Annotated in this window: 59 protein-coding genes; 30 read left to right on the plus strand and 29 right to left on the minus strand. The window is 63.5% G+C overall.

The window, feature by feature from the left end; genetic code table 11:
* Positions 1 to 195 precede the first annotated feature (195 nt).
* Complete coding sequence (locus GE027_RS11480) at positions 196 to 747, minus strand: PSP1 C-terminal domain-containing protein (protein ID WP_162006691.1); 552 nt, start codon at positions 745 to 747, stop codon at positions 196 to 198.
* 277 nt (positions 748 to 1,024) lie between these two features.
* On the opposite strand from GE027_RS11480, the gene GE027_RS11485 reads away from it, so the two are divergent.
* A complete protein-coding gene (locus GE027_RS11485; RefSeq protein ID WP_153557341.1) occupies positions 1,025 to 1,540 on the plus strand; it encodes a hypothetical protein in 516 nt (171 codons plus the stop codon).
* The gene (locus GE027_RS11490) at positions 1,537 to 1,752 is read left to right on the plus strand and encodes a hypothetical protein (RefSeq protein ID WP_153557342.1); all 216 of its coding nucleotides are present in this window, start codon (positions 1,537 to 1,539) and stop codon (positions 1,750 to 1,752) included. Before GE027_RS11485 ends, GE027_RS11490 begins: the two co-directional genes overlap by 4 nt.
* Before the next feature lie 190 nt (positions 1,753 to 1,942).
* Here the strand turns inward: GE027_RS11490 and GE027_RS11495 are convergent, their stop codons facing one another.
* The 5 genes from GE027_RS11495 to GE027_RS11515 form a co-directional block, all read right to left on the minus strand.
* Positions 1,943 to 2,536 (minus strand): peroxiredoxin, encoded by a 594-nt coding sequence (locus GE027_RS11495; protein WP_153557343.1) that lies wholly within the window; start codon positions 2,534 to 2,536, stop codon positions 1,943 to 1,945.
* Between the two features lie 150 nt (positions 2,537 to 2,686).
* Positions 2,687 to 3,022 (minus strand): hypothetical protein, encoded by a 336-nt coding sequence (locus GE027_RS11500; RefSeq protein ID WP_153557344.1) that lies wholly within the window; start codon positions 3,020 to 3,022, stop codon positions 2,687 to 2,689.
* Positions 3,023 to 3,068: 46 nt separating this feature from the next.
* Positions 3,069 to 3,515, minus strand: coding sequence for a hypothetical protein (locus GE027_RS11505; protein WP_153557345.1), 447 nt, complete (start codon positions 3,513 to 3,515; stop codon positions 3,069 to 3,071).
* A 127-nt stretch (positions 3,516 to 3,642) separates the two neighbouring features.
* Positions 3,643 to 4,791 (minus strand): DUF1570 domain-containing protein, encoded by a 1,149-nt coding sequence (locus GE027_RS11510; protein WP_153557346.1) that lies wholly within the window; start codon positions 4,789 to 4,791, stop codon positions 3,643 to 3,645.
* 27 nt (positions 4,792 to 4,818) lie between these two features.
* Positions 4,819 to 6,408 carry an ABC transporter permease subunit gene (locus tag GE027_RS11515; protein WP_162006692.1) on the minus strand — a complete coding sequence of 530 codons (1,590 nt, stop codon included), beginning with the start codon at positions 6,406 to 6,408 and terminating at the stop codon, positions 4,819 to 4,821.
* Positions 6,409 to 6,583: 175 nt separating this feature from the next.
* On the opposite strand from GE027_RS11515, the gene GE027_RS11520 reads away from it, so the two are divergent.
* The 3 genes from GE027_RS11520 (at position 6,584) to GE027_RS11530 (ending at position 9,624) form a co-directional block, all read left to right on the plus strand.
* On the plus strand, positions 6,584 to 8,272 hold the full coding sequence (locus GE027_RS11520) for an ABC1 kinase family protein (RefSeq protein WP_153557348.1): 1,689 nt from the start codon (positions 6,584 to 6,586) through the stop codon (positions 8,270 to 8,272).
* A gap of 168 nt (positions 8,273 to 8,440) precedes the next feature.
* Positions 8,441 to 8,926 (plus strand): transcription elongation factor GreA, encoded by a 486-nt coding sequence (greA, locus tag GE027_RS11525; RefSeq protein ID WP_153557349.1) that lies wholly within the window; start codon positions 8,441 to 8,443, stop codon positions 8,924 to 8,926.
* A complete protein-coding gene (locus GE027_RS11530) occupies positions 8,923 to 9,624 on the plus strand; it encodes a hypothetical protein (protein WP_153557350.1) in 702 nt (233 codons plus the stop codon). Before greA ends, GE027_RS11530 begins: the two co-directional genes overlap by 4 nt.
* Positions 9,625 to 9,631: 7 nt before the next feature.
* Here the strand turns inward: GE027_RS11530 and GE027_RS11535 are convergent, their stop codons facing one another.
* Positions 9,632 to 11,167, minus strand: a complete 1,536-nt coding sequence (locus GE027_RS11535; protein ID WP_153557351.1) for a DUF1501 domain-containing protein — start codon at positions 11,165 to 11,167, stop codon at positions 9,632 to 9,634.
* Positions 11,168 to 11,239: 72 nt separating this feature from the next.
* Entirely contained in the window at positions 11,240 to 15,004 is a 3,765-nt protein-coding gene (locus tag GE027_RS11540) for a DUF1553 domain-containing protein (protein ID WP_153557352.1), read from the minus strand.
* Positions 15,005 to 16,268: 1,264 nt separating this feature from the next.
* Here GE027_RS11540 and GE027_RS11545 point away from each other — a divergent pair.
* From GE027_RS11545 to GE027_RS11555, 3 genes are read left to right on the plus strand one after another with little or no spacing between them, the layout of a single operon-like run.
* Entirely contained in the window at positions 16,269 to 17,987 is a 1,719-nt protein-coding gene (locus tag GE027_RS11545) for a TolC family protein (protein WP_202617394.1), read from the plus strand.
* The gene (locus GE027_RS11550; protein WP_153557353.1) at positions 17,959 to 19,341 is read left to right on the plus strand and encodes an efflux RND transporter periplasmic adaptor subunit; all 1,383 of its coding nucleotides are present in this window, start codon (positions 17,959 to 17,961) and stop codon (positions 19,339 to 19,341) included. Before GE027_RS11545 ends, GE027_RS11550 begins: the two co-directional genes overlap by 29 nt.
* The gene (locus GE027_RS11555) at positions 19,338 to 22,481 is read left to right on the plus strand and encodes an efflux RND transporter permease subunit (RefSeq protein WP_153557354.1); all 3,144 of its coding nucleotides are present in this window, start codon (positions 19,338 to 19,340) and stop codon (positions 22,479 to 22,481) included. Before GE027_RS11550 ends, GE027_RS11555 begins: the two co-directional genes overlap by 4 nt.
* Before the next feature lie 137 nt (positions 22,482 to 22,618).
* Here the strand turns inward: GE027_RS11555 and GE027_RS11560 are convergent, their stop codons facing one another.
* Positions 22,619 to 23,005, minus strand: a complete 387-nt coding sequence (locus GE027_RS11560; RefSeq protein WP_153557355.1) for a hypothetical protein — start codon at positions 23,003 to 23,005, stop codon at positions 22,619 to 22,621.
* 495 nt (positions 23,006 to 23,500) lie between these two features.
* On the opposite strand from GE027_RS11560, the gene GE027_RS11565 reads away from it, so the two are divergent.
* The gene (locus GE027_RS11565; RefSeq protein WP_162006693.1) at positions 23,501 to 25,435 is read left to right on the plus strand and encodes a CHASE4 domain-containing protein; all 1,935 of its coding nucleotides are present in this window, start codon (positions 23,501 to 23,503) and stop codon (positions 25,433 to 25,435) included.
* The gene (locus tag GE027_RS11570; protein ID WP_153557357.1) at positions 25,432 to 27,420 is read left to right on the plus strand and encodes a GGDEF/EAL domain-containing response regulator; all 1,989 of its coding nucleotides are present in this window, start codon (positions 25,432 to 25,434) and stop codon (positions 27,418 to 27,420) included. The genes GE027_RS11565 and GE027_RS11570 overlap by 4 nt, the downstream gene beginning before the upstream one ends.
* Positions 27,421 to 27,425: 5 nt before the next feature.
* Here the strand turns inward: GE027_RS11570 and GE027_RS11575 are convergent, their stop codons facing one another.
* Both GE027_RS11575 and GE027_RS11580 read right to left on the minus strand, forming a co-directional pair.
* Entirely contained in the window at positions 27,426 to 27,848 is a 423-nt protein-coding gene (locus GE027_RS11575) for a hypothetical protein (RefSeq protein WP_153557358.1), read from the minus strand.
* Between the two features lie 225 nt (positions 27,849 to 28,073).
* On the minus strand, positions 28,074 to 28,913 hold the full coding sequence (locus GE027_RS11580) for an endonuclease/exonuclease/phosphatase family protein (protein ID WP_237607469.1): 840 nt from the start codon (positions 28,911 to 28,913) through the stop codon (positions 28,074 to 28,076).
* Positions 28,914 to 29,139: 226 nt separating this feature from the next.
* Here GE027_RS11580 and GE027_RS11585 point away from each other — a divergent pair, with 226 nt between their 5' ends.
* Both GE027_RS11585 and GE027_RS11590 read left to right on the plus strand, forming a co-directional pair.
* Positions 29,140 to 31,215 carry a cytochrome c3 family protein gene (locus GE027_RS11585; RefSeq protein WP_153557359.1) on the plus strand — a complete coding sequence of 692 codons (2,076 nt, stop codon included), beginning with the start codon at positions 29,140 to 29,142 and terminating at the stop codon, positions 31,213 to 31,215.
* Positions 31,216 to 31,227: 12 nt separating this feature from the next.
* Complete coding sequence (locus GE027_RS11590; RefSeq protein WP_153557360.1) at positions 31,228 to 31,644, plus strand: hypothetical protein; 417 nt, start codon at positions 31,228 to 31,230, stop codon at positions 31,642 to 31,644.
* 9 nt (positions 31,645 to 31,653) lie between these two features.
* On the opposite strand, the gene GE027_RS11595 is transcribed toward GE027_RS11590, so the two are convergent.
* From GE027_RS11595 to GE027_RS11610, 4 genes are all read right to left on the minus strand, one after another.
* Positions 31,654 to 31,872 carry a hypothetical protein gene (locus tag GE027_RS11595; protein WP_068131568.1) on the minus strand — a complete coding sequence of 73 codons (219 nt, stop codon included), beginning with the start codon at positions 31,870 to 31,872 and terminating at the stop codon, positions 31,654 to 31,656.
* A 34-nt stretch (positions 31,873 to 31,906) separates the two neighbouring features.
* A complete protein-coding gene (locus tag GE027_RS11600; protein ID WP_153557361.1) occupies positions 31,907 to 32,293 on the minus strand; it encodes an HU family DNA-binding protein in 387 nt (128 codons plus the stop codon).
* Between the two features lie 498 nt (positions 32,294 to 32,791).
* Positions 32,792 to 33,301: a CinA family protein gene (locus GE027_RS11605; protein WP_162006694.1), complete on the minus strand. Its 510-nt coding sequence runs from the start codon at positions 33,299 to 33,301 to the stop codon at positions 32,792 to 32,794.
* Positions 33,298 to 34,209 (minus strand): hypothetical protein, encoded by a 912-nt coding sequence (locus GE027_RS11610; protein ID WP_153557363.1) that lies wholly within the window; start codon positions 34,207 to 34,209, stop codon positions 33,298 to 33,300. Before GE027_RS11610 ends, GE027_RS11605 begins: the two co-directional genes overlap by 4 nt.
* 245 nt (positions 34,210 to 34,454) lie before the next feature.
* On the opposite strand from GE027_RS11610, the gene rph reads away from it, so the two are divergent.
* Positions 34,455 to 35,162 (plus strand): ribonuclease PH, encoded by a 708-nt coding sequence (gene rph, locus GE027_RS11615; RefSeq protein WP_153557364.1) that lies wholly within the window; start codon positions 34,455 to 34,457, stop codon positions 35,160 to 35,162.
* 95 nt (positions 35,163 to 35,257) lie between these two features.
* Here rph and GE027_RS11620 read toward each other — a convergent pair whose 3' ends face one another.
* On the minus strand, positions 35,258 to 38,248 hold the full coding sequence (locus GE027_RS11620) for a dockerin type I domain-containing protein (RefSeq protein ID WP_153557365.1): 2,991 nt from the start codon (positions 38,246 to 38,248) through the stop codon (positions 35,258 to 35,260).
* Positions 38,249 to 38,520: 272 nt separating this feature from the next.
* Here GE027_RS11620 and GE027_RS23645 point away from each other — a divergent pair, with 272 nt between their 5' ends.
* Positions 38,521 to 40,671: a hypothetical protein gene (locus GE027_RS23645; protein ID WP_153557366.1), complete on the plus strand. Its 2,151-nt coding sequence runs from the start codon at positions 38,521 to 38,523 to the stop codon at positions 40,669 to 40,671.
* A gap of 93 nt (positions 40,672 to 40,764) precedes the next feature.
* Here GE027_RS23645 and GE027_RS11630 read toward each other — a convergent pair whose 3' ends face one another.
* Both GE027_RS11630 and GE027_RS23380 read right to left on the minus strand, forming a co-directional pair.
* Positions 40,765 to 41,169 (minus strand): hypothetical protein, encoded by a 405-nt coding sequence (locus GE027_RS11630; RefSeq protein ID WP_153557367.1) that lies wholly within the window; start codon positions 41,167 to 41,169, stop codon positions 40,765 to 40,767.
* 130 nt (positions 41,170 to 41,299) lie between these two features.
* Positions 41,300 to 41,878: a hypothetical protein gene (locus GE027_RS23380; protein WP_237607470.1), complete on the minus strand. Its 579-nt coding sequence runs from the start codon at positions 41,876 to 41,878 to the stop codon at positions 41,300 to 41,302.
* A 196-nt stretch (positions 41,879 to 42,074) separates the two neighbouring features.
* On the opposite strand from GE027_RS23380, the gene uvrA (GE027_RS11640) reads away from it, so the two are divergent.
* Positions 42,075 to 48,578: an excinuclease ABC subunit UvrA gene (gene uvrA, locus GE027_RS11640; RefSeq protein ID WP_153557368.1), complete on the plus strand. Its 6,504-nt coding sequence runs from the start codon at positions 42,075 to 42,077 to the stop codon at positions 48,576 to 48,578.
* A gap of 201 nt (positions 48,579 to 48,779) precedes the next feature.
* Positions 48,780 to 49,367, plus strand: coding sequence for a hypothetical protein (locus GE027_RS11645; RefSeq protein WP_153557369.1), 588 nt, complete (start codon positions 48,780 to 48,782; stop codon positions 49,365 to 49,367).
* Positions 49,368 to 50,670: 1,303 nt separating this feature from the next.
* On the opposite strand, the gene GE027_RS11650 is transcribed toward GE027_RS11645, so the two are convergent.
* From GE027_RS11650 to flgK, 6 genes are all read right to left on the minus strand, one after another.
* Complete coding sequence (locus tag GE027_RS11650) at positions 50,671 to 51,018, minus strand: histidine kinase (RefSeq protein WP_153557370.1); 348 nt, start codon at positions 51,016 to 51,018, stop codon at positions 50,671 to 50,673.
* Positions 51,015 to 51,389 carry a P-II family nitrogen regulator gene (locus GE027_RS11655; RefSeq protein ID WP_153557371.1) on the minus strand — a complete coding sequence of 125 codons (375 nt, stop codon included), beginning with the start codon at positions 51,387 to 51,389 and terminating at the stop codon, positions 51,015 to 51,017. The genes GE027_RS11650 and GE027_RS11655 overlap by 4 nt, the downstream gene beginning before the upstream one ends.
* The gene (locus GE027_RS11660; protein WP_153557372.1) at positions 51,380 to 52,372 is read right to left on the minus strand and encodes a Gfo/Idh/MocA family protein; all 993 of its coding nucleotides are present in this window, start codon (positions 52,370 to 52,372) and stop codon (positions 51,380 to 51,382) included. The genes GE027_RS11655 and GE027_RS11660 overlap by 10 nt, the downstream gene beginning before the upstream one ends.
* A gap of 6 nt (positions 52,373 to 52,378) precedes the next feature.
* On the minus strand, positions 52,379 to 53,959 hold the full coding sequence (locus GE027_RS11665) for an Nramp family divalent metal transporter (protein ID WP_153557373.1): 1,581 nt from the start codon (positions 53,957 to 53,959) through the stop codon (positions 52,379 to 52,381).
* A gap of 9 nt (positions 53,960 to 53,968) precedes the next feature.
* Complete coding sequence (locus GE027_RS11670) at positions 53,969 to 57,967, minus strand: DUF6797 domain-containing protein (RefSeq protein WP_162006695.1); 3,999 nt, start codon at positions 57,965 to 57,967, stop codon at positions 53,969 to 53,971.
* Between the two features lie 61 nt (positions 57,968 to 58,028).
* The gene (gene flgK, locus GE027_RS11675) at positions 58,029 to 59,717 is read right to left on the minus strand and encodes a flagellar hook-associated protein FlgK (RefSeq protein ID WP_153557375.1); all 1,689 of its coding nucleotides are present in this window, start codon (positions 59,715 to 59,717) and stop codon (positions 58,029 to 58,031) included.
* Positions 59,718 to 59,935: 218 nt separating this feature from the next.
* Between flgK and GE027_RS11680 the strand changes: the two genes are divergently transcribed.
* Complete coding sequence (locus tag GE027_RS11680; protein WP_153557376.1) at positions 59,936 to 61,099, plus strand: Lnb N-terminal periplasmic domain-containing protein; 1,164 nt, start codon at positions 59,936 to 59,938, stop codon at positions 61,097 to 61,099.
* Between the two features lie 317 nt (positions 61,100 to 61,416).
* Here the strand turns inward: GE027_RS11680 and GE027_RS11685 are convergent, their stop codons facing one another.
* Together GE027_RS11685 and GE027_RS11690 are read right to left on the minus strand one after the other, a co-directional pair.
* Entirely contained in the window at positions 61,417 to 65,331 is a 3,915-nt protein-coding gene (locus tag GE027_RS11685) for a PAS domain-containing protein (protein WP_153557377.1), read from the minus strand.
* A 271-nt stretch (positions 65,332 to 65,602) separates the two neighbouring features.
* On the minus strand, positions 65,603 to 66,886 hold the full coding sequence (locus GE027_RS11690; RefSeq protein ID WP_153557378.1) for a hypothetical protein: 1,284 nt from the start codon (positions 66,884 to 66,886) through the stop codon (positions 65,603 to 65,605).
* A 166-nt stretch (positions 66,887 to 67,052) separates the two neighbouring features.
* Here GE027_RS11690 and GE027_RS11695 point away from each other — a divergent pair, with 166 nt between their 5' ends.
* Positions 67,053 to 67,244 (plus strand): hypothetical protein, encoded by a 192-nt coding sequence (locus GE027_RS11695; protein WP_153557379.1) that lies wholly within the window; start codon positions 67,053 to 67,055, stop codon positions 67,242 to 67,244.
* Positions 67,245 to 67,338: 94 nt separating this feature from the next.
* On the opposite strand, the gene fusA is transcribed toward GE027_RS11695, so the two are convergent.
* Positions 67,339 to 69,432, minus strand: a complete 2,094-nt coding sequence (fusA, locus tag GE027_RS11700; protein WP_153557380.1) for an elongation factor G — start codon at positions 69,430 to 69,432, stop codon at positions 67,339 to 67,341.
* Between the two features lie 268 nt (positions 69,433 to 69,700).
* Here fusA and GE027_RS11705 point away from each other — a divergent pair, with 268 nt between their 5' ends.
* On the plus strand, positions 69,701 to 70,012 hold the full coding sequence (locus tag GE027_RS11705) for a Dabb family protein (protein ID WP_153557381.1): 312 nt from the start codon (positions 69,701 to 69,703) through the stop codon (positions 70,010 to 70,012).
* Positions 70,013 to 70,109: 97 nt separating this feature from the next.
* Here GE027_RS11705 and uvrA (GE027_RS11710) read toward each other — a convergent pair whose 3' ends face one another.
* Positions 70,110 to 73,001 (minus strand): excinuclease ABC subunit UvrA, encoded by a 2,892-nt coding sequence (gene uvrA / locus GE027_RS11710; protein ID WP_153557382.1) that lies wholly within the window; start codon positions 72,999 to 73,001, stop codon positions 70,110 to 70,112.
* Positions 73,002 to 73,062: 61 nt separating this feature from the next.
* Here uvrA (GE027_RS11710) and GE027_RS11715 point away from each other — a divergent pair, with 61 nt between their 5' ends.
* Positions 73,063 to 73,671, plus strand: coding sequence for a hypothetical protein (locus GE027_RS11715; protein ID WP_153557383.1), 609 nt, complete (start codon positions 73,063 to 73,065; stop codon positions 73,669 to 73,671).
* A gap of 106 nt (positions 73,672 to 73,777) precedes the next feature.
* On the opposite strand, the gene GE027_RS11720 is transcribed toward GE027_RS11715, so the two are convergent.
* The gene (locus tag GE027_RS11720) at positions 73,778 to 75,352 is read right to left on the minus strand and encodes a DUF6666 family protein (RefSeq protein ID WP_153557384.1); all 1,575 of its coding nucleotides are present in this window, start codon (positions 75,350 to 75,352) and stop codon (positions 73,778 to 73,780) included.
* A gap of 286 nt (positions 75,353 to 75,638) precedes the next feature.
* On the opposite strand from GE027_RS11720, the gene GE027_RS11725 reads away from it, so the two are divergent.
* The 10 genes from GE027_RS11725 (at position 75,639) to GE027_RS11770 (ending at position 91,273) form a co-directional block, all read left to right on the plus strand.
* Positions 75,639 to 76,499 carry a Vgb family protein gene (locus GE027_RS11725; protein ID WP_153557385.1) on the plus strand — a complete coding sequence of 287 codons (861 nt, stop codon included), beginning with the start codon at positions 75,639 to 75,641 and terminating at the stop codon, positions 76,497 to 76,499.
* Positions 76,500 to 76,616: 117 nt separating this feature from the next.
* On the plus strand, positions 76,617 to 77,669 hold the full coding sequence (locus tag GE027_RS11730) for an AAA family ATPase (protein ID WP_153557386.1): 1,053 nt from the start codon (positions 76,617 to 76,619) through the stop codon (positions 77,667 to 77,669).
* A complete protein-coding gene (locus GE027_RS11735) occupies positions 77,659 to 78,540 on the plus strand; it encodes a DUF58 domain-containing protein (RefSeq protein WP_153557395.1) in 882 nt (293 codons plus the stop codon). The genes GE027_RS11730 and GE027_RS11735 overlap by 11 nt, the downstream gene beginning before the upstream one ends.
* An 11-nt stretch (positions 78,541 to 78,551) precedes the next feature.
* A complete protein-coding gene (locus tag GE027_RS11740; RefSeq protein ID WP_153557387.1) occupies positions 78,552 to 80,870 on the plus strand; it encodes a BatA domain-containing protein in 2,319 nt (772 codons plus the stop codon).
* On the plus strand, positions 80,867 to 83,692 hold the full coding sequence (locus GE027_RS11745) for a vWA domain-containing protein (protein ID WP_153557388.1): 2,826 nt from the start codon (positions 80,867 to 80,869) through the stop codon (positions 83,690 to 83,692). The genes GE027_RS11740 and GE027_RS11745 overlap by 4 nt, the downstream gene beginning before the upstream one ends.
* Before the next feature lie 31 nt (positions 83,693 to 83,723).
* Positions 83,724 to 86,129 carry a polyketide synthase gene (locus GE027_RS11750; RefSeq protein ID WP_153557389.1) on the plus strand — a complete coding sequence of 802 codons (2,406 nt, stop codon included), beginning with the start codon at positions 83,724 to 83,726 and terminating at the stop codon, positions 86,127 to 86,129.
* 285 nt (positions 86,130 to 86,414) lie between these two features.
* Positions 86,415 to 88,346 carry a coiled-coil domain-containing protein gene (locus GE027_RS11755; protein ID WP_237607472.1) on the plus strand — a complete coding sequence of 644 codons (1,932 nt, stop codon included), beginning with the start codon at positions 86,415 to 86,417 and terminating at the stop codon, positions 88,344 to 88,346.
* A gap of 27 nt (positions 88,347 to 88,373) precedes the next feature.
* Positions 88,374 to 89,423 (plus strand): hypothetical protein, encoded by a 1,050-nt coding sequence (locus GE027_RS11760; RefSeq protein WP_153557390.1) that lies wholly within the window; start codon positions 88,374 to 88,376, stop codon positions 89,421 to 89,423.
* 65 nt (positions 89,424 to 89,488) lie between these two features.
* Entirely contained in the window at positions 89,489 to 89,923 is a 435-nt protein-coding gene (gene sufU, locus GE027_RS11765; RefSeq protein ID WP_153557391.1) for a Fe-S cluster assembly sulfur transfer protein SufU, read from the plus strand.
* 48 nt (positions 89,924 to 89,971) lie between these two features.
* Positions 89,972 to 91,273, plus strand: a complete 1,302-nt coding sequence (locus tag GE027_RS11770) for an aminotransferase class V-fold PLP-dependent enzyme (RefSeq protein WP_153557392.1) — start codon at positions 89,972 to 89,974, stop codon at positions 91,271 to 91,273.
* Positions 91,274 to 91,348: the final 75 nt, after the last annotated feature.

Below are 91,348 nucleotides of genomic sequence, written 5' to 3' on the forward strand. Positions count from 1 at the left end.
TGCATTCCCCCTCACCCCCAACCCTTCTCCCCCGAAGCCTGACTCGCTTAGGCTCGCCAGGCTTCGGGGGAGAGGGGAGAAAGCGATTCTTCGCAACCATAGATCTCGCCGGAGTCAGGAAATCTGAAATCTCCAATCTCCAATCTCCCATCCCAAATCTCTGTCGGGGAACGGCAGGAAGCCTGGCGGCTTCGGCTATGGCGAGGACGCCGGCTTGCAGGCGGCGGCGACCACGCACACCGCACAGCCTCCGCTGCAGCCACCGCCCGCTTTCGCGTCGGTGCCGCAGCCGGGACCGCAGCCCTGGTTCAGTAATTTGGCAAAATGCCGGCTGCGGACGTTGCGTTCGTACTCCGCGACCAATTCGTCGGTCATCCGCTGGACCCGCTCGTCCACTTCGCCCAAGAAGAAGAAGATCAGGGTTCGGCCATCGAACAACGGGTCCACCTCCAACAGCGTTGCCGGCGTATCGCTTTCCGCCAAAAATTGCTGGCACCGGTGGACGGCTCGGGCCCGGTGTTTCTCCAGCCGGTCGACCAACAATTCGTCTTCGGTCGTCGTGCGCCGCATGACCTGGCCCTCGGCCTGATCGGTGGCCGGAACCACCGACCGCACCGAGCCGATCTCGGTGCCACGCGGCGTGCGGCAGACGACCCGCTGGCCGCGAGCGTACACGGTGGCATCTTGGGACTGACAGCGGAACAGCGTTCCAAAGGACCCCACGCGGATCAGATAATGTTCGCTCAAAACGGTTCGATCGCAAAAGAAAACAGAGGGGGCGCGTCCGGAGGACGCTTCGGGAAGCTCCCGAACCAATCGGTCGGGCTGGGAAATAATCTTGCGGTCAGGGCGTGCGTTGGCAACCCAGTGTCGCTCGTCCTGGCCAGCATCTATCAGCATAGCCTCCGGTGGGTTGCCACGGCCAACGCTTTGTCGCGTTACCGGCTTTCGGCTTTCAGCCACCGCGGGAAAACTGGTATTCTGGCAGACGCCTGACCCACTTCTTCAACCCCTGCGGCGTATCGTGAGCGACAATCCCTTCTCCGAACCGCTGGGCACGGGGCTTCCCGAAGGCATCGTCCAGGTTCCCACTCCGTTGGCTGTGCCGCGGCGGCTCGCGGTTGCCGGTCGCGCCGTCGGCCCGATCGCTCGGCTGTTGCTGTGGATTTATCTGACCTGGGGCGTGTTTCTGTTGTTCCTGGCCGGCGTCACGTTTTTCGAAACGCTGACCGGCGAATCGGTCAGTTTGGTGGGCGAGGCGGTGTACCAAATCGTCGCCTGGTCGGATGTGCTGTGGCCGTACAACTATCCGCTGGCCTTCTTGAGTTTTCTGTTGGCCGCCAGCGGATTGGCCGGAGCGGTGCACGGCCTGCGGCTGCAGAACCGCGGGCTGGCCAGGTGGGCGGGGCATCTGGCCTATTGGCCGCTGTTGGGACCCTGGCTGGGCATCTTTGCCGTGGTCGGATGGCTTTACCTCAGACGTCTCTCGCGACCCGGCGTGGCCGGTATGTTCGATGGACCGGGACAAGTGAAACGATGAGCAGTAGCCCCCGCGAGGCCGCCCCCTGTGACGCCGTTGTCCGGCGAGCGGCCGACCAAGTGCACGACGAAACCGACGCTCCGTTTCGCTTGCCAGAGGATGACCAAGCGGAATTCGTGCGGCAGTTCAACGAGACCTATCGGTCGCTGGGGCTGTATCTGATTCCCAGAGCCCGCGAGGCACAGCGGCCGCCGGACGGAACCGCGAGCTAAAGGAGCATCAGCCGCTGGCGCGCTAGCGTACGGTTCCGTTGCCCGCCGGTTCACCGTGAAGGGTTGCGTCCAGGAACCGTGGGCTAGCGCCCTGCGGCTGATGGAACCGTGGGCTAGCGCCCCGCGGCTGATGGAACCGTGGGCTAGCGCCCCGCGGCTGATCGGGGATACGGCATTCGCCGCAGGTCAATTACTTGGCGTATTCGGCGCCAAAGAATTCCTTGCTGTCGGCCACATCGGGTTTGATGGTCCGCGAGCCTTCCTGCCAGTTTGCCGGGCAGACTTCGCCGTTCTTCTCGAAGTACTGCAGGGCCTGGACCATTCGCAGGGCCTCGTCGACGCTGCGGCCCAGGGGCAGATCGTTGACCACCTGGTGGCGGATCACGCCGTCCTTGTCGATCAGGAACAGTCCCCGCAGGGCGACGCCATCGTCCAACAACACGTTGTAATCGCGGGCGATCTGTTTGTTGATGTCGGCGACCAACGGGTAAGCGATCTCCCCGATACCGCCTTGGTCGCGGGGCAGGTTTCGCCAAGCAAAGTGGCTGAAGTGGCTGTCGACCGACACGCCCAGAATCTGCACGTCCAGGTCCTGGAAGTCGGCAATCCGGTCGCTGAAGGCGATGATTTCCGTCGGGCAAACGAACGTGAAATCCAGCGGATAAAAGAACAACAGGACGTACTTGCCACGATAGTCGCTCAGAGAGACCTCCTTGAACGCTCCGTCTGGCATGACTGCCTGGGCTTTGAAATCAGGAGCTTCCTGGGTGACCAAATTTGCCATGGTTGAAACTCGTTCGGGGTGAGAGAGATAGATCGGGAAAGGGCTTCGAAAATCCTTTCTTACTATCTCCGGCAAGGCCCAGATCGGCAACCGGGGAGATCTCCGGACGGACCCCCTGCCGCAGCCGAACGTGCCCCTCCAGCCCCCCTCTTAAGCAGCCGCCCGTTTGTCGAACTGTTCCAAATACAGCCGCAGCAGCCGCCGCAACACGTATTCGCCGCGGTCGGCGCTGTGACGGATGATCCGCAGCAGGTGATCCTCGAACTCTTCCTGGGTGTGCGGATTGGCCAAGGCCGCCGCCTTGCTCAGCAGCGGCGACCCCGGGCTCGGCAGCGTCATCTGCACCATTTCGCGAATCGGTTTGAAGACCTCATACCAGATGGCCAGTTTTTCGTCGGTGTAGTCGTCGATGTCTCCCTGATGCAAACGTTCGACAAGTCGAGTGATCCCGTTTCGCAAGCCCGCGGCTTGATCATAAGACAGCATAGACAAGGTTCCACTATCGGCCGGCAAGATCCCTCTTGCGGCCACGCTAATAAGGCAATGGTTGGCGAAGAAAATCATTGATGGTTTCGATCTTTTGTGGTTCTTCGTTCGCGGCGAACCAACCGCTCCAGAAACGTTCCTCCTGTGGTTCGGCCTTGCGACGACGAGCCGTTCGTGTCGGTTCGTCCTTGGGCATCAGATTCTTGGGGTTCAGCGTCTGTTTGGTCTTTTCCCAGCCGCGTCCCAGTTGCCGAGACATACTGGTAAACAGGCCCGGTTCGGAGCTCGTCCTCGCCGCCGGCTTCTTCTCGCTCGAGCTCCAGGGCAGAGCGGGCAGCTTCCAGGTCGTGGGACTCAGCGGAGTCATCCAGGTCGAGGAACCGGATTCTTCGGCGACCAGCGGCGGGCCGGCCTCGAGCGGCGCAGCGGCCGTGGCCATCCACAGCATGGCGATGCCCAGCAATCCGATTCTTCGCAAGCTCTGTTGACGCACCGGTTCCCTCCGTTGATCTCGTCAGTGGACAGACTCGTTAGAACCGTCTTGTCGCCAAAAATCGCCCGCCCCGTCAACGCCGTTTATCGCCGGCGGCAGGTTCCCGCCTGAGCCGTCTCGGGGCCGATCAGCGGAGGCGAGTGATGAAGGGCAGGAATTCCTTTTCCAAGCTGGCCAGGTCCGTGCCCATCGCGGCTTCGAACATTTGGAGCCGTTCCCGCGGACCGCACTGCTCAAGCGGTTCGCCGCGGCTCAACTGCTGCAGGTACTCGACGTACTCTTTGCGCCGCGTTTTCAGCAGAAAGTAGTTCAGCGCCCAGGCTTCGCTGTAAGCCGCCGTGGCGGTGTCGGCGCTGCGAAAGCGGGCGTCGTCGCGGATCAGGGTCGTCAGGGAATCGGCGGGGCGACTGGGCAGAAACTTCTGAAAACGGCGCAGGTTCACGGTGTTGACGCGGCCGATCGTCCGCCAGCCCCGCGGCGTGGAAAAATCCGGAGCCTCGAAGAAGACGGCCAGCCCCTCGCTGACCCACAACGGGTTGTCGGCAAAACGCCGCTGCAAGCCGCTGTTGTAGGCCAATTGATGCATCGCTTCGTGGATGATCGTGGCCACGTTGCGCTCGGCATTGGGCATGTTGAACGTCGTGATTCGGTTGGTTTCCAGGTTGTAGTAACCGATGATGCCGTTGACCGCGTCGCCCAGTTCCGGCCGCGCGTACTGGACGAAACTCTCGCGGTCGGCAAACACCAACCCCACCAGCGGAAAGCGAGCCGGTTGCAGTTGCCAGCCCTGGTTCTTCCAGTACGTATAAAAACCCCGGTGCAACCTTTCAAACAAAGACCCCACCCAGGCCACGTACCGCTCGTTGGTATTGTGGCCGATCACGTAATGGTTGGTGCGATAGATTTCGAATCCGCTGGGCATCTCCGCCAGTAACCGCCGCGCGGCTTCGGCTTCGTCCACGGCGACCAGGGGGCGGTCGTCGCTTTGGCGATCGCGAATCTGTTCGGGCTGGATGGTCCACATCCGGCCGTCTTCGCCCAGCAGCAACAGGCCTCCGTCGCGGGCTTCGACCATGATCTCGCCCTGGACGTCCTGGGGGCGATCGCGACGGTCGACAAACTCCACGCGTTCCACACCCCTGGCCGGTGTGCCCGCCCAGGCCGTCAGGCAGATGGCGGCAAAAGCAAACCGCACCGCGGCCAGCGGCGAAGCATTCCCGTCTGCGATGCGCGAGAGCCGTCGTAAGATCCAGAAGAGCGTGTATCGAAGAGCCATGGGTTCCCTTTTGCAGTCCCGTTATCGCTATCCTACACCACGCCGCGGCAAACGGGTGCCCAATCGCCATGTCAACAGCGAAGTCGCGGCGACCAGCACGCAGAAGCAGAGGGTTAATCCGGCCGCTTGGTAGCGGACGCCGCTGTGCAGCAGTTCGAACAGACGGGTTCCTACCGTACTGATCCCGGGCGGCAACACAACCAGTGTCGGGGGCACGTCGGCCGCCGCCACCATGCCGGCCACCAAACCGGCCACCAGCATCGCGGGGCGCAGCCTGGGGGCTTCGATCCACCGCCAACGCTGCCAGCGCGACGCGCCGTCGATGCGGGCCGCTTCGTGCACGCTGTGGCCCAGCAACCGGTAACCGGCTCGCATCACCAGGTAAGCAGCCGGTGCGGCTCGCGGCAGCAGGGCGACCACCGTCGGCAGCAGACTCCGCTGGTACAGTTCGTCCCACACACCGCCGCGGTTGTGAAACAGGTGGACCACCGCCATGCCGACGATGGGGCCGGGAATCAGCACCAGCAGTACGGCTGCTACCGCTCCCCAGCTCGCTCGCCTTGGCGAGCCTTCGGCCCAGGCTGCCGCGGCCGCGCCTAGGGCCAGAGCGACCACGGCCACACCACCGGCCAGCGCCACCGACCAACCGAACTCCGGACCGAAGGTTCGCAGCGAATCGTTCAGGGTCTGACCGAACTGCGACCAGGACCAGTGGTAACGCGGTCCGGCGTGCTCCGCGCCGGCGGCTTCGACCACCAATCCGGCTTTCATGATCAGACTGACCAGCGGCACGCAGACCAACAACACCAGGAGGCCGGCGGCCAGCACACAGGCCGCCGTGGCCCAGAGCGCAGGTCGTTCGGTTCCGCCGGCCCCGTCCCAGGTGTGGCCTTCGTTCCAGAAGGCGGTTTGGCGTTCCAGGCCGCCCCGGCGTCCCCCCGCACCCGACATCCCCGCACCCGGCATTCCCGCCGCCGACATCCGCCGCATCAGTCGCCCGAGGGACCAGAGAAAGACCCCCGCGATGGCCCAGGGCGTCGCGTAGGCCAGCGCGATGGGCAGCGGTTCGGGTTCGTAGGCGTACTTCAGATAGACCTCGTCGGCCAGCGTGCGGACGCCGTACAGGTCGGCCACCGTCATCTCGGTCGCGGCCAGCAAGGCGACCCACAGTCCCGCCGCGGCGATCGCCGGGCGTGCGTAGGGCAACGCGACGTGCCACAGCCGGCCGGCGGCCGAGGCGTCCAGCGACGCCTGTTGAAGCAGCGACACCGGGGTGCGGCTCACGGCCCAGGACGTGATCAGGGCGATCCAGGCCGCACCGCTGATCCCGTGCACCCAGCCGGCCGCCACCAAGCCGCGAAACCAGAAACGATTCGCACCACTTTGCATCAGCGGTATCCAGCCGTATTTTCCGGCGGCCGCCTCCCACGCCGAAGCCTGCAGGTACAGTGGCAAACACACCAGCACGAACAGCATTGCCCAGGCGGATCGCCGAACCGCGCGGGCCAGCCGATGCGAACCCGCCAGACACAGCAGCGCCGCCAGGGCCACGCCCACCGGCAGGGCCACCGACACGGCCAACGTCATCAGGGCGAGCGTCAATAACAAAGAGGCCATAACCAAGGGGCCATGTCCCCATGGCCAAAGCGTGCATAATTGAGGAGTGAATGTAACCGTTTTATCGATCTTAACGCGGGCCGCGACCGGCAACAGCTCGACGCGCCGCTTTCCCAGCCGATTCGGCCGCGCTGGCTGCTCAGACTGAGCCATATTCAAGCTGGGCCGAGAATCTATGAAAATCACCGCCATCCCGCAGCTGTACCGCAACCTGAAACGCTGGAGACAGATCCTTCAGGTGCTGCGCCGCTATGGATTGGCGGACTGGTTGAGCCATTTCCCCAGTTTGCCCTTTCGCGATTTCTTGAAAGATCGCCAGGGCGTGCCGCTGACCCAGCACTCGCGAGAAAAACGCGTGCGGCTGGCCCTGACCGAACTGGGCCCGACGTTCATCAAACTGGGGCAACTGCTGGCCGCTCGCCCCGACCTAGTCGGAGCGAGCATGGCCGACGAATTAAAACTCCTCCGCGCCAACGTCGCGCCGGATCCGCCCGAAGTCGTGCGGCGCACGCTGCACGAAGAACTGGGCGAGCGTTTTGAGCACGAAATCGCGGTGCTGGAAGACCAGCCGCTGGCGACCGCTTCGATCGGACAGGTCCACGCGGCCACCCTGGCCGATGGCCGCCAGGTGGTCATCAAAGTCCAACGCGACGGCGTCGAACACACGATCCTGCAGGACCTGGACGTGCTGGCGGGATTGGCCCAGTTGGCCGAACACGTCGAGGCCTTCGCGCCCTGGGGACCGGCCGAAATGGCGCGACAGATGATGCCCATGCTTCGCCACGAACTGGACTTCGAACGCGAACAGCAAAACATGCAGGTGTTCGACCAGTTCTTCGCCGACGATCCCGACGTCGTGCTGCCCGAACCGGTCGCCGAACTGTGCACCGCCCGGGTGCTGGTGATGACGCGTCTGGACGGTCCCAACGTGGCCAAGTGGGAAGAAGCGGACCCGGAAAAGCGAAACCAAATGGCCCAAAACATCACTCGCTGTTACATGCGAATGCTGTTTGACCACGGCACCTTTCACGCCGATCCGCATCCGGGCAACCTGCTGGCTCTGGCCGATGGCAAGCTGGGGATCCTGGATTTCGGTATGGTGGGCCGCGTCGATGATCGCCTGCGAGAGACGATCGAGGAGATGCTGTTTGCGATCGCCGCCGGGGACGAAGCGATGGTGTTGCGCTTGGTCAAACGCGTGGGCAACCCGCCGCCGTGTTTGGACGACGCGGCGCTGTCGGTCGATATCGGCGATTACCTGGCCACCTACGGCCGGCAGGGACTGGGCAAGTTCAATCTGACCGCCGCCCTGAACGATTTGACCGACATCCTGCATCGCCACAACATCAAACTACCCAGCCAGTCCGCTCTGCTGCTGAAGATGTTGGTCTCGCTCGAAGGCACGCTCAGTACACTGAACGCCCAGTTCGACTCGTTGAGTATCATCCGCGGCTTCGTGCGTCAGGCGATGCTCCGGCGGCTGAGTCCGAAACGCCGCTTTCGGCAAGCCCGCCGGATTTATCTGGAAGCCGAGAACTTTCTGGAGTTCGCCCCCGACCAAGTGCTCTCCCTGCTCGAACAGGCTCGCCGCGGCAACGTCAGTCTGAACCTGGAACACCGCCGTTTGAGCCCTTCGGTCAACCGCCTGGTCCTGGGGATGTTGGCCAGTTCGCTGTTTCTGGGCTCGTCGCTGATGCTGGCGATGAAAGTGCCGCCCCTGCTGTTTCCCAGTCAGTCGTTCTTGGGAATCCACCAGTTGAGCGTGCTGGGGACGGCCGGTGCGGGCTTCAGCCTGATGGTCATGATGCGGCTGGCCCTGGCCATCGGCCACAGCGGCCATCTGACGCGCGACAATGACGACTGAACGCCACCGCAAGCTCCGCTTTACAGAGCGACCTCGAGAGGCGAAGATTTAGGGTCATCGATCCAATCAACCACTGACGACGACCCGCCGCGGACCTTTGCGCGGTAGGTCGTTGTTTTGTTTTGCGCCAGCGGAACGATACTTTTAACTTTCAGTCAAGGATTATCCATGCACGATTCGGTCCCCATGACCCGCGAGGGGTACAACAAGATCAAGGCGGAGATGGAGCGTTTGGATTCGGTCGAGATGCCGAAGATCACCGAGAAGATCGCCGAGGCACGTGCAGAAGGCGATTTGAAGGAAAACGCCGAGTACCATGCCCAGCGTGAAAACCAAGGCATGCTGCAGCGCAAAATCGACGAGCTGAAGTTGAAGCTGGCGCGGGCCACGATCATCGATCCCTCCACCTTGCCCAAGGATGAGGTCGTCTTCGGGTGCACCGTCACGGTCGAGGACTTGGCCTATAGCGACGAAGAACAGTTCACGCTGGTCGGCGCCGGTGAAGAGGACTACGACGCGGGCAAAATCCTCGTGACCAGTCCCCTGGGACAAGGCTTGGTCGGCAAGAAGGTTGGCGAGACGGCCGAAATCGATGCCCCGGCCGGCAAAATGCGCTTCAAGATCCTGAAAATCGAATTCCTGGACGCCGAATGAGCCAGACCGAGCCCGGCGGCCCAGCGGGCCCCGACGAAGATGCCGACGAGGGCGTGGGCTGGATGCCGGCGGTCCTGGCTTCGTGCCTGCTGCTGACGATCGCCATGTTCGTCTGCTGCGGCGTGTCGACCTACTTCCTGTTTCAACAGCGCGTCGAACTGGCGTCGCGGACGCTGCGCGGCCATACGATTCCGACCGTCGCCCAAAGCCAGCTCGACCCCGAAGAGAAACAGGCCGTCACGCGTCTGCTCGAACAGGTCGCCGACGACGCCGAGAGCGGACGGCTGGAAAACTGGCAGGCCAGTGGCGTGATGAACCGGCTGACTCGCATCCCGCTGCTCCAGTGGGGCGATCTGGAAGCGATCGAAACCCACCTCGAAGCCGATCCGGAACTGGACGAGGCGGCCCGCGCCGGCGCGCTGAAGGATCTCTCGCGGCTGCGCCACGCCATCCTCCAAGGCACGGTAACCAGTTTCGACGTCAACGAAGTGTTGGCCCCGGTCCTGGTCGACGATGACTCGCTGCGCGGCCAACGGCTGATCACCGCCCCCGACACCGAAACGCTTCACGAAGTGGTCGTCCGCGCCCGACTGCTCGCCGATCGCGAGCAGGTGGCCGATCGGCAGATGCCCGCCGAATCGATCGTGCCGCTATTAGAGGCGGAGATCGAAGCCGGAAAAAGCGAAGGCGTGCGCTAGGGACGTCTCACAGCAGAGCCCGCACGACGTGGGCTTGTTCCACGCCGGTCAGCTTTTGATCGAGTCCTTGGATGTTGAACGTCAAGCGTTGGTGGTCGATCCCCAAGCAGTGCAGGATGGTGGCATTCAGGTCGCGGATATGCACCGGATCTTCGGTGATCGAGAAGGAAAAATCATCGGTGGCGCCGTGGGCAACGCCGCCCCGGATCCCGCCGCCGGCCAGCCACAGGCTGAAGCATTTGGCGTGGTGGTCGCGTCCGTAATTCTTCCGCGACAGCCCGCCTTGGGAATACACCGTACGACCGAATTCGCCGGCCCAGACCACCAGGGTGTCTTCCAACAAACCTCGCTGTTTGAGGTCCTCCAGCAGGCCGTGCATCGCGGCGTCGGTTTCCGCACACAGCTTGGGTAGGTCGCCGACCACGTTGCCGTGCACGTCCCAACCCCGCTTGTAAACCTGCGTAAACGGCACGCCGCGTTCGGCCAGCCGCCGAGCCATCAAACAGTTGTAGGCAAAGCTGCCCGGTTGTTTGGCTTGTTCGCCGTACAGTTTCCAAGTGTGCTCCGGTTCGTCGGAAAAGTCCGTCAGTTCCGGAACACTGGTTTGCATCCGGGCCGCCATCTCGTACTGGCTGATCCGCGACTGCGTTTCCGGGTCGCCAAATTCTTCAAAGGTGCGTTGATTCAACTGGGCAACCGCATCCAGCATGGTGCGGCGGACGCGGCGATCCATGCCCCGGGGATCCTGCAAGTACAGCACCGGATCCTTGGCCGAACGCAACAGCACGCCGGCGTGCCGCGAGGACAGAAAGCCGCTGCCCCACAACCGCGAGTTGATCGGTTGCGGGTTGCCGACCGTGAACTTTGAATTCAGCACCACAAAAGCGGGAAGGTTGTCGTTGGGGCTGCCCAGCCCGTAAGACATCCAGGCTCCCAGCGAGGGTTTGCCCGGGACCATGTTGCCGGTGTTCATCAACAAAATGGCCGGTTCGTGGTTGATCGCATCGGTGTGCATCGAGTGGATTACGGCGATGTCGTCGACACTCTTGGCCATCGCCGGTTGCAACTCGCTGACCCAGCGGCCGCACTGGCCGTACCGCTTAAACGCCCACTGAGACGGCGCCACGGGAAACCGGGTTTGACCCGCCGTCATGCCGGTGGGCATGGCGGTGCCGCGGACCGATTCCGGCAAGTCTTTGTCATACCACCGGGCTAGGTCCGGTTTGTAATCCCACATGTCCATTTGCGGCGGACCGCCGGACATGAACAAGTAAATCACGCGTTTGGCGGTGGGTGGAAAGTGCGGGCCGTCCAGAATGCCACCCCGCCGCTCGGCCGTCGCCGCTTGCCCGGTTGCACTTCCCAGCGTCCCGCCGCCCAACAGGGAAGCCAATGCCGCCCAGCCCAGGGCGGTGCCGCCGCGACCCAGGAAGTGCCGCCGCGTTGCCAACGTTTTCCATCGCTGTTTCAGTTCGGCGGGGATCGGCAGGTCACAGGGCGTCGGACCGCAGCCGAAATGGTCGGAGCATGGGGAGGGTTTCATCGCGACGTATTACTTTGGAGGGTTAGCGGGAAGCAACCAGGCAGAGCCTAACGAAAGACCAGGGACGATTCACTATTTGTTGAGGGCCGCATCGCTGTTCATCACCGTGGAGGCCATCATCATCCAGACGGCCAGTTCGGTGGCGTCGATCCCGTTCGACTTGGCCGCTGACTCGGCTTTGCCAAACGCCAGCACCTCCACCAGGTGCCGCCCCACGTTGGCCGAGTTATGAGTTTGGTTGACGCGGATGAAACGCACCTGCCGCGGTTCGAATTCGCAGCGGATCCCTGCGGCGGTAGACGGTCGCTGGTTGTCGCGGTGGTCGGCCACCAGATCCCACTGTCGGCCGTCGAGCGAGGTTTCGACGGTGAAGCCATAGTGTCGCGAGTCGCCGAAGTAACCGACCACGACCACGCTGGCGACCTCGGTGGGCTGCTCCAGATCGACCTCCCACCAAGCCGGCTTGCCGCCGCTGGAATCCAGCGACCAGAAGCGGTTGGTGTCGCTGCGGAGGCCGTCGTTGGCCAGCGACGGCGGGTGTCCCCTCTGGTGCTCGGGACTTCGCGACGGTTTTCCGGTGGTCAAACTGGGCTGGTCGGCCATGGAAGGTTTCGCGGATTCACCGATCGAAATCAGGGCTTCGGCATCGCCGGGACGCTCGGCAAAACTGGTGGTCAAACGCTCGAAGGCGGCCTGCAGGATTTTTTGGTCGGCGTCGGAAAAGGGCCGCGACAACAGGACGCGGCCGAGGAAGTCGATGCGTTCTGTTGTGCTCGCCCCGCCCTCTCGGATCGCGCGTTCGCCCAGATGACGGGCGGCTTCCAGGTACTGCGGATCGTTCATCAGCACCAGGGCGGCCAGCGGGGTGTTGGTGCGTTGGCGGCGCACACAGGTGGCCGAGCGGTCGGTGGCATCGAAGACTTCCAGGTTGGGCATCGGCGCCATGCGTTTGACAAACGTGTAGAGGCTGCGGCGATACAGCTTGTCGCCGTGATCCTGTTGATAGATCCGCGTGTTGCTGCCGCCATAGCTGCCGGTTTCCCAGACGCCGGGCGGTTGATAGGGTTTGACGCTTTTTCCGCCCAGCTTTTCCACCAACAGCCCACTGGCCTGCAGGGCACTGTCGCGGAGCATTTCGCCGTCCATGCGGAATCGCGGTCCGCGGCCCAGCAGACGGTTGTCCGCATCGCTGGCGGCCATATCGGCGGTGGCCACGGCCGACTGTTGGTAGGTGGCCGACATCACGATGGTTTTATAAAGCCGTTTGACCTGCCAGCCGCTGTCGACGAATTCCACCGCCAGCCAGTCCAGCAGTTCGCGGTGCGAGGGAGGTTCGCCGACGGTGCCGAAATCATCGCTGGTCGATACCAACCCCGTGCCAAACAATTCCTGCCAAACGCGATTGACGGTGACGCGAGCGGTCAGCGGGTTATCGGGCGCGACGACCCACTCGGCCAGTCCCAGACGGTTGTGCGGGGCGTCCGGCGGCAGCGGCGGCAGGAACTGTGGCACGTCGGCCAGCACCCGTTCGGCGCGGGCGTTAAACACGCCGCGGCTGAGCACGTCGGCGTAGGCCAGCCCGGTTTTCTCGCGGCAGACCAGCGAAACCGCACCGCCGGCCGACAAACGTACGAGCTCGGCATCCAAGCCGGGCAACTTTTGTTTCAAAGCGATGGATTCCGCGTCCACGCTGTCAAAGAAATAGTCCTCCACGACCTTGCGCTCGTCCAGCGTCCAGGCGCCGGGTTGTTTGGCGGCGATGATCTCCGCGGCGTAGTCTTCACGCGGCAGCCGAGCGACTTCTTCGGCCGACAGTTCGCGGTCATAGATCCGCATGTCCTGGTAGGCGGTGGCCTGCATCGGATCGCCGTCGTGTCGCCGACCCAGCCACATCGGCGCCGCCGTGCGGATCGAACCGGTCAAGGCGTCGCGGACGACTTTGGTTTTTTGCAGCAGACCATTGACGTAGATTTTGACTCCCGATGCTTTACCGGATCCATCGTAGGTGAAACACACATGAGACCAGCTGCCACGGGGCAGCGTAACGTCGGGGTCGGTGCCCTCGTACGATCCTTCGGGCAGTCGGAAGGGGCTGCGGTATTCGGTCGTACCGACGGTCTCCAACGCGATCGCGTCGTGGGGCCATTGATGGACCAGTTGAACGTGCAGGGGACCGCCGGAGTAATACAGGTTCCAGCCTCGATGGTCGTCGGCGAGATCCATTTTGGCGATCAACGCCCCGGCTTTGGTGTTCCACGCTTTGCCGCCCGGTACGTTGCGCGGTTTGATCCAACCGCCGCAGGAAAACGCCTGGTCTTTTTCAAAGTCGCCGGTTTGGCCCAGATTGACGCGGGTGTTGGTGTCCAGCCGAAAGCTGGGCCACAAACAGGTGTCTTCGCCCCACAGTGGGTCGGGGCCGGTGGCGGTGAACGGGGGCGAATCGGTGGCCGCTGCCGAGTTATGCAACAGCGTCTTTGGCCGCTGCCAACTCTGGTAGTTTTCATCCAGTCGCAGACGCAGCTGCAGGCCTTTCTCGTCGACGGCCGCCGGGCGGTTGCCCGCTTGCAACCAGGTGTCGATCAACCGATCGGCGTTTTGCCGCCGCTGTTGCAGCCCACGCAGCACGTCGGCTTTTTGCGCCAACACTTTGTCGTACGCCGCGGCGTTGTCAGGTTGGGGGACGGTGACGTTGGGCGGCCAGTCGGCGCGGTCGTCGCAGGAAGCTTTTTCGGTCAGGTTGTTAAAGAACGCCGTCAGGGCGTAGAAGTCGCGTTGGCTGAGCGGATCGTACTTGTGATCGTGGCAAGCCGCACAGCCGGTGGTCAGGCCTAGGTATACGGCTCCGAACATCTCGGTGCGTTCGCGAGCCAGGTTGACTTTCAATTCTTCGATGATCGTGCCGCCTTCGCCGGTGGCGATGCCACAACGAACCAGCCCGGTGGCCACGATTTGATCGAGCCGTTCAGGAGGCAACAGATCGCCGGCCAATTGTTCCCGCGTGAATTGATCGTAGGGCATGTCGTCGTTGAACGCGCGGATCACATAGTCGCGATACGGCCAGCGGCTCTGGTAGTTGTCGACATGCAAGCCCTGGGTGTCACCGTAGCGAGCGTAATCCATCCAGTATCGGGCCCGGTGTTCACCGTAACGGGGCGAAGCCAACAGACGGTCGACGGCATTTTCATAGGCCGCGGGCGAAGGGTCCGAAACGAACGCGTCGACTTCCGCTGGCGTGGGCAACAAGCCGGTCAGGTCCAGGGTGACGCGTCGCAGCAGATCGGCGGGGCGAGCCGGCGGGTTGGGCGCCTCGTGCCGCGCTTCCAATGCGGCGAGCACCAACCGGTCGATGGGGTTTCGGCCCCAATCCGACTCGGACACTTCGGGCAGGGGCGGTCGCCGGGCAGGCACAAACGCCCAGTGTTCTCCCCACGCTGCCCCTTCGGCGATCCAACGACGCAGCAATTCGATCTGTTCGGCCGGCAGTCGCTCGCCATTCTCACTGGGCGGCATCACTTCGCCGGGATCATGAGCACGGACGCGAGAGAGCAACAGGCTTTCCTCTGGTTTGCCCGCGACGATGACCGGGGCGTCATCACGATCGACGAATACTCCGTCGTAGGTGTCCAGCCGCAGATCGGCTTCGCGATGCGCTTCGTCGGGGCCGTGACAGGCGAAGCAATTGGCCGACAGGATCGGCCGAATGTCGCGGTTGAAATCCACGGTGCGCGGATCGGAACCATCGGCGGTGGCGGACAGGCTGCACAGCGTCAGGCCCAGAGCAGCCAGGAAGCGACAAACGCGGAGGCCCGGGGGGCCAACGGAAGCAGGGTGGGACATGCGCAGTGCGGCGAACGGGAAGCGAGTGAAGGCGAGTGGTCTATCTTAACCGATCTGGCGACTCGCCTCAGTCCCGTCAGCCGCCTGCCAGCGCATGAATTGCCCTTGTGGCTGACATCTCTTCCTGCCCGGCGAAGCCTTTTCCGACGATCAGCCCCGCCCTGCGGGCTGGCGAGTCCTTGCGCTCAGCACCCGGGGACTCACCGGCCTGTCGATTTAATGAGCCGTTTAGGCGATAGCCTCGGTTTTGTCACCGCAGAACCGGGGCTATCGCCCACACGGCTCACATCAGCAATGCGTTTTCAAATAAATCGACAGGCCGTCACGTCCCCGGCAGGGGCTGTGCCGCCCTTCGGGCTGAGAGCCCGTGTGCGGGTTGTCCGCTCGGACACCAAGAGTTGGCTCGGCAGCGGCCTCCAAGCAATCCATGCCGCAATAATTCCGCCCGACCGCCGGACCAGCCCGCAGGGCGACACAGCCCCTGCCGGCGGGGTGACCCGCCGGTTCGCAGCTCTCCAAGCAAGCAAAAGCCCCGGAGGGGCGACAGAGGTGCGCGCAAGCTGGATCGCCCTGCGGGTTAGCAAGTCCTTACGCTCAGCAACCGAAAAAACGCTTTCGCGCTCGACTAGCAGCGGGAGCCGTATAAGGTAGTCCTTCGCATACGGATCTGTGCCGCAGTCGTCCCTACCGGCCTGACCCCGGCGCAGCCTTCCCCCCACTCGCTGACGCTCGCGGCGCCGCGGGGGAGAGGGGTTGGGGGTGAGGGGGACCAGCAGAGCAGCACCACCTCCGACTTTCGCTGTGATGGGGGAATCGGAAAGGCGTACGCAAACGGTCATTCCGTTGCACCTGAGCCCCCTCACCCCCGGCCCCTCTCCCACCACTGCTTCACTCGCTGACGCTCGCGGCGCCGCGGGGGAGAGGGGAGAAAATGTTGCATTCTACCGCTCCGAGCTCTACATGAATTCCGCCGGAGTCAGCGGCCAAGCGAGTCGTTTCGCGAGGGTCAGGCCTTATGTTCGGTATTCGATAATGTACGTCTGCTTGGCCACTGTTGTGAACACCGAACACAAGGCCTGACCCCGGCGCAGCCTTCCACAAGGCCTGACCCCGGCGCAGCCTTCCACCAAACAAACGCTCCGCCAATCCGAGGACCTCCGCTTCCATGAAGTTTGATTGTCGAGGTTGTGGTCAAGTCCGCCCCTACCAACGCACGAATTGCCCTTGTCGCGGACTCCCCCGCTAGGGTAATTCGATCCGAGATATGACGGACTACTGTTGCAATCGAAGGGGCACGGTCCCGCTGCGTCTATTGGCCTTGGTGCTAGCTGTTTGCGCCTGCGCGGTGCTGTGCAGCTGCGCAAAACGCGAGCCGATCGGTAAATTTACCCACCAACCGCTGCCGGAGTTTTCCGAGAGCGGACTGGTCCGCGCGGCCGATCACTGGTGGATCGCGTTCGGGGACCCGGAGCTGAACACCCGCGTCCAGCAAGCGTTTGACAATAATTACGACCTGGCCAGCGCCCTGCAGCGCGTCGTCGCCTCCCGAGCGGTCGCTCGGCGGCAGGCTTCGGATTTCTTCGCCGACGTCAACGGCGTGGTGACACACCAAAGCATCTTCGGGCCCGAAGAGGACCGTTATCCCACCGTTATCGGGCTCGACGCCGCCTATCAGGTCGACCTCTGGGGTCGGATCGAATCGCAGGTGGCCGCCGAACGGTTTCGCGCCGCAGCCACGTACGCTGATTATCAAGCCGTCGCGCTCACGCTGTCGGCCGAGGTCGCCCGGACGTGGTTTGCCCTGATCGAAGCCCGCGCCCAACTAGAGCTGCTGGACGCTCAGATCGAGACCAACCGCACAGGCGTCGAGTCGCAGGAGGACCGTTTTGGGCTGGGGCTGGTCGGCAGTGCGGACGTGCTGCGGCAACGTCAATTGCTGCAGGCCACGCTGGAACAGTACACCGTGGTGCAGTCGCAGGTGGAAACGCTCGAGCATCAGATGAGCGTGTTATTGGGCGAGCTGCCGCAGACGGCCAGCTACGATCCCGGTACCGATCTGCCGGCGATGCCTCCCCTGCCCGCCGCGGGCGTGCCCGCGGAACTGCTCCAGCGGCGGCCGGATGTGCGGCGTGACTATCTGGCTTTCGTGGCCGCCAACCACGATCTGGCGGCTGCGGTCAGCGACCAATTCCCACGCCTGAACCTGACCGGATCGGTCGAGAATCTTTCGGATAGCCCGGAAACGTTGTTTCGCGACTGGTTTGTCTCGATCGGCGGCCAGCTGATCGCCCCGCTGTTGGACGGCGGGCAGAGACGGGCCGAGGTGGATCGGTCCGCCGCGGTCGCTCGACAGTTGTTCAATCAGTACGGCCAGACGATGCTGGTCGCATTTCAGGAAGTCGAAGACGCGCTCGCCCAGGAACGGTATCAGCGGGAGCGGCTGGAGTATCTGGAAAAACAGGTCGAGCTGGCCTATCAGTCGACCTTGCAGCTCCGCGAGCAGTACCTGATCGGCGACGAAGATTATCTGGCCGTGTTGACCGCGATCACCGGCTGGCAGCGTCTGCAGCGAGAAACTTTATCGGCGCAATTGGATCTGCGGCTGATCCGGATTTCGTTATACTTAGCCCTAGCCGGGGGAATCGATCCGCGGGCGACAGTCATCACGACGGTCGACACGGGCCCCGGCGACGCCCGCGCCGATCATCCCGCCGCCGACAACGACCCCGCCGACTCCGACCCCGCCGACAACGACCCCGCCGACAACGACCCCGCCAACAACGACCCCCAGCAACCCTTCACGGCGCCGCCCTCGCGTATTCCGGTGCCCGAGGAGCTGCCGCTGGGGCCGGCGCGTCCGGATGCGGTGGACGCCACCGGCGCGATGTCGCCGCCGGCCGTTCGGTTGATTCCGGACGATCCTACCTTCATGCAAGCCATTCCGTTGCCCGACTATGCCTCGATCGTCTCCGACCCTGACTGACGCCCAGCCTTCGTCACGCAAAGGTTTTTGGCTGCGCGTGGTGGTTTCGGTCTTGGCGTGCGGAAGCCTCCTGGCCGCCTCGGCTTATGCCGTCGTCGTGATCCAACGCACCGAGCCGGTCGCGGAAACGGAAACCGCCAAGCGCAAGTCCGCGGCGTTGGTCGAAACGGTAATCGTGCGCCGCGGCACCTATCGGCCCAGCATTGAAGTGCTGGGCACGGTCCAAGCGGCTCGCGAAGTGGATCTGGCGCCGCGCGTCAGCGGCCAAGTGGTAGCGGTATCGGATTCGCTGGTTCCCGGCGGGATGGTGCGCGCCGGCGAAGAGCTGCTGAGGATTGATCCGGCCGATTTCGAAAACGCTCTGCGGATCCGGCAGAGCGAACTGGAGCAGGCCGAGGCCTCACTGCGAATCGAAAGCGGCCGGCAGAGCTTGGCGCAGAAGGAGCTGAAGCTATTGGAAGGCACGATCAACTCGACCAACCGAGCTCTGGTGCTCCGCGAACCCCAGATCGCTTCGATTCGCGCCGAGGTCAACGCCGCCTTGGCAGCGATTGAGCGTGCCCAATTGGACCTCCAGCGGACCAAGGTGCTCGCACCGTTCGATGCCCAGGTGCTCAGCCGCGACGTGAACGTCGGCTCGCAGGTCAGCCCCGGCGATTCGCTGGCCCGCCTGGTCGGTGTCGAGGAATACTGGGTTTCGGCGGCCGTGCCGGTGCGGAGTCTGCGCTGGATCCAGTTCGCCGACACTGCCCGTGCCACATCCGGGTCTACCGACCCTGCGACGATGACCGCACGCCTGACCCTCGACGGTTCCGCACTGCGTCGAACGGCTCGAGAGGCCAGCGGCACCAATGTCGAAGGCGAGAACGCCGAAGTGCGGAGCGATAACGCGACCGGCGGCGCCACGGTTAAACTCCGCGATCCCGACGCCTGGGGGCCAGACGTCGTCCGCCGCGGCACGGTGTCGCGGATGATCGGGGCTTTGGATAATCAAACTCGCTTGGCTCGCGTCTTGGTTACCATCTCGGATCCCCTGGCCCTCCACGACGACCTGCCGCCCCTGATCCTGGGGTCGTTGATCGATGTCGAGATCCAAGGTCGGCCCGTCGATGCGGTGGTTCGACTGGATCGCCAGTACCTTCGCGACGGCGATACGGTGTGGGTGAACAAAGACGACAAGCTGGAGATCCGAGCCGTCGAGGTGCTGTATCGCGATGCCCGCTACGCGTACATCCAAAGCGGACTGGAGGACGGCGAGGAAGTCGTGATCACAACCCTGGCCACGGTTGCCGACGGCGTGGGGCTGCGGCGCGTCGAGCCCGCCGCTGAGCCCGCCGCTGAGGACGGGCCATGAGTAACACGCCGACCGTATTGGCTCAGCGCAACGAGGGCGCTATCGCTTGGATGGCGCGCAATCCGATCGCCGCCAATTTGCTGATGTGTTTGTTGCTGGGCGGCGGCATCTGGTCGGCGTTCGCGATCCAGAAAGAGGTCTTTCCACAGTTCCAGTTGGACATCGTCGAGGTCTACGTCGGCTATCCCGGAGCTTCGCCCGAGGAGGTCGAGCAGGGCATCCTGCGGCCCATCGAAAGCGCGGTTCGCGGGATCGATGGCATTCGCGAGGTGCTCAGCCAAGCTCGCGAAGGTCGCGGCGAGGTGACGATCGAATTGGTTTCCGGTGAGCAGCGGATCAAAACATTTCAGGAGATCGAGCAAGCGATCAATCGCATTCGCACGTTCCCCGAACAGATCGAACAGCCGGAGGTGCGTCTGCAGTCGCGCCAGCAGCGGGTCATCCAGGTGGCGCTGTACGGTTCGGTCGATGTGTGGGCGCTGCGCAAACTGGCCGAACAGCTGCGCGACCACTTGCAGGCGGACGAGCAGATCACGCAGGTCGAACTGCGACGGGTTCCCAATTACGTGACGCACGTCGAAATTCCCCGTCAACGCTTGCGCGAGTACGGGCTGACCCTGTCCGACGTCGCTGGCAGTATTCGCCAGTCCAGTCGCGACGTCGCGGCCGGTTCGGTGCAGACGACCGCCGGAGAGATCTTGCTGCGGGTCAAAGCGCGCAAGCAGTGGGCGGACGAATTCGCCGCGATTGAAATCGTCAGCGGCCGCCGTGGCCAACGCGTCACCCTGGGCGACATCGCGGAGATCCGCGACGGATTCGAAGACGTCGGATTCCATTCCCAGTTCAGTCAAACGCCTTCGGTCGAACTGGATATCCTCCGCGTCGGATCGCAGTCGCCGATCGACATCGCCGACGCCGTCCAGCGGAAGATGAGCGAGTTCGAAGCGGTGCTGCCACCGGGCGTCGCTTGGCGAATTGACAGCAACAACGCCGAGGAATTTCGTCGCCGGCTGGGCCTGGTCCTCAAGAACGCCGTCCTGGCCGTCATCATCGTGCTGTGCATCCTGGCTCTGTTTCTGGAGCTGCGGTTGGCCTTTTGGGTGATGATGGGAATGACCGTGTCCTTTGTGGGCGGGTTGTTGTTTCTGCCGCTGGTGGACGTCAGCGTGAACATGATTTCGTTGTTCGGCTTTCTGGTCGTGCTGGGCATCGTCGTCGACGACGCGGTCGTGGTCGGGGAAAACGTTTATGAGAAGCGGCAGGGCGAGAGCGACAACGAAGTCGCCGCCATCGAAGGGACTCGCCAGGTTGCCAGCCCGGTGACGTTCAGCATCCTGACCAACATCGTGGCCTTCGTGCCGCTGATCTTTATCCCCGGCGAGACCGGGAAATTCTGGCAGCCGCTGCCGATCGTCGTGATCGTCGTGCTGACGCTGTCCCTGGTCGAGAGCCTGTTCATCCTGCCCGCACACCTGGCGCACGCCCGCAAAGCCGAGCGGCCGGGCCGCCGCACTGGCCTGCGCCGCGTCGGTGGCTGGTTTCACCACGGCCAACAAGCTTTTAGCGGTGCGTTCAATCGGGCGGTGCAGCGATTCTACGGACCCGTCCTTCGCGCCTGCCTCCGCTACCGCTATGTGACCACCTGTGCGGCCCTAGGATTGTTTGTCGTGGTGACCGGTTATGCCAATAGCGCCCACATGGGCATGGTCCTGATGCCCGAAGTGTCGGCCGATGAAATCGAAGCCGGCGTGCGGATGCCGGTGGGAACCACCCAGGATCAAGCCGCCGAGATCGCCGATGCGGTCACCACGGCCAGTTTGCGAATGTTCGACGAACACAATCTGTACGAAGTCGCCGAAGGCATCAAAACCAACGTCCGCGGGCAGAGCTTTATCGATGTGGAAATCGTGATGAAGCCGCCGGACGAGCGCGACATGACGGCCAAGCAAGTGATCGAGCTGTGGCGCGATTCGATCGGCGACTTGCCCGGCGTCGACCAGGTGACGTTCGAAGCCGAACGCGGGCCGGGCGGTTATCGACGGGACATCCGAATCGACCTGAGCCACAGCGACATCGACGTGTTGGAGAAAGCGGCCAAAGCGTTCGTCGCACGAGCCGAACAATACGCTAACGTCCAAGATGTGAACGACAATTTTAATCGCGGCAAGAACCAGTACGATTTTCGCCTGCGTCCCGAAGGCCGGGCGCTGGGGCTGACCGACGAAGGGCTGGGCGAGCAACTGCGCGGTGCCTTCTTCGGTTCGTTGGCCCTGCGGATGCTACGCGGTACCAACGAGATCGAGGTCCGCGTCAAACTGCCGGAGAATCAACGCGAAGACATTCATCATCTGGAAGACCTGGTGGTGCGGACGCCCGACGGCGCCGAGGTGCCGCTGTTGGACGTAGCGGGTCTGGAAAAGAGCACGGCCTTTGCTTCGATCAATCGTCGCGATGGCCGCCGCGTGGTCAGCGTGGGGATGACCGTGGAACCCAAACGGGCAATCAACACGGTGTTGACGGCGCTGCGCGACGAGGAACTGCCGCGGCTGCGCAGCGACTACCCCGGCATCTCCTGGACGTTCGAGGGCAGCGATGCGGAAATGCGTCGGGCCACGGCGTCCTTGTGGGGATCGTTCGGACTGGCCCTGGCGGTGATTTATTCCCTCTTGGCGATCGCCTTCCGCGGGTACGTCCAACCGTTGATCGTTCTGGTCGCCATTCCCTTTGGCATCGTGGGCGCGATCTTTGGACACATGTTGCTAGGGTACGACCTGTCGCTGGTCAGTTTGATGGGTGTGATCGCGCTGTCGGGAGTGGTGATCAACGACTCGTTGATCATGATCGACTACGCCAACGGCCAACGCGACTCCCAGACGCCGTTTGCTGCCATCCTCAGCGCGGGCCTGCGCCGTTTTCGGCCGATCATGCTGACCACGGTTACGACGTTCGGGGGCCTGATGCCGCTGATCTTCGAAGATTCGCTGCAGGCCCAGTACATCATTCCGATGGCCATTTCGCTGGGCTTTGGAATCCTCTTCGCCACCTCGATCATTCTGGTGCTGGTCCCCTGCTTGTACCTGATCCTGGAAGACCTACGAAAGCTGCTCACCCCACGTCCCCTGCCCGACCAACCCAGTTGATCGATCCCCGTAGCTACGGGGAATTGGTTACGAAAAAAGCCATGGTTGGGCAAACCATGGCTTCTTTGCTGAAAAAGGGGGGCGATCCCGCGGCGAAGGGGCTCTCCGCCGGGTTCGCCCGACTGGCTACAGCCAGCTTATTCGACTTCGACTTCTTCCAGAGCGTCTTCGGCTTCGTCACCCTGCTCTTCGATATTGTCGGCGCGTTCTTCGCCACGATCTTCGATGGCGTCGGCGCGTTCTTCGCCGGCTTCTTCGATCGCGTCGGCGCGATCTTCCGCAGCGTCACTTTCGGCGGTTCCCAGGATGGTCCGGCCCGATTCGTCACGGATTTCTTCCGCTTGCTGCTGGGCGTTTTCGCGGACCTGTTCGGCGGTCTGCTGGGCGTTTTCTTCCAGCTGATCAGCTCGCATCTCGGCGTTTTCTTCGACGCGATCGGCTTCGGTGTCAAAGGCGCTGTCTTCACAGCCCACAGAAACCATGGCCACCAAACCGGCGAACAACAAACTATACAGACTCTTCATTGGTTTTCCTCTTGCATTCAAACAGTGTTTCTCGGTGAATCACCGGCAACATGCCGGCTCGAACACGAGCGAGAAAAGATGCAAACTCTGTGCCAGTTTCGCGTCGCCGGTGGCTGCTGAGTTTTTTTCCGTAGAAGACGCCAGCGCGGCCGCCGCCGGGCGGCTGCGCAGCCACCGCCGCATGACGCGCCAGTGCGCGGTTGACCGATTTTCGACCAAGGCTGGCCCGCGACCGGTTCGCCACCGAGTTCCCCGGCTGGTTCGGTTGAACAGAATCGTACCGATACTAGGGATTGGGCGATCCGTCGCGGTTCTTCGGACTGCCCGTCAAAGCAAACCGCGAGAATCCAGCGGAACTGCGGGTTTGTCCAGCAGGGAAATCCTAGGTTTATGGGGTAAGTACTGATGGGCGGCTTCGCGGGGCACGTGGGCGGTGTCGCGTGTGTTCCTTCCAGCCTGCTACTGAACGGTGCCGCAACCGGATCGGCGTCCCCCATGAACCTGCGTCTCAAAATCCTGCTCAGTCTGATCGGCGTCATGTGCCTGTACGTGGTCAGCGATGCAGCGATCCAGCACTGGGTGGTCTTTCCTCGTTTTCTGGAACTGGAACAGCAGGAAGCGGCTCGCAACCTACAGCGCTGCCATCAAGCCATCGAGCGGGACCTCGAGCACTTGGAGTATTTCGTGCACGACTGGGCGGTTCGCGACGACCTGCACGCCTTTGTGCACGTTCGAAACCGGTCGTTTCTTGCCGAGCACTTCAAAGATTCCACCTACATCGATGCCAAACTGAATCTGGTGGCCGTATTGGATCCGGATGACAACGTCGTTCACCAGGGGATTCGCGCCTCGGGATTCACCGCACCGATTCATCTGCCCCGCTTTCCCGAGGATCGCTGGCCGGCGACACATCCGCTGCTACAGCACGACAGGTCTTCCAAACCGCTGGCCGAACGGTCGTTGGCGGGTTTGATGATGACCGAACGCGGGCCGATGGCCGTGGTTTCTCGGCCGATCGTGCAGGACGGTCCGCGGCCGGTTGCCAACGGCACTCTGGTGATGGGACGCTTTCTGGACGAGCAAGCGATCCGAGCGGTTTCGGAGCAGACGGCGGCTCGTTTTACCGTGACTCCGCTCGCGGACATCGACCCGTCGCAGTGGCAGGCGATGCCCGCGGCGTTGCGGGAGTTTCTTCGCCAGGGCGGCTCGCGCCACCCGCTGGCTTTCCGGGCTCTGGACCGGAGCCAACTGATCGCCCTGTCCGGGTTGTTGGACATCGATGGCAACCCCATTGTGCTGACCTCCGCGGCGATCGACCGCAATGTCACCAAGCACGGGCGCGCGGCCATGCGTTTCGCCCTCGGTTCGCTGCTGCTCAGTTCGTTCGTCGTGCTGACGATTCTGCTGCTGTTGCTGCAGCGGATCGTGATCACACCGCTGATCCAGTTGTCCGAACACGCCGGAGCGATCGGTCAGACCGGCGACTTGAGTGTGCGGGCCAATATGCAACGGAAAGACGAATTTGGCGACTTGGCGCGGCACTTCGATGCCATGGTGGTCAACCTGGCCGATTCGCAAAACCGGCTGATCGAGTTGTCTCGCAAGGCCGGGATGAGCGATATGGCGGCCGGCGTGCTGCACAACGTCGGCAACGTGATCACCAACGTCAACGTCCTCTCCTCGGCCATGTCCACCCAGTTGGGTGAATCCAAGCTGGCGGGGATGAAGAAATCCGCCGAGATGCTTCGCCAGCACGCCAGCGAACTGGACCGCTTTCTGAGCTCCGATCCGCGCGGCCGGCAGTTGCCGCGGTACATCTGTCAGGTCACCGACCACCTCCAGCACGAACAGGACGAGATGCGGAACCATCTAGCGGCGCTGGACAAAAACCTCCAGCACGTCAGCGAGATCCTCGAAGCCCAGCAGAAACTGGCCACCGGCACGGTGGTGCTGCAGTCGGTGGCCGTGGACGACCTGCTGGACGAGGCAATCGCCATCCTCGAGGCTTCGCTGCAGCGTTGCCGCGTTCGCATTCTAAAGGACTACCACGCGGCGCCGCCGCTGCGAATCGATCGCGGCAAAATCATCCAGGTGATGGTCAACCTGTTGGCCAATGCCCGGGACGCCGTCAGCGATTTGCCCGAACCGCGGCGCGAAATCCGGATCACGGTGTCGCTGTCCGGCGAAGACCACGTGGCGATCGCCTTTGCCGATTCCGGTTGTGGGATCGACAACGAACATTTTGAAAAAATCTTTGCCGGCGGCTTTACGACGAAGTCCAGCGGCCACGGCCAAGGGCTGCACTACTGTGCCCTCGCCGTAACCGAATTGAAAGGGACGCTGAGTGTGCACAGCGATGGCCCCGATTGCGGTGCGACGTTCAGCCTCGTCCTGCCCTTTAACCATATCCCGGAGCTCGTCTCGCAATGAGTGTATTGAGTGTTGAAAACCCAGGGCGATTGCTGTTGGTGGACGATCAGGAATCGATCCACGACGCCTATCGCACGGTGTTCTCCAAAGCCGAGCGGAATCTGGATCTGGAGGCATTGGAGTCCAGCCTGTTCGGCAATGACGTCTCCGCCGCCGCCGCTCACTCCCACCAGATTGATTTCCAGCTGCACTTCGCCAACCAGGGGCTGCAGGCGGTCGAGATGGCCGCTGCCGCCAAGGCCGAGGGCCAGCCCTTCGAAGTCGCCTTTGTGGACATGCGGATGCCGCCCGGGATCGATGGCCTGGAAACGATGCAGCGGTTGTGGCAGGTAGACCCCTGGTTGCAGATCGTGATCTGCACGGCGTTCTCCGATTACGCCTGGTCCGAGGTCATCCAACGCGTCGGCCAGCGCGACAACCTGTTGCTGCTGAAGAAACCCTTCGCCAATGAGGAAGCCCAGCAGTTGGCGATGGCGATGACCAAGAAACGCCGTTCGCTGCTGGACAACTGTGTGCAGGTGGAAAAGCTCCGCGAGACGAACCAGCGTCTGCAGGTCGAGATCGGCATTCGAAAATCCGCCGAAGATCGGCTCCAGCACGCCGCCACACACGACAATCTGACCGGTTTGCCCAATCGTCACTACCTGAAGAACGTGCTCGCCGGCCGGTTCGAACGCCAGGACGCCGCGGCCACCGGCGATGACGCCCTGCTGTTTTTGGACGTCGATAATTTTAAATTGATCAACGACAGTTTGGGCCATGCGGTTGGCGATGAACTGCTGAGCGAGATCGCTCGCCGTTTGCAGCGGGCTTTGGCCGCCTACTGCCGCAGCGTCGGCGGTCGTCCCGCCGCGGTGGGCGCGGATCAACCGCACGATTTGGTGGCGCGTCTGGGCGGTGATGAATTCGTGGCGTTCCTGGTCGATATCGACAGCCAGGACGTGGCCCGGCGGTTCGCCGAACGGATCCGCGACGAATTGTGCGAGCCCTACCATCTGAGCGCGCACGAGTTGAACATCGGCTGCAGCTTGGGGATCGCCTACACCGGTCCCGGCGTTCGGGCCGCCGACGACCTGATGCGCAACGCCGACCTGGCGATGTACCGCGCCAAGTTCACCGGCAAACGGCGACTGGCCGTGTTCGACGACGCCATGCACGCGGCCGTGCTGAAGCGGTTGGAGCTGGAGGCCGCGCTGCGAAACGCCGTCAACAACAACGAACTACGGATGGAATTCCAACCGATCTTCGAAGTCCCCTCGCAGCGGATCGTGGGGCTGGAATCGCTGGTCCGCTGGCAACAGCCCGACTGCCATCTGACTCAGCCGGCCGATTTTATTCCGATCGCCGAGGAGACCGGGTTGATCGTCCCGATCGGGCGCTGGGTTTTGGAAGAAGCCTGCCGGGCGGTTCGCCAGCTGAACGCCAAGCACACCGGCAGTACGCCGATCAGTATCAGTGTGAATGTTTCCAAACGACAGATCACCGAACCCGACTTCGTCGACCAACTGCAGGACGTCCTCAAGCAATTCGATGTGGACGGGCGACAATTAAATCTGGAGATCACCGAGTCGCTGATCATGGACAGTCCCGAAGGGATCGTCGATCGGCTGCATCAAATTCGCAATCTCGGCGTGCGGCTGTACATGGATGACTTCGGCACCGGGCACTCCTCGCTCAGCTGCCTGCATCGCTTTCCCATCGACGTCCTCAAGATCGACCGCTCGTTCGTCTCCACGCTGGAAACCAACGACGACTACGAATCGATCATTCACGCCATCATTACGCTGGCTCACAATCTCGATACCACGGTGATCGCCGAAGGGATCGAGACCGAACAACAACTCACCCGGCTGCGAGACCTGGACTGCGATTTCGGGCAGGGATATTTATTCTCCCAGCCCAAACCGCTGGAGGAGATCGTGGAGATCGTCAACCAACAGGAACGGTATCACCAGTGCGCCCTGCCGAACCCCCGCGCCCTCTAGATCGTTCAGCCCACGTTCCACATTTCCTGGAACCATTTGACGCGCGCCGCTCGGGTCGCGTTGTGATTGACGCTGGGGTCGAAGTTCTCGTTGCGAAGAAACGACAATAACGCATTGCCGGGCACCTCGGCGTGCTGGGCCACGACGTCGACGAACTCGCTGTCCGGCTTCCAGTTGTACAACAGGTTCTTGTCACGCTCGAACCAGTTGTCCAGGTACTCGGCATTGGCCGTGCTGGTGACCACGAAGTCACACTGTTTCTTGCACAGGAACAACAGCAGTTTCGAAGCGAGTTCGCGGACGGCCGGCGTGTCGCCGTCGCGAGATGCCGAAGCTACGTTCCACAGGCTGACAAAGCCGTCAGCATCAAGCTCGTCGGCGGGAATGGTTATCGGTTGGGGGGCTTGATCCGATGGAACGGTCGACATTGATGATCCTTGTATCGAGAACGCGCTGGCGTGGAATCGAATCGATTCGACTTCCACGTATCTGGCAAAGATGAGCCGGGCAATTATTTAACCCGGCTTCGCGCGTTTCGGCTAGCCCGTCTCCGGCCGAGTCGGTCTGAGCGTCGCTTTTGGCTTCCGCAGACGCCTCTCTCGGCTGGGGACAGCCGAGCTACTTTGCGGCTTTTTCGGCTGGGGACAGCCGAGCTACTTTGCGGGCAGCAGTTCCAGGACGGCCAGGATGGGCCGGTGATCCGACGCGACGGCTTCGTCCAGGACGCGGACCTCGACGACTTTCCAGCGGTCCGCCGGATGGTACAGCACAAAGTCGATCTGCCGCTGGGGCTGGGCGACCGGAATCGTCGGCAACGGCTGGTCGTTGCTGCGCGTCCAGACCGCAGCCAAGCGATCGAGCGTCGGACTGCCGATGACATCGTTCAGGTCGCCGGCCAACAAGGCCGGAGCGTCGCCGGAGTGTCCTAGATGACGGTTGATGGCCTGCACCGAAGCCAATCTTCCGGTGTCGTCGCGGCGATGATCGAAGTGCGTGGCGAACAAGGTGATGGTCGGCCCCCCTTCGCGAGCCTTCAAACGGGCCACCAGGACGCCTCGTTGTTCACCCCGATTGTGATTGGGCAACAGGTGGTTGTCGGCACGCTCGATGGGCAGACGGCTGAGAATGGCGTTGCCGTAGTGGCCGCCCTGTAGCGGAATGTTGGCCCCAAACGCCACGTGCATCTCGGTTTGCCGAGCCAGTTCGGCCGGTTGGTCGACGCTTTCGCTGCGCTGCACATTCTGATCCACCTCCTGCAGCGCCACGATGTCGGGCTCCACCGATCGGATCACGGCGGCAATCCGCTGGAGGTCCAGTTTGCCGTCGACCCCTTCGCCGTGATGAATGTTGTAGCTGAGCACGCGCAGGCGTATCGGCTCTTCGCTCTGGCCGGGCCCGGCAAAGCACAGCAGGCCGAGCATCGCGAGGGCCACGGGACGGGCCAAGCGGGCCACGGGACGGAGGAAACGGTTTTCGGAGAAAGACAACTGCATTTCAGGATGACTTTGCGAAGAGGTAGGGGAGGGACAGCGTTTGTTTTCGACCGGGATCTATTCTACTTCTACGTCGAAACGCGTTCTACGTCGAAGCATGGCTGCTGTGACCTCTGCCACTTACTGATCCCAGCAGATTACGTTAAAACGAAAGCAACATTTTCTCATCATCGGGCGTGCTGGCGTCGCCTCTTTTCGTCCGGGTCCTGCAACGAATTCAACGATCATGATTACGACGGCAAGGGGACTGCTGAGTTTGCCGCTGGCTCTGTTGGCCGGCTTGTCCACCGCTGCGGATGTGTCGCGTCACTACAGCCACAGCGACGCCCGCTACGTGCACCACATCGATCTGTACGACATCGACAATCGCAAGATCACCGCGGAGTCGACGCGTCCGTATTCGCCGCTGAACACCTGCGGTCGCTGTCACGACTACGAAACCATCGCCCACGGGTGGCACTTCAATGCCTTCCTGCCCGAGTCGGAGGCCGGTCGCCGTGGCGAGCCGTGGATCTGGACCGATCCCCGCACCGCCACCCAGCTGCCGCTCTCCTACCGGCCCTGGGACCACACCTACGACCCCCAGCAAGTCGGGCTGTCCCGCTGGCAGATGGCCCATCACTTCGGCGGCCGCGTGCCGGGCATCACCCTGCCCGCTGCCGAACAGGCCGAGGCCGAGGACGAACAGGCCGAGGACGGGCAGCAGGCCGAGCAGGAGGATTCCGCCGGCGACGCCGAAACCGAACCGCCGGTCGATCGCTGGAAGTTCAGCGGCGATTTGCAGGTCGACTGCATGATCTGCCATGCCGTCTCGGGCGCCTACGACTTTAACCAGCGGCGCGAGCAGATCGAGGACGAGAATTTTGCGTGGGCGCCGACCGCGGGGCTGCGACTAGGCAGCATCGATGGTTCGGTTTCGCGGATCAAGGACGACGCGGATCCGGAAGACGAGAGCGTGCAGGAGAAGATGCCGACCGTCCAGTACGATGCTCGGCGTTTTGGTCCCGATGGGACCGTGTTCATGGACCTGGTCCGCAAACCCTCCAACAACGCTTGCTACCAGTGTCACAGCACGCGGACGGTGGGCGATGATGGCATCGAACAGCGTTGGATTCACGACCAGGACGTGCACCTGCGGGCCGGGATGCAGTGTGTCGATTGCCATCGCAACGGCATCGATCACCACATCGTTCGCGGCTTCGAGGGAGAGGAGAACCCCAGCGGTCAAGCCGTCTCGACGCTGTCCTGTCAGGGCTGTCACCTGGGCGACGAGCCGGCCGATGCCGATGAACTGGTGGCCTTCGACGTCCGTGCCGGACGCATGGGCGCTCCGCTGCCCCTGCATCGCGGCTTGCCCCCGATTCACTTCGAGAAACTCTCCTGCACCGCGTGCCACGGCGGCCCCGCCCCCCGCGGCGAAGCGCTCCGCGTGATGACGTCCTTGGCCCACGGCCTGGGGGCGGCCGAACATCGCAGCGGCAAGGAACTGCCCGCGATCCTGGCGCCGATCTACACCAAACTGGACGACGGCAAAATCCATCCGCACAAGGGCATGTGGCCGGCCTTCTGGGGACACGTCCAGGATGGCCGCGTCCAGCCGCTGAACCCCGAAACCGTCCATTCCTTGACGCGCCGCTCGCTGCGGGTTCGCAAAGATTTTGTTCAGGAAATCCTCCAGCCCAAACCCAAAAGCAGCAAGCTGAAGGAGTTGCTGGGCGAAGAACGTGCCAAGCTGGACGAGCAGGAGTGGACCGAGGAGGAAGCCGCCAAGGTTGCCGCCCACGTCGAAACCGAAGGCCTGGCGGAGTTCGAAGAGAAGGTCGCCGGCGCCCTGGAAACGCTGGAAGAGGAACTCGATCTCGAGCAAGCGGTGTACGTCGCGTCGGGGATCATCTATGCCCGCAGCGAGGACGAGGAGGACGCGCTGCAGCAATTATCGCTGGAGGATCCTCAGGCGACCGAAGTGGCGACCTGGCCGATGGCCCACAATGTCCGGCCAGCGGGCTGGTCGCTCGGGGCCAAAGGGTGCGTCGAATGCCATCGCGACGATGGCCTGGTGTTCGCTTCGACCATCACCGCCGACGGACCGCTGCGGGGCGACGACCAACCGATCGCGATGGCGGATCTGCAGGGGATCGACGCCGATCAACGGCTGGCCTGGAATCAATTGTTCGGCGGTCGCAGCTCGTTTAAATACGTCGTCGGCGGGTCGTTGGGGATCCTGCTGGCAATCCTCTTGATCGGACTCGGGGCCCTGGCCGCCGGCCGTTCGTCTCATCCCTCGACCAGCCAGACCGCCTAGGAGTCGTCATTCATGTTTCGCATCCTGAACGCCCTGCTCTTGATCGCTCTGGTTTTGATCGTCGCGGTGTTGGCCATCACGGCCGTGCCGGCGCTGGGAGATGGCCATCTGGGAGGCCAGATGTTGATGGCGCACATGGCCGTCAGCGGTGCTCTGGTGCTGCTGCTGCCGGTGTTCGCCGTGTGGTCGCTGGTCCGATATCTGGATCCGGGTCGCAGCACCCGGCTGGCACGCTGGGGATTCTGGACCGTGGTGCTGACCGGCGTCGCAACGATCGGCACCGTCTTTGTGTGCATGTTGCCGGTGCTGGGTACCGATGCGATGCACGCCATGATCCACTGGCACGGTTTAGCCGGCTGGACGATGCTGCCCGCCACCGCCCTGCTGGTGCTGGGCAGTTTCAAAAAACGCGGTGCGGCCCGCTCCTAGTGCCGCCGGTTACATCGTGCCGCCGTGGGTGCGGATCGGCGACATGTGGCTGGGTTGATCCAGATGCCAGATGCGTTCCCATTCTTCGACCAACATCCGCATGTCTTCCGAGGTGTACAGCAACTGCTGGACGCGGCGTTCGGGGCGAGCGGAATAGATAGGCAAAAAGCATCCGGTGGTCGACGTTAGGCAGACGGCCAGCAAGCAGATGTTTAACAATCGACGCATCGGTGTTCCTCCGTGAACGGTCAACGGTCTACGGCTATTTCTGTTCGGGGGGATCAGGGTCACGGCGGCCGGCGGCCGGCGCACCCGAAGGATTGGACGGATTCATGGCGGGCTCGGCCGCTGCGGCGGCCTCTTGCGAGGCACCCAGCTCGCGGATTCGAGCTTCCATTTCTTTCCCGGGTTTGAACGTCACGACATATTTGGCGGGAACTTCGACCTGTCGGCCCGTCCGCGGGTTCCTGGCTTTGCGAGCCGCCCGCTGTTTGACCTCGAAGACACCAAAATTTCGTAATTCGATTCGCCGTTCCCGGACCAACGCATCGACGATTCCGTCGAAGGTCTTCTGGACGATGACCTTCGTCTGTTGTTGGGTCAGCCCAACCTCTTCGGAAATCGTACGTACGATATCTTTCTTTGTCACAACCTGTGCTCCGTGACGCCGTAGTTGCGTTGTAAACCCTTTACTACCAGCAACTTAGTTGCTTCGAAGTCTAGGTCCACGCAATCCGAGCGTCAAGGACGTCGCCCAGAACCTCCTGCGAGGCGTCCGAGCGAACTTCAGGCCCGACAAAACTACTATCGTCGCTACAAGCGTTAAACTTGACCGATTAAAACCCGGCCTGTCGATTTATTCGAAAACGCATTGCCTAGGTGAGCCGTTTGGGCGATAGCCCCGGTTTTGCGATAACGGAACCGAGGCTAACGCTCTGGCGGCTTCATAAATCGACAGGCCGAACCGCCACCGGAACGTTTTTTTTCAGCCAGAGTAGCTCGGCTGTCCCAGCCGAGACGCAGCAAAAAAAGTAGCTCGGCTGTCCCAGCCGAGACGCAGCAAAAAAAGTAGCTCGGCTGTCCCAGCCGAAGAACACTCTCTGTTCACGGCTGGGACAGCCGTGCTACTTAGGGACAGCCGTGCTACTCATTCGGCCTCGGCCAACGCATCGAGAGCGATCTGTAAGGCTGCTTTGGCGGCGTCGCGTTGACGTTCGCCGCGCGAGGCGGCGGCCAGTTGCAGCCGCTCGACCGTGACCGCGGCCGGCGAGGTCGCGGGGCGAAAACACCAGCCGACAAACGCGATGCCGTCCAGCGGGGTGGGGGCTCCGGGACCCAGATGCCCGGTGATCGAAACGGCCAGGTCGGCTTCGGGCGTCTTTTCGAGAACCCCCCAGGCCATCTGCTGGGCCACTTGGGCGCTGACGGCCGTGAACTGGGCCAGGGTCTGTTCCGAAACACCCAGCCAGGTTTGTTTGGTGGCCTCGCGGTAGGTTACGGCCGATCCACACAGCCACCGCGAGATGCCGGGGACGGCCGCGAGCGTCGCGGCGATCAGTCCGGCGGTACAGCTTTCGGCAAACACGATCCGACATCGTCGCTCGGCCAGACGCTGGGCCAGCCGCTGGGCGAGCGATGTCGCATCCGCGCCGCTCATCGCGCCCTCGTCGGAGCTCGCCAAGGCAGATTCTGGTCCTGGGTCCGGGCGGTGTTGTCAGCGATCGGACGCGATACCGTGTTCGAGGAGGCCGGAGCGACGCCCGAACCGACGGCGCCCCAGTTGTCGGTGGGGACGGTGGCCTGCCCCGCACCGGTCGTGGTGGAGTGCGTCGAGGTGCCGGCCGTCGTAGGACCGGTCGACAGGTGACTGGACGTCATGTGGCTGGGCGTGATCGGGCTGGGCGTGATCGGGCGGGGGTAGATCGTCCGCGGTGCCTGCTGCGGTTGTTGGAAATGAAGGTGTGGCGCTTGTCCGGCAGGCGTCAAATCATTGACCTGCATTCCGCGTAACTGGGGCGCCACGGCCGGGGCGGACGCGACGCTGGCGTGGGCCGTGTCGCCGTACGACGCCTGCTGAAGCGCAGCCGCCGGAGATAGGCCCGCCGGAGGAAAGCCCGCCGGCGACAGGCCCGCCGGGGATGGGGCCGAGCCCCCGGTTGCGGCGAATGCCGCGGGGACAACCGCACCAGCCGGGGGCGCCGGGAACTGGGTGGAGGGCTGGGCGGGCGTCTGGGTGGTGCCGCGCGTCGCGAACGAACCGGCCGGCGGCACATTGGTCGCCGCGGTGAATTGCGGGGTGGCGGCCGAACCGATTTGTGCCACCAGGTCGCTGGCCGGCAGGCCCACGGCGGCTTGACCGACGGCCGTCGCCGGTTGATAGGGGGCGGGTGTGTAACCGTTGGCTCCGACGCTGCCGGTCGGCGGGGCGGGCACGCGCGTGGACCCGACCATGGGATTGCTGGGCAGGGCCATCTGGCCGTTGGGTTGTTGGCAGCCGCTCGCGCCGCCCAGCACGGTCCCGGCGACCAGCAGGCCGCCCCAGATCCTGGCTCCACTCCGCTTCAAAACCCTGCTCTGCCCTGGATTCAACTGGTTCACTTTGTTGTTGGACAAAGCTCGCAACCAAGAAAGGGGGCGGCGAGTTGCAAGGGAGTGGTTCATTGGGCCGTCCGGCTGGTTTTTTGTGGGGCTGGGGCGGAATGTGTTCCGACAACACCTTGATGCTTTGAGGATCACTCTTAGCATTATCGACTGGACCTCGAAAGATCAGTCTCACCCAGCGCTCCTCCTCCAAACCTTCAGGCCCCTGTATGCGACCCGCCGACCAGCTACGCGACGTGGAGATTCAACGCCCCTTTCTGGGACAAGCCCCGGGCAGCGTGCTGTACCGCAGCGGCCAAACCGCCGTGCTGTGCACGGCGTCGATCACCGACCGCGTGCCGCCCTGGATGGAAGGCCAAGGCAAGGGCTGGGTGACGGCCGAATATGCGATGCTGCCCCACAGCACGAACAGCCGCAAATCGCGCGATCGCGGGGGCAAGGTCGACGGCCGAACGACCGAGATCCAGCGGCTGATCGGTCGCTCGCTGCGTGCCGTGGTCGACCTGGTGGCCCTGGGCGAACGCATGGTCACCGTCGACTGCGACGTCCTGCACGCCGATGGCGGGACACGCACCGCGGCTATCACCGGCGGCTACATCGCGATGGTCGACGCGATCCGCTCGGAGCTGCCCGATTGCTCGATCGGCACGGCCCCGCTGGTCGATAGCGTGGCCGCGGTCAGCGTGGGCGTGGTCGAGGACCAAGTGGTGCTGGACCTGGATTACCAATTGGATTTCGCCGCCGCCGTCGACATGAACGTGGTGATGACCGGCAGCGGCCGGTTCGTGGAGCTTCAGGGCACCGGTGAAGAAGCCACCTTTGATGACGCCCAGCTGAGCCAAATGCTGCAGCTGGCGCGACGCGGCATCGAACAACTCTCCGCCCGCCAACGCGAACTGCTCGGAACCATGGTCTAAACAGTGGAATCGGCTTCCAGCCTGTGAAGATGATGGTTGCTTGGATCGAAGCGGCGGTCCAAAGTCTGGCGACTTCAGCTACGGACTAGGCTAGCCTAAAACTGTGGCTCGTCGTCTTCGTCTTCGTCGTCGGCAAAGAAACTGCTGACCGCCCGATCGATCGCCGCGGGCGGGATCGCGGCGGACAGGGCGTCGCCGCGGAAGCCACTGGCCGAGCCTCGTTCGGTTCGGTGGGTCACCAGGGCGGGCGATTCGGCGCCGGCACCAAAACCGTTGCTCGGATTGCTGGGGCCGGCTATGGCCTCGCCTTGCGGACTTTCATCCTCGCCCTCGGCGCTCACCTGCCCTTCACTGCGGCCGTCGAGATTCAACCGGTTGATTACCAACAACGCATCGAGCGGCGTGACCCAGCCATCACCGTTCACGTCGTAGTAGACCGGTGCGCCGGAGACATTGGGTTTTTCGATCGGCCCCGGACCGTGTTGGTTCAGGTAATTGATGATCAGCAGGACGTCCCGGGGGGCGATCCCATCGATGCCATCGACGTCCAGCGGTTCGACCGGATTGTGGAAGGGCAGCGGATTTTCCGTCACGTTCAGCGTTACCGGCAACGACAGCGTCGCCGGCGGATCGCTTTGATCGTGAGCGGTGAGGATCAGGTGAATCTGCTGCTGCTCGGAAACGCTGACCGAGACACCGTCTCGCAGTTTCAACGTGGTGCCGACAAACTCGAACCGGCCGTCGTCGACTGACAGCCGGGCGGTGGGCGTCAGGTCCGGATCTTCGACGTGCATCTCGCCGACGACGGCCCCTTCGACTCGTTCGGTCACGCTGTCGGCAGCGAATTCAATGCTCGTCATCGGCTCGTTGATATCGATGACTTCGATCACGAACTCGCTGGACGCTTCGAACGGTCCATCGGTGACCGTGATCGTGATTTCCAGGTCTCGGTCGGTTTCGTAATCCAGTTCCTGCTCGGCCTTCAGCTGCAGGTAACCGTCCACAACTTCGAAGCGGTAATCATCGACGCTGAACTCGTAATCGCCGGAGGCATCTTCGTCTTCGGCCGACACGCTGCCGACAATCGTCACCCCGGGGGCGTGTTCGTAGATGGGGGTCGGGGAGTGGAGGACCACGCCGGTGACGGCATCGTTGGAATCGCTCACCTGCAGCAGCACCGAGGTCTCGATGCCCTCGGGAGGCGCGTCCGGGTAGGCGACATAGGCGATCAACGTCAGATAGATCGCCTGTTCGGTTTCAAAATCCAGCTCGACGCCCTCGAGCAAGATCAGCTGGCCGTCCTCGATTTTGAAACGCGGGTCGTCGACCTCAAAAATGACCTCCTCGCCAACATCCACGTTGATCACGGTCACCGGGCCGATGGCGACGGGTCCGACCAGGTTCTCCGGAATGATTTCCGGCAGGTCCACGACCCAAGGCCCGAGGGGATCGTCGACCGGCGTGATGTTGACTTCCAGATCGGTCGGTTCCGAGGCGCTGCGTCCGTCGTGCAGCAGGATTTCAAAGGCGTCGCGACCGAATACATCCTGGTTGGGGAGATACCGGAAGCTGCCATCGGGACCCACGTCTGCGCTGCCCAGGTTGGGGGTCCCGCCGCGAAGCACGATGACCCGATCGCCGGGATCCGGATCACCGCCGTGGACCAACAGGTGTGGGGCGGGCCGAGTCAGCGGCGTGTCTTCGGCCGTGGTCAACGAGGGTGAGGAAACGAAGACGGGGGGCGTGTTCTCGGGCTGGACGAATAATCCGAACAGCACGTCCGCCGAAGCTTGTTCGGAGTCCAGTTCCACGCGGTGGCCGGTGGGCACATCCAGTTCCGCTCGCAGCACGGCGTAATCGCCACCCATGATCAACGAGCGACCTTCGTCCAGCAGGAACATGTCGCCCACGCGGGGCAGCGATACCGAGACCGTCGCGGCGGTTTCTTGGGTGGCGAAGTCGTAGATCACCAGATTCGAATCGGCATCGCGTCCGTACAGCAATTGCCGCAGCCCGTCGATCGTGACTTCGCCTGGCAAATCCGGCACGCGGGCCAGCAGGGCGTAGCTGTTAGCGACATCCAGGACCAGCAGATCGCCTGCGGCGTCCCGCACCACCGCCAGGCTGGCGGCTTCGTCGAAGGCTTCCAGCCGAGTCCCGTCGGGGACCGTGCCGGTGCCGCCCTCGATGGGCATCCGCGTCGCATTGCTCCACTGGATCAATTGCAGGCCATCCTCGCCGGGAATCGCAAACAGCGACAGCGGCGACTGCCAGTTGGTGATCACGTGCGAACCGGCCTCCAGTTCGCTGGTGGTCGGCGTGGCAATCAAGCGGTCGTCTTCAAACGCCAGCGTTCGCAGGACGGTTCGCCCACCCACAGCGTCTTGACCGACCAGGACTCCTTCACCGTGCTGGTTGATCGCGGCCGACGCCCAGCCGATTTCGTCTTCGCCCAGGCCCAGATCGATCGCTGCGGCCGAATTATTTTCGAAGGATACGATCCACGCCGGAGTCGCCGGGGGATCGGTCGTGTCGGCCAAGACCAACAGGGTACCGTCGGGCAAAGGATGGATCGAAGCTCCCTTGCCGCCCAGCGGGATCGTCGTGGTTTCGCCGCTGGCAGGGTCGATGCGGACCAACGACTGTTCGACCAACCCGTACACGGCCGACCCGTCGTCGTTGGCCGCCCGCAGGGCGACGTCCGAAACCTGGATCAGGTTGTCGTCCAACCGGCCGAACACCGGGCTGGTCTGCCGCTGGGATTGGGTGCCGTTGAACAGACGCACCACGTACTCGCCCGGAGCCAGGCCGGAGAACTGAAACCCGCCCCCGTCGTCGGTCCGCTGGAGCGGTTCGCCCAGGTTCGGAGCCCCGTCCTGATTCAGGTCCAGGTACACGATGCGATCTTCCAGTCCGGATTCGTCCGCGTCCTGTCGCTGGGACTGGTTCGCATCTTCGAACACCATCCCGCTGATGGTCGCCAAAACACGACGATCGCACAGCCGCTCCATCCGCAGCACACGGCGACTGGCGAGACGAGCTTGGCTTGAACGACGGGTGGGCCGTCGATTAGGGCGGGCAGACATAAATAACCTGAGCGATCATGTAAATCAGCAAAAATCTCTGGGGACCAGCTTGGACGCCGCTGGGGGGCGGTAAGTTCCTCCACCCTCCGGTATTTTTTTACCGATTATGAACCACCCCAGAGGGATTGTTCCAGGATTTTTACTTCCGACAAGAATAGAACGCGAAAAAACACCCCGATGTACCGCACTTTCACTTAGAATGGCCAGCGGTTACGCGATTTTTACGCGTCTTTTATGCCGACTCTCATCATCTTGCCGAGAAAGTCCTTTCGATGTTTCGGATCCGTCTTTCTGCGATCTCTCTGAATGTCCTCCTGGCCCCGCTCTGCCTGCTGCCGCTGATGGCCGGCTGTGGAGGCGACGCCGATCCCGGTCCGGTGGCCAGTTCCACGGCGACCGATTCCGGAGACGTAGGCCCCCCCGGCGATTCCGACCCCGGTGGCGGTGCGCCCGGTGAAAGTGGCGGCGCGCCCGGCGAAAGCGGCGGTGCGCCCGGCGAAAGCGGTGGCGGCGGCAGCGACGACGCGGCGTACATGGAAGGCTATATGGACGATCCGCGGGGCGGTGGTGGCGAAGAAGAATACGGCATGGGGCCCGAAGAGTACGGGATGGGGCCCGAGGAGTACGGCATGGGGCCCGAGGAGTACGGCATGGGGCCCGGAGGCGAGCCATACGACATGTATGGTGGCGAATCGATGGACGGCGCCGCGGGCATGTACGGCCAGACGCCCCAGCGGCAGTCCTCGGGAATGCTGGCAGCCGTTACCGGAAGCCTGCAGGGCGTAGGCCCGCAACTGGCTAGCGTGTTTCAGACGGTTCGAGATAAACAGGGCCGGGAAGAAATCAAAACGTTTCGCGAGCTGGCCAACGAGGCCTTCGTCGGCGGCGACGAAGCCCTGGCGCTGCAGTATCTGTACGGGCATATGGCCAGCGAATACGAACTGGCGGGCCCGGCGCTGAATGATGTGGCCTACAGCCGCGCGCTGGCTAAACCCGTCTGGTTCGTTCGCTGGGGAGCCTCCCTGCACGTCCGCGCCGATGCCACCGAGACGCCGCATCCGATCGTCGAGGGCATGTCCTCGCCCCTGCCCGAACGCAGCGCCGCGGGCGGTCGATTCGGACGCCGTGGTCGCGGCCGAGGAATGGAATCTCCCGAAATGGCTTCTCCCGAAATGGAATCGCCCGAAGGCGGCTATGGGATGGAAGGTATGGGAGGTATGGAAGGCGGCATGCTGCCTGCCGGACGCGGTGGAACGCCGGGCGGAGATGCCTCCAATCGGGTCGATCAGACCTTGGCGGAGAGTCTGGGGCTTGTTTCCGATGTCGTGGGCCGACAGTTCGATACTCGTTTTGCCAACGGCGCCTTCGGTAAAGCGTTTCAAAATGTGGAGGTCACGCCTCCGCCGGCGCGAGCCAATCGCGGCGGCAGCGTGCGGATCGACGAGCGTACCGGCGAAGCCATCCGAGATCCCTCCGCCATGATGGACGCCGGCCCCGAAGGTTACGGCCCCGAGGGCTATGGCGCTGAGGGCTATGGCGCTGAGGGCTATGGCGCGGAAGGTTACGGCGCGGAAGGTTACGGTGCGGAAGGTTACGGTGCGGAAGGTTACGGTGCGGAAGGCTACGGCGCGGAGGGCTACGGCGCGTCCCAGGATCCGGCCGGCGGATACCCCGATCCGGCCGCGCAAATGCGGGCCGGCATGGAAGGCTATGGCGTCGGTGCCCCGGCCGGTTCGGGCGCCGATTATGGCGCCGAAGCCGCCGATTACATGGCGCCGGGCGGACCGGGCGGACCGGGCGAAATGGCGCGCGGTGCGAATCGTCCGGGGGCGGCTCGAGCCGCGGCCCCGGCTCCTCCGCGTTTCAGTCCGGCGCTACCCCGCTGGCGCCCGGGGATGGTTTTTGTCGGCGAAATGCCGCTTTCCGAGGCCCTCTCGGCTGCCAAAGAAAACGGCCTGCAGTTCCTCTTCCACTTCGACGTCATCGTTCAGGGAGGAAAGAAGACGCGGACCATCGTGCGCGTGATCAACGTGGCCGACGGCAAGACCGTGGTGGCTTCCAAACGCCTGGACAATGTCGAGTGTTACAAGCTGGTGCAGGCCAAACAGACGTCCGAACCCAAGTACGTCGAGGAAGCGGTGTTGCCGATGTTTGACGTGATCGACGAGAAGCTGCAGGTGGCGGAGTTGCCCGCGGTTTCGGCGGCTCAGGCCAAGGCTCGGATCGCCAAACTGCTGGAGACCGCTCCGGCATTTGATCTGGCCAGTATGGCCGAGGTGCGGCTGTTTCAGTCGCGTGACCTGTTGACCGAACCCGAAGTCGCCACGGCGATGCATCTGTTCGGCGGTGACGACGCCCTGGTTCTGATCTATGGAAGCCCCGCCGAACGGCGCACGATCATCCGGCAACAGATCGAACCCTAGCCGTATACATCGGCTTCGATTGCCGCACGGCTGTCCCAGCCGTGGACCGTGTGGCTCTCGGCTGGGACAGCCGAGCTGCTCTGTACGGCTGGGCTACCGCAACGAGCGAGCTTCACCGGGCGTGGTCGCAATCAGCTGCACCGGCGGCAGGTACACACCTCGTTTGCCCGCTTCGTAGCGCATGGCTCGCTCGAAATACGGGAACGGGTACTGGGGGTAGCGCAGCAGCGAGTACCGATAGATCGCCACGACCAGTCGCGATTCCAGCTGGCCACTGCGGACCGCAGCGGTCACGCGGCGGATGTAGCCGCGTTGTTGTTCTTCGGCCGCTCGCAGGCGGTTGATCAATTGATCCTCCAGCGACGCCACGTGGTCTCGAGCGGTGAAGCCCTGAGGAGCGACGATCTGCCCCGACGCTTCACCGCTGGCAGCGGCAAAGCAAGCGGCGACGAGCAGTCCTGTGCAGAGAGAACGGAGGCAGGCAGAACGGGTTCGCATACGAGGGGTCCCAAAACACGAGGCGCAAGCAACAGTCCGATGCCGGAGCATCCCAACTGCGGCTGTAGCCAATCGGCCGATCCCGACGCAAGGGCAACGTGTCGTGGCTTTCTCGGCCGGGACAGCCGAGCTACTCTTTTTCCGCCTCCTCTCCGGCCGGCAGAATCCGGCCGAACAGGTGCCCGCCTTTTTCGCCGTGGTCCCAGGTGCCGGCATAGCGGCCATGGTGGATGACCACGCGAGCGGAAAACGTGCCCATGCCGGGCAGCCACAGGTTGTCCAGGGTGATCATCGGCGTGCGGCCCGCCCACTTCACCGGCAGATCCATGGGCAATTCGGTATCGGTGTCGCCATAGCGGATGCGGGCGGTAAAACGGAACCGATCCCCCTCGGGCAGTTTCTCGCACTTGCGAATCGTGTATTCTTCCTCAGGCATCGCCGCATCGTCGGCGCCCAGCACCGTAAAGCGGCCGACGAAGCGGGCCCCGGTCATGTACTTCGCAAACCGGGCATTGCGTTGTTCGTCGGTTTCGCTCCTCTGGTCCTGGTTTCCCGCCGCCGGTTGGTCCGCCGCCGGCTTGTCCGCCGCCGGCTGGCCGCTGGTCGTCGGTGGCCCGTCGGGGGCGCCGCCGGCTGGGGGTTGGGCTGCGAGCAGGGCGGCCGGCCAGATGCAGCAGAGCAGCAGGACCAAGTTCCGGTGGGTACGCATCGTTCGCTCCTTAGAAGATCGGTACACGGGAAACAGGGCACGGGGATGACGCTAGTCTACCGTGTTCTGGGCGAGCCCTGAAACGCAGACCGCTGAAACGCTGACCCCTGAAAGGGGGCGCCCCCTGTTCGGAATCGTTTGGGAGGTTGACAATCGTGGCTTCGGTCTTTTGGCAGAACGCGGTACCTTATCTGATATGACGACAACGGAAATCACCGTCCGAGGCGCCCGCGAACACAACCTCCGCGGGGTGAATCTCAAGCTGCCGCGAGGCAAATTAATTTGTTTCTCCGGGGTTTCGGGCAGCGGGAAATCGTCGCTCGCCTTCGACACCCTGTACGCCGAGGGCCAGCGGCGGTACGTCGAATCGCTCAGCAATTACGCTCGGCAGTTCATGGGCCAGATGCCCAAGCCGGACGTGGAATACATCAGCGGGCTGAGTCCCTCGATATCGGTCAGCCAGAAATCGACCGGCAACAACCCCCGCAGTACCGTCGGTACGGTCACCGAGATCTACGACTTCCTGCGCGTCCTGTACGCGCGTGTGGGCACGCCGTACTGTCCAGATTGCGGCCAGGTGATCGCGGCCCAGACCCGCGACGCGATTTTGGGCCGGGTGCTGGCCCTGCCGGCCCAGCAGACGATGGTCTTGATGGCTCCGCTGGTGCGGCGTCAAAAGGGCGAGTTTCGCGACCTCTTCGAAGACCTCCGCAAACAAGGTTTTTCTCGGGCCCGCGTCGACGGCCAGTTCATCGTCCTGGCCGAACCGCCCCAGCTGGACCGCCAGCATCGCCACGATGTGGAAGTCGTCGTGGATCGCGTGGACGCCGAGCACCGCGAACGAGGCCGGGTGGCCGAAGCCCTGGACATGGCGCTCAAACTGGGCGAGGGCAACTTGATCGTCGCCCTCAGCCCCGGCGATGACGGGCAGGAAATGCCCGCGGCCACCGAGGACGTGCTGTTTTCGGCCAAGTACGCCTGCCCCCAGTGCGGCCGCAGCTTTCCGGCCCCCTCGCCCCAGTTGTTCAGTTTCAACAGCCCCCAGGGCATGTGCACGTCCTGCGACGGGCTCGGGCATCTGTACACCTTCGTGCCCGAAAAACTGATTCCCAACGACGCCTTGTCGGTGCGTCACGGCGCCGTGACGCTGCTGGGCAAATGGGGCGACATCGGCCGCTACCGCCGCCAGATCTACACCGGTGCGGCCCGCTGGATCGAGAAGACGCTGGACCTGGAGAGCGGCGCGGCGCTGAAGACGCCCTGGCGAAAACTGCCGCCCGAAGCCCAACAGTTGTGGCTGTGGGGCAGCGACGAAACCATCAACCTCGAGTGGAAAGGCGGCAAGCGACGGACCAAGGTCCAGGGATCCTTCACCGGCTTGATCCCCGAACTGCTGGAACGCTACCGCTCGACGAACAACAAGATGCAGCTGAGGCAGCTGGAGAAGTTCATGGATACCATGGACTGTCCCGATTGCCACGGCCACCGCTTGAACCCGCAGGCGCTGTCGGTCCGGCTGGCCACCGGCGATCCGACCTTCGCGGACCCCGAGTTGTCGATCGCCGAAGTCTCCGAATTGTCGATCGACCGACTGCAGCAATTCTTTTCCAACGTCCATCTGGAAGGCACCAGCCGTTTGATCGCCGGCGAAGCCCTGAAGGAAATCTGTACGCGGATCGGGTTCTTGCTGGGCGTAGGACTGGACTATCTGAGCTTGGCCCGCACGGCTCCGACCCTCTCTGGCGGCGAGTCCCAGCGGATCCGGCTGGCCGCCCAGATCGGCAGCGGCTTGGTCGGCGTGCTGTACATCCTGGACGAACCGTCCATCGGGCTGCACCCCCGCGACAACGATCGGTTGATCGAAACCCTGCTGCACCTGCGCGATACCGGCAACACGTTGATCGTGGTCGAACACGACGAAGACACGATGCGGGCGGCCGACCTGATCGTCGACTTCGGCCCCGGCCCCGGCGTACGCGGCGGCCAAGTCGTGGCGACGGGCAACTGCGAAGATCTGGCGGCCAAGAACAACAGCATCACCGGCAAGTTCCTCTCGGGCAAAGAACAGATCGCCGTCCCGGAGACCCTGCGCAGGCCGGACGAGCGCCAGTTGGTCATCCGCGGGGCCACCCACAACAACCTAAAAAACATCGACGTCTCGATCCCGCTGGGCACGCTGTGCTGTGTGACCGGCGTTTCGGGCAGCGGCAAAAGTTCCCTGATCGGCGACATCCTCGAACCGGCCCTGCGACGGGCGCTCAACGGTGCCGAATGCCAGCCGGGTGCGCACGAGTCGATCGAGGGACTGGAACACCTGGACAAGACGATCGCGATCGATCAAACGCCGATCGGTCGCACGCCCCGCAGCAACCCGGCGACCTACGTCAAAGTCTTCGACGAGATCCGTAATCTATTTGCCCAGCTGCCCGAGTCCAAGGCTCGCGGCTACACGGCCAGCCGGTTCAGCTTCAACGTCGACGGCGGACGCTGTAGCGCCTGCGACGGCAACGGAGCGAACAAGCTGGAAATGGACTTCATGGCCGACATCTGGGTCACCTGTCCGGTCTGCGGCGGTCACCGCTACAACCGCGAAACGCTGGCCGTGCGGTTCAAAAAACACTCCATCGCCGACGTCCTGGAACTGGACATTTCCCAGGCTCTCGCGCTGTTCAAGAACGTGCCCAAGATCGCCACCAAGCTGCAGACGTTGGTCGATGTGGGCCTGGAGTATTTGAAACTGGGCCAGCCCTCACCGACGCTGTCCGGCGGCGAAGCCCAGCGAATCAAACTCTCCCGCGAGCTGAGCAAACGGTCCACCGGCCGCACGCTGTACGTGCTGGACGAACCCACCACCGGCCTGCACTTTGCCGACATCCGATTGCTGTTGAACGTCCTGCATGGTTTGACCGATCGCGGCAATACGGTGTTGATCGTCGAACACAACCAGGACGTGATCAAGACGGCCGACTGGGTGATCGATTTGGGACCCGAAGGCGGCGCCGATGGCGGCCGCTTGTTGGCCGCGGGTACGCCCGCCGAAATCGCCGCTCATCCGGACAGCCACACCGGGCGGGCGCTGGCCAAAGTGATGGACGTCCGCCGCCGCGATTCCAAGGATGCGTCCGCGGCGGAGCCTGAACCGCTGGATCACCCGCTGCGATTTTCCGGGACGGACATCCTGGTCGACGGGGCCCAGCAGCACAATCTTCGCTCGGTCAGTGCGCGTCTGCCCCGCGATGCGATGACCGTGTTCTGCGGCCCTAGCGGCAGCGGCAAGTCGTCGTTGGCGATGGACACGATCTACGCCGAGGGCCAACGTCGCTACGTCGAATCGCTGTCCTCCTATGCTCGCCAATTCATCGGCCAGGTCCAGAAGCCGCGCGTCGAACGCATCGAAGGGCTTTCGCCGGCGGTCGCGCTGGAGCAGAAGAATCTCGGTCATTCGCCCCGCAGTACCGTCGGCACGGTGACCGAGATCTACGACTACTTTCGGATCCTGATGGCTCGCGCCGGGACGATGTACTGTCCGGATTGCCAGCGGCCGGTCGGCACGCAGACATCGGATCAGATCGTCGACAAAGTGTTGGCCCTGCCCGAGGGCACGCGAGCGTTGTTGTTGTGCCCGCTGGAGCGAGCCCCGCATCAGGACCCGCGCGAGATCTGGGCCGACCTCAAGAAACAAGGCTACACGCGGGTGCGAGTCGACGGCAAAACCTGTTCGGTCGACGACGCGCCGCCGCTGGACGTGCGGCGCACGCATCGCTTGCAGGTCGTGGTCGACCGGATCGTCGTTCGCGAGGAAGAACGCAGCCGGATCGCCGACAGTGTCGAGCAGGGTTTGAGCCTGGGTGTGGGCGTGATCAGTCTGGCGTTGGCCGACGAACACACCGACGAAACCCAGTGGACCGAGATCCGGCACAGCCAGCACCTGGCCTGCGAACAATGCGGGCGGTCCTTCACGCCGCTGACGCCCCACCACTTCTCCTTCAACTCGGCCGTCGGTTGGTGTCCGCAGTGCGAGGGGCTGGGCACGCAGACGGGCACGAATCCCGCGGCCCTGCTCAGCGATACGCGAGCCACCCTGGCCGACGGGGCGGCGCTGCTGTGGCCGAACCTCCAGCATGGCGTCGCGCGTTGGATGCTGGCCGCCTTTTCACGTCAGACCGGCGTGCCGCTGGACGTGCCGATCGAGGACTTGTCGGTGTTGCACCGGCGGGCCTTGTATCACGGTACGGGCAAACGTTGGTTCGAAGTGCGGCAGTCCGATGTCGACGCCGATCCCGACGACAGCTCGCCGATCCTCTTTCGATTCCAGTTCAAAGGGTTCTATCCGGCGCTGGAAGAAGCCGCCCGGTTGTCGTCGAAGTTGCGGATGCGGTTGGACCAGTACGTCGACGAGATCGATTGTTCGGCCTGCCAGGGAACGCGGCTTCGCGATGATGCGGCGGCGGTGCGGTTCGAAGATTTTACCATCGGCGATTACGTCCGCATGCCGCTGGCTCGGCTGGCGACAACCGTCAATCGCTGGAAATTGGACAAGCGGCAGAAGAAGGTCGCCGGCGAACTGGTCCGCGAGATTCGCCAGCGCACACGGTTCCTGCTGGATGTGGGCCTGGATTACCTGACGATCGGCCGCGGTGCGGCGACGCTTTCCGGCGGCGAAGCCCAGCGGATTCGCTTGGCGTCGCAGCTGGGCAGCGGCCTGTGCGGCGTGCTGTACGTGCTGGACGAACCCACCATCGGGCTGCATCCGCGCGATAACGATCGATTGCTCGGCGCCCTCCACCGCCTGCGCGACCTCGGTAATACGCTGTTGGTTGTCGAGCACGATCATGACGTGATCGCCGGCAGCGATTACCTGTGCGATTTCGGCCCCGCAGCCGGACGGCACGGCGGACAGATCGTGGCCGAGGGGCCGCCGCAAGCGGTCGAGCCCAGCGAGCGCTCGGTCACCGCCCCGTACATCAACGGCACCCGCAACATTCCCTACCCCAGCAACCGCCGCCCGGTGATCCGGCACGATGCCGAACTGGCTCGCGACCCGAACTGGCTGACGATCTACGACGCCGCCGAAAACAATCTCAAAGACGTGACGGTGCCGATTCCGTTGGGCGTGTTCGTGGCCATCACCGGACCGTCGGGCAGCGGCAAGAGTTCGTTGATCGACGACATCCTGTATCCGGTGTTGGCCCGAGCCCTGCACCGGGCGCGCGTCAAACCTGGTCGCCACAGCGCGATCAAGGGCCTGCGGAATATCGACAAGGTGATCCGCGTCGACCAGTCGCCGCTGGGCAATTCGCCGTCCAGTAACCCCGCGACGTACACTGGTTTGTTCGACCTGGTGCGGCAGGAGTTCGCCGCGCTGCCGGCCGCGCAAGAGCGTCATTACACGGCTCGCGAATTCAGCTTCAACGTTCCGGCCGGCCGCTGCGAGACCTGCGAGGGGTCGGGCCAGTTGAAGATCGAGATGCATTTTCTGCCCGATGTCTGGGTGCAGTGCGACGAGTGCCACGGCAAACGTTACACCGACGAAGTCTTGCAGGTGCAGTACCACGGATACAGCATCGCCGACGTGTTGGACCTGTCCTGCGGCGACGCCCTGCGGCTGTTTGCCGACCGCCCGCGGATCGCGCGGATCCTGCAGACGATCTGCGACGTCGGTTTGGATTACGTGACGCTGGGCCAGGCCGCGCCGACGCTTTCGGGCGGCGAAGCCCAACGCGTCAAGCTGGCCGCCGAACTGGCTCGGCCCGATACTGGCCGCACGCTGTACCTGTTGGATGAACCCACGACGGGGCTGCACTTCGACGACATCGTCAAACTGTTGTCGGTGATGCAGCGCCTGGTCGACGCGGGTAACACGGTGGTCGTCATCGAACACAACCTCGATGTGATCAAGTGCGCCGACTGGATCATCGACATGGGCCCCGAAGCCGGTGCGGACGGGGGCCGTGTGGTCGTGCAAGGCAGCCCCGAGCAGGTCAGCCAGTACGCACTGGAAGCCAAGCGAGCCCGGGGCCGCAAGCGTGCCAAGATGCCGCGCAGTTACACCGGAGAATTCCTGCACGAGGCCCTGCAGGAATCCTCCGCCCTGCCCCGCCGCGACATCGCGGGCGGCAGCGATTTGACCGCCCACTTTACTCCGCCGGCCGGCGAAAACGGCAAACCCAGCTCGAACGGTGACCGTTCGCACTTCGCCGAGGAATCGAACGAAACCCAAACGCCGGCTGACGGTGAAACCGCCGTGGCGGCCAGTTCGGAAGCGGCTGCGGCGTTGGTGACCGCGCCCTGGCAAGCTCTAGGACGTCGCTGGCACAGCTTGGAAAAGGGCTTCCCCGACAACGCCAAACCGCAGTGGCCGCTGGAGCTGGTGGATCGCGCGTTCGATTTGATCGAGGAGATCGCGGGCGAAGATTCGTTGGCCTTCGAGCAACCCGACGCGGTGACCGTGCGGCAAAGCGGAGCCCCGCAGCACTGGGCCCGGGTGGAAACTAAGACGCCCGAATCGTTGAAGGTGACGTTGGCCGCGCCGAGTGAAGCGGTCGATGCCGAGATGTTGGCCGGAATGAAAGTCGGCAAGCCCAAGACGGTGGAAAAAGACGGCACGACCGCTGTCACGCTGCACCTGACCGACCTGAAACACCTCCGCAGCCGCAAACTAAAATCCTTTCTCAAAACCCACCTCCAAGCGGCCCGGTAACGCTGGCGTCTAGCCTTTAGGTGATTCGCCCCTTGTCTCCCTCGTCCAAGTCCCGCCCCAGGAGCAATGGATGCGGCGCCCGGGCGGCTAAAGCCTGGACTCCAGCGCCACCACTACCCTCGCTTTTTCGTTGCCCCGTCCCCCACGCATGGTGATAATCACATCATTCACTCTTCACCATCCCATCTGCGAGGGCTGACGATGACTCGACTGCTTTTCCCCTGCCTGATCGCCGCGGCAACAGTCGCTTGTTTTCTGCTGCCGACGTCGCTGGCCGCACAGGAAGCGGAACGCGCCGCGGCGGAGCCAACCGAGCAACCGCAACGCTATCTGATCACAGTGTCCGAGTACCGGCTGGACATCGACGCCGCGCAGTTGACCGCCGAAGCGATTGCCGAAGCCAGGGAAGCGGAGGGCGTGGCCCCGGTGGAGGTCATCATGTTGTCGACCATGGCTTCGGCCGAAAGCATGGTCCAGTTTGGTCGTTCGATGACCGTGACAATCGGCCACGTGGTGAGCAATCGCAATGTCACGGCGCGGCGGACCGAGGAGCGTGAGGTCGGCACGCTGCTGCGTTTGACTGCGGAACCTGCGGGAGAGAAGGTCGCGGCAAAGATCGAATTCGAATGCTCGCGCCCGGTGGGCCAAGGCAGCGAGGACGCTCCGCCCGACATGGTGACAACCTCGTTCGATACGACCCAGGTCTTCGAGCTAGGCGAGCCCACATTGATTGCCGCTTCGACCTCCGGCGAACCGTCGTTCTTTTTTATGACGATCCACCAGCGGTAGGGGGCGTTGTCTTCAGCTTGACCGATGTCGTGCAGATGGAGGAGGAAGGTTAAATGACTTGGACGTTCACGATCTGCTTAGGCATCCTACTTGCTGTGGGCTGGGGGCAATTCTCAGTCTGGTTGCTGAACCGAGTCTGTCGGCTCTGTCGCGAAACCCTCGCGCAGACGCGGTGCGACCCGCAGGCTTGCCATGCGGATCCCGTAGCGGAACAATTAAAGACGATGGTTGCTACGAGGCGAGGTCGGGAGGCATTTTGGGCTGCACAGTGCACTCAGAGTTATTGCTCGTCCGATGAGTATACCCGCGCAAGATTTCTTCGAATTCAAGCTGAAATCGCGTTGTTGCGGCATGAAGCGATGCCAAAGACTTGGACGGAAGCTTGCCGGGACGCTGCACGGTAAATCGTCGTCCGCACGGTCACCAGGACACGAGCATTGACAGTCCAACCGCTGTTCGATAACCCCGTGCGGTAGCGAGACTGGACAATTCCAGCCGCTCGGGCGACACCGGGATTGCGGTGGCCGGGTGGTCGGGAGATCAAGCGTTGATTGAACGAGCCAAGCGGCCGGGGCCGTACTGGTTCGTGATGGCACTGCAGACGGCGTTGTTGATCGCGGTACCGGTTTTGATGGCGCTGAATGAGTAAGGCAGCAGGGCCCGATTACACCGCAGAGATCGCTGTTATTAGCCCGCAGGGCGGCACAGCCCCTGCCGGGGACGTGAGTCCCCGGTTGTTGGGGCAATTAGAAACTCCTAGCCCGAAGGGCGACACAGGGTACGCGTTGTAGTGTCGCCCCTCCGGTGCTTTGAGTTGTGTGGAGGCTGTGGACCGGCGGTTGACGGAGCTGTCGATTTATTGAGCCGTTTAGGCGATAGCCTCGGTTTCGTCACCGCAGAACCAGGGCTATCGCCCAAACGGCTCACTTAAGCAATGCGTTTTCAAATAAATCGACAGGCCGTGACACCGCCGGCAGGGGCTGTGTCGCGCTCTAAGCACGTCGGCATGAATCTTTGGGTGAAACCCCGCGACAACACCCTCCCGCGCAGCGGGAGGGTCGGGCTCTTAGGCCCGGGGAGGGCCCTACGAAAACCCTCTCCGGGCCTAAGAGCCCGACTCTCCCAGTGGGAGAGTAAAGCCGAATTAAATGTTGCGACGTGCTTAGGCTGAGTTTGCGGCGGTTCGCGTGGCCACACCTTTTTCGCCCAGCACGCGATTGCCGCGGAGAAAATCGTCTTGGCTGGGAGACCCGCGAAAGCGCGCCGTCGGCTCGACCTCTCGCCACTCGCCACTCACCTCTCGCTACTCGCCACTAAAAAGTGTGTTCAGAGCAGCGTTGAATTGGCCTCGGGTCAACACGGTTTCGATCCCGGCGGTGCGGGCGGCGTTTAACGAATCGACCTGCACGTGCGGTCCGTAGGCGATCCAGCGAGCGTCGGGATAGCGGGGTTTGCCGGCTGCCACCACGTCGGGCAACAATCGTGCTCGGCTGGCCAGGTCCAGAATGATCCAGCTGGGCGGTTGGCCGTCGTCCTCATCGGGCAGGTTGCCAAGTAACCGAAACGCGAACCCCGCGTCGTTGGCTGCCGCTTGCACGCGGGAGGCGAACATCAGGTCGCCGGAAAGAAACCACACCGCTTGCTCGTTCATTTTGTGTCCTCGGTTCGGATTTGGTCGGCGACCCCATGACCGCTGGTCCCGTCGCTGATTCGAATCGCGTCGACGACGGGAAGTACGAAGATTTTGCCGTCACCGATCTGCCCTTCGCTGCCGGTCAGAGCGGCGTCGCGCAGGATCCCCAGCACCGGCTCGAGCGCCTCGTCGCGAATCACCGCTTCGATCACGATCTTGCGAAGCAGGTCCACCTGGTACTCGACACCGCGATAGGTGGCGGTTTGGCCGCGCTGGCGAGCGTAGCCTTGTGCGTCCAGGACGGTGATGTGTGTGATGCCCTGCCGAGCCAGCGACTCCCGCACCGTGGCCAGTTTCGTGGGCTGGATGACGGCCGTGATCATTTGCATGATTGGTTCGCCTCCGCATCGTTCAAGGAACAACGCTGGCCGCTCCGGATGCTGCGCTGAAGCGCGGCCAGGGTGTCCTGCGTCGCCAACGCCTGCCGTTGCCAGGGCGTGAGATCGACGCTCGGGTCACGGAAATGGGCTGCCATGGCTTGCTCCTGGTTTCCGTCCTGCTCGTGCGAAACGGCGGCACCGGTGCGGTCGTGTGTCCAAAAACGCGTCGTTCGCTCGGGCCAAGATCGCGTGAAGTCGTCGCAGACGATCGACCCGGCTTCGCCCGCGACTTCGAACCACTTGCGGGTCGAGGTGTCGTAGGCGCAGTGAATCGAAGCGGTTACGTCGCCTGCGAACCACAGCGTGGCGGTCACGCGGTACAGGACGTCGTCGCGATAGATGCCGCTGGCCCAGACGGCCTCGGGGACACCGGCAAACCAGATCGGCAGGCCGACCGCGTACCAGCCCAGGTCCAGCAGGCAGCCGCCGCCGAGCTGGGCGACCAAGCGATGGTCGCCGGACTGAAAGGGTTCGAAAAACGAGACGGCCGAGGTGATGTGCCGCAGGGCTCCCAGCTCACCCTGCCGAGCGATTTGCGTAAACGCCTCGGTTCGCGGGTGATGCAGCCAGCCGGTCGCGTCCATCCACCGCACACCGGCCGCCGCGCACGCCTGCTGGATCTGGCGGGCTTGCCGCGGATCGCAGGCCAGCGGTTTTTCGCACAGCACGTGTTTGCCCTGCTGGGCGGCCGCAATGCTCCACTGGGCGTGCAGCGACGGTGGCAACGCCACGTACACCGCGTCGACATCCTCCCGCTCCAGCAGCGGCTGGTAACCGCAGACGCCGATGGCGACGCCGTACTGCTGGGCGTACCAGGCGGCTCGTTCGGCATCGCGGCTGGCGATGGCCGTGACCTGAATGCCGGCCGTCGATTGCAGGTCGGCAACCAGCCGGCGAGTGATCCGGCCGGTACCGAGGATTCCAAAACGCATGGTGGGTTATTTCGCCGTGAAGTAGGATTGCAGTGTTGCGTAGATCGTCCACGCTCCGGTGATTCCCATCAAGGCGGCAGAGATCCATAAAAAAGCGTCCCACCACGATCCCGGCGTCAAACCCGGCAGCGACCGCTGGTAGCGGAAGTACAACGCGGCCGCGGCCAGCATCGGCAGCATGATCCCTTGAGCCACGCCGCTGAAGAGCACCAACCGCGCCGGTTCGCCCACGCCCAGGTAAATCACCAAGCACAGCACCGGGAAAAAACCGCTCAGCCGCGTCACCCACTTCTGCCGCGTGGCCGGGTCGTCGTCGATCAATCCGACCACGCGCAACGCATCGGCGAACACCCGGGCGTGGGCGGCATTGGCGACGAAAAACGTGCTGTACAAAACCGCGAACGCGCCGAATAAAAAGATCGGAGCGGCCCAGCTGGCAAACACCGGGACGTACATCACGGCCAGGGTTCGCACCATCCCGGTGCCCTTGGGATCCAGATCCAGCGGATTCAAAATAGCCGCCCCCAGCAGGTAAAAGGCCAGCGTGGCAAAAGTGTAGATCACCATCGCGCCCCAGGCGTCGAACTGCATGACCCGCATCCAGCCCTTGGCACGACGCAGCCACGCGGCCGAACCGTCGTAGCGGCCGGTGAACGCCGCGTACCCTTTTTCCAGGCACCAATAGGGATAAGCGACCAGCTCGCCGGCTCCCACCCCGATGATTCCGAAGGTGGCCAGGGCGGTGGCGACGGCCGTCGTGGCCGAACCCGGCGGCAAGCCAAACGACATGCCTTCCAGCAGATCGTCCGCGGTCACGCGCCATCCCTCTTGCCGCTGCAGCAGAAATAGATTGCCGATCGTCAGCAGGGTGAACATCGCGACCAACACCGTGGACAGCGATTGGATCAGGCGGTAACGACCGACGACCAACAGCAGGGATGTGATCGCCGCCATCACCGCGGCCCACATCGCCGGGTCGGCCGGAGCACGCACGATCCGCCGGCCGCTCTGACGAACGCTGTACCGCGACTCGTACTGCTCGCGAAGCTCCTCAACCCGTTCGGCTTCGGCGGCCGGCAACGACTCGTCTGCCTCCAGGATGCCGTTGGCGGCCGCCCGCTGGAGAATCCATTGACGCTCCGCCGCGTCTTCCAGTTGGTTGTAATCCTGACCCATCTGGGTAATCGGCACACTGATCGCTAAGGCCTGGCCGACACCGCCCACGATCCCGCCCAGTTGGCTGATACTGGCAAACCACATCGCGATCCAGTACCACACCAACCAGTTGCCCCGGCCCCGCACCCGCGGTCCGGGAACCTCCGACAGAGCTTCTAGGGTGGTCTTGCCACTGATCAGCGTGTAACGCCCAAATTCGATCTGCGTAAAAACCTTGATCACGCATCCGAGCAGTACCAGCCACAGCAGGGCGTAACCCGCCTGAGCACCCGTCTTGGTCGTCGCGATCAATTCCCCGCTACCCACGATCGAACCGGCCACGATCAAGCCGGGGCCGGCATAGCGGACAATGCCCAGCAGCGAACCGGGCGGCGGGAGGACGCGATCGTCGTTGTCAGCAGGATCGTTCATTGAAGGCGTTTAGAGCCGATGAATCGTGTTGTGAATGACGCCCTCGACCGGCGTCTGGCTTTCCCGTGGCTGGACACGATAGCGGATTTCCATGCCCCAGGTGGGCTGCAGTTCGGGGATTTCCAGAACGATCGTGCGGCCGTCGGATTCCAGCCGGACGCTGGCCACCTGCAAACGCCGCTCGTCGTAGTGTTTGGAGCCATACGAGGCGGTACGCTTCAGCCGCCAGGTCTGGATCGCAAAGTCTTCGGGACGGAGGTCGGCCGCGGCCAGAGCGTCGGTGAACCGCAGACGAATACGCGTTCCGGCCGCGTTCAGTTCCTTGGGAAGAATGACCGGTCGACCGGTGTAACGCAGCCGATAGAAGCCGCCGTTTTGATGCTGGGTTCCCGCCCAAGCGAACATGCCGCACAGGTACAGCTGGCCGTCGCCGGGGTGAAATCTTCCGCGATGAATGCCCGTGGGGAATTGTGGAATCGGCAGCTCGCACATCCCGCCCTGTACCAGGTCGCCGCGTTTCTCGTGCGGGACAATAAATACTTTGCCGTAGCCATAGGACAGATTTAGCAGGCTGCCCTGCAGCGGTCCCCAGCCTGGACTGTCGACCCATAACAGCTCGGCCGGCGAGCGATCAAAGGCGTTGGTGATCCAGCACAAGGGTTGCTGCATCGCATCGTCCGAAGCGTCGGTCACGTCATGGTACCCGTACATGTTTCCGTAGAACCCGCCGGGGCGAACCCAGTTGATGCGGTTCTTGGGATTCCAGTGACCTTCCTGGTCGGTGACGATGAACGTGCCGTCGGGATTGATGCACACGCCGTTGGCCGCGCGGAAACCCGTGGCCACGATCTCGGTCGACTCGCCGTCGGGCGAGACCTTCAACAACGTGCCATGATGCGGCACCACGGCCTTCAACGCATGCCGCGCGGATTTGGCGTAATACAAATTGCCATCGCGATCCACCTGCAGGCCCATCGCGAACTCATGGAAGTGTTCGGTGACCTGGTGGTCGTTGTTGAAGTTTTCGTAGTAGTCGGTTTCGCCGTCGCCGTTCAGGTCGTGCAGGATGCAGATCTGGTCGCGGCAGCCGACGTAGACGCGGCCGTCGATGACTTTGATCCCCAGCGGCTGGAACAAGCCCGATGCGATCCGCGTCCACTCCAGCGGCGACTGTTTCAGCGGCGACTGTTTCGGCGGCGACGTTTCCAGGGCGGACAAGCGGTCCAGGCCGTCGACTCGCCAGACGTTGCCGTCCCAGTCGCAGACCACGGCACTGGCGCCATCGTCCAAGAAGTCCAAACCGGTCAGACGCATGCGGCAGAACCATGGGTTCTGTTCGGGGTAGGTCAAACGATCGACGGCGAAGGGCCCCTGGTCGAACATGACCGCGGTTTGCGTGGTCACCGTCTGAGGCCAGCGCCGCGGGCCGCCGGCGGTTTTGGCCGCAAGCGCCGGCGGCGGAGCGTCGCTGGAGGAAGACTGTTCGGCGACGCGTTTGGCCGCGGCGAGGTCGGCCGGATTGGCGTGATGGATGGTGATCCGGCGCGCCTTCGCATGGGGTGCGATCGACAGTCTCAGGCGGCCTCGGGCGACGTGCAATCGAGTGCCTTCGGTGTCGCCGGCCAATCCGACCAACAGCGGCGGCGGCGTGTCGCCGGCGGCCGAAGCGAGATGACGGACAAACCGCGTCGACGCATCTCTGCGATCGCGCACCTCGGCCGCTTGATCGCTGAAGTGATAATCCGCTCGCAGCGTCTCGCCCACCGTTTGCTCGGGCAACTGGAACCGACACAGTGCTTCCCACTGCGGCTGGGCAAAGCGTTTCCGATGAAATTGAATCCGCTGGATGCGGCCTTCGAAGGCGGGCTGGGCCGGAAAGTTCTCCGAGGTCCAGCCGATCCGCAGCACGTGATCGGAGACGGCGTTCTTGGGCGCGAGCGGACGTTCGGCTTGCGGCTGGCCGTCGACGACCAGGGTGACGCGTTTGGCTTGGCTGTCGAACAGGACCGCCGCCGTGTGCCAGCGGCCATCGTCGACGCGCCGCTGCGACTGGATCGCTCCCACCCAGCCGATGTCGAAAACCAGTTTGCCGCCGCGGACAAACAGGGATTTACCGTCGGGAACCCACTTGGCTTGGTCGGCCGTCTTGGCGATCAACGTGCCGTCGCCCTCGGTGCGAAATCGCACCACCAAACTGTAGTCCTGATCGAATAGATTCCAGTCCGAAGCGTCGGGGACAACCCAGTGCCCGTTTCCGTCGAACCGTTCGGCCGCAGAGGCCGCAGCGGTTTCCTCGTGCTGCGGTGCGGCGTACACCCAGGACGCGCGTCCGCTGTCGCCCTGATCGGCCAGCGGTTGCAGGTGAACGTCCTCGCCGAGAAACGCGACCTGCATCTCGAGCGGTCGCTCGTGCGGCTCCAAACGCAGGTGCCGGCTGATGACGTCGATCGGCGGCGCCGCCGCGTCCGCGGTCAGCCGTCGCAGCGATGGCGTTTCCAAAATTTCTGCCTCGCCGACACGGTAATGCATCACGGTGTCGGGGCCGTGGGCGTACATGCCCTGGTACTCGGCCCAGTCTCGTGGCAACGGGCCATACCGGCGACCGTCTCGGCCCAGCACGCGGCGGTCCTCGTAGTCACCGTCGGGACTGGCCCAGCCCGGACCGGTGGGGTTGGCAAACAGGACGTCGCCGACGATGCGGGGATGGATGGCGTGGCGGCCGTTGAAATTAATTCCGTTGTAATCGATGAAGCGGCCGTCCTGCTCGGGATCCTTTCGCCAGGCCGCCGCGACGCGCATTGTATCGGTGTCGTAGACGATCCAGTGGCTGCCTTGCGACACGCCGCCCGGGCCGTGGTCCAAGCGAATCGCGTTGCCCTTGTAAGCAAAGTTGCTGCTGTCATCGCCGATTTCCAGCGTGGCCATCAGATTGGGGCCGTAGTCCATCTGCGACCAGGGATGGGTCTCATCCGGTTCCGGCCCGAACGTATCGCCCGCGGGCAGTCCCGCCAGGTAGTCCTCGCCCAATGGTACGAACTGATCCGGATTGTGCTGGCGCAAATAATGTTCGCGGATGAAATGGATCACGTCGTACTTTTGCTGGGGCACCATCCAGGACTGGGCCACCATGGCGCCGTAGCCGCGTGAGAGCGTTTGATACATCGCATAGGGATCACTGCCGTTCTTGAATCGTCCCTCGCCAAAGCGCAAGGACGTGGGCATCGAGCCGGGACGCTCCAGATCGCCATGGCAATTGATGCACAGCCGCCCGTAGATAGCTTCGCCGCGCCGCAGCGATGCATCATCCCAGGACCGGATCAGTCCGGCATGGTCGACTCGGGCTTCGTAATCGGGCAAGGGCCGCGCGGCGATTTGCGAGGCCAGCGGTTTCAGTTCGGCCGCCCGCTCGGGCCCACCGTCGCGGATCTCCCGCAGGTAGGCGACGAGATCCAAGAACTGGGTGCGGTTGGTCAGTTGATCAACCAGGTTGTCGGGCATGGCCGATTGCGGCTGGACCTGGACCAGTTCGACGTCTTCGGCATCCAGAGTCGTCTCCTGACCGCTGGCCGGATCGCGCAGCCGCAGCGTGTGGTCCGATTCTGGATCGCCCTCGAGCAATCCCATCAGGACCTGTCCTTCGGTCGTGACGAGGCTGGACAGCTGGAATTCGGGGTGAATGTGCAGGCTGGGACGCAGGATCGACTGGACCAGAAACACGTCGCTGCGATGCGGGGCCGCAACCGCCAGATCGGGTGCCAGCCGGTGCGGTCGGTCGGGGCCAGCATGGCACTGGGTGCACGCCATCCAAGGCTGATGAAACAGCACGGCACCGCGAGCCGCATCGCCGGTGGTGGCCGCTTCGGCCGCCAGACTCTCCGGCGACTCGACCAGCAGACGCCCCGCCAGCGAACGCGGAACCTGGGCCGCGACCGGGTCGCCCAGACACAGCCAAGCGACCAGGAACACATACCCCGCCAGCCCGACCGACAAACCGTAGCAACAACGCATAGGATCCAGGACCACCATACCGGCGAAGGAACAGAGAAACCGTCGCAGGCATTGTAGTTGATCAGAGCGAAACCAGCAGGTCGAGCATCTCGCTGGCCGTCGAGATCACCCGCGAGGAGGCTTGGAAGGCTCGCTGGTAACCGATCAATTTGATGGCCTCCTCGTCCAGGTTCACCCCGGTGATCGAAAGGTGCTGGGCCTGCAGCGTGGTGTAGAAATCCTTGTGGCCCTCGGCGCTGCTGCGCTGCAGCGAGACGCTTTCGGCGATCGTGGCGACCTTCTGTTGATGCCACGCCTGCAAGGATTGTCCGTTCAGGACGTCGCTGGGACGAGCCACCAGATCGACCAGTTCGGCGATCGCGTCGGTGTCGTTGCCCACGCCACCCTTGCTGACCGACAACAGATGCGGGTTCTCCATCAGGTAGTCGTTCACGGCCAGGTCCTGGGCACTGCTGCCGGTGAACAGGGTATTTAAACCCGCGGCGGCCAGGAAACCGCTGTTGTCGTCGGCAAAGGTAAAGCTCAATCCATCCACATCGGCAACCAGTTCGACCTTGCCATCGCCGTTGACCCGGGCCGACACGCCATCGATGTCGTCGATTTGCTGGATGATCGAGTTGACGGTCGAATCGCCCACAATGCCCAGGTTCTGGACGGTGATCTGGTGCGAGCTGACCAATTGGCCCTGTTCGTCCAGCACCTGCACGTCGAAGGAACCGTTCTGCGGCTCGTAGGACAATTCGGCGCGTTCCAGCGGCACGCCGGGTTCGACGCTGATGGTGCCGACCATCCGCTTGTGTCCCTCCAGACCCTGACCCTGGGAATGCACCTCGTTCATGATGCGGGCCAGCGAGGCGGCGAACGTGTCCAGTTCTTCGAGGTAGGAACCGAAGACTTCATCGCGGGCGACCTGCACGGCACCGATCGTACCGCTCTTGGCCTTCAGCGGCGAATCGGTTTCCTTGATACGGATTTCTTGTCCGTTGGTCGCTTGGTTGTAGGCCATATAGACTTCGCGGTAGTTCGCCTCGGAGATCAGATAATCCCCGCCGACGAATACGCTGACCGATCCGCTGGACTGTTCCTGGACATTGATGTCGACGATCTGCGCCATTTCTTCGAGCAACTTGTAACGCTCGTCGCGCAGCCCAGTAGCGTCGCTGGACAGCGAGCGACCGCCCTCGAGGACCATGATCTCGATGTTCAGGTCCGCGATCCGGCTGGACAGCGAGTTCAGGGTCTGAGCCAGGATGGGCAGTTGGTCGTTGGTGCGGTTCTTGGCGGCCTGGGTGTCGCTGTGGGCTTGGTTGATCGCTCCGGAGAGCGCATTGGCCTGCATCAGGACCAGGTCGCGAGCCGCCGGGTCGGCCGGAGCGTTGGCCAGGTTGTGCAGCGATTCGTTGAACTTGGTCAATTGGCTGCCCAGGCCGGTGTCGTCCAAGCCGCCGACCATGTCTTCCAGTTCGCGGTAAGCCGCTTGCAGGGTCTCGCCGCCGGAAACCGCCGTGCTGGCACTCCACATGCGTTCGGCCAACGCCTGATCGATGACCTGGCGCGTGCCCCGCGGCAGCACACCCTGGCCGACGATCACCTGGCCGATCCGCGTGGTCGTCGCCGGGATCAGCTCCAGTTCCTGGCGGATGTAGCCCGGCGTATTGGCGTTGGCGATATTGTGACCAACGACCTGCAGGCCCATCTGCGAAGCTCGCAGGGCGGCGGCGGACTGATTGATCGAACTGAACAGGGACATCCAACGGTCACCCGAAGAAAGGGAAACGGCTTTGGTCCTGTTATCGACGCCCCAGCCGTCAAAGTTTACCAAATCCCTCTATTCGGAACCGGTGGCCCTCTGGAACAATGCACAGCCCTGTCGCCGGCGACCGCCCGACCCGGCTTTGCAATCCGGCCCCGGTGGACGCCAGGCGGGAACCGCGGACCGAACGAAGCCGCTTAAACGACCAGACTGTTATGAGCAAGCCGAACCACGGACCATCCAGCGCGGCCTCGCCCCAGGCCGCCAGCGACCTCGAGGGCAGCTCTGTGGCCGAGGCCGCAAGGGGACGGGCCTGGCCGCGGAGGATGGGCCGCGCGGCCCGGCGCGGGCTGCGCAGTGGCGCCCTGGCGCTGGCCGTGATCTGGGCCAGCGGGGCGCTGCTGCACTGTTCGCTGTTTCCGCGGCCGCTGGCGTGGTTGTTGGCCGCGGTGTACCTCGCGGCGGCCGGTTGGGTGTGGGGCGCTCGCCGACGCGGCCGCCTTGGCCGCCATCGCGCCGGCGGCTTGTGGGCCGGTTCCCTCGTGCTGGTATTTCTGCTGCTGCAGCTGATTGTCCCTTCGAATCAGCGGAACTGGGTGGACGGGCAACAACGCCTGCCCTGGGTGCAACGTGACCAGCAGCGGATGACTCTGCACGCGGTCCGCCACTGCGAGTACCGCACGGCCGACGACTACACCGTGCGCTACGACGGGCTGCAGTTCGATCGCAGACAGCTGGAATCGGTGTGGTTGGTCGTGCACTATTTTTCAGCCTTCGAAGGTCTGGCTCACACCTTTGTCAGTTTCGGCTACCGCGACGACGACCGCCAGCAACGCTACTTCAGTATTTCGGCCGAGGTGCGACGCGAAGTCGGCGAGAGCTTCTCGCCGGTCCAGGGGATGTACCGGCGATTCGAATTAATGTTGGTCGTCGGCGACGAACGCGATCTGATCGGTTCGCGCACCATCCTGCGGCCCAGCGATCGGGTCTATCTCTATCGCATCGCAGCCTCGGCCGAGCAGGTGCAGGTCTTGTTCGACCGCTTCGCCCAGCGGATGGACCAACTGCGCCGGCGGCCCGAGTTCTATCATACGCTGACCAATAACTGCACCAATACGATCGTTCGGCAGACCTATTCGTTGACGCCCGACCGCATCAACTGGCTGGACCCGCGCATCGTCATGCCCGGGTATTCGCCGAGATTAGCTTTCCAGCTGGGATTGATCGCAAAGACGCGTGAAGGCGAAAGTTTCGAAGGCCTGCAGCGCCGCGCCCGCATCGATCCGCTCGCTCGCGAGCTGGGGTTTGGGAGGGATTTCTCGCGGCAGATCCGCCGGAACTGGCAGAGCCACGACGCAGCTGGAGGTGTTGGTCGTTAAGCACGTCGGCATGAATCTTTCGGTGAAACCCCGCGACAACACCCTCCCGCGCAGCGGGAGAGTGATGCCGAATTAAAGGTTGCGACGTGCTTAGTTGCGCCACGTCGCTGAACTCGCCAGAGTTTGGTTGTTGGGCAGCGCGCAGGCCGTCGTACGGGGAACACTAATCTTCACTAATCAGCACTAATCTAGGCAGGAGAAGGAAGTTTTATTAGCGTCTGATTAGTGAAGATTCGTGGTTAAACCTCCTGGTCCTCGCCCAGCCGAGACCAACGCCGCGTTCAACCCGGTCTCCGAGATCGGAGCAACCACCAAGCTCACTCGGACGTCTCGAGTTCCGCTTGTTTGCGTTCGATCTCCTGCTGGACCGCGGTCAATTCCTCCAACAAGCTTTCGAACAGTTCGGGCAGCCGGTCCAGTTCGGACTCGCGAGCGGCCATCTCCAGTTGGCGGCAGCGTTCGGTGGCACAGGGGGCTCCGATCGCCGCCGATGCACCTTTGAGGGTGTGGGCGGCGCGGAACAGCCGCTCGGTGTCTTCGGCGTCGAGCGCCTTGCGCATGTCGGACTGCAGATTCTGCTTTTCGTTCAAGTAGACCGAGATGATCTCCTGCAGCAGTTTCGGGTCGCCGCCCACAATCGCCAGCGCCTTGTTCCAGTCGACGACCGGTTCCGGCGGCCGCTGCGAAGCGTCGTCGGAAGGACCTTGCTCGTTGGCCGTGGGATCGTCGGCGGCAGCGTGTGTGCCGTGAGGCTCGGCCGCGGAACCCGCATCGTCCATCCCCAGTTCTCCGTCGGAATCTTCGCCGCCTTCACTGCCGGATGACTGGGCCGGCCGCGTCGTGCTGTCCTGGCTGTGGGGGGCGGAATTTTCGAGCGGTGAATTGTCCGCCTGGTGCCCCTGGGGTGCCGGGTGGTCCTTCGAAGCGGTTTCTTGCCTTCGCTCGCTCGGCTCGGTTTGCGGATCGCGGGATTGCGTTTCTGCAGATGCGTCGGCAGGGTCGTTCATGGTAGCCCCCGAGGTGATTTCGAAATCGCGGTCGTCATCATCATCGTCGTCATCGTCATCGCCATCGTCGTCCGCCGTTCCAAAGCGTTCGATGACGTGCGATAATTTTTCCAGGATCGCCGACACGCGGATCGGTTTGGCGATGTACTCGTCCATCCCCGCCTCGAGACACTCTTCGCGATCGCCCTTCATGGCATGGGCCGTCATCGCGATGATCGGTTGGTGTCGGTCGCTCGCTCGCTCCTGTTCTCGGATTTTACGCGTCGCGGCGATGCCGTCCAGGATCGGCATCTGGACATCCATCAGGACCAGGTCATAGACGTTCTCGGTTAACCGCTCCAATGCCTCCTGACCGTTGCTGGCGACCGTCACCTGGTGGCCATGTTTTTGAAGCACGCCCAGAGCCAGTTTCTGGTTGACCAGATTGTCTTCGACCAACAGGATCCGCAGGCTGCCCAAATCGTAGTGCTGTAAAGGATCCGTTTCGCTATCGCTGCTTTCGTATTCCGGTGACGTCACCCCCAACACGCGTACGATCGAATCGAACAATTCGGATTGTTTGACCGGTTTCATCAAGCGGTCGGCAACACACAGGTGGTCGCGGCGGGCGGCGTCACCGGTGCGCGTGCCGGAGGTCAGCATGATGACGGGCGTGTGCGAAACGGCGGGGGTTTTCCGCACCCAGTTGACGAACTGGAACCCATCGACATCGGGCATTTGCACATCGCTGAGGACGAGGCCGAACGGCGCGTTGGCCTGTTGGGCTTCGCGGAGCATCGCGAGACCGGCTTCGGCATTATCGACCTCGGTCGGCTGCATGCCCCAGTTTCGAACCATCTCGCACAGGATCTGGCGGTTGGTTTTATTGTCGTCGACGATTAATACTCGCGTGCCACCGACCACGACGACATCCGCAAACTTGGGAGGATCGCTTTCGATGCGATCCAGTTGGACGGTGAAATAGAACTTGCTGCCGCGGCCCACTTCGCTTTCCATCCACAGGTTGCCGCCCATGATCTTGATCAGCCGCGAAGAGATCGCCAGACCCAGTCCCGTGCCCCCGAAGCGGCGGGTGGTCGACGAATCGACCTGTTCGAATTCGTTGAAGATGCGGTTCTGTTTATCCTCGGGGATTCCGATTCCGGTGTCGCGGACGCAGACCTGCAAGCGGACCTTGTTCTCGGTCGGTTCCAGACAACGGACGTCGACCACGACTTCACCGCGTTCGGTAAACTTGATGGCGTTGCCGACCAGATTGACCAGGATCTGTCGCAACCGGCCCGGATCGCCGATGACGTGTTGCGGGGTTCGCGGGTCGATTCGAAAGGCCAGTTCCAGATCCTTGGCGTGGGCCCGAATGGCCAGGGCCTTCATCGTATCGCCCAGGGTTTCACGGATCTCAAAAACCGACGCGTCCAGTTCCAATTTGCCGGCTTCGATTTTCGAGAAGTCCAGGATGTCGTTGATGATCGACAGCAGGCTTTCACCGCTGCTCTGGACCATCAACAGGTACTCGCGTTGGTTGTCGTCGATGTCGGTATCGAGCAGCAATTCGGTCATCCCGATGACCGCGTTCATGGGGGTGCGAATCTCGTGGCTCATGTTGGCCAGGAAATCGCTTTTGGCGCGGTTGGCTGCATCGGCGGCTTCCTTGGCCGCGCGCAATTCCTGGTCCGCTTTCTTGCGAGCCGTGATGTCGTGGCCGATGCAGACCAGGCCGATCACGCTGCCGTCACTGTCGCGCAGCGGCACCTTGGTGGTCAGCGACCAGATCTCGCGGCCGTCGTGCGTGATGATCGACTCTTCCTGGTCCAGCAGCGGTTGGCCGGTGCGCATCACGATCTGGTCGTCGGTGACGTATTCGCAGACTTTCTCCAAGGGCGAAAAGTCGTAATCCGTTTTGCCGATGATCTGGTCGACCGATTCCAGACCCATCAACTTCAGCAACGCCTCGTTGGCGGTGACAAAGCGGCCGACGCGATCTTTGACGAAGATCATGTTCGGTAACTGGTTGATGATGGTCCGCAGCAAGTCGCGTTCGCGAGCCAGTTCCAGTTCGGCTTTCTTCTGTTCGGTCACATCGCGCGAAATCCCGAAGGTGCCGATAATCGTGCCGTTGCGATCGCGGAGGGGAAGTTTGGTGGTCGAACACCAGGTGTCCTCGCGACCTTCGTAGGTTTCGCGTTCCAGCTTGTTCAGGATCGGCTCGCCGGTCGTCATCACCTGACGCTCGTCGGTCAGAGCTTCTTGCGCATGCTGGCGGGCAAAGAAATCCGCGTCCGACTTGCCGATCGCCTCGGAGATGTCGCGGATGCCCAGCTTGGTGGTCAGGCTATCGCTCAGCCGAATAAAACGGCTGTGAGCGTCTTTGAAATAGATGGCATCGGGGACGTGCTTGAGCAGGGTGTCCAGCAGGAACTTTTGGTACTGCGCCTCGGCCTCGATCTGTTTCTGTTCGGTGACGTCCCAGTACATGATCTGAACCCCAACGGTGTTGGCATTCGGGTCGCGCATCGGCGCCTTGAAGACTTCGACATAGCTCAGTTGATCGCCGACGTTGTGTTCTTCGATCGAGTGGAAGACTTCGCCGGCGTCGAGTACGGCTTGGTCGTCCGCGCGATATTTCTTTGCCAGGTGTGCGGGATAGAGGTCGAAGTCGGTTTTGCCGATCACTTCTTCCAGAGTCCGGTTGCACTGTTTGCAGAACCGCTCGTTGGCGAACTGGATCCGCCCATCGCAATCTTTGCGCGTGACACTGATCGGCAGACTGTCGACCAGTGACCGGTAGGCCGCGTTCGCATCTCGGAGGGCAGCCGCCGCGGTACGCCGGGAGGTGATGTCGCGGGCGACGCCTTCGATGTGATGGGGCTGGTCCCGCGAATCGCACACCATCCGCAACCGATCCGAGACCCAGCGGATTTCGCCATCGGGACGCAGCACGCGGTACTCGGCCTTGGCACTGCCGTCGCGGCGAAGGGCCTCCCAACGCTGCTCGACGATGTATTGATCGTCCGGGTGAACCGCCGAGACCAACGTCTTGGGATGGGCTTTCAATTCCGAAACCGGCACGCCGTAGATGTCTTCGGCGGCGGCGTTGATGAACAACAGTTTGCGATAGTCCGGAGTGGCGGCCCAGACCAGGTCTTCGATCGATTCCAGCAGCCCCTCCAAAACGCCTCCTTTGCTAAAGGCGTTTGACGGTGCGTCCTGGTCGGTTTGACTCATCGAATTCTTCTCAGCGGACCTTTAGATAAGCACTCATTGGCCGGTGCCGTGAGCCAATTCTACCTTAAAAGCACGGTTGCCGATTGGCAATCAAAAAGGCCCGCCGACCTGCCAAGATCCGGGCAATCCGGCGGCCCGCAGCAGGTCCGTGCCTCGCACCCCCCGGCAAAACCGCTGCGGCCGGTATCGCCGGCGCAGCCGCGGCGGCTTTGTCAGCAGCCGTGGCCCGTGGCCCGAGCCCCGGGCGCCGGGCGCCGGGAAGCTGGCCCGCTCAGCGGGATTGAATTCGGACCGTTGCCAAACCGCTGTTGTCGGCCAGTTGACTCGGATCATCGCCGACGCGAAAGAACAGCCAACTGTCCTGTTGGGCGACGACCGTGGCCTCGCGGCCAACGGCTTCGACCTGCACCGGCGGCAGCACGGTCGATGCGGTCTGCGATTCGGGCACCAAGGCGGCCAGGATCATGCCCAGCGGGCGGCCGCGATGGTACCGCACGGTGACGCCCTGGGGTTCGCAGGTCCAGGGCCGCGGCTGGTCGCCCAAGGAGTAACGGCCCTCGGCCGTCACACGCAGGTGGGTTCCTTTGCGGACCCGCACCCCGGCCGCTTGCCAGCCGCGATCGGCGGCCACTTCGACCGTTCGCGCATCTCCGTCCCACTCCGCCGGCGGCTGATCCAATCGGACGCGACCCCGCGCCGTGTCGTAGCCGTAATCGAAATCCACCAACAACAGTTGCCAACGCGCCTGCAGGATGCCCTCGCCGGCCGGCAGCCTTTCGCGAAAGCCGCGTGTGAACCGCTCGCTGCGATCCGCGCCCAGATCGCTGATCTCGATCAAGGCTTCGCGGTATTCCGGATACATCGTCAGCATCACCACGGCCGCCCAGCTCCAGGCATAGGGCTCGACGCTGCGATGCAGCGCCGTGGGCTGATCCAAAACGGCGGCAAAACTGGGGATACGTGCTTCCTCACGGCGGGCCGCGATCACGCGAAAACGACCCCAGTAGGGGACGGCCTGCCGCGTCGCGGGGATCGATGGAACCCGCAGCGCCGGGCCGCTGCCGCGATGGGTAGCCATCATCTCGGCCGTGCCTTCGGCGAACCACTGCGGACCGGTGCCGCCGAAAAACCGCTCGGCAAAGCCGTGGAAGGCTTCGTGCAGGACCAGGTGACGCGTGTAGTAGTCCGAGGGCTGGACCAGTACCCAGGCTTCGCGTCCGGACTGAAAGCCGTAGGGAAAATCAGGCAGCCGTGGCGGGAACAACCCCGCCTCTTCAAAGCGAGCTCGATCCTGCATGACGTAAATCGTCATCTTCCAGTCCGCGGCGCTGTTGGGCTGGCGTTGCCAAAAACGCAGCCACTGCGGGACCGCGGCGTCGACGTCCGCGGGCAACCCATCGACGGCCGCAGCGGCCGGCAGGTCGGTCACGACGGTGGCAAAGCGGCCTTCCAGCGAACGCAGGGCCGGCTCCGCGTGAGCCGCCCCACAGAACAGGCTCAGCCACAACCCGGCCGTCCAGCTCAAGCGGTAGGTAGAGATTGTCGATGGTTTCATCCACCCATCCTAACCTGCGGAGACCACTTCCCGTAGCGGAAGTCGCCAGACTTTGGGCCATGGCGATTTTCACCACGACGTTCGCCGCCCGCTATAAATAGGATTTGCGTCGTCCGTCCGAGATATCAGGGAGGAAAAGAGAACAATGCAGGCCGAGCTGAAGAAAATGCTGACTGCACAGCCTTTCATTCCGTTCACGGTCGTGATGAGTGACGGTACGCATGTGACCGTCAAACATCCTGAAAACGCGTTGCTTACCAAACACTGGCTCTACGTGACGACCGACGGGGGCGAGACGACCGAGCACCTGTACCTGTTGAACGTGACGCGGTTGCAGCGCTCCGAGAAGGCGGCCTAAGCAAGTCGCAACATTAACTTAGGCATTACTCTCCCTCCCGCTGCGCGGGAGGGTGTTGTCGCGGGGTTTCACCCAAAGATTTATGCCGACGTGCCTAATACGAAAAACTCTCGGCGTCTTCTTTGGGGGCCGGTTGATAGCCGTAGGGCTCCATGCTGCTGCCCGCTCGACCTTGGCTGAGGCTGCGCACGGCGCTGGAGTAGCCGAACAGTTCTTTCAGTGGGGCATGGGCGATGATGGTGGTCAATTCGCCGTGCACGTCCGTCTTGGCGATGACCCCGCGACGCTGCTGGAGGTCGCCGACGATGTCCCCCATGTAGTCTTCCGGCGTATTAATCTCCATCCGCATGACCGGTTCGAGCAGGGTTGGCTCGGCCGCTTCGAGGGCCCGGTCAAAGGCGTCGCCGGCAGCGATTCGGAAAGCCACCGGATCGCTGTTCTCTTCGTGCACTTCGCCTCCGGTCGCTTCGATTCGCACGCCCATCAACGGGAAGCCGGCGATCAAGCCACCCCCGTCGGCTCGATCCCGCAGTTCCTCGATCGCAGCGGTCCGCATATCGGGCGGGATCGGCGTATCGGGCGGCAAGCGGTCGAAGACTTGCACCGGAGCGGCGGGGTCGTCCAGCGGAGACACCGTCACGTCCAAGCGAGCGAACATCTGCTGGGCGCCCATCTGCCGATTGCACTGGCCGACCACGGTGGCCGGTTTGGCGATGGTTTCGCGGTAGTTAACCCGCGGCTTGTAGAATTTGACTTTCAGCCCGAAGTCGCGGGTCAGCCGGTGCTGGACGACCTCCAGGTGCAATTCGCCCATCCCGCTGATCAACGTCTGTCCGGTTTCTTCGTTTTCAACCGCGTCGAACGTCGGGTCCTGACGTTTCAGCATCTCGAGGACTTCGTTCAGTTTTTTTCGATCCGCGGTGCTCTCCGGTTCGATCGCCATCGACAACACCGTATCGGCGAACTTGATACTGGGCAGCTCGATCGCGTCCCGCGTGTCGCAGACCGTATCGCCGGTGATGGCAAAGCGGGGGCCGATCACACAGCAGATATCGCCGGCGTGGACCTCGTCGATCTGGCCGTCACGTTCTTTCTTGCTGGCGTGGATCTGCCACAGCTGGGCGACGTTCTCTTTTTTGTCGCGGTTGGGACAATGGACACGCGAATTCTGTTTGAGGGTCCCGCTGTAGACGCGGATCCAGTAGTTGTCGCCCGTTTTGGCGGGCAGGATTTTAAAGACCAAGCCGCAGAAAGGTTCTTTGACATCGGGCCCGCGCTCGAGCGCCTTCTCCGGTTTCTTGGGATCGACCCCTTGGACCGGTGGGCGGTCCAGCGGCGAGGGCAAGAAGTGGCCCACGGCGTCGAGCAGGGGCTGGACGCCGATACCGTGCAGGGCCGAACCGCAGACCAGGGGCTGGATCTTGCGCGTCAAGCAACCCTCGCGGAGCGTCGCACGGATCAGCTCCGTCGGGATCGGCTTTTCTTCCATCGCCAACTGCATCGCCTCGTCGTTCAGTTCATAGACGGTTTCGAGCAATTGTTCGCGGTACATCGCCGCGTCGTCGGCGATCTCGTCCGGGATGTCAACGACCGTCACCTGCTTGCCATCGGTTTCCGGATCGAACTGCATGCATTTCATTTCGATCAGGTCGACCACGCCGCGGAAGGGATCGTTGGTGTGGGCCGGGCCGAGTCCAACGGGCAACTGGATGGGCACCGGTTTGCCGTTCAACCGGCTGCCGATCTGCGCCACGACGGCCTCGAAATTGGCGCCTTCGCGATCCAGTTTGTTCACGAACACGATCCGCGGCACGTCGTACTTGTCGGCCTGCCGCCACACGGTCTCGCTCTGCGCCTCGACGCCTTCACGAGCCGAGAAGACGACGACCGCGCCGTCGAGCACGCGCAGGCAGCGTTCGACTTCGGCCGTGAAATCCACGTGGCCCGGCGTATCGAGCAGGTTGACGTCGTAATCGCCCCAGTGGAACTTGACGCAGGCCGAAAAAATCGTGATCCCGCGTTCCTGTTCCTCGGGATCGTCGTCGGTGTCGGTCGTCCCATGGTCCACCCGACCGACGCGATGCTTGGCACCGCTGAGAAACAACATCCGCTCGGTAACCGTGGTTTTTCCGGCGTCGATGTGGGCGATGATGCCAATATTTCGCAGCTGTTCTATGTCGGTGGGCATGACAAAAGGGGCCGAATCAGCGAGGTGGTTGCGGTGAAAGCAGTAAACAAGGGTCGAAAACCAGCGGATCGAACGCCCGAAATAGTAAAGCTGGACGTGCCAAACGGCAACGGCGCATCAGCCGATTCGCGGCCGCGAAGCCGACAGCCGAGCTGTGGACAGCCGAGCCGCCCCCGGGCTCTGTACGCTGCTTGGGCAAACGGTTTAAATGACGGCCTGCCCTGATTTACCCGCTTCCCGCCCCGAACTGAATTCCGGAAGGTGTTCGATGGCCCAGCTAGCCCACCACGTGTTCTTTACGCTGACCGACAGCAGCGAAGCGTCCGTTCAGTCCTTGATCGATGCCGCCAACAAATACCTCGATGGCCACGACGGCGTCGCCTCGTTCGCCGTCGGCCGCCGCTGTGAAGACCTGGTACGCGATGTGAACGACCAGGACTTTCACGTCTCGCTGCACGTGGTCTTCGAGTCCCGCGCCGCCCACGATGCCTATCAAGTGCACCCCCGGCATCTGCAGTTCATCGAGGAACAGAAAGGCAACTGGACGACCGCTCGGATCTTCGACAGCAACCTCGAATAACGGAAAAAGACCTCGAATAATGGAAAAAGGCAGCCTGGCTGTCCGGGGGGGAGCTGCTTTTTTCTCTCGGCTGGGGCAGCCGAGCTACTATTGCGGCCTATGCCACCGATGCTCCGGCCAGCACGCGGCCCGTAACCGATGCGGCGACCTCGGCGACTTCCTCGGGCGTGCCCTCGGCGACCACCTGGCCTCCCTGGTCGGCGGCCCCGGGCCCCAGGTCGATGATGTAATCGGCCGCCTGCATCAATTGCACGTTGTGTTCGACGACGACCAGCGAATGGCCGTCCTCCAAAAGGGCGTCGAAGCAGTCCAGCAGTTGGACGTTGTCGGCGAAGTGCAAACCGGTCGAGGGCTCGTCCAGAATGAACAGGGTCCGCCGCCGCTTGGCACCGGTCAGGAAGGCCGCCAGTTTCATCCGCTGGGCTTCGCCCGAAGACAGCGTCGTGGCCCGCTGGCCCAGGGCGATATAGCCCAGGCCGACGTCGATCAGCCGTTTTAATTTGGCTTGTACCTTGGCGTGCCCGCGGAAGAACCCATGCGCCGCCTGCACGGTCATCTCCAGCACCTCGGCGATCGTGCGGTCGCGATAACGCACCTCGAGGATCTCGCGGCGGTAACGGCTGCCGCCACAGGCCGAGCAGGTGATCGCGATGTCGGCCAGGAACTGCATGTCGATCTGCTGGATGCCGTCCCCCTCACACTCGCTGCAGCGTCCGCTCTCGTTGTTGAAACTGAAATGGCCCGCGGTCAGGTTGCGGGTCCGGGCCTCGACCGTATCGGCGAACACCGCGCGGATCGGATCAAAGGCTTTGACGAACGTCGCGGGGATGCTGCGTGCACTGCGGCTGATCGGCGACTGGTCCACCAGCATCACGTCTTCGATCTGGCCGGCTCCGACCAGGTCTTTGTAGGGCAACGTGGGCGGCACGCGCCGGCGTTTTTGCCGGCACAACGCTCCGTACAGCGTGTCGTGAACCAGCGAACTCTTGCCGCTTCCCGATACGCCGGTGACCAGGCACAACACGCCCAGCGGAAACGAGACGTCGATGCCCTGCAGATTGTGCCCGGCGGCGCCTTTCAAGACCAGTTTGCCACGCGGACTGCGGCGCGAATCACGGGCCGGCAAGTACCCGCGGCGACCGGAAAGGTATTGGCCGGTCAGACTGTCCGGGTCGGACGCCATTTCTTCGGGCGTGCCCTGAAACACCAAGCGTCCGCCGGAGGTGCCCGCCGCCGGGCCGATCTCGACAACCTCGTCGGCGTCGCGGATCAATTGCTCGTCGTGCTCGACGATCACCACCGTATTGCCGCGAGCCCGCAAGCCACCGATCGCATGGCTCAAGCGACGCACGTCGTCCGGGTGCAGGCCGGCCGTGGGTTCGTCCAGCACGTACAGCATGTTGACCAGGCTGCTGCCGAGTGCTCCGGTCAGCGCAACCCGCTGGGATTCGCCGCCGGACAGCGTCCGCAGGGTGCGTTCCAGTTGCAGGTACCCCAGGCCGACATCTTGCAGGTACCGCAAGCGGTCGAGTACCTGTCGCAGCATTTCCGCGGCGATGGTCGCCTGGCGTTGGTCCAGCGACAGGTTGTCAAAGAATTCGATCGCCTGGTCCACGCGCAGTTCGCTGACCTGCGCGATGTTCTGCCCGGCGATCTGGTAGGCCAACGCGGCGGGCTTGAGCCGTTGGCCCTGGCACTCGCCACAGCGGGTGTAGCTGCGAAAGCGGCTGAGGAAGACGCGGACGTGCATCTTGTACTTCTTGCGTTCGAGCCACGCGAAGAAGCCGTCCAGGCCGCCGAAGGAGCGCTCCGGGACGCCGTGCTGGATAATCTTTCGCGCCGCGGCCGGCAGTTTGCGGTAGGGCACGTCCAGCGGCACGTTGTAATCCTTGGCCAGGGCGACCAGCTCCTTCCACTCGTGGCGGTAGGCCGGCGTGTTCCAGACCGCGATCGCTCCCTCGCGAATCGTTTTGTCGGCGTCCGGAACCACCAGGTCCATATCGATGTCGACCTGGTCGCCAAAGCCCTCGCAGCGCGGGCAGGCGCCCAGCGGATTATTGAAGCTGAACAGTCGAGGCTGCGGTTGGGGGTATTCCAGATCGCAGACGTCACAGCGGTGGCGCGCGGAAAACTCGAATCGCTGCCAGGTGCGTCCGTCGATTTCCACCTCCGCCGCGGCCCCGGCCAGAGGTTGGTCGCTGGCGGCCCAGAGGATCGCCAGCGACTGGCCGGCGGCCATCGCCGTTTCCATCGATTCGGTCAGCCGCAGTGGATCACCATCGCTCGTCACGCGGTCGACCACCACGAATCCGTTGGTTTCCCCGCCGGCGATCGCCGCGGCCAGCTCACTGCGATCGGCGTCGCCCAGGTGATACGAGCGATCGCCCAGAATCAAACGCACATAACCCTGTTGCTGGAGGCCCAGCAGGATCTCCGACGCCTCGCTTGCCGAAGGCAGCTCGATCGCGAATCCGATCATGGCCCGCGTCCCCGGCGGCAACTCGCCCACCGCCGCGGCAGCCGACTGAGGGTCGAACGTGCGGACGGCTTGCCCACACTGGTAGCACACCAGGCGTGCGATCCGGGCAAACAGCAGCCGCAGGTGGTCGGCGATCTCCGTCGCGGTGGCCACCGTGCTGCGGTTGCCACGAACCGCGCCGGCTCGCGTGACCGCGATCGCCGGTGGAATGCCTTCGATTTTGTCGCAGTCGGGTTTGTCCAGCCGCTGTAGGAACTGCCGGGTGTAGGCGGAAAAGCTTTCGATGTAGCGGCGTTGGCCCTCGGCGTACAGCGTATCCAGAGCCAGGCTGGTCTTGCCGCTGCCGGAGACGCCGCAGACCACGATCTGTCGGCCTCGCGGCAGGTCGATATCCAGGTCGCGGAGGTTGTGAACGCGAACGCCCCGCAGGCGAATGGTGGGGGCGGAACAGGAGGGTTTCGGCACGAAAAACAAACTTCGCAAGAGAGGCACGGAATCGCACAATCGCATAGGATTGTCAGTGCACCGTAGCGATCGGGCAACCGCCAGTCTTTTCTCGAAAGTCTTCGTCATGGAACGCGAACCGCAGTCATTCAACCCCTATGCGATGCCCTCGGACGCTCCGCCGCCGGGCCTTTCGGACCCCTCGCAACCGCACTACTCGTCGCAGGTCCAGCAGATCATGCCCTGGGGGATCGTGACAATGGTCAACGGAGCCTTGTACAGCCTGCTGGGACTGGGGCTGTTGATCCTGCCTGTGGTCCTCGTAGCGACCGAGGAGATAGATCGCGATGAAGCCTGGATCTTGAGCGCCGTTTATGGCGTTTTCGGACTGGGGCTGCTCACCTGCGGCCTGTTGCAATTGTTTGGCGGCTGGCGCGCGATCCACTTCCGCAGCTACGGCCTGTCGATCACCGCGGCGGTCGCCGCCGGCCTGGGCGTGTTTACCTGTTACTGCGCACCGACCGGTCTGGGCGTGATTGTTTGGGGCCTGATCCTGTTGCTCAACTCAGACGTCCGCTACGCCTACGAACTGCGCAAGTCGCACTCGCGGGAAGAAGTCCTGCAACACTTCGCCTACCGCACCCAGAACTGGGCCCAGCCAGGAGGTCAGCCGGGGCCGGAGGCGGGGTCGGGGTCGGGGCCGTCAGGTTACCCGGGTCCGCCCGGCAACCCGTAGGTTGGTTGTTAGTTGATAGTTGTTAGTTGATAGTTGATAGTTGTTAGTTGATAGTTGTCCGCCCCCATCAACCATCAACCATCAACCATCAACTAAAAGCCAACCGCTAGGGGATGTCGACCAGGAACGAGCCGTTGTCGGCGACGTCGAACAGCGGTTTGTAGTAGCCGTCGCACTTGCCGGTGCGTCCGCACGGCCGCCAGACGACCGACATCGAAACATTCCAGCTCTCCTCGGCCGCGCCGAACGTGCCCGTGGTGTCGCCCGGGTTCATATAGACGAATCCGCCTCGCATGCCCCAGCTGCCCCGCATCGGCGTAGCGACCGTCACGCCGAACAGCGTGTCTTCGCTGTCGGTCGTGCCGACGAATCCGTCGACCAAGCCGTCACCGCCCAGGTCGCGGCGATAGAAAATGCGGTGTTGGTCGGTGGCCTGCAGCCCGATCTGGCCGGTCTGCACCACGCCGTTGGCGTCGATCAAGCTGGTCGTCGAAGACGCGTCGTTGACGCCGGCCATAAATCGATACCCCACCTCGTGACAGGTGCCCGTCTTCCAGCTCAACTCGCCGCGGAGCTGTGCCAGGTCGGCGTGGTAGTACCAGTCGTCGTTCAAGTAGTCGAAGACGAGGCCCATCTGCAGACCGTAATCGACGCGGCGCGAAATTCCCGTCGTCAGGAAGATCTGATTGCGTTGGTCGGCGCTGAAAGGCGTTTGTTCCAAATTGTTCTGCGTGGCTCGCAGACCCAGCTGTGCGGCCCAGTCGATGCCCAGCAGCGGCTTGAGCGAACGGCCCTCGTTGAAGCCTTCGTGGAAGCCGAAGCTGCCCGCGCCGCTGCGATCGCCCAGCAGGTTGCCGGCGGCAAAGTTCGGCGGTCCGCTGAAACCCTGCACGCCCGCAAAGAATTCAAAACGGCACCAGTCGATCGGCAGGATCGGCAGCAGCACCGGCACGCACTCGGCCAAAGCTCCGCCACCGTAAACCGGTTCGACCCCGCAGCCCGGTTCGCCGTAGACGCCACAGCTGTCACAGCCGATCTGGCCGCAGAAATAACCTTCGGCGCCGCAGGTCGCTTCCAGCACGCCACCACAGCTGCCGCCGCAGTGTCCGCCGCAGTGCCCCTCGGCACCGCAGGTCGGTTCGCAGCTGCACACCACCCCCTCGCATCCGCACGTGGGCTCCAGTGGATAATGCGGCTCCAGGCCACAACCCGGCTCCAGGCCACAACCCGGTTCGACGCCACAACCCGGTTCGACGCCACAGCTCGGCGCGTTGCCGTAGTAGGATGGTACCAGCGACGAGGGAATCGGTTCGGCCAGTACCTCCCCGTGAGCGGCTTGGCGGATCGCCGAAGAACGCCCCGAGGTGCCCAATTGCTGGAACAGCGGGCGAGAGGTTTGCGAGGCCGCCGGTTGGCTGGATCGCAGCCGGTTTTGCACCGTGGAGTGCGGACGCTGCCGCCCGGTCGCTGCCTGCGAACGGGTCCGGGCCTGAGCCGGGGAGGCATTGTTTGACGTCGAGGACGCGGGTCGGGTAACTTGCCGAGCGTGCCGAACGTCGATTTGACGAGCCGCGTACGGTTCGTTGCCCGCTCCGCTGGCAAACGACCCCGAGGCGACCACGACCACGGCCAAGCCGAGCCGGCGCCAGGGGGTGAGTACTGTTTTCGAAAGCCAATCCATCGAGTGCATTCCTATTCAGCTTTGATCGTACGTTCGCATCGAACGCGCACTTAGCCCCGAAACTCGGGCGTCTAGTCCGTTTCTATCGACCCGCAGAACCGACCTCATGAGAAAATTTTGCCTAATCGGAACACTTTGCCCGGCCCGGATCGCCGGCCCGACATATCATCACCCTCCCTCCGGGAGGGTCGGGCTCTCAGGCCCGGGGAGGGCTTTGCGGCAGGGTTTCGCCAAGCGATTTTCGCCGGGGTTGCTAGCACTGATCCTCTTCGCCGGCCTCGTCCCGATGGCCCAGCCCACGGCCGCCCAAGCCCCAGAAGAACAGCTGTCGCGCGCTCAGGCTGCGAAAGAACAGGCCGACAAGGAACCGGCTCCGGCGGTCGCGTATCCGTTGAATCTGGATGTGGGGCCCGGCGGCGCGGTGACGGTCGTGGACCTGGACCTGCCGGGGCTGTGGCGGCTGAGCGATGCGGGCCAGACGCCCGAATTGTTCTTTCGCGGGCCGGTCAAAATGCGCACCCCCATGAACCGCCCCCGCTGTGTGCTGGCTCTGGAGGGCGGGGATGTCCTGGTGGGGGATTCGGCTTCGCGAGACATCTATCGCATCGCCGCCGACACCGATCCCGCGCAGTTGAAGGGGCTGACCGACGGCTTTATCGGGATCCCGATGTGTCTGGCGCTCAGCCCCGACGGCCAGACGCTGTACGTGGGCGATGCCGAGCGACGCGCGCTATTTCGCGTCGATCTCGAGGGCGGCCAGCCGGAACTGGTGGCGCCGGTGAACGCCCGCGGTCTGAGTTTTGACGCTGGGGGCCGGTTGTGGGCGTTGACGCCCGATGACGCCGCGATCGTGACGATCGATGCCGAGGGCGAGGTGACGCCGCTGGTTACCGGGCGGCCGTTTCAGTACCCCGGCGGGCTGGTCCACGTCGCCGACGCGGCCTACGTGACCGACGGTTATGGCAAAGCGATTTGGCGGGTGGACGGCGAAGGGCAAGTCGGCAAATGGTTCGAGGGAGGGCCGCTGAAACACCCGGTGGGGATCGCCGCCGGGGACGGGGCCCTGTTGGTGGCCGATCCTCACAACAAACAAATATTTCGATTTCCCTTGACGGAAAAGCCAACCGCCGAACCATTGCTACCGTAGCAGATCGTAGATAGCCGCGCCCCTTGCTGCTATTCTGTTTGCTGCGGTGGGCCATGCGGTAGGTGTCGACCTTGCGCATCCCACGTGGAATAAGTTAGACAGACGTAAAGGAATCGGATGGACGCTGACGCCGCGCCGCTGGACACCGCCCAGGCCAGCAAGCTTCACGAAGCCCGGGACGCGATCCGGGAACAATTGGGAAAGATCATCGTCGGCCAGGATCAGGTGATCGACGAGTTGTTGATCTGTCTGTTCAGCCGCGGTCACTGCTTGCTCGAAGGCGTGCCGGGGCTGGCCAAGACGCTGATGATCAGCACCCTGTCGCGGGCCCTGGACCTGCGGTTCAGCCGCGTGCAGTTCACCCCCGACCTGATGCCGGCCGACGTCACGGGAACCGAGATCATCGAAGAGGACCGGGCGACGGGCCACCGCGAGATGCGGTTCATGGAAGGGCCCCTGTTTGCCAACGTGATCCTGGCCGACGAGATCAACCGCACGCCGCCCAAGACGCAAGCCGCGCTGTTGGAAGCGATGCAGGAGAGGCAGGTGACCGTGGGCCGCATCCGGCACACCCTGCCCGACCCGTTCTTCGTGCTGGCGACGCAGAACCCGATCGAGCAGGAGGGCACGTATCCGTTGCCCGAAGCCCAGCAAGACCGGTTCATGTTCAAGATCTTCGTCCGCTACCCGAGCTTTGACGAGGAATTCGAGGTGGCGCGGCGGACCACCGGCACCGACGTGGCGGACGTCCAGCCGATCCTCTCGGGCGAGGACATTCTGGCCCTGCAGGATCTGGTGCGTCAGGTTCCGGTCAGCGACCACGTGGTCCGCTTTGCCTTGTCGCTGGTGCGGCAAACGCGGGTGGGCAGCGAAGGCGTGCCGGACTTTGTCGACGAACTGGTCGGCTGGGGCGCCGGACCGCGAGCGGTGCAGTACTTGATCCTGGGCGGCAAGGCACGAGCCCTGCTGGAAGGACGATTCCACGTCCAGGTCGAGGACATCGCCGCCCTCGCTCCGCCGGTGCTGCGGCATCGGATGGTGGTGAACTTTGCCGCCGAGAGCGAAGGTATTTCCAGCGACGACGTCGTCCAACGGATCCTCGCAGCCACTCCTAAAACCGAAGATGAACTGACACGCGATGCCCGATTCCAAAAGATTTTTGCGTCCTGAAGCGACGCAGCGGATTCGGCGTTTGGAATTGACCGCGCGCCGCGTCGTCGAAGGCTTTTTGTCGGGCATGCACCGCAGTCCGTACTTTGGCCAGTCGGTCGAATTCCTGCAGCATCGTCAGTACACCGCCGGCGACGAGATCCGGCACATCGACTGGAAGGTGTACGCCCGGCAGGACCGGCTGCACATCAAACAGTACGAGGAAGAAACCAACCTGCGGCTGCACCTGTTGGTCGACCGTTCGGCCAGCATGGACTATGGCCAGGGCGCGGAGAACAAATTCGAGTACGCCGCCTCGCTGGCCGCCTGCCTGGCCTATTTGGCCCTGCGGCAACAGGACGCGACCGGATTGTTCACCTTCGACAGCGAGGTGCGCTCGAGCGTTCCGGCCAAGAGCAACCGGCATCAACTGGGCCGCCTGTTGACGGCCCTGGACGAGGTCGGCACGGGCGAGCGGACGGAGCTGCCGAGCGTCGCGCGGCAGGTCGCCCAGGCGATTCCCCGCCGCGGCCTGATCACCGTGGTCTCGGACCTGTTGGGCGTGGATGATCTGCTGGAAGGACTGCGCGTGTTGCGGGCTCGCGGCCACGACGTGGCCCTGCTGCACGTGCTGCACGATGACGAGCTGGACTTTCACTTCGACGGCGCCACGCGTTTCGAAGGCCTGGAGACGCCGGCCTTTTTGAACTGCAATCCGCGGGCCCTGCGGGAAGGCTACCTGGAAGCGATGAACGAGTTTCTCGAACAGACGCGGCAAGCCTGCGGACGATTGATGATCGATTACCTGCAGGTGCGGACCAGCGAGCCGCTCGATGCGGTGTTGGCCAAGTTTCTGACCGCGCGCAAGGGGTTGCCCAAGCTGAGGGGCTGAACGACTAGCGTATGTTTCTTTATCCCGCGCTCTCGATCGGTTTTTTGTTCGTGGCGGTCCCCTTGTTGGTCCACCTGATCAACATGCTGCGCCATCGTCGCCAACGCTGGGCCGCGATGGACTTTCTGCTGGCCAGTTACCGCAAGCAGCGCAAGTGGATCATCCTTCGCCAGTTGCTGTTGTGGTTGGCCCGCACGGCGGTCGCCGCGCTGTTGGTCGCGATGCTGTGCGGCTGGGTGACCGGCGGACGCTTGTTGGGCGCCCTCGGTGGCCGTACGACGCATCACGTGGTGATTCTGGACGACAGTTATTCGATGGCCGACACCAGCAGCGGCAGCCCGGCCTACCGGCGGGCGCTGGCGTCGCTGTGCTCCCTGACCGAACAACTGGCCGGCAACCAAGGCCAACACCAATTGACCGTGCTGCGGAGCAGCCGCGCGGCCCTGGTGCTGCGAGGCGGAGCGGCGGCCGGCGATGCCGCGGCCGATCTGTCGGTGCAGACGATCACCGGAGACGGTCGCTTGATCGATCGCGTGATGGCCACCGAAGCGAGTCCGATGAGCGTCGATATCGTGCCCGCCCTGCAGTTGGGCAGCGAGCTGGTCAGCAACACGCCGGCCGACGCGACCGTGGTGTATGTGATCAGCGATTTTCGCCGCCGCGATTGGCAGTCGCCCGAACGCATCGGCGAGATCCTCGAAGCCCTCGACTCTGACAAGGTCGAGTTGCGCTGCATCGACGCCGCGGCCAATCCCGCGGCGAACCTCGGCGTCACCCGGCTGGCCCCCCTGCCCGACGTCTGGGTCTCGGACGTTCCCGTGGTGATCGAGACGGCGATCAAGAATTACGGCAGCACGCCGGTGACCAACGTCAACCTGGCCGCTCGTGTGATCCGCTACGGGACGGCCGCGGCAACGCCCGATCCGACCCGGCAGTTTTCCGGTGCGGTCGAACCGCTGCCGGCGATCGTGATCGATCGGTTGGAACCGGGCGAGGAGGTCGTGCGGCAGTTTCAGGTGCATCTGGTGGAACCGGGGACGCATGCCGTGGAGGTGACGCTGCCCGACGACGCGGTGTCGACCGATAACACTCGCGTCTGTTCGCTGCCGCTCACCGCCGCCCAGCGCGTCCTGGTCGTCGATGCCGACCCCGAACAATCCGGGGCCTACTACGTGGCTTCGGTTTTGAATCCCGGCAGCCAAGTGACCACCGGGGCGATCCCCGAAATCCGCCCGCCCAGCTTCCTTCGCGGGGCGACGCTGGAAGACCTGCGGCCCTATCGAGCGATCTACCTGATCGATCCCCAGGACGTGACGCAGAACACCGCGACCGCGCTGTCGCAGTACGTCCAAGAGGGCGGCGGGCTGGCGCTGATCCTGGGCGACAACGCCCAACCGACTCGCTTGAACGATGTCCTGCTGGGCGAGCAGCGCAATCTGTTGCCCGGGGCACTGGGCCGCAAGTCGGAGCTGCCCCCGGGCGGCGCGGAGACCGGCGACATCGTGCTGGGAAAAACGCATCCACTGAACGAACCCTTCCAGCCGCTGGGCAATCCGGTCTTCGGCCGCGTCGCGATCGCCCAGAGTTGGCAACTGGACACCGAGGACCGTCGCTTTACCTTGGATAATCCGCCGCGCACCGTGCTGGAGCGTCGCGATGGGCTGCCGCTGGTCGTCCAGCACACGCTGGGGCGCGGCCAGGTGGTTACGGTTCTGGCCGGCCTGAGCGGAAAGCAAACCAATTGGCGGGGCGATCCGACGTTCGTCATCTTTATGCTCCGCGCCAACGCGTTCCTGTGGTCCGGCGTCACCGTGCCGACCTCGCGCTCGGTCGCGGCGCCGATCGAATTGACGCTCTCCGCCGACCGCTATGTGCGGACCGTGCAGGTGCTCTCGGCCGTCGACCAACCGCCCCGCGTACCGGTCGAGATGCAGGCCGAGCAAACCGAAGCGGGCTGGAAACTGAGGCTGGACCCCGCCGACGCGGCCATCAGTGGCGAAGCCGACGTGGCGACGTTGCTGACGCCGGGGATCACCGAAGTGTGGCTCTCGCGGCTGGACGGACAGACCGAGGTGCGGCCGATGGCCTCGGCGGTTCTGCCCGGCGAAGGCGACCTCAGCCGCGTCGATCGCAATCAATTGCAACGCGAACTCGCGCCGCTGCGGCTCGAGTTCTTCTCGATCGAAGACGTTCTCCAGCAGTCCACGGCCGCCGGCGGATCGGGCACGACGTTGATCCTGTTGGCGTTGTTGGCAACGCTGTTGGCGGTCGAACAAGCCCTGGCGTACTGGGCCAGTTACCATCCGCCACGCGGTGGAGGAGCGTTATGAACGGAAGTTCCCGCGAGGAGATCGTGTACTCGCTGCAGCGGGCCACCTGGCTGGACGGATGGTGGGCGTGGGCGTTCGTGGTCGCCATCGTCGTGGCGATCCTGTACCTGACGGTCCAACTGTACCGCCGCGATACCCAGGACCTGCCGCGGCTGGTCCGTGGAACGCTGGTGTTGCTGCGTGTGGCAACGCTGCTGGGCTTGGTGTTCTTTTTCTTCGGACTCACCCGCCGCGCCCAACAACGGGTGACGCGGCAGAGCGAAGTGGCCGTGTTGGTCGATACCAGTCAGAGCATGTCGCTGCCGGCCAGCAACGTCGTGGGCGCGCCGTCGCGGATCGATCTGGCGGCTCGCATTTTGAACGAGTCCGAGATGTTGCCCGAATTGGCCCGGCAACAACGCGTGACCGTATACGCCTTTGACGCCGGCGATGAACCGCGCGAACTGGAAGTGCGAAGCGACGGAGAAACCCTGCAACTGGAGGACGCCGCTGACGCTACGGACCCCGTCGCCGCCGCCGCGGAGAACGATTCTTCGGCCGCCGGCGGACCGCAAACGGTATCTTCTCGGTTGGCCGTGACCGGCGCCCTGACGCTGGCCGCCGCCGCCGTGCTGTGTTTGATCTCGCTGTATCTGGGCGCGACCGGCCGCGTCGCGACGCTGGGCCAACCGCTGTTGGGCGGGGCCGTGTTGGTCGTGCTCGGTGGCTGGGCCCTGGGGGCGGCGTGGTCCGTCCACACCGACCGCTCGCTGCCGTCGCTGTTGGGATTGGCCGAAGATGCGCCGGCCGAAGCGACGGGGCAGGACGCATCTTTCGACGACGACTCGACGCCCGACGACCAGGCACCCGAAACGCCTCGGGTCGAAGACTGGGGGCAGACGTTGTTGGCCCAGGGGACGCAAACCCATCTGGGCGACGCCGTCCGGCACGTGCTGTCGCGGCACGATGCGGCTACGCTGGCCGGCATCGTCGTGATGACCGACGGCCAGACCAATGGGGGGGCGCCCGCCGTTTCGGCTGCCGGCTTGGCGGCCCGCAGTGGCGTGACCATTTATCCTCTGGGATTGGGCTCTTCGGAGGCTCCGGTCAACGTCCGCATCGTCGACCTCGATGCGCCGCGGCGCGTTTATCCCGGCGACAAGTTTTCTCTGTCGGCCGTGTTGCAGGCCAGCGGCAGCGAGGACCTGACGGTTCAGGTTCAGTTGTTGGACGGGCCCGACGCGAGCGCCGATGGCGATGGCGAGGGCGAATCGGGGGCGTCGCCCGGTGAAGTGATCGACAGCCGGGAAGTCCGCTTGGCGGTCGACGGAACGCTGACGGCCGTGCCCTTTGAATTGGAACCCGAGGCGGTGGGACGACGTCGCTTGGCGGTCCGCATCGTGGCCCCGCCGGGAGATCAGAACCAAGCCGACGACATGCGGGACGCTCGTTATGAGGTGGTCGCGCGAAAGCTGCGCGTGTTGGCCATCGCCGGTGGACCGACCCGCGAATACCGCTTTGTCCGCAACCTGCTGTACCGCGATGATTCGACGCGGCTGGACGTTTGGCTGCAGACCGGCCAGCCCGGCATGAGCCAGGATGCCGACGGGCAGTTGAGTGAGTTTCCCGATACCGCCGAGGAACTGTTTCAGTACGACGCGATCATCGGCTTTGACGTCGATTGGTTGCAGCTGGACGCCGCCGACCTGGACTTGATGGATCGCTGGTTGAGCGAGCAAGCCGGTGGGTTGGTGCTGGTGGCCGGGCCGGTCTACATGCCGCAGTGGTCCGCCCGCCGGACCGATCCGCGAGTCGCCAAACTGGCCAGTTTCTTTCCGGTCAATCTGGGCACTTCCAATCCGCTGCTCCGCGGCGGCCGCTCCGGCGGCGATACCCAGTGGCCGCTGGAGTTTACCCCCGAGGCCCTCCGCACCGAATTCCTGTGGGTAACCGACGAGCCCCAGTCCAGTTTCGAAGCCTGGGAACAGATGGGCGGCGTGTACGATTTCGTGGGCGTCAAGGACGCCAAACCGGCGGCCAAAGTCTACGCGTATTTTTCGGATCCCACGACGGCTGTCAACGACGAGTATCCGGTCTTCATGGCGTCGCAGTTCTTCGGGGCCGGACGCGTGTTCTTCCAAGCCAGTGGCGAAATGTGGCGGCTCCGCGGCGTCGACGACGCCCTGTTCGATAACTACTACACCAAACTGCTGCGGTGGGTTTCCGAGGGACGCCTGCTGCGAGACAGCAACCGCGGTCTGTTGTTGGTCGATCGGCCTCGAGCGATGGTGGGCGAAACGGTGATCGTTCGCGCCGTGCTGACCGACGACCAATTCGAACCGCTGGACGTGCCGGCGGTGGAAGCCGATCTGTTGGCTCCCGATGGACGCATCGAAAAAATCCGTCTGCTGCCCTTGCCCGGCGAGCCGCGTGCCGGGACCTACGGCGGCCGCTTCGTGGTTCGCCAAGCCGGTAGTTACGAGCTGCGGCTGACGCTGGGCAACGCTTTGGAGGAAGAGGTGTTGCGGCAGAGTGTGCAGGTGCGGTTGCCGACGCTGGAGTTGGAGCGGCCCCGCCGCAACGACGACGACCTGCAGGCCGTCGCGGCGATGACCGGTGGCCGCTTTCTGCCGATCGACCCGGCCGGCGGGGCGTTGGACAGCGAGACCACCTCGGCCGTCGAAGGCCTGGCGGCCGCGATCGAACCGCAGCCGCAAACGACCGTCCTGCCGGGAACCCCGGACCGCGATTTCGCCCGCCGCATGCGGGCTTCGCTGCTGTGGTTACTAGCGACCTGTTTGACCTTTGAATGGGTCGTGCGTCGGCTGCACCGCTTGGCTTAACGCCCGAATCCGTAGACCTAACTAAAACCCCATGGCAAACCACCCTTCCCAAACGTATCTCGATCCGCAGCTCAGCAGTTTGCTGGGACGGCTGCGGTCTCGCATCCGTCGGTACGTTCTATGGGATGCCCTGTTGGCCGCCGGGGCGGTGGTCCTGGGCGCGTTCTGGATCGGTCTGCTGCTGGATTATGGTCCGGTGTTGCTGGGCGGCACCGAAATGCCTCGCTCCGCTCGTACGGTTTTGTTCTTGGTGGTCGTCGCCATCTTGGCGGTGCTGGTGTGGCGGTTGTGGATCGCCCGTTGGCGACGGCCGCTGCCGGACGACAGTCTGGCCCTGCTGCTCGAACGCCAGCATCCGCAGTTGGCCGGGCGTTTGGTCACCGCGGTCCAGCTCAGCGATCCGCGTCGCCAGGGCGATTCGCACGCTCCGGCGCTGCTCGAGCGCGTGCACCGCCAGGCCGCCGCCGAGGCGGACCAGATCGACGAGCGGCGTGTGCTGCGGCCCGAACCGCTGCGCCGCAAAGCCTGGTTGGTCGTGCCCCTGTTGGTCGCCGCCGGCGTGTTGCTGGCCGTCAGCCCCAGCGTGTTCGGACGCGCCACTGCGCGGCTGCTGCTGCTCAGCGATCAACCCTGGCCGCGCAGCGCCGATCTGCGGATGGTCGGTCTGGAGATTCCCACCGTCACCGCCCGGCAGGACGACACCGTGGCCGTGCGCCAGGTGCCCTTCACCGAGGGTGTGGCCCGCATCGGCAAAGGAGCCGACGCCACGCTGCGGATTCGCGCCCGCGCCGAAGGGGCCATCGTGCCGGACGTCTGCACGCTGTACTACCGCACGGCCGACGGCACTCGTGGCCAAGCGAACCTTCGCCGCGTCGGACGCGTGGTCGACGGCTTTCAAGATTTTGTGCTCGACGGGCCGCCGCTCAGCGGGTTGGCCAGCGACCTGCGGTTCACCGTCCGCGGCCTGGATGACCGGTTGGAGGATTTCGAGATTCAAACCGTCCCGCCGCCGGCGCTCAGCCAGTTGAAGGTCATCGCCTACTATCCGGAATACCTGCGGACCGATCGCGACAGTTCCCTGCCCGATCGCACGATCATCTATCAACCGGGGCTGCGGCTGCGTGAAGGGTCCGACGTGCAATTGGTCGCCACGGCCACCAAGCCGCTTTCGCCCGAGGTCGACATCCTGGTCACCCACGGCGAGGAAACGCGAGCGGTCCAAAATTTCGAAATGGAACCCGACGGCCGCACCTTTCGCTTTTCCATCTCCGACCTGCGAGCACCCACCAGCGTGGCGATCGTGCCGCGTGACCGGCAAGGCATCGATGCGGAGGCACCGTTTCAGTACTTCTTGGGCGTGGTGACCGATGATCCACCCGAGATCGAAATGCGGCTCAGCGGAATCGATACCGCGATCACCCCGGTCGCCCGGTTGCCGGTCGAGGGAACGATCCGCGACGATTACGGCGTGGAGGCCGCCGAAGTCTCGGTCGTGCCCGCCGACAATCCCGATCCGCGGCCGACCACCCAGCCGGTCCAGCCCGATCGCGATGGCCGGTTCGATGTGGTCCTGGACCTGCGCGAACTGGTCACCGCCGGTCGCCTCGCAGAACTGCAGCCCGGCGAAGCGATCAATGTGTTTGGCGAAGCGGTCGACGCCTACGACCTGGGGCCGGAACACCTGGCGCGAAGCGAGGTCTACCGCCTGCAGATCGTGACCGCCGACCAGCTGTTGGCCCTGCTGGAACGGCGAGAACTGGCCCTGCGAGCCCGGCTGGAACAGATCATCGACGAGACGCGGACGCTCCGCGACACGCTGGATCAACTGCGCCGGCAGGGCTGGCAGGATTCATTACAGTCGCAATCGCAGTCGCAGTCGCAGTCGCAGAGCACCGCGGTCCTGGCCGCGCAAAGCGAAACGGCCGAGGAAGAATCGTCGGCAGCTCTGGCCGACGATGGCGGCAGCGGGCCGCAGCGCCAGCTGCAGATCCTGCGGCTACGGCTCCAGCAAGCCGTGCTGCAGACCAGTAAAGCTCGCGAAGAACTCGAAGGCTTGGCCCATTCGGTCGACGACCTGCTGGCCGAAATGGCCAATAATCGCGTCGATTCGTTGGATCGCAGCGAACGGCTCGGTCAGGGGGTGGCCCAGCCGATCCGACAGGTGGTCGCCGGTCCGTTGGAAACCCTTGCCGTTCGGATCCAGGGCATTCAAGAACGCATCGAACGTCCGGAGGCAGCCAGGCAACAAACCGCTTTGGCCGTCGAATCGGCCGATGAGGTATTATTACAGCTGACCGCCGTGCTGGAAAAAATGCTGGACTTGGAAAGCTATAATGAAATCCTGGACCTGGTGCGTTCGCTGCTCGATTCGCAGGAAGACCTGATCGAAGACACCCAGGAGGAACGAAACCAACGCATTCGCGATCTATTCAAATAACCCCCATCAGCCGTTTGGGCGCTAGCCCTCGGTTCCCCATCAGCCGTTTGGGCCCTAGCCCGCGGTTCCGCATCAGCCGTTCGGGCGCTAGCCCGCGGTTCCGCATCAGCCGTTCGGGCGCTAGCCCGCGGTTCCGCATCAGCCGTTCGGGCACTAGCCCCCGGTTACACATCAGCCGTTTGGGCGCTAGCCCGCGGTTCCGCATCAGCCGTTTGGGCGCTAGCCCCCGGTTTTAGACATTCGCTTGCCGGCCATCAAATTCGTCCCCTGCCGCCGAGGTTGTTCGTGATTCGTTTTATTGGCACGTTCGTGTTGGCGATCGGGGTATGCTTCGCCACGGGCTGGGAAAAAACCGCTTTTGCCCAGACGCGCGGCGACGCTCCGCAGGCCGACGCGGGCCAGGCTGGCGGTGACCAGCAGGCCGCCGGGATGCCGCTGGTCGATCGCCAAAACCAGGTGTCCCAGCGATTCCAGCGGCTGGAAGAACTGTTGCTGCGGCTGGCCGAAGTGGAAGCCACCGAGAACCCGGAACGGGCGGCGTTGTTGCGGCGAGCGGCCAAACAGTCGCGCGAAACGTTCATCCTGGACCGCATGAGCAGCGCCACCGAAGCCCTCCGCAGTGCCCAGTTTCAAAAAGCCCTCGACGACCAACAAGCGGCTTCGGAAAACCTCGCCGCCCTGCTGAAGCTGTTGCTGACCGAGGACCGGCCGCAGCGGATTCGCGATGAAAAACAGCGGATCAGCAACTGGATTAAAGACCTCAAACGCCAGGAACGACGCCAACGCGGCACGCGAGCGCGGACCGAAAACGGCGCGGACCTGAAGGTTCTGGAAGCCGAACAGGAGGGAATCATCGAGCAAGCCGAGGCCCTCGAGGCCGAGATGGCCGAAGACAACCAGCCGATCGAAAGCGACGATGCTTCCAGCGAAGATGCCGATTCCTCCCAGCAGGCGGAAGAATCCTCTCAGCAAATGGAAGATTCCTCTCAGCAGGCGGAAGATTCCTCTCAGCAGATGGAAGAATCCTCTCAGCAAGCTGGGGAAGAGTCCGCCGAGGCGATGTTGGAGGAGCTGTTAGAGCGGGCGGAGGCCGAAGCGGCCGAAGCGGAGCGGCGGCAGGCCGAAGCCGAAAAGGCGCTCGCCGAAGCGGAGAAAAAACAGCAGCAGGCCCAGGAGTCGGGCGACGAGGCCGAGCAACAGCAGGCCGAACAAGCCGCGGCCGAAGCGAAAGCCGCCGCCGAGAAGGCTCAGGAAGAAGCTCGCCGGGCTCAGCAAAACCTACAAGCGGCCCAGCAAGCCCAGCAGTCGGGCGAATCTTCGCAGCAGTCCGGTGACGCATCCGAGCAGGCGGGCGAGTCGTCTCAGGACCAACAGCAACCGCAAACTCCCCAGCAAAACGCCCAGCAGCAGCTGGAAAAGGCGTTGGAAAAAATGCGGCAGGCAAAGCAGGACCTGGAGAACGCCAAAAGGGAACAGGCCACCGAGAAACAGCGGCAAGCGGAACAGGAAATTCGTCGAGCGATCGACCAGCTGGAGAAAATCCTTCGCCAATTGCGTGAAGAGGAGATGCAGCGCGAACTGGCGCGGCTGGAATCGCGTCTGAGAAAGATGGCGCAGATGCAGACCGCCGTGCTGGAGAAAACGCAGGAGTTGGCGGCGATTCCGGCGGAAAACCGTGATCGGCAGACCGATTTGCGGGCCGGCAATCTGGCCGGCGAAGAGAAACAGATCGTGTTGGAGGCGGACCGAGCAATGTTGCTGCTGCGCGAGGAAGGTTCCAGCGTCGCGTTTCCCGAAGTCGTTTCACAGATTCGCGGTGACATGCAGACCGTCGCGGATCGGTTGGCGCAAACCAAGGTCGACGTGGTCACGCAGGGCATCCAGGAGGACATCCTGGCGGCCCTGGAAGAGATGATCGCCGCCCTGCAGAAGGCGCAGCGAGATCTCGAAAAACAGCGTCAACAGCAACAGCAGCAACAACAACAGCAGCAACAGGGCCCGGGCGAGCAGCCGTTGGTCGCGGCCTTGGCGGAATTGAAGTTGATCCGCACGATGCAAACCCGTGTCAAAGGAACCACCGAACGCTACGACAACTTGCTTCGCGAGTCCGGAGACGCGGTGCCGGCCGAGATCCAAGGGTTGCTGCAAGACCTGGCCCAGCGGCAGAGGCGCCTTTATACGATCACTCGAGACTTGGTTCTCAAACGCAATCAATAACGTCGCCAGCGGCAAAGGAGTTGGGAGATGAATCGAGCCAGAGGGATAATCGCGGCGACGCTGGTGATGGGTCTGGTCTCAGCCAGCGGGCCGGCGCCGGTGGGCAGAGCGGCCGATGCCTTGCAGCGCGAAGCCGCGTGGCAGAAACCGTCGGCCGAAGTCCTCCAGCAGACGCTCCGCGATATGCTGGCCCAGCAGAACGTTTCCGAGCGGGCGATCGAGCAGGCGGCCGAGGTGTTTGCTGCGGCAGCGGAGCGACCGGGGACCGATTCGCTGGACGCCTTTGTCCTGGCCGCGGCGGACGTGACGCCGGCGGTCGAGCAGGTATTACAGACTTTGCAAGAACCCGGTGCCCAGCCCGAAGACGAGCAACTGAACAAACTTGCTGCCCCTCTGCGGGAGGTGGTCGAGGTGTACGCCGCCCGCCATCTGGTGCGGCAGCGTTTGTTCGACGAGGCGCTGCCGTTGTTGGTTGATGTCCAGGCGACGACGTTTCTGGACCCCGCCACCGTGCTGTTTTACCGGGCCGCCAGCCAGCATGCCCTGCTGCACAAAGACGCGGCGCTGGCCGATTTGCGGCTGTTGCTGGAGAACGACGCAGAGTGTCCGCTGCGATTTGCCCGAACGGCCAAATTAATGTTAGCGGATATCAAGCCCCTTAAACCGGACTCACTGGACGAGATTTCCCGCTTGATGGGCGATGTGCAGCGTCGCTTGGATCTGGGGCGGGTCAACGATCAAGTCCAGCAGCAGGAACAAGAGATAATTGATAAACTGACCAAGCTGATCGACAAGATCGAACAACAACAGCAGCAGCAACAACAGCAACAGCAGAGCTCGTCCGGCGGCAGCCCTGGCGGCCAAGGTGGCCAGAGCCAAGCCATGCAGGACAGCCAGGCCGCCGGCGGCAGCGGAGCGGGCGACGTCGATTCTCGTGATCTGGGCGACCGCGCGGGTTGGGGAAAACTACCGCCGGCCCAGCGTCAGGAAGCCCTCCAGCAGATCGGCCGCGATCTGCCCACCCATTATCGCGACGCGATCGAAGCCTACTTCCGCAAACTGGCCACCGACCAGTAGCCTGCTGGCATGCGAACCGACCCGTCCACGCGCGAACACGATTCGAACCTCGCCAAACCACTACAATGCCTTCAGAACAAGACATCTACGAAGAACACGTCCTCGATCATTACGAAGACCCCTACCACCGTGGCCAGTGCGACACGGCCACGCACGCCGAGGAGGGCAACAATCCGCTGTGCGGTGACGAGATCCGCGTTGAATTGCGGTTGGATGGAGAGGGTAAAATAAAAGAAGCTTGGTTCGATGGAAAAGGATGCGTCATCAGCCAGGCTTCGGCTTCGATGCTGATGGAAAGAATCGAGGGCATGACGCCGGAGGAGCTGAAGGAATTCTCGGCGACCGAGATGCTGGAATTGTTCGGTCCCCAGCTGACTCCGAACCGTCAGAAGTGTTGCCTGCTGTCTTGGCGAGTCGTCCAGCGAGCGCTGCATTCGCCCTTGGATGAAGACGACGACTCGGCCACGTTCGGCGGCCCCAGCCTGGGCGAAGAGTCGTAGGCTGGGCCCTTCCTGCCTTCCCCTGATACAACCTGCCCGAAACGCTTTATGGATCCTTCCACGATCACCACCCCGCCCGCCACCAGCTTCGATCCGCAGTCGTTGAGGGCTGATTTTCCCATCCTCCTTCAGAAGGCCGCCAGCGGCGAACCGCTGGCCTATCTGGACAACGCCGCCAGTACCCAGCGGCCGCGACAGGTCATCGACGCGATCAGCGATTGCTACCAGCGTTACTACGCCAACGTGCATCGCGGCATCCATACGCTCAGCGAATCCTCGACCGATCGCTACGAGCAGGCTCGTCGCTCGGTCAGTGTCTTCTTGAACGCCGCCTCTTCCGATGAAGTGCTGTTCGCCGCCGGGACCACCGCCGCGATCAACACGGTGGCCCGGACCTGGGGTGACCAGAACGTCGGCCGCGGCGACGTGATCCTGCTGACGATGATGGAACATCACGCCAACATCGTGCCCTGGCATCAGTTGGCCGAGCGGGTCGGATGTGAGGTCGTCTTTGCCCCGCTCAATGACAACGGACAGGTCGACCAACAGCAGCTCGATGCCCTGTGGCAGCAGCACGGCTCGCGCATCAAGCTGTTTGCCTTTACGGCCGTCAGCAACGTGCTGGGAACCATCAACCCGGTCCAGCAATGGGTCCGGCAAGCCCAGCAGCACGGGGCTCGGACCCTGGTCGATGCGGCCCAGACCGCGCCGCACATGGCCATCGACGTGCAGGCCTGGCAACCGGACTTTCTGGTCTTCAGCGGCCACAAGTTATGTGGCCCCACGGGGATCGGCGTTTTGTACGGTCGCCGCGAGTTGCTCGAGTCGATGCCACCGTTCCTGGGTGGCGGAGCGATGATCCAGAGCGTGACGACCGAAGGGTTTGCGCCCGCGGAACTGCCGGACAAGTTCGAAGCCGGCACACCGCCGATCACCGAAGCGATCGGCTTGGGCGCGGCGATCGATTACCTGACCGACATCGGTTTGGAACGCATCCATCGCCACGAGGTGAATCTCACCCAGCACGCGCACGCCTTGCTCGCCGACGTCCCGGGCGTGCGTTTGATCGGTCCACAGGACCCGGCGGACAAGAGCGGGATCGTCAGTTTTGCGATCGAGGGCGTGCACGCCCATGACATCGCCCAGTGGATGGACACCCGGGGCATCGCGGTTCGTGCCGGGCATCACTGCGCGATGCCGCTGCACAAATCCCTCGGGCTATCGTCCAGCACGCGAGCGAGTTTCTACTTGTACAACACAATGGACGAAGTAGAACGGTTCGTCGAAGCGGTCCGCGAAGTCCGAGCCAAGTTCGCGCCCCAAGGTCGCCGCCGCCGACGACGTAGCTAAGCGGCAGATGAATCCCCCACCACCATTTTCTCCCCTCTCCCCCGAATCCTGGCGAGTCTAAGCGAGTCAGGAGTT

This window comes from Roseimaritima sediminicola, assembly GCF_009618275.1.
Lineage (GTDB): Bacteria > Planctomycetota > Planctomycetia > Pirellulales > Pirellulaceae > Roseimaritima > Roseimaritima sediminicola.

What these genes read in the sequence shown, in the direction of transcription:
- GE027_RS11490 (WP_153557342.1), top strand. Translation starts at nt 1,537, where the DNA reads ATGAGCAGTAGCCCCCGCGAGGCCGCCCCCTGTGACGCCGTTGTCCGG.
- GE027_RS11495 (WP_153557343.1), bottom strand. Translation starts at nt 2,536, where the DNA reads ATGGCAAATTTGGTCACCCAGGAAGCTCCTGATTTCAAAGCCCAGGCA.
- GE027_RS11500 (WP_153557344.1), bottom strand. Translation starts at nt 3,022, where the DNA reads ATGCTGTCTTATGATCAAGCCGCGGGCTTGCGAAACGGGATCACTCGA.
- GE027_RS11510 (WP_153557346.1), bottom strand. Translation starts at nt 4,791, where the DNA reads ATGGCTCTTCGATACACGCTCTTCTGGATCTTACGACGGCTCTCGCGC.
- GE027_RS11515 (WP_162006692.1), bottom strand. Translation starts at nt 6,408, where the DNA reads ATGGCCTCTTTGTTATTGACGCTCGCCCTGATGACGTTGGCCGTGTCG.
- GE027_RS11520 (WP_153557348.1), top strand. Translation starts at nt 6,584, where the DNA reads ATGAAAATCACCGCCATCCCGCAGCTGTACCGCAACCTGAAACGCTGG.
- greA (WP_153557349.1), top strand. Translation starts at nt 8,441, where the DNA reads ATGCACGATTCGGTCCCCATGACCCGCGAGGGGTACAACAAGATCAAG.
- GE027_RS11530 (WP_153557350.1), top strand. Translation starts at nt 8,923, where the DNA reads ATGAGCCAGACCGAGCCCGGCGGCCCAGCGGGCCCCGACGAAGATGCC.
- GE027_RS11535 (WP_153557351.1), bottom strand. Translation starts at nt 11,167, where the DNA reads ATGAAACCCTCCCCATGCTCCGACCATTTCGGCTGCGGTCCGACGCCC.
- GE027_RS11540 (WP_153557352.1), bottom strand. Translation starts at nt 15,004, where the DNA reads ATGTCCCACCCTGCTTCCGTTGGCCCCCCGGGCCTCCGCGTTTGTCGC.
- GE027_RS11545 (WP_202617394.1), top strand. Translation starts at nt 16,269, where the DNA reads ATGACGGACTACTGTTGCAATCGAAGGGGCACGGTCCCGCTGCGTCTA.
- GE027_RS11550 (WP_153557353.1), top strand. Translation starts at nt 17,959, where the DNA reads ATGCCTCGATCGTCTCCGACCCTGACTGACGCCCAGCCTTCGTCACGC.
- GE027_RS11555 (WP_153557354.1), top strand. Translation starts at nt 19,338, where the DNA reads ATGAGTAACACGCCGACCGTATTGGCTCAGCGCAACGAGGGCGCTATC.
- GE027_RS11560 (WP_153557355.1), bottom strand. Translation starts at nt 23,005, where the DNA reads ATGAAGAGTCTGTATAGTTTGTTGTTCGCCGGTTTGGTGGCCATGGTT.
- GE027_RS11565 (WP_162006693.1), top strand. Translation starts at nt 23,501, where the DNA reads ATGAACCTGCGTCTCAAAATCCTGCTCAGTCTGATCGGCGTCATGTGC.
- GE027_RS11570 (WP_153557357.1), top strand. Translation starts at nt 25,432, where the DNA reads ATGAGTGTATTGAGTGTTGAAAACCCAGGGCGATTGCTGTTGGTGGAC.
- GE027_RS11575 (WP_153557358.1), bottom strand. Translation starts at nt 27,848, where the DNA reads ATGTCGACCGTTCCATCGGATCAAGCCCCCCAACCGATAACCATTCCC.
- GE027_RS11580 (WP_237607469.1), bottom strand. Translation starts at nt 28,913, where the DNA reads ATGCAGTTGTCTTTCTCCGAAAACCGTTTCCTCCGTCCCGTGGCCCGC.
- GE027_RS11585 (WP_153557359.1), top strand. Translation starts at nt 29,140, where the DNA reads ATGATTACGACGGCAAGGGGACTGCTGAGTTTGCCGCTGGCTCTGTTG.
- GE027_RS11590 (WP_153557360.1), top strand. Translation starts at nt 31,228, where the DNA reads ATGTTTCGCATCCTGAACGCCCTGCTCTTGATCGCTCTGGTTTTGATC.
- GE027_RS11595 (WP_068131568.1), bottom strand. Translation starts at nt 31,872, where the DNA reads ATGCGTCGATTGTTAAACATCTGCTTGCTGGCCGTCTGCCTAACGTCG.
- GE027_RS11605 (WP_162006694.1), bottom strand. Translation starts at nt 33,301, where the DNA reads ATGAGCGGCGCGGATGCGACATCGCTCGCCCAGCGGCTGGCCCAGCGT.
- rph (WP_153557364.1), top strand. Translation starts at nt 34,455, where the DNA reads ATGCGACCCGCCGACCAGCTACGCGACGTGGAGATTCAACGCCCCTTT.
- GE027_RS11620 (WP_153557365.1), bottom strand. Translation starts at nt 38,248, where the DNA reads ATGTCTGCCCGCCCTAATCGACGGCCCACCCGTCGTTCAAGCCAAGCT.
- GE027_RS23645 (WP_153557366.1), top strand. Translation starts at nt 38,521, where the DNA reads ATGTTTCGGATCCGTCTTTCTGCGATCTCTCTGAATGTCCTCCTGGCC.
- GE027_RS11630 (WP_153557367.1), bottom strand. Translation starts at nt 41,169, where the DNA reads ATGCGAACCCGTTCTGCCTGCCTCCGTTCTCTCTGCACAGGACTGCTC.
- GE027_RS23380 (WP_237607470.1), bottom strand. Translation starts at nt 41,878, where the DNA reads ATGCGTACCCACCGGAACTTGGTCCTGCTGCTCTGCTGCATCTGGCCG.
- uvrA (WP_153557368.1), top strand. Translation starts at nt 42,075, where the DNA reads ATGACGACAACGGAAATCACCGTCCGAGGCGCCCGCGAACACAACCTC.
- GE027_RS11645 (WP_153557369.1), top strand. Translation starts at nt 48,780, where the DNA reads ATGACTCGACTGCTTTTCCCCTGCCTGATCGCCGCGGCAACAGTCGCT.
- GE027_RS11650 (WP_153557370.1), bottom strand. Translation starts at nt 51,018, where the DNA reads ATGAACGAGCAAGCGGTGTGGTTTCTTTCCGGCGACCTGATGTTCGCC.
- GE027_RS11655 (WP_153557371.1), bottom strand. Translation starts at nt 51,389, where the DNA reads ATGCAAATGATCACGGCCGTCATCCAGCCCACGAAACTGGCCACGGTG.
- GE027_RS11660 (WP_153557372.1), bottom strand. Translation starts at nt 52,372, where the DNA reads ATGCGTTTTGGAATCCTCGGTACCGGCCGGATCACTCGCCGGCTGGTT.
- GE027_RS11665 (WP_153557373.1), bottom strand. Translation starts at nt 53,959, where the DNA reads ATGAACGATCCTGCTGACAACGACGATCGCGTCCTCCCGCCGCCCGGT.
- GE027_RS11670 (WP_162006695.1), bottom strand. Translation starts at nt 57,967, where the DNA reads ATGCGTTGTTGCTACGGTTTGTCGGTCGGGCTGGCGGGGTATGTGTTC.
- flgK (WP_153557375.1), bottom strand. Translation starts at nt 59,717, where the DNA reads ATGTCCCTGTTCAGTTCGATCAATCAGTCCGCCGCCGCCCTGCGAGCT.
- GE027_RS11680 (WP_153557376.1), top strand. Translation starts at nt 59,936, where the DNA reads ATGAGCAAGCCGAACCACGGACCATCCAGCGCGGCCTCGCCCCAGGCC.
- GE027_RS11685 (WP_153557377.1), bottom strand. Translation starts at nt 65,331, where the DNA reads ATGAGTCAAACCGACCAGGACGCACCGTCAAACGCCTTTAGCAAAGGA.
- GE027_RS11690 (WP_153557378.1), bottom strand. Translation starts at nt 66,886, where the DNA reads ATGAAACCATCGACAATCTCTACCTACCGCTTGAGCTGGACGGCCGGG.
- GE027_RS11695 (WP_153557379.1), top strand. Translation starts at nt 67,053, where the DNA reads ATGCTGACTGCACAGCCTTTCATTCCGTTCACGGTCGTGATGAGTGAC.
- fusA (WP_153557380.1), bottom strand. Translation starts at nt 69,432, where the DNA reads ATGCCCACCGACATAGAACAGCTGCGAAATATTGGCATCATCGCCCAC.
- GE027_RS11705 (WP_153557381.1), top strand. Translation starts at nt 69,701, where the DNA reads ATGGCCCAGCTAGCCCACCACGTGTTCTTTACGCTGACCGACAGCAGC.
- uvrA (WP_153557382.1), bottom strand. Translation starts at nt 73,001, where the DNA reads ATGCGATTGTGCGATTCCGTGCCTCTCTTGCGAAGTTTGTTTTTCGTG.
- GE027_RS11715 (WP_153557383.1), top strand. Translation starts at nt 73,063, where the DNA reads ATGGAACGCGAACCGCAGTCATTCAACCCCTATGCGATGCCCTCGGAC.
- GE027_RS11720 (WP_153557384.1), bottom strand. Translation starts at nt 75,352, where the DNA reads ATGGATTGGCTTTCGAAAACAGTACTCACCCCCTGGCGCCGGCTCGGC.
- GE027_RS11725 (WP_153557385.1), top strand. Translation starts at nt 75,639, where the DNA reads ATGGCCCAGCCCACGGCCGCCCAAGCCCCAGAAGAACAGCTGTCGCGC.
- GE027_RS11730 (WP_153557386.1), top strand. Translation starts at nt 76,617, where the DNA reads ATGGACGCTGACGCCGCGCCGCTGGACACCGCCCAGGCCAGCAAGCTT.
- GE027_RS11740 (WP_153557387.1), top strand. Translation starts at nt 78,552, where the DNA reads ATGTTTCTTTATCCCGCGCTCTCGATCGGTTTTTTGTTCGTGGCGGTC.
- GE027_RS11745 (WP_153557388.1), top strand. Translation starts at nt 80,867, where the DNA reads ATGAACGGAAGTTCCCGCGAGGAGATCGTGTACTCGCTGCAGCGGGCC.
- GE027_RS11750 (WP_153557389.1), top strand. Translation starts at nt 83,724, where the DNA reads ATGGCAAACCACCCTTCCCAAACGTATCTCGATCCGCAGCTCAGCAGT.
- GE027_RS11760 (WP_153557390.1), top strand. Translation starts at nt 88,374, where the DNA reads ATGAATCGAGCCAGAGGGATAATCGCGGCGACGCTGGTGATGGGTCTG.
- sufU (WP_153557391.1), top strand. Translation starts at nt 89,489, where the DNA reads ATGCCTTCAGAACAAGACATCTACGAAGAACACGTCCTCGATCATTAC.
- GE027_RS11770 (WP_153557392.1), top strand. Translation starts at nt 89,972, where the DNA reads ATGGATCCTTCCACGATCACCACCCCGCCCGCCACCAGCTTCGATCCG.